Origin of the sequence: Stenotrophomonas sp. ASS1 (assembly GCF_004346925.1) — a bacterium.
In the GTDB taxonomy this organism is placed as follows: Bacteria; Pseudomonadota; Gammaproteobacteria; order Xanthomonadales; family Xanthomonadaceae; genus Stenotrophomonas; species Stenotrophomonas maltophilia_A.
Genome location: NZ_CP031167.1, coordinates 2478141 through 2593483 on the forward strand (window position 1 = coordinate 2478141; position 115343 = coordinate 2593483).

Below are 115343 nucleotides of genomic sequence, written 5' to 3' on the forward strand. Positions count from 1 at the left end.
CCGGTTCCCTGCCGCCACAGCCAATTGCCGACCGCGGCACTGGAGTACAGCGCCCAGTCGCGCTCGCTGGTGCCCGACTCTGCGCGCCCGGTCCAGACGTCACCGACGATATCGCGCCCGGCTTCGACGCGCAGGTTGCCGCCATGATCGGGATACCAGGCCTGGTAGCCGGCCAACGCGGCGTCATAGCTGCCCGGCACCAGGTTCGGACCCAGCAGTGCAGTGTTCCTGGGGGCTGCTGCACGGGGCGAATTGAAGGCCGCGTCGCGGCCCTCGCCCAGCGTTGTGGGAGTGCCGGCCGTGTATACACCGAAGCCGGACTTCATCACGACGTCACCGGCAGCGAGCAGCTCCAGGTCCCCCTTGCCGGTGCGCAGCACGCTCCAGGCCGGCGTGCCCGCGCGCTTGCCGTAGGTGGTCACTTCGGTCTGCGTGCCACCGCCGGCGCAGTAGCTGGGTGCGGTACTGCAGAACTCGTCTTCGGTCATGCCGAACATCGCCGCGAAGTCCTTCGCAGGGGTGCCCACGTAGGATTCGTCGCCCCAGTAATCCAGCGAGCCCTGCGCGGCCACCTGGCGGGGTGCCGGGCCGCAGTAGTCGGCCGACATCGCGCAGAACTCATCTTCGGTGAAGCCGAACATGTCGGCCAGCTCCGCGATCGGGCGGCCCGCATAGGAGGTGTCGCCGATCCAGTCCAGCGATGCCTGCTCGGTCAGCGCGCGATCACCCACCCAGATGATTTCGGTCTTGACCGTTCCGATCGAGCCCTGGTGGGTGTCGGCCAGCACCACGCTGCCTTCGCTGCCCCAGCGCCGGCTGCGTGGATCGGCTGCCCCGGCATCGGCGCCGGCAACCACGGTCAGGTCCCAGGAGGTGGTGCCCTCGGCCAGCATCGGCGCCAGCGCCCAGTTGCGCCCCTGGTTGCCGTCGGCATCGGCCGGCCGCAGATTCACCGGCCCGTTGCCGGGCAGCTCCACCTTGGTCAACGATGGGATGTACGCGCCCACCTTGAGCTCGACTTCGCGTGCCAGGCGCAGCGCAACCGGCAGCACCGCGCCGGCGGGCCACTCCTGTGCCGCCATCTGTACGGCGCTGCGCAGGCGGAAACCGGCCCCCAGGCGCGCACCGGCCGCCAGCACCAGCGGCTTCTGCAGCACGGTACCCGCCGCCAGCGTCTGCCCGGAATCGGTGGTCACCGCCGCACCCAGCACCGTGCCCGCAGGCAGGCGCAGGGTCTGCGAGATCACCATCGCCGCGGGCAGCACGGTACCGACCGGAAGCGTTACCGATTCGACCGGCACGTCATAGTTCAGGCGGGTGCCGGCCTGGAACTCGGTGCCGGGCTGCAGCTTCACTCCGTCCACCGGCACCACCAGGCCGCTACCGAAGGGCGTGTGCCCGGCGCTGCCATTGCGAGCCTCATACAACTGCCAACCGCCCTCGTCCGGCGTGGACGGCGGCGGGGCGAAACCATCATTGATGCTGCCATAGACGTTGATGTTGCCTTCGGCGCGCAGCACCAGCGAGGCCGATTCGCCGAAGCCACGCCGCGATGGATCGGCGCGGTTGGCTTCGGGCCCATAGCGGTAGCCGGACAGATCGATGTCGCCGGCAATGGTCAGGTCTCCGTCCGGGTTGGCGTCGCTGCGCCGCGCCACCACCTGCACGCCGGGACGCAGGCGGACGTCGCCCAGCGCGGCCGTGCGCTGCTGCAGATCCGGATTGCCCAACGCGCCATCGATCCAGGCCACGCTGTGCGGATCGACCACCTGGTCCAGCCACTGCTGGGTGACCAGCTGCGCGCGGTTGCCGCGCACATCCGCGGTGGTGGCCAGGGGCGCATCGTCGTAGCGGCGGACGCCATTGAGCTGGGTGTCGGCCGCGCCATCGATGCGCAGGCCGCTGGCCGCGGCAATCGCCGCGTCGTTGCTGCCCAGCCGCGGCACATCGATCTTCAGCGTGCCGCGCGGCGTCCCATCGTTCTGGCCAGGGCCTTCACCGACCGCGACGTCGCTGCCGGCACGCAGGTCCAGCCGCGCCGCGCTGCCCAGGCCGACGGCGCCTTCGGCGCTGCCCAGCGTGATGGTGGCCCGGTTGGGACTGTCGATGATCTTGCCGTGGCTGTCCACGCGCAGGCCGGTACCGTGCGCGTCCAGCGTGCCGTCCAACTGCAGCTGATCGCGGGCGTACAGGCGGATGCTGCCGACCTGCTCGCCGCTGGCATCGATGCGGCCGGCCACGGTCAGGCTGCCCGCGTCGACACTGATGTCGACCCGGCGCGCCTTCACTTCGTCGCCGATCCGCAGATCGCCTTCGCCGATCTGGAAGCTGCGACCGCCGACCACACCGCCAGCGGTCAGTCGCTGGTTGAGGCCGGCGAAGTCCTGCAGCTGGCGTGCCCGCACCACCAGTTCGCCACCGTCGTAGGGCACCAGCGTGCCGCCGGCGTCGTAGCGGCCAGTGGCGGCACCCTGCAGAACACCCGCCAGATCGGCTTGGCCGGCCATTGCGGTGACCGTCAGGCGCCCGCCGCGGTTGTTGCGGGCGGACACATCGATGCGGGAGGCCGCATCGGCGCGGATGTCCCCCGTGTCGCTGGACAGCAGGACATCGCCGCCCCAGCTGAATTTGTCCACGTCGTACAGCGGGACCTTGCGCCCGGCCAGATCCAGCGCAGCCCGGCTGCCGAGCGTGATGCCCTCGCGTGCGTTCGCCGACAGCCGTCCGGACGCCAGCGCGATCGTGCTGTCCAGCGTGATCCGGTTGGCATCGATGCTCAGCTCACTACCCAGTGCATCGCCACCCGCCTTGCCCGTGCCCCCCTGCAGGCGGAAGTCGCCGCCGGCGCGCACCCGCAGCTGCGCGGCGGGATCGGCGGCCAACAGCGGTGTATCGATACCCAGGCTGCCTCCGCTGTACTGCCAGCCCTTGTCGGCCAGATAGTCGCCGCGCTGCTGGAACACGTCCAGCGTGCCCTGCGCGGAGAACGACAGCTGCTCCGAAGCACTCAGGTTCAGCGCACTGAATCCGAGCACCTGCCGGTTTGCAGGTACTTCAGAGCTGGGACGACTGAATGGCGCCCGCCCCAGCTGCAGCTGTCGGGTGAAGATGTCCAGCTGCCCGGCGCCGAGCCGGTCCACCATCGGATCGGCCGGCGGCACCGACGCGTCGCTGCCCGGCGCCTGGCTCGCCGCCAATGAGCCGTCCCAGACCAGCGTGTCCACCAGGATGCGCGCACGGTCGGTCGCCGCACCGTAGCCGCGGATGGCCTGCGCACCGAGCACGAGCGTCTGCAGGCCACTGCGGCCGGTGGCACTGTCGCGCGCGTCCAGGTCGACGCTGCCGAACACGTTGACAGAATCCCGCGCGACCAGGCTCAGCGTGTCCAGCGCCGGCGCGCCGGTGGCATCATTGCCGCGCAGCAGTTGCTGCAGCACGGACTGGTTCATGGTCATGCCACTGGGCAGCGCCCCTGCCGCAGCGGCCTGCGCGATCGCTTCGGCACTGCCGAGGTTCAGCGCCGCCATGCTCAGGCCGAGCTGACGGGTGCCATAGCTGGCCGAGTCGCGCATCTGCAGCGTGCCATCGGTCGCTACCGCGATGCTGCCATCGGAAACCAGCCGGGTCTGGCCGTCGCATGCCGTCTGGCACCCCCCGATGTCGATCGCCACCGGACCGGCCTCCACGCCGGTGGTGCCGGTGATCAGGTTCAGGCGCTGGTTGGACACCACCAGCAGGCCGCCGGAGACCTGGTAAGGCAGCGTCGCCCTGGCATCCGCGTTGGCGGATGCGAACGGCAGTGTATCGAGGGTCGCACCGGCCTCGACCAGCACGCCGCTGCCACCGGAGGCCGCTGCCACCAGCACTTCCGGTGCGTTCAGGGTGACTCCGGAACGGATCGCCACGCTGCGTGCCTGGCCGGTCACCGCCACCTGCGAAGCCACCTGGTTGAACTGCCCGCCGATCATCATCCGCGCAGGCAGGAAGGCATTGAGCGCGTCGTCGCTGAAGGTGGCACCGCGATCACGCGCCTGCGATTGCGCACCGCCATCGACGATCTCCAGTGAACCGACCGCCGGGCTGGCCAACGTGGCTGTCAGCGTGCCGCCGCGCCCGTTGTCGGTGGCGGCGCCGAACCGCGCGGTGCCGGCAAAGCGGATAGCAGGCGTGTCTGCACGACCTGCGCCTTCGCCCAGCGCCAGGGTCAATCCGAGCGCATCGATGGTCTGCCAGCCGCGCGACTCGCCGCGGCGGTCGGCCACCGATTGCGCGAAGCTGTTGTAGGAGGTTTCGTTGTAGCCCGAGTGCCGGCGTACCACCGCGGCGGGGGTCAGCAGGATGTCGGTGAGCAACGGCGAGATTGCCGCGCCCAGCGCCGTGCGCTGCTGCCCGGACACACGCCAGGTGCCGGTGCCGGTCGCGATGGGTTGCGCGATGCCCGAGGTACCGGTGGCGCCCAGCTCCACCCGGAAGGCACCGGGCTGCAGCGCATAGCTGGCCGGCATCAGCGTGTAGGTGCCTGCCACCAGGCCGGGCACGCCCGCCGGCACGGTGATCTGCTGACCCACCCCCGGTGCGGCGAATCCTTCCTCGCCGCTGGGGGCGAATGTCCCGGCGCGTCCCGGCACGATCGCATACACCGGGTTGCCCGACGCACTGAATTCATAGCGCGGATTGGCGTCGGCCAACGCCGTTCGCAGCACGTCGACCGAGCCGCCGCGCCCCGACACGAAGGCCGCACCGGTCAACTCACCACCGCCGGACATGTCCAGCAGTGCCCCCGGCGCCACCTCGATCTCGTTCGCCTTCAGGGTCACCCCCATCGAGGAGATGCCGGCCGGCGTCAGCGAACTCATGCTGCGCGTGCCGACCCGCCAGTCGACACCATCGACGGTGCCACCATAGGGCAGCGACAGGCCGGCACCGCTGGTGGAGGTAACGCTGCCCGGGAGCAGTTCCACCCGGCTGCCGACGGTTCCGTTCTGGATCAGGCCGCCCAGCTGCAGCGTGCCCATCGGCACCTGTACGTTGCCGCCCTGCTGCACCGTGGCGGCCACCAGGCGAAGCGTGCCCCGCGCCGATTCCGGCGCCGGCTGCGTACCCGCACCGATGCCGTGGATGCGCAGCACGGCATCTGGATCAGCCCAGTAATCAGCGGTCTGCACGGTCTGCGCCGAAGCGCCGGCCACCAGCGTGCCGGCCGCACCCGTGGTGGGGTACAGGCGGGCAGCGGTCACATCCATCGAACCGGCCGCCATCAACGCGCTGGTGTTGCCATTGCTGGCAATGCTGTTGGTCAGGCGCACATCACTGCGGCTTTCCAGCGCCACGTGTTCGAACCCGGGCAGCCAGGTGACGTCGCGGATGTCGATCAGCTCGGCCAGCACCGCCAGCGCATGCTGGTCCGGCGCCGCCGAGGCAACCTCGGCCGTGACCAGCAAGTTCTCGCCCGGCAGCTGGCGCCAGCGTGCCTGCGCCAGACTGACGTAGGGCGCACTCAGTCGCAGCCCCGAGGACAGCCCGGCATCCATGGCCATGCCCAGGCTCGACGTTCCCTGGCCGTGGATGCGCAGGCTCTGGGCCAGGCGTAGGTCGACATCGCCGACGGCGCGGATGTCACCGAACACGGACAGGTTGCCGAAGCCGCCGGCCTGCAGCTGCTCGACCGACAACGCGGCGTGGCCATATTCCAATGCGGCCGGCAGTGGCTGCGCCGGTGCGTTGTGCTGGCTGAGGCTGATCGCACGCGCCCGCAGTACCTCCTCGCTGGCGCCACGTGCATGGATGCTGCCGCCAAAGGCCAGGCCAAGCGTGCCGCCGCGTGCGCCGGCACCACCGGCGGCCGCGTCCATCCCGCCCTCCAGGTACAGCGCATTGGCCGAACGCAGCACGATCTGCCCGCCGTCGCTGTCCACGCGCACGCGGCCCTGGCCATCGATGTCCAGTTCGGCCGACGCGCCCCGCGCCTGCAGGCGCGCACCGCGTTCGACCACCACGAAGGCTTCCGGTGGTCGGTTGTCGACGAATGCGGTGGCCTCCCAGTCCAGCGTCCCGCCAATCTCGATGCGTCCACCCGCGCGCACCTGCCCGCGCAGGCGGCCGCTGGCATCGGGCAGCGAAATCGCGTCTGCATCGGCATCCAGCAGCGCGCTTTCGGCGAAACGCCAGGTGCGTTCGGTGCGCTGCCCGGCGTACAGCGCGGTTTCCGGGCGCACATCGTCGATCAGGATGCGGCCGCCCTTGGCCCGCAGCGTGCCTTCAACATCGATGTTGCCTGCACCGAGCAGCGAGATCGTCTGCCCTGGATCGACCGCCACCAGTGCATCCTTGTCAACCCGCAGGTCACCGCCCACGCTGTTGCGGTCCGAACGCAGGCTGATGCTCGCGCCCGCGCGCTGGCTGATGCGCCCGCTCGACGGATCGGCGCTGTACAGCGGCGCATCCCACGCCGCCAGCGCGCTCGCCCGATCGGTTGCCATCCGAGCGCCCTGGGTCAGCTGCAGGCCCGGCAGGGAAGCGACCAGCTGCGCGCCATCGGTCACCTCCAGGCCCTGATGGCCATTGATGTCGTACTGCGCAAAGCCACTGCCGAACAGGCCGGGGTCCAGTCGCAGCGACGCGCCCGCCAGGGCCGCATCGCCCACCCGCACCTGGCCACCGGTCCCCAGCGAGAAGGAACCACTGCCCTGTCCTCGACCGCTGAACCGGCTTCCCTCGCCCAGTTGCACCCGGCCGCTGCCGTCGGTCGTAACCGTGCTGCTGTTCGCCTGCAGGCTGATGCTGCCCCCTTTCCCGATGTGGCCCTTGCCGCGCAGGTCCAACGCGGCACCGGCCTCGACGTCGACCGTTGCCTCGGCGCCCACGACCACGTCATGACTGTTGCTCAGGCTCAGGCGGCCGCCATCCGTCCAGGCACCGCTCGCGTCGAGCGGCATCGCCAGTGACGCGTTGCTCCATTCACCGGAGAGATCGATCCGCGTGCCGTCGGCGATGGCGGTGCGGGCGCGGCCATCGTGCAGCAGCGCCGTCGGCCGGCCCTGGACATCCAGCAGGTTGCCCGCCGACAGCTGGCCGCCGGCAATGCCGATGTCGCCTGCCAGTTCCACCTCGCTGCCGGTCAGGTTGAGCTGTCCACCTGCCTGAAGCCGAAGGTTGCCGTCGAGGCGGATGCGATCGGCGGTCGCCAGGTCGATCCGTCCCCACTGCTGGGCACTCAACTCTGCGATATCCAGCCACACCGTGTCACGCCGCTCCTCGTTGACCGGAGCCAGCAATGACCATGCCGCCTTCGTCGGCGCCTTGTCATCCAGGCGCACGTCCGAGCCGAACACACCACTGCGACCCTGGCCGTCGTAGCGCCCCAGGTACAGCTGCGCATTGCGCGCGACCGCCGTCTGCGCCTGCGCATAGCCGTCCAACCCGGTATCCGGCCTGCGGTTCTGCTGCGCGCCCTGGAAGGTGGCAGTCTCAACCTTCCCGTCCAGCACCGCAGTGGGTGCGGAGACGATCAGGCGTCCTGCATCACGGCCGACCGTGTACCCATTATCGACACGCTGCGCCGCGAATACGATCGGATCACGGAAGGTCTCGGTGATGCCCCAGCGCTCCTGCTTCACTTCATGGCCGCTGTACAGGCCATCGAACAGCATCTCCGCCGGCGCATCATCAATGCGGTAGACCTGGCCATCGACGCCGCGCAACCAGCTCTGCCGGATCACGCCGCTCTGCACATCCAGGCTGCCGCCGGCAAGGTTGATGCGTGAGCCACCATGCGTGACCACTTCCCTGCCGCCCAGCAGGACGGTGCCTCCCTGCGCGGCCCATTCGCCGATCGAGTGCCCCTGGTTGTCGAGATAGCCACCCATTTCCAGCAGGCCGCCTGCAGCGTACCAGCGCTCACCCTCGTAGCCCCCGGTACCGGCCGGAACGTGGACCAGCCTGCGGCGGTCGACCCAGACTTCGCTGCTGGTCAGCTTGCCGCTGTCGCGGTTGTCCAGGGCATCGCGCAGTTCGTTGCCCTGCACCTTGACCTGGACATTGTTGCTCTCCATCGACACCTGTACGCCCACTGCGCCGGACACGTCCACGCGCGCGGCGTCGTCTACGTAGCTGCGGGCCGCCGCATCGGCGATGATCTGGCCGCCGGTGGCAACCGTCAGCGAATCCGCACTGAAATGGATGTTGCCACCCGAGACGATCTCCACCCGCGACTGGTCCCGGCGATCATTGTGCTGGGACAGATTGTCGAAAGTTGCCGAGCGCGCGCCGGCGCGGATCGCGTCCTGCTCTGCCGATTCCTTGATGAGGCTGTCGCGCTGCGTATCCAGCACCGTGGCCTTGCCATCGTCCTCGATCAGCACCGCCGTGGTGGCTCCATCGGCAAGCGTGACGCTGCTGCCGGCATCACTGGCCGAAGCCAGAAGATGCACGGTGCCGCGCTGAGCAAGCGTGGTGCTGGCCACGGCCACACCGGCCTGCTCGACGCTGCGCCCGGCCAAGGTCACGTCACCCTCGCGGGCGCGCAGCAGGCCGGTGTTGCGCACGCTGCCAGCCGTGCTGCCCGCGATGAAGCGCGGCGCGATTTCATTGCCGCGGGTGGTGGAGCTGGTATTGGTCGCCGTACCCACGCCGCGCCGGATCACGAAACTGTCACCGGCAGCGAGCTGCACCTGGCCCTTGCGCGCCTCGATCTGGCCGGCGTTCTCCACGCTGTGCCCGGCCAGCAGCACGTAACCACCGCCGCGCGTCGCACTGGTCGGCTCATGGGTCGCGATGCGGGCGCCCTGCTCCACCATCACCTTGCCGAATGCATCGCTGAGCGCGCTGCTGCTGGCATCGGGGCTGTACAGGCCGTTGTCGAGGAACTGCGCATCGCTGATCCGTGCTGCAGCCGCCAGCAGGTTGCGTACATTGACCTGGCTGTTGTTGCCGAACACCACCCCGTTGCGGTTGGCCACGAACACCGTGCCATTGGCCTTCAGCTGGCCCAGGATCTGGCTGGGCCGCGCCTGCGGATCATTGACCCGGTTCAGCACGGCCCAGTCAGGGTTCTGCAGGAAGTTCAGCGTGGTGTTGCCGCCGATGTTGAAGGTCTCCCAGTTCAGGATTGCCTTGTCCGCGGTCTGCTCGACCGTGACCTGCACCCGCCCGTCGCTGCCCTGCGACTGGATCGCCTCGCGCGCATTGAGCCAGCCGCGGGTCAGCGGGTTCTGGTCGACGCTCAGGCCGTCCTTGCCGAGGCCATCGGCAACGATGAAGCCAGCCTCGCGGCGCGCCTGCCGCGCCTGTTCCTGCAAGCGCTGCTGCAAGGCAATCGCCTGCGCCGCGGTGCCGAGATTGTCGATCGACTGCTGCAGCTTCTGCCGTGCTGCATCCTGCTGCTGGGCCGGCAACTGGAACTGGATCGGCACGCCGTTGGGCATCCGGCCACTCTGTGCCGCGCTGCCCTGAGCCGCGCCCCGTTCGGCGAACCATCCCGGGCTGAACGCCTGCTGCGCCTGGCTGGCCGGGGCCACCATGCTGCCCAGTGCGACCGCGATGGCCCACGCCATCGGATGATTGCGGCGCATCGGCGCGGCCGGATGAACAGCGGACGGGAGCGGGTGCGACATCGGAACCTCATCAACCTGGGGGCCGCGGCTGCGGCGACGATCGGGGAGGCACGCGCAACGCATGCCCTGCCCCTGATAGACGGTTCACGTGACACGAAGCCGACAGCGAAACGCTGCAGTGGCACCGTCGCGGAAATGGCGACGCCGGCCCAGGAGGCCGGCGTCGGGTCAAGCAGGACTCAACCAGTGCTGCGGATTACAGCGGACGACCGATGCCCGAGCAGGTGCTGGGGTTGTTCAGGCCGGCAGCGCTGCTGGCCAGCACGAAGCGGTTGCGGATCGCATCGCGCCAGGCCTTGGTCAGCGGGATGAAGCCGTGGTCGGTGATCGACTTCTCATACGCGACGGTGTAGGTCGCCGGATAGTGGCGGGCCAGGAAGCCGCGCAGGCTGGTGGCGACGCTCGAATCCTTGTAGCACTGGCCGATCACCAGGTTGGTGTAGCCTGCGATCGGATAGCCGGCCGACGGGTTGCCGAACACCGGCACCCAGTTGGCGGGGTCCTCAGCAGCGGCGCCGGTCGGCGGAGCGACGGTGTCCAGGGTAGCCTGCACGCTCACCTGGTCCGGCGAGAAGCCCTTGACCTTGGCGACCTTGGTCGCATCGGTCAGGCTCGGGATCACGTCCGGGCCGACGTAGCCGATACGGCCTTCAGAAGCGTAGACAGCGTTGTACAGCGAGGTGCCTCCGGTGGCCGGGGCGGCCACCAGGAACGCCGGCAGGGCGCCGTTGTCATCGCGCTTGTACAGGTCGGCGAAGGTCGACTTGATGGCGAACTTGCCACCCACCAGCTTCGAGGTTTCAGCGTTCTCAGCGGCACAGGCGGCGGTCAGGAAGCGGCTGAACATTTCGCTGGTACCGCTGCTTTCCGGGCGGTACACCACCTGGATCGGGCCGCTGCGGTTGGAATCGATGGTCGACCAGTCGCTGATCGCACCCGAGAACACGCCGCAGATCTGCGCCACGCTCAGGTCCACCGCCGAACCGGCCTTGTTGAACGGGATGGTGACCGACGTGGCCACCGACGGCACCTGGATCAGCGCGCCGTAGCGGTTGGCGTTGGTCGGCTGGTTGAAGTTGGTGGTGTAGGTGCTCAGCTCGGTGCTGCTCAGCACCGAATCGCTGCCGGCGAAGTGCACGGTGCCGGTGGTCGAGAACAGCAGCGAGTTGTTTTCCAGGAAGGCCTTCTTGCCGGTGCCCGAACCGGTCACGGCGTAGGTGAAGTTCGCCGGCAGGATGCTGTCGGACGAACCCTTGTAGAGGTCGGCCGGCAGCGAAGCGCCGCCGCCGGTAACGGTCTGCGCCGAGGCGGCGCCAACGGTGGCGAGCAGCGCGGTAGCAACCAGCGCGGCCAGGGTCTTGTACTTGTTCATGATCTTCTCCTGAAGGGTTTACTGCGAAGGGAAACACCAAGGGAGGAACGGTCACTACACGCCTGCTGCCGCCGAGGGCCTCCCAGCCCACTCTGCGGCGACGTGGCTATGCTGGTCCGCGCCGATGACAGGCCGCTTAAGAAACCTGTGGAAGATCGAAAAAAGGTGTGGAGGATTGTGTGGAGAAATCCAGGCACCAGTAGATCCACGCCATGCGTGGATGTGCCGCCCATGTCGCGCGTCGGTTGATCCATCCACGCATGGCGTGGATCTACTGCACCAGCTGATTCATTTCCATGATCGGCATCAGCACCGCCAGCACGATCGTCAACACCACGCCGCCCATCACCAGGATCATGGTCGGTTCCAGCAGTGCGGTCAGTGCCATCGCGCGGCGCTCGATCTCGCGCGAGATCGTCTGTGCAGCGCGGTCCAGCAGCGGCGCCAGCGAACCGGTCTTCTCGCCGCTGGCCACCAGGTGCACCAGGATCGGCGGATACACTTTCTGCACCTTCAACGCTGAACCCAGTGCCGCACCTTCGCGTACGCGCGCAGCCACATCATCGGCACAACGCGCCAGCAGCGCGTTTCCTAGGGTCTGTCGCGCCGCTTCCAGCGCACGCAGCAGCGGCACACCGGCATCCAGCAGGATCGCCAGGGTCGAGGCAAAGCGCGCACTGTTCACGCCCAGTACGAAACGCCCGACCATCGGCACCCGCAGCAGCATCGCGTCCCAGCGCAGGCGCAGCTCGGGCTTGCGCAGAGCCAACCGCCATGCCACCACCAACGCAGCGATGCCGAGCCCCGCCCACACTCCCCAGCTGCGAACGAATGCACTGGCCGCCAACATCACCTGGGTCAGCATCGGCAGCGTCTGCCGCGCCTGCACGAACGCGGTCACCACCTGCGGCACTACGTAGCTGAGCAGGAAGATCACGATCGCCACCGACACCAGGCTGATTGCCGCTGGGTAGATGAAGGCGGTCAGTACTTTGGCCTGCAGCGCGTTGCGTTCTTCGATGTAGTCGGCAAGGCGCTCCATCACCCGCGCCAGGTCACCGGAGTCTTCACCTGCGCCCACCAGCGCCCGATAGATCGGCGGAAAATCGCGTGGCCGCGCTGCCAGTGCAACAGTCAGGCGCTGGCCAGCGCGCACATCGGCACGAACGGCAGTAAGCGCCTGCGCGACATGGGGGCGCTCAGCCTGTTCGATCACCGCGCTCAAAGCGCCTTCCAGCGGCAGGCTGGCGGCCAGCAGGCTGGCCAGCTGCCGCGTGGCCCACGCCAGCTCGCTGGCGGACAGCCGGCGCGTGCCCCAGCCACTGCCCGCACTGCGCGCCGCGCTGACCTGCACGGGCGTCAGCCCACGACCGCGCAGCACCTGGCGCGCGCCGCGCGGGCTGTCGGCGTCCAGCTGGCCCTTCTCGATGCGGCCCTGCGCGTTGGCGGCCTGGTAGTCGAACAATGCCATCGCTGCCTCAGTCGTCGCCGGTGACGCGCAGGATCTCTTCCAGCGTGGTCACCCCGCTGTCGACCCAACGCTGGCCGTCCTGGCGCAAGGTCCGCATGCCGGCACGCCGCGCCGCCTCGCGCAGCGCAGGTTCACCCTGCCCTTCATGGATCAGCGCACGCACGCGATCGTCCACCACGAACAGCTCGTGGATGCCGGTACGCCCCCGGTAGCCGCTGTTGGCACAGGCCGCGCAGCCCACCGCACGCCACACGGTACGGCCGTCGCCATCCACCTCGGCGCGCCGGCACTGCGTGCACAGCCGCCGCACCAGCCGCTGCGCCAGCACGCCGCGCAACGACGAGGCCAACAGGAACGGCTCCACGCCCATATCGGCCAGGCGGGTCACCGCCGAGATCGCATCGTTGGTGTGCAGGGACGCCAGCACGCCATGGCCGGTCAGCGACGACTGCACCGCAATCTGCGCGGTTTCCAGGTCGCGGATCTCACCGATCATGATGGTGTCCGGATCCTGGCGCAGAATTGCACGCAGCGCCGTGCCGAAGCTCATGCCGATGCGCGCGTTGACCTGGATCTGGCCGATGCCGGCGAAGTCATACTCCACCGGGTCCTCCACGGTGAGGATGTTGCTGGTGCTGCTGTCGAGCTGGCCCAGCGCGGCGTACAGCGAGGTGGTCTTGCCACTGCCGGTCGGGCCGGTGACCAGCACGATGCCGTGCGGCTGACGGATCAACCCGGTGAACGTGGCCAGAGTGTCATCGGCCATGCCCAGGCGCTGCAGCTGCAGGCGACCGGCATCCTTTTCCAGCAGGCGCAGCACAGCACGCTCGCCATGACCGGTCGGCACCGTGGAGACACGGATATCCAGCGGCCGCCCGCCCACCCGGATCGCGATGCGCCCGTCCTGCGGCAGGCGCTTCTCGGCGATGTCCAGGTGGGCCATGATCTTGATACGCGACACCAGCGCCGCGTGCAGTGCGCGCCGTGGCTGCACCATGTCGCGCAGCGTGCCGTCCACCCGGTAGCGCACCACCGAATGGGTCTCGAATGGCTCGATGTGCAGATCGCTGGCGCCATCGCGTGCGGCCTGTGCCAGCAGCGCGTTGATCATGCGGATCACCGGCGCATCGTCCTGCGCATCCAGCAGATCGGTAACCTCCGGCATGTCCTGCATCAACCGATCCAGATCGACTTCGCTTTCGGCGGCACCGACCACGGCAGCGGCATCGCCGCCGTCACGGTATTGCTCACCCAGCCGCTGCTGCCAGGTCGCCGCATCCAGCGCATGGAACGGCAACGGGCCATGCCGGCGGCGCAGTTCGGCCACCGCCCACGCGGCGGTGTCGGCCGTTCCCAGCAGCACCGGCTCGCCACCGGCTTCGGACAGCATCACGCCATGGCTGCGCACCCATGCATACGGCAGTGGCGCAGGCGCGCTCACGGCCCGATCACCAGTTCCGGCGTGTAGCCCAGCCCGCGCAGCTGCTGCAGTGCCGGGTCCAGCGTCGCCGGATCGCGCGGCAGTCGCACGCGCAGGCGCTGCCCGCTCTCGCCCGGCGTCGCTTCGGCATAGGCCTGCAGGCCCAGTGCCCGCACCTGCGCCACGCCCTGACTGGCACGTGCCGGGTCCAGCCCCTGCGCGAACTGCACCAGCTGTGCGTCGCTGTCACCGGACGGGTACAGCGCCGCCAGGCTGCTGCTCTGCAGCGGCTGGCCCTGGCCATCGCGCGCATTGCCCTGGCCGAGTACAGACAGGTCCTGCGGCGGCAGTTGCGGTGCCGACAGCGCCGGCAATGCCCAGCTCTGCACCGGTTGCGCGCCGGCCTGCGCGTTGCGCATGTAGTCGTAGCGGTCGCGGGTCAGGCGTTGGCTAGCGGCGGGGTCGCGCACCACGTGCGGGCGCAGGAACACCATCAGGTTGGTCTTGGCGCGCTTGCGCGTATCACTGCGGAACAGCGCCCCCAGCACCGGGATCTTTCCCAGCCCCGGCACCGCGTCACGACCGTGGCTGACGTTGTCCTCCAGCAGGCCACCCAGCACCATGATCTGGCCATCGTCCAGCAGTACGCTGGTATCCAGGGCGCGCTTGTTGGTGATGATGCCGGCCGTGCTGTTCGCGCTCTGCGCGTCGATGCTGCTGACTTCCTGGTAGATGTCCAGCTTCACCGTGCCGCCCTCGGAGATCTGCGGGCGTACCCGCAGCTTCAGGCCCACGTCCTCGCGCACGATGGTCTGGAACGGGTTGTTGCTGCCGCCGCCACCGTCGGTCACGTAGCGACCGCTGACGAACGGCACGGTCTGGCCGACCATGATGCTGGCCGCCTCGTTGTCCAGCGTCATCAGGTTCGGCGTGGACAGGATGTTGGCACCACCCTTGCTCTGCAACGCATTGGCCAACGCTTTCATGTTGAGGATCTGGCCGACACCGGGCAGGTTGATGGTGCCGTCGATGACACCGATCTTCAGACCGTCCTTGGGCAGCACGTCCAGGGTGGTGCGCGCGGCGGTGTTCAGGCCGCTGCCGCCGGTGACACCACCGAAATGGGTGCCGCCGAAGGTGCGGCCATTGCCCAGCATCCACTGCACGCCCAGTTCGGCCGCGTCGGTCTGGTTGACCTCCACGATGAGGCTTTCCACCAGCACCTGTGCACGGCGCTGGTCGAGCTGGTCGATCACCCGCCGAAGGTTGCGGTAGACCGGCTCCGGCGCCGAGATCAGCAGCGTGTTGGTGGCCACGTCGGCCTGCACCGAAATGCCGTTCTGGCTGAAGCCCGTGCTTCCGGCGTCGATCGGGTCGCGGCGGTTCGGGTCCAGCCGCTGCGATTCCAGCGCATTGCCACCGGTCTTGGCCTGCTGTGGCTGCGACGGCTGCGCGGGTGTGGAACGGTTTGCATCGCCGGGCAGTGGCGTGATGCCTTCGTTGCTGCCCATTGCCGGTGCATCGCTCTGCCCGGCCACCACGCCGCGCAGCACACCGGCGAGCTGGTTGGCCTGGGCATTGCGCAGGTAGACCACATGCAGGTTGCCGGACTCGTCCTGGGCACGGTCCAGCTTCTCCACCAACTGCCGCGCCAGGCGCGTTCGGCCCGGGCTGCTGGAGCGCAGCAGCACGCTGTTGCTGCGGGGGTCGGCCATCACCACCACCTTCTGGCTGGGCTCGGCGCCCTGCGCATCCAGCAACGGCGCGACCATCGCCGCTACGTCAACGGCAATGCCCTGCTGCAGCTTCACCACATCCGTGTCCATGCCGGCCGGTGTATCGACGCTGGCGATCACGCGCGCGATGCGCTCCAGGTTGTCGGCATAGTCGGTGATCACCAGGGTGTTGTTGCCCGGGTTGGCAGTGATCGGATTGTCCGGGCTGATCATCGGCCGCAGCACTGCCACCAGCGCGGCCGCATTCTCGTAGCGCAGCGCGAAGGTGCGCGTGGCGATCTCACCCCCTGCACCGCCGCTGCCCACGCGGCCACCGAGCAGCTTGGCGTCGGCCTGCGGCACCACCCGGCTGACCCCGCCGTTCTCGACCACGGCGAAGCCGCGCATGCGCAGCGCGCCCAGCAGCAGCTGGTAGGCCTGGGAACGGCTGACCGGGCCATCGGAGACCACCGTCATCTTGCCGGTCACCCGTGGGTCGACCAGGAACTGGCGGCCGGTGAACCGTGCTGCCATGCGCAGCACGCCACCGATATCGGTATCCACCAGGTTCAGCTGCACCGGCTCATCGGGGGCGTCCTGCGCCTGTGCCGGTGCAACAACGTGAGCGGAACCCACGATCAGGGCCAGTACAGTGCTGCAGGCAAGGCTGCGCATCGCCCTCATGAATGGCCACCCGCAGTGAGTGCCACCACGATGTTTCCGGATATCCGTGCCGCCGGCATGTTCGCATCCCCTGTGCGTGTCAGTTGCAGCTGCTGCAGTTCGATGGCCGGATCGGCCAGCACGGGCAGCAGCCAGTTCCACAGTGCGTCAGCAGGTACGGCCTGCACCTGCAGGTGCCAACGCCCGTCGCGTGCTTCGACATGCAGTCCATCGGCGAGGCCGGCGGACTTGATTCCATTACGCAGCGAGGCCAGCGTCGGGCGCTGCCCCTGCACCTGCTGCTGGCGTTCGCGTGCACGCAGCAGCGGCGCCAGTGCGCGCGCCTGCGCCTGCAGCCGCGGCAGCTCAGCCTGCCAGTGCGCACGCTGTTTCAGCAGCGGCTCCAGCCAAAATGACCACAGCCCCGCTGCCAGCAGCGCCAGCGCCATCACTCCCAGCATCCAGCGCTCGCGCGGCGGCAGGTGCTGCCAGCGTCGCTGCAGACCGGCCAGGCCCTCTCCCAGGCGCACGGCTCTGGCGGTCACTGTCCGCCCCCGCTCACCCGCAGGCGTCCACCGGCCTCGCGCGCCAGCTGCAGGCCCTGCGCCTGCGCCGCCTGCTGCCACTGCTCCAGCCGCTGTGCGTCATCGGCTACCGCCTGCGCATCGGCGTCCAGCTCCAGTTCCAGCTGGCCGGGTTGATAGCGCAGGCCGCGCACCTGGCCGCCCAACTCCGGAATCGCCTGCAGCGTCGTTGCGACCTGCCGCTGCACCGGTGGCAACGGCGGCGCCGGCAACGGCACGGCCAGCGCGCGCCGCGCCTGCAGCACCGGATCCACCACATCGGTGATCTCCGGAAAGTGCGAGCTGAACTGCCGCGCCATGTTCTGCTGCAACGCCTCGCCCTCGCTGCGCCAGCGCGAGACCTGCAGCTGCAGACCGAGCGCGGCCAGCAGCATCGCCGTCAAAGCCAGCCCGATCGCAAGCCGCGGCGCTTTCTGGCCCGCGCCGGGCAGCGGCAATGACCAGCCTGGCAAGGGGCCGGAGGCCTGCCGTTCATGTGTGACGGCGGTGGCCGGCAGGCTGTCTGGCCACGTCGGCGGCACACCGTCGATCCACTGCACGGCCTGCACGCCGGCCTGTTGCAGGCGCACGGCCAGCGTCTGCATCACCGCGCAGGCGTCACGTCCGCCATACCATTGAACGAAACCCCGGTCGCGCCCGCTGCGTACCAGCAGATGCTCGCCGCTGACCTGCAGCGTGGCCTGTCCGTCCTGCCAGGGCAGCAGCAGCGGCGTCGGATACAGTGCCTGCAGCCGCAGTGCACACGAAGCCAGCAACTGCTGCGCCTGCAGAAGCGCCTGCTGGCCCAGCCAGGCCACAGGAACCGTGCCGTCCGCCGCCTGCGCACCGTGGGCCAGCGCCACCTCCTGCAGGTCATCCAGCAGCATCGCCTCCACCTCACCCTGCAACGCCGACTGCAGGCGGCGCCCGGACAACGGCGGCAGCTGCAGTTCCAGCAGGATCAGGTCGTTCGGATCGAGGCAGGCATGCACCGCAGCCTGCGGATGCCGCAGGCCCAGCGCCGCCAGCGTATCGCAACCGTGAGCCAGCACCTCACCCTTGTGCAGCTGTGCCCAGTCCACCGCGCTGTCGGCGCGCAGACGCTCCAACGCCGGCAGGCGCACCCGAAGCTGCACGTTCATGCGCCGATCCTCGTCCACACGCGTTGCACACGCACGCCATCGTCGCGGTACTCGCGCCAGAGCAGCGCGCGAAAATCAACCCCGCTGCCGTCAGCCTGCACCTGGCCGACTGCCAGGAACCACTCGCTATGGATACCCAAGGGAAGCACCGCCATCTGTTCGTTGCTCAGTTGGAGTCGGTTGGCGATGTCGCCGCGATTGAGCAGCCAATGGCCAGCGTCGCGCTCACCGAGCAGCGCCTGCAGCCGTGCCGGCTCGACCGCAGGCGTCACCGCCTGCAGAACGCGCAGGTCGCAGGTGTTGGCGTTCACCAGGGTCTGCGCCGGCAGCACCACGGTGCGCCGCTCCAGCGCCTGCAATGCCACCGCATCGGCACCGGGCAGCACCTGCGCGATCAGCGATTCGCGCGGCAACGGCGCCTGCGCCTGCAGGTCGCCATCACGCAGCCTCGCCTGGATGTGATCGGCAGCAGATGCACAGGCACCCTGCCCCAGCCCCTGCCCGGCACACAGCGCGATGAACGCGCGCCGTGCCTCCGGGTCCGGCTTGCCATAGGCCAGCAGGTTGCGCAGGTTGAACATGGACTGTGCATCGACCAGCTGCAACTGCACCGGCAGCGGCGCCTGCAGCGTCAGTGGACGCGCCCAACGGCCGCTGCGCACCGTGGTCAACTGCTCCTTTACATCGTCACGCAGCTGCTGCGCCGCGCGCTCCAGGGTGGCATCGACCGCCATGCTCACCTGCGCACGCAGCTGGTCGCCACGCAGCGCACGCAGCTGTGCCGACTGCCGGGTCAGCAGTGCAGTGGCAATCACCGCCACCAATGCCACCACCAGCAGGGCGACGATCACCGCCATGCCGCGCTGGCGGGTGCACGGGACCGAACGCGTCCGGGCTGTCATCTGCACGCCTCACAGCTGCCAGGAGCCGATGTCCGCGTTCCCGGCGTCGCCACCAGGCTTGCTGTCCGCACCCAGCGAGAACACATCGATGTCGCCATGGGTTCCGGGAATCTGGTACTGGTACGGATGGCCCCATGGGTCATTCGGCAGGCGATCCAGATACGGTGTCACCGGCATCGCACCGCTGCCCTGCGGCGGCTTCACCAGCGCCTGCAGGCCCTGTTCGGCGCTGGGATAGCGACCGTTGTCCAGCTTGAACAACTTCAATGCCTGCATCAGCGCAGCGATGTCCTGGCGCGCCGCCACCACGCGCGCCTGGTCGGGACGGTCCATCAACCGCGGCACGATCAATGCCGCGAGAATGCCGATGATCACCACCACCACCATGATCTCGATCAGGCTGAAGCCCTGCTGCCGAGCCCTGCGACCACCCACTTGCCTTGCCATTGTTCCGCCCTCGTCATCCTGGAAGAGACCGCTGCGCCATGGTCAGCGGTGCATGTGTCAGTACGATAAACATCCGCCTGCTATTCGCTGCGCGTGTGCCTGTGCAGGCGCAGCACGTGCCGCAGGTACACATGCAGACTCGAACAAGTGCTGCGGCACGCTGGCCAGCGCATCGTCGATGCAGCCGCGCAGCAACGGGTGCGCGCAGGCCTGCAGCAGGCGCACGCACTGCATCGGCGACCACGCGGTGCCATGGTCGAGGCCGATGAACATCCGGTAGGCCTGGTGGTAGCGCAGATCGTCGTACACGCGCTGCGCACTGGTGAGATCACGCACGACCACCAGCAACGCCGCACGTTGCAGCTGCCGCACATCGCCCGCGTCAAGCGGCAGCGCGTTCATGGCCGCTTCGGGCCAGGGCCGCAGCTGCAGATCGAGGGCGCGCCGCAGCGCGGCCAGCGGATGCGCGCTGCTGTCCAGTGCCGCCCAGCGCGCCGCATCGGCCCAGGCATCACTGGACAGCACCCAGACCCACGAGTGCCCATAGCGCTGCACGTTCACGGGCGTATGCCGTGCCTGTTCCAGCGACTGGCTCAGGTGACGATCCAGCTCCAGCATGCTGATCCTGCGACTGTCTGCCATCGGCGCCGCCCGTGCTCCGCGACGCGTGGTGCGTCGTACTCTGCAGAAGACGTCAGCAAGGCAGGTGAAGCGACAACGCGAATGCATCTCTGTGCGCTGCGTGGCGCTTCATCAGTAACGTCATCGCAGCGTCATCTGCCTGCAGGCTTCGCGCTCCAGTCGCGGTACGTCGCCGCCGCAGCGCCGCGCAAGAATCGCCACCTCACTACGCTGCGCGAACGCCGCCAGCGCGTCGGACATGTCCACGTCATCCAGCCATGACGCCATCGCAACACGCAGCGCTGGCAGCTGCCAGCCATCCATCACGCCATGGGTGCCGGCCACGAACCAGTGCCAAAGACGATGATGCTGTACCTGCTCGTGCAGTTGCACGAGATCGTCGATGCCGTGCATGCCCATCAGCAGCAGCACGCGCGCCATCGCCGCAGGCGGCAGCGTGCCGGCCTCAGCGAGGGGCAGCACCTGCTGCTGCAGCCGCAGCAGCATCGCCAACGGGTGCGACTGCGGATCGAAGTCCAGCAGCACGGCCTGTTGCTGCCACTGCGCGTCGGACACCACGCACACCCATGGCGAGCCGTAGCGATGCACCATCAAGGGCCGTCGCTGCGTGGTTTCCAGCAACGCCGACAGGTTGCGGCGCAGATCCAGCACACCGATGGTCTCGTTGCGCATCCTTGGCGTCTCCTTGCTTGCAACAGCCCTGCACGGCGCGCACGGCCAGCGTCTTCATCTAACCAAGGACGGCAATGCCACCCGGAAAGCGACGCAGATCCAGCGACATCGTCAGTCGCAGCTGCTCCAGCGCCGCGTCCGGATCATCGATGCGGAAGCGGCCGCTGACCGGGGCCCGCGCCAATGCCGATTCGCCCAGCAGCACCTTGCCGCGGCGGTAGCGGTTGATTTCATCCACCACCTCGCGCAATGGGGCGCGACGGAACACCAGCATACCCTCGGTCCAGGCGCTCACTTCCGAGGCCAGGGCTTCGGCCACCACGCCACTGAGGCGCTCGTCGTATTGGGTCTGCTGGCCCGCCTGCAGCTGCAGGCGGCCCTGCGGGTGCTCGATGCGGGCGCTGCCCTGCAGGCAGGTCACCCGTACCTGGCCGTGGGTGTTGCGGACGTCCAGGCGCACCGCACCTTCATCGGCGATCACGCAGCCCGGCCCCGCGAACAGGGCGAGGCGCAGGCCTGCCTGGGTTTCGATCGCGGCCTGGCCCTGCACCAGCTCGAAGCCTTCGCCTAGCGTGTCCGAACGACGGCGCAGGCTGCTCTGTGTATCCAGTTCGATCTTCAGCTGCGGCAAGGGCGCGATCTGCAGCCGTTCACCGGTGCCGGTGTGGAAATCGGCCGCCATCGCCGTCACCGAGGGCCACAGCCCCAGCGGCGGGCGGATCGCCGCCACCACCACCAGACTGGCCGGTGCGGCAATCGCGGCGCCCAGGAAGGCGCGCCGGCTCCAGCGCTGGGCCGGCGTCGGCGCGACCGGCTGGCGCACAGCGGCGGGCAGCTGTTCGCCGGCCAGGCGTACCTGTTCCCATTGCCGGCGCGCACGGCCGAATGCTTCGCGATGGCGCGGGTCAGCCTCGCACCACTCACGGAACCTGCGCCCATCGGCGGCGGTGGCCTCGCCCGAGGTCAGCCGCACCACCCACGCGTGGGCCTGACGCTCGACGGCATCCAGCGGGCGTTGCGGGCGATCGTCAGGATCCATGGGGGCTCATGCCGGACCCGCACGCTGCGGGGTTCTGCTCGGCGTCAAAGTGTAGACGGATGCCGCCGCTCAGAACCGCACCTGACGCCCCTGTCCGCTGCGCTCGGCCAGGTAGTCCTGGGCCGCTTTCAGCTCGCGCTGCACAAGCCGCAGCGACACGCCCAGCTGGTCGGCGACGTCGCGCTGCTGCAGGCCATCGACGCGGATCGCCAGCAGGATGCGGCGTCGGCGCTCGGGCATGCGCTGCAGCAGGCCGACCATGTCCTCCAGCGCGAAATCCAGTTCGGCCGCCTGCGCCGGGCCCGGTGCCGGGTCGGCCATCTCCATCAGCGTATCCACCTCTTCCAGGCTCAGCAGGCGGTGGTCGGCACGCTGGCGGTCGATCACCGTGTTCATCGCCATGCGCAGCAGGTAGGCCGCGGGGTTCTGCACGGCATCCAGGCGGTCACGGCGCGCACTCAGGCGCATCCAGGTGTCCTGCAGTGCATCCCCGGCCAGTTCTTCCGACCCCAGCTTGCGTACCAGGCGGCGCTTCAGCTCGTCGTAGGCCCCCAGAAGGTGGTCCATCAGGTCAACTGCCCCAGCCGTACCGTTGCTCATGTTCGAATCCTTGAAGTCATGGAAGGGGCGCGCGCCGGCCACAGTCGTGGTCGGTGCCGGAAGGTCGGATCTGCAGCGTCACCGGCTGCGGCAGCGCGGCGGCATCGGGCGCCAGCACCAGGCTCTGCAGCGCCTGCAACAGGCGCGCATCGCGGCGGGCACTGCCACTGCCCGACAGCAGCTCGGGCTGCTGCACCCGGCCCTCGCCGTCGACGCGGAAGCGCAGCGTTGCGGCATAGCGGCCGGGCGCGATCTCGGGGTCGTCACAGAACGCCGCACGCAGGCGCTGCTGCAGGCCGCCGTAGCGACGCCGACGTTCAGCATCCGGGAGCTCGGCGCCAATACCGGGTTCGGCTGCCGAGGGCGTGCCCCGGCGCAGCACCACGCGCTGCTCGCCGATCACCTCGGCCTCGATACCGGAATCCTGCAGCAGCATCTGCAAGGCAGGCAGCGGCGCAAGGCTGGCGCGCAGCGCATGGCTGCTACGGCCGGCGGCAAGATCGCCCGGGTACATCACCGACCACCCGCTGATGACGCTGAAGCGCTCGACCGCCTGTTCCAGCGGCTGCGCGGGGATGTCGTAGGCATGAACACCGTCCTGCCCCACAGCGGCAAAGGACAGCAGCAGCCATGCGGCGATGGCCACCTTCCAAATTCTGACCGCATGGTGTCCATTCAGCCCCCTGACGTAGAACACATGACCCTCGGCAGCGACAGCAGCTGCAGTGGACGCGCGGCACGACCGGAACCCCGGCCCGCGCGCGACCAGCAAGCGGGCTCAAACCGTACCGGGGGCACATGTCATTGCGATGACCGCCGCCCACGGCCGACCGTCAGGCCAGCCTTCCTGGAGCCAGTCACGAATCATGAAACAACGAATCGAACAGGCCATGTCCTCCAGGCGTGGGGTCAGAGCCCGTTGCGCAGCAACGGGATCCGACCCCTTGGCGGCCAAAACGTGTCGACCAAGGTCGACACCCACCAAGTGCAGCTCATGCCGTTCCGGCAGATCGCGGAAATCTGTCGAAGGCGGGGTGGGTCCGGTTGCAGGGGCGTGAGCCGCATGGATGCGGCGACCGAGCTTACATGGACGTACTTGCAGCGCCCCCTGCAACCGGACCCACCCCGCCGTCCCACGGAATGCACGCTGTTGCTTCGGCCGTTGCTCCTGAGGTTGCCGGCCAGCGGCCGGCACTACCGCGGGTGCCGGGTGCAACCCGGCCGGAAACCATCCATCCTCAAAGCGGCAGCTGGGTGGTCTGCTTGATCCGCTGCATCGGAATCTCGGTCTTGGTGTTCTGCACCCCGGCAATCCGGTTCAGGTGCTGCATCTGGAACTGCCGGTAGGAATCAAGATCGGCCACCGCCACCCGCAGCAGGAAGTCGCAGTCGCCCGCCATCAGATGGCATTCAAGCACTTCCGGGAACGACTTGATGCTGTTGATGAAGTGGTTGGTGGTGTCCTCGTCCTGCCCGCGCAGCCAGACCCGCACGAACACCGTAAAGCCACGCCCCACCTTCGCCTCGTTCAACAAGGCCACATAGCGGTCGATGTAGCCGCCCTCCTCCAGCAACCGCACCCGCCGCAGGCAGGCAGAGGGCGAAAGGCCCACCAGCCGGGCCAGCTCCAGGTTCTGCAGCCGTCCGTCACGCTGCAGGGCATCGAGGATGCGGCGATCGAGGTTGTCGAGCTGATACTGCACGGGATTTCACCTTTGGCGACCTTGGCCGCATGGAATCTCAATATTCCCGAATTGAATGGCATCAACGCAACCCGATTTCGCGATCAGGCCGCTAGCATGGGCCACCCCCACCTCGTTGTGCCGTTCCATGGACGCCCGTACCACCCTCCCCCTGCCCGATACCTGCGATACCGCCCCGCGCGCCGAATTCCTGCGCGGCCTGCGCGCCGCCGTACCGGTGATGATCGGCTTCATTCCGTTCGCCCTGGTGCTCGGCGCCCAGGCCGCCCAGAAAGGCCTGAGCGCACTGGAAGTGCCGCTGATGACCGGCCTCAACTTCGCCGGCGGCTCGGAGTTCGCCGCCGTCGAACTGTGGACCTCGCCGCCGCATATCGCGCTGATCGTGGCGATCACCGCGCTGGTCAACAGCCGCCACCTGCTGATGGGCGCCAGCCTGGCCCCGCTGCTGCAGCACCTGCCGCGCCGCCGGGTGCTGCCGGCGCTGTTCTTCATGTGCGACGAGAGCTGGGCGATGGGCGTGGCCGATGCGCGCCGCCGCGCGCTCGGCTTCAGCCTGGCCTATTACCTGGGCGTGTCGGCAGGCCTGTACACGGTCTGGGTGGCCTGCACCGCGCTGGGCGCGATCGTTGGGCCGATGCTGGGCGACATCCACGCCTATGGTTTCGACATGGCCTTCCCGGCCGTGTTCCTGGTGCTGCTGCGCGGCATGTGGCAGGGCATGAAGGCAGCGCGTCCGTGGCTGGTCAGCCTGGTGGTGGCCGCGGCCACCTACCTGCTGGTTCCCGGCGCCTGGTACGTGGCCAGCGGCGCGCTGGCCGGCCTGGCCGCAGCCTGGCTGCTGGCGGAGGACGCGGCATGATCTTCAACGGACTGATCCACTGGACCTCGGTGCTGACCATCGTGCTGATGGCCGCGGCGACCTACCTGACCCGCATCGTCGGCTTTCTCGCTCTGCGTAACCGCACGTTGAGCAAGCGCGCGGTGACGGTGATGGAAGCCGCGCCGGGCTGCGTGCTGATCTCGGTGATCGCCCCGGACTTCGTTGCCGACAAGCCCGCCGACCTCGCCGCGCTGGCGATCACCCTGCTGGCCGCCACGCGGTTGTCGATGCTGCCGACGGTGCTGATCGGCGTGGTCTCGGCGGGTGTGTTGCGTTATCTGATGGGCTGATACCTCTTCGCCGGGCATGGCCCGGCGCTACACTTGTACCGCCACCCTGATAGCGCCGGGCCATGCCCGGCGGCCCCCCTGCGACACCTAGTCGCAGTCGATCCCGCCACCTACTTGACCAATGTCAAACCGCCCGCCACCGCGCGGGCGTATCTCTATGCAGGAACCCAATACGCCGGCGTTACCGGCATCCAAAGGACCTGCGATGAGCTACACCCCCGACAACGCCCAGCTGCTGAATGCCATGCAGAACGTCATGGTGATCTCCACCACCGACCTGCAGGGCAACATCACCTACGCCAACGACCTGTTCTGCACGCTTACCGGCTTCGCCCGCGAGGAACTGATCGGCCAGCCGCACAGCATCGTGCGCCATCCGGACGTGCCCAAGGCGGTCTACAAGGACATGTGGGACACCATCAAGGCCGGCAAGACCTGGACCGGCATCGTGCCCAACCTTGGCAAGGGTGGCGTGCTCTACGTGGTCGACACCACCGTGCAGCCGCTGTTCGACGCCGACGGCAACATCACCTCGTACATCAGCATCCGCCGCGTGGTGAACGACCTGATGCAGAACTACGACCTGGTCGAGTTCAGCAAGGAAAAGTTCGACGACTTCTACGAGGCCGCGTGAACGCCCTCCCGACCAGTACGCCCTTCAGCCGCCTGCTGGTGGGTTTCGCGTCCGAGTCGGGCAATGCCCGCGCCCTGGCCCAGCGCCTGGGCGCGGACCTGCAGCCGCACGCGCCGAAGGTGCTCCCCTTCAATGACATCGACGTGGCCAGCCTCGGCCAGGGCGATGTGCTGCTGGCGATTTCCAGTTCGTTCGGCGATGGCGAACCGCCGGCCAACGGCGAGCAGTTCTTCGAAACACTGCGCCAGACTCCGACGCTGAGCGGCCTGCGCTATGCGGTGTTCGGCCTTGGTGACACCGGCTACCCCCGTTTCTGCGGCTTCACCAAGGCGCTGGATGCCGCGCTGAGCGAGCGCCAGGCGCAGCCGCTGCTGCAGCGCGTGGATGCCGACCTGGGTTACGAGCAGTTCTTCCAGCAATGGCAGCCGGTGCTGGGCCAGGTTCTGGATGGCGACCTCAACGCTGGCCAGGACCTGCACCTGCAGGTCACCGCCTATGGCGAAGACAATGCCTTTGCCGCCCGCATTCTCGAACGCCGCCGCTTGAACAGCAGCGACCCGGCCGCCTGGCACCTGCAGCTGGACATTGCCGGCAGTGGCATGGCCTACCGCGCCGGCGACACCCTGCACGTGGTACCCGAGAACGACCCTGCCCTGCTGCAGGCATTGGCCACCTGGTACGGCGACACCGCCGCTGTGGCTGCGCTGCATGACCGGGAGCTGCGCCTGCTGAGCAAGGGCGTGCTGCGCGAGCTGGCCAAGCTAGGTGGCAGCGAGGTACTGAAGGGCCTGTTGAAGGTCAGCCAGAAGCGCGAGCTGGAAGCCTACCTGCACGGGCTGGACCTGCTGGACGTGCTGCAGGACCACGCCACGCCGGCCAGCGTGCCGCTGGCCCGCCTGCGCGAGCTGCTGTCACCGCGCCTGCCGCGCGCCTACTCGATCGCCTCGCACCCCTGCAACGACCAGCTAAGCCTGTGCGTGCGCGAAGTACGCTACACCCTGCGCGGTCGCGAGCGCTTTGGCACCGCCACAGGCAGTCTGCTGCACGGCGGCGATACCGCTCGGGTGTACTGCCGCTCCAATCCCGGCTTCCACCTGCCCGATACCGGCGAGGCACCGCTGCTGCTGGTCGGCACCGGCACCGGCATCGCACCGTTGATGGGCCTGATGCAGGAGCTGCAGGCCAGCGCCTGCGCGCGCGAAGTGCACCTGGTGTTCGGCGAGAAGCACAGCCAGCACGATTACCTGTACCGCGAACAGCTGCAGGACTGGCACGCGCGTGGCGTGCTGGCCGGCCTGCATACCGCGTTCTCGCGCGATGGCGCCGAAAAGCTCTATGTGCAGCATGTGCTGCAGCAGCGGGGCGATGAAGTGCGCGATGTACTGGCCCGCGGTGGGCATCTGTACCTGTGCGGCAACAAGAGCCACCTGGAAAGCGCGGTGCGCGAGGCCATCGATGCCATCAGTGGCGAAGGGCATTGGGACACGCTGCGGGGTGAAGGCCGCACGCATTGCGAGCTGTATTGATCCATTCCACTGGATTGCGCGAACGCTGGAATGGTAGAGCCGGCCGCTGGCCGGCTGCTCCGGATTCCATGGCTGCCGGCCAGCGGCCGGCACTACCATCAGCTGTAGTCAACCATCGTCTGTGCGTCGCGGAACCCCTGAAACGGTAGAGCCGGCCGCTGGCCGGCTGCTCCGGATTCCATGGCTGCCGGCCAGCGGCCGGCACTACCATCAGATGCAACCATTCATCGCCTGAGCGTCGCGGAACTCCTGAACCGGTAGAGCCGGCCGCTGGCCGGCTGCTCCGGATTCCATGGCTGCCGGCCAGCGGCCGGCACTACCATCAGATGTAGCCTTCCATCGCCCTTGCGTCCATCGCGGGTCAACCGCCGACGATACGACCATCCACCACGCGTGCTACCTGCTGGCCGAACATGGCCACATCCTGCGGGTCGTGGCTGATCAACAGCAACGGAATGCCAGTATTGTCCAGCACCGTCTCAAGCTCCTGGCGCAGGTGCTGGCGCAGGTCGTGGTCCAGCGCGGAGAACGGCTCATCCAGCAACAGCGCCTGCGGCTGCGTCACCAGCGCGCGCGCCAATGCCGTGCGCTGGCGTTGTCCCCCGGATATCTGCGACGGCAGCAGATCACCGACCGCGTCGATGCGGAATGCGTGCAACCACTGCTCCACCGCATCGAAGCGCTGGCCGATCCGCGGATTCAACCACCCCTTCTCCAGACCGAACGCCACGTTCTGGCGCACGCTCAGGTGTGGGAACAGCGCATAGTCCTGGAAGACATAGCCCAGCCGGCGGCGTTGCGGCGGCAGATCCACGCCGGCGGCCGCATCGAACAGGGTCTGCCCCTGCAGGCGCACATGGCCCTGGCCCGGCCGCAGCAGCCCGGCCACCGCCTTCAAGGTCAGGCTCTTGCCCGCGCCCGAGGGCCCGAACAGCACCACCTGCCGCTGCGTGCACTGCAAAGCTACGTCCAGCACGAAATCCTGGCCGGCCGCCTGCAGTCGGCGCTGCACCTGCAGGTCAAGCCACATCACGCAGCTCCCGGCGACGCCCGCCCACCAGCCGTGCGGCCAGCAGCAGGATCACGATGCACACCACCGAGGTCAGGATCACCAGCGCGTTGGCCTTGCCGTCCTGACCGGCCTGCACCGCCTCGTAGATGGCGATCGACAATGTCTGCGTGCGGCCCGGAATGCTGCCAGCCACCATCAAAGTGGCACCGAACTCACCCATCGCACGGGCAAACGCCAGCAGCAGGCCGGCGAGGATGCCGCGCCAGGCCAGCGGCAGCGTGATGCGGAAGAACACCGCCGCTTCGGACACACCGAGCGTACGTGCGGCCTGTTCCAGCTGTCCGTCCACTTCCTCGAACGCCGCGCGTGCCGGCTTGAATACCAGCGGCAGCGAGGCCACCGCCGCAGCGATCACCGCCGCCTGCCAGGTAAACACCAGGTTGATGCCGAACCACGACTGCAACCACGCACCGATCGGTCCGTTACGGCCGATCAGCACCAGCAGGTAATAGCCCAGCACCGTCGGCGGCAACACCATTGGCAGGGTCAGCAGCGAATCCAGCAGCTCACGGCCGGGAAAGCGCCGACGCGCCAGCAGCGCGCCCAGTGCCACGCCCAGCACCAGATTGATCGCGGTGGCCCAACCGGCCACCTTCAGCGACAACCCCAGCGCGCTCCAGTCGAGATCCATGCCTCAGGGCTTGCCGAACCCGTGCCTGGCCAGGATCGCCTGGCCCTGCGTCGAACGCACGAAGGTGGCGAAGCGTTTGGCCTCGGCCGGCTGCGCGCTGGCCTTGGTCACCGCCAGCGGATAGGCGATGCGCCCCGCCACCGGCACCGCGAAGGCACGACGCACGCGGTCGGGCATCGCCTGCGCATCGGTGGCATAGACGAAGCCGGCATCCACTTCACCGCGCGCCACGTAGTCCAGCGACTGGCGTACGTTCTGCGTGGTGATGACCCTGCCCTGCACCGACGGCCACAGGCCCGCCGCTTCCAGCGCGCCCTTGGCATAGCGGCCGACCGGCACGCTGTCCGGGTTGCCCAGTGCGATGCGCTGCACACCGGCACCGGCCAGGTCCTTCAAGCTACGCGGCGCGGCCTTGGCCTGCGGCGGCACCACCACCCACAGCGCGTTCACCGCGAACACCTCGCGGGTGCCGGCAGCCAGCAGGTCCTGCTGCTGGGCCTGGTCCATCGTGGTTTCATCGGCCGACGCGAACACATCCACCGGTGCGCCACGGCTGATCTGCTGCAGCAGCACGCCGGACGCGGCGAAGTTGAAATCGACCTTGGTCCCCGGGTGCGCCTTCTCATAGGCGGTGCCCAGCTCGCGGAAGCTCTCGGTCAGGCTCGATGCCGCCGACACCGTCAGCTCGGCCGCCCAGGCCGGCATCGCAGCCAGCAGTCCCAGCAACAACAGTCCAGCTCGCTTCATCGTCGGCTCCCGGCCAGGTTCAGTTCGGATCGGATTCGTCGGCCACCGCGAGCGCCGCCAGGCGCTCGGGCTGCAGCAGCAGGATCTCGCGCTGCTTCACCGCGATGATCCCATCATCGCTCAGGCGGCGCAGCACGCGGCTGGCGGTTTCCGGCGCCATCCGCAGGTAGTTGGCAATCTCGGTACGCGCCATCGTCAGGTTGAAGCGCGTGGCTGAAAATCCACGACGCGCGTAACGCTCGGACATGTCCAGCAGGAAGGCCGCCATGCGCTCTTCGGTACGGTGATTCGCGGCCAGCGTGGCGACCTTGCCGATCTCCGCACTGAGCAGGCTGAACAGCTTGGCCTGCAGCCCCGGCATGCGCGTGGCCAACAGGCTCAGCTTGGGGAACGAAATGCGGCACAGGTGCACGGTATCCAGCGCCACCGCATTGCAGGGGAAGCGCGAGCCGTGGATCGCATTCAGGCCGATCACTTCGCCCGGCAGGCTGAAGCCCAGCACCTGCTCGTTGCCCTGGCTGTCATCGACGAAGGTCTTGACCATGCCGGCGCGTACCGCGGCGATCGAATCGAACGATTCGCCGGCGCGGAAGATGTAGTCACTCGCATGGAACGGGCCGACGTGGTCGACCAGTACGTGCAGGTCGCCCAGCGCGGTCTTGTCGTAACCCTGTGACATGCAGGCATCGGAAAATGCACAGGTACTGCAGAAGTGCAGCGCGTCGCCATCATCGGCGGCGGCGGGGTTCGGCGTGGCCCGGCCGAGACGGCCCTGGGAAGGCGGATTCGAAGACATCGAGGCAGGACTCAAGCGATGGCGGCCGCCGGCCGGAAGCATGCGGCCATCATACGCCACAGCAGGCGGCCTTCTTCGGCCAGCCGCAGCACGCGTGCATCCCAGTGTGCCCAACCGCGCGCCAGCAACGGCGACAGCGCCGGCAGCTGTTCGGCGAAGCATTCCTCGAACGGTTCATCATTGCGCCACTCGAAGGCGGCCGCATCGAGCGCATGGTCGCAGGCGATGCTCTGTGCCACCTCGGCCGCCATCCGCTCGTCCTCGGACAGGATCAGGCCCGCGGCAACGCCCATGTGACCGGACTGCAATCGCGCCCGCCATTCGCCCAGTTCGTCCTCCAGCCGGTAGAACACTTCGCCGATCTGGCTGCAGGCGGACAGGCCAAGCCCGATGAAATCACTGCGGTCGCGGCGTGGCACGCCGGCTAGGTCGCAGTGGCGCTGGCCGTCACCCGGCCCATGCGGGTTCGGCAGGTCGCCGCGTTGATAGTGATCGCCACCGATCGGCTCGTAGCCGGCATCGCGCAGCAGGCGCCAGGCCTGCAGCCAGTGCGCCGCCGAGGGATCCCGTGGCAGCGCGCACGGTGCCGGCAGCAGGATGCGCTCAGGCGCTTCGGCCAGCACCTCATGCAGACGTTCGATGAAGCCGGTGTCCTCACTGGCGGGCACGCGCAGCTGGTAGTAGCGCGCGGTGAAGCCCACCTGTCGCGCCTGTGCCAGCAGGGTCGGCCCCGGCGCATCGGCACGGTCGATCACGTTCAGGCGGGTGCAACCGACCGCGCGCAGCTGCGCCGGCGACAGCGCACTACCCGCGTCCAGCCGCACTTCCACCTGCGGGCGCGCCACGGTGCGCAGGTGCTGCGGCACGGCGTCCAGCAGCTGGCCCAGCTGCGGCGGCGGCAACGTCTCGGCCAATCCCAGCTGCAACACCATCGCCACCACTTCGCGGTCCTCGGCCAGGGCATCGGCCTGCAGCTGCAGGGCCAGCAGCAAGGTGTCCAGATACGCCTGTGGCGGCACATCGCGCCCACCACGACCGGCCTGGAAGCCGAGCGTCAAGCCACGCGGGATCAGGTGCTCGTTGCTGGCGCGCACGGCGGCGCGCCAGCCGCTTTCGCCAAACCCGGTGCTGAACTGGTCAGCCGCCGGGAACAGCACATGCCGGGGCTGCCGCAGCAATGCCGCCTGCAGCGCAGTGTCCTCACTCTCATCGACGTGGAAGCTCATGGCACACATCTTCGGGCGTTCCTCTTCGCGTGGCCCTGATTGAAATCAAGCGTGGCGCATCGGTCGGTTCATGCCGGCCAGCGGCCGGCACTACCCTCTCACCCGCTACCCGGTAGTGCCGGCCGCTGGCCGGCAACCCCGTTCACCCGCCGCGTACCCGCTCGGCGGCGGCCGCATCAATGGCTTCGGGCAGGTCGGTCTCGCGGTCGATCTGCGGGAAGTGACGGCGCTCCATGCGGCGAATAGCAAAGTGCATCCACGCCAGTGCAGCCGCCACCAGCACGAACAGCAGCATGAAGCAGCTGCTCCAGATGCCCACGGCGTCGTTCAATGCCCCGAACACGATCGGCAGGATGAAGCCACCCAGGCCGCCGATCATGCCGACCACACCGCCCACCGCACCCACGTGCTGCGGGTAGTACACCGGAATGTGCTTGTAGACCGCGGCCTTGCCCAGCGACATGAAGAAGCCCAGCACGAACACCAGCACGGTGAACATCACCACGCCGATGGCCAGATGGAAGTGGATCGGGCCATGGATGCCCTTCACCACGTACTCGGTATCCGGGTAGGCCAGCAGGAAGGTGCAGATGGCCGACACGCCGAAGGTCCAGTACATCACCCGGCGCGCACCCATCCGGTCCGACATCCAGCCACCGACCACGCGGAACAGGCTGGCCGGGATCGAGTAGCACGCCGCCAGCATGCCCGCGTGGCCCACGTCCATGCCGTAGGCGCCCACCAGGTAGTGCGGCAGCCACAGCGCCAGAGCCACGAAGCCACCGAACACAAAGAAGTAATACAGCGAGAACCGCCACACCTGCAGGTTCTTCAGCGGTGCCATCTGCTCGGCGAACGGCACCGGCTTCACGCCCTCGCGGCGGCGCTGCTCCAGCGACGGATCTTCCTTGCTGAAGAGGAAGAACAGCACCGCCGTGACCGCCAGCGCGACCGCCCAGACCTTGGCAACCATGGTCCAACCCGCGGCCACCATCACCAGCGGCGCCAACAGCTTGGTCACCGCCGAGCCGATGTTGCCGGCACCGAAGATGCCCAGCGCAGTGCCCTGCTTGCTGGCCGGGAACCACTTCGACACGTAGGCCACGCCCACCGAGAAGTTGCCGCCGGCGATGCCCACGCACAGCGCGGCGATCAGGAACTGGGTGTAGGTCTGCGCATAGGTCAGCATCCAGGTGGCCACGGCGCCACACAGCATCACCAGCACCATCACCTTGCGGCCACCGAACTGGTCGGACCAGATGCCGAGGAAGACGCGGCTGACCGAACCGGTCAGTACCGGCGTGGCGATCAGCAGGCCGAACTGGGTGTCATTCAAACCGAGCTGCTGGCTGATCTGGATGCCGATGATCGAAAAGATCATCCACACCGCGAAGCACACGGTGAAGGCAAACGTGCTCAGCCACAGCGCACGTTGCTGCTGCCCGGCACTGGCGGGGGCAAGGGCCTGGTTCATGGGGTCTCCTCGTTCAATGGGGGTCAGCCGATATCCGCGTCGGCTTCGATCTCGTCCAGCCCGCGCACCGGGTAGCGTTCCTGCAGCTGCAGCAGGTAGGCCTGCACCTCGCGCTGGCGTACCTGCAGTTCCAGGTAATCACGCAGCTGCGGCAGCACCGCCTCGAACGGCTGCGGCTGGCCTTCCTCGCGGGCATCGACGCAGACCACGTGGTAGCCCCAGCGCGATTCCACCGGGAAACCGGCTAGGCCCTCGCGCAGGCGGAACACCTGGCGGTCAAACTCCGGCGTGGTCTGCCCGCGCTGCAACCAGCCCAGGTCACCGCCCTCGCTGCTGGAGGGGCAGCGCGAATGACGCAGGGCGAAATCGGCGAACAGGTGCGGCGACTCCTTCAGCAGTCCGACCAGCCGCTCGCCTTCGGTGCGTGCGGCAAATCGCCCGGCCACGTCGTCGGCCGGCGCCGCCAGCAGTATATGGCGCAGGCGCACGCGATCGGGCGAGCGGAAGCGCTCCGGGTTCTGTTCAAAGTAGCGGCGGCAGTCCTCATCGGTCGGCACGCGGTCTTCGATCGCGTCTTCCAGCAGTTGCTGGATCAGCACTTCCTCGTCGCTGACCCGGTTGCCCTCCGGCGCCTGCAGGCCCAGCCGCTGCGCTTCCAGACGCAGCAGCTCGCGCACCACCAGTGCACGCGCCGCTTCGGCGCGTGACTGTTCCGGGCGCATCGCCCGGTGGTGCTGCATCTCGCGGGCGATGTCGGCCTCGCTGATCGCGGTCTCGTCCACGAACAGCCGGCACGGTGCCGGCTGCCCGAGCGAGCGCGGCCCCTGCTCCGCCGCGTCGTGGTGATGCGAATGCGCCTCGGCAGGCACCGGTGCGGCGGAGTCGATCACGGTGATCGGCAGGAATTTCGGCAGGTTGCCCATGGCTTACTCCCGCGGACCGTAGCGCAGCGTGGCCTGGCGGCGGCGCACCACCTGGTACGGCCTCCACAGGTAACTGATCGGAATGCTCCACACGTGCACCAGGCGGGTGAACGGCGCGATCAGGAACAGGGTCAGGCCCAGGAAGATATGCATCTTGTAGACCCAGCTGACGCCCTCGATGTAGTCGGCGGCACCGGCGCGGAAGGTCACGATGTGCTGCGCCCATTCGGCCAGCTGCACCATCACCCCACCGTCCAGGTGGCCGGACGAGATGCGGATGCTGTAGAGGCCCAGGCACAGCTGGGCGAACAGCAGCACCAGCACCAGCGTGTCACCGAAACTGCCGGTGGCACGTACACGTGCATTGAACAAGCGGCGTACCAGCAGGATGCTGATGCCGATGAAGCACAGCGCGCCGAACACGCCGCCCACCACCATCGCCAGCATCTGCTTCTGCGACGAGGTGATGAAGTGCTCGTACACCGCATGCGGGGTCAGCAGGCCGACCAGATGGCCACCGAGGATGGCCAGGATGCCGATGTGGAAGCAGTTGCTGCCGATCCGCATGCCCTTGTCCGACAGCATCTGGCTGGAGCCGGTGCGCCAGGTGTACATGGCCTTGTCGTAGCGGGCCCAGCTGCCGATCAGCAGCACCGCCACGGCGATGTACGGGTAGTACTGGAAGGCGAATTGATGCAGGGAGTAACTCATGGCTGGACCTCTCGATGCGAAGGACGGGCCGGCGAACGCACGGGCGGCTTGCAGTCTTCGGCGGGGGCTTCGGCGCCGAAGCGCACCGCCTCCTCCTCCCACAAGCGGTCCATGGCCTCGGCGGTATCGTCGCGGACTTCCTCGCTGGCACGCTGGCGCAGCGCCTGCAGATCGGCCTTGCCATCACCGGCTTCGACCAGGATCTCGAACAGCACGCGGTGCGGCAGCTCACGCTCGGCGGCACGCGCCGCCAGCATCCCTGCGATATGGCCGATGTGGTGCAGCCACTCGCGGGCCTCGCTGCCGGGGCGATGGGCCAGGAACTCCAGCAGCAGCGGCAGGTAGTCCGGCAGCTCGCGCGCATCCAGTTCGAAGCCGTTGCGGCGGTAGGTCTCGACCAGATCGACCATGGCCTGGCCGCGGTCGCGTGACTCGCCATGGATGTGTTCGAACAGCAGCAGGCTCATCGAGCGACCGCGGTCGAAACTGGCCAGCCACGCCGCCTGCGCATCCAGCGCATCGGTGTCCAGCAGCTGCTGCACGAAGCTGCGCAGCTGCTGGCGGCGGGCGGTGTTCAGCGCCGGGTCGTCGCAGGCGGCGAGCAGTTCCTCGCCGTGCTGCCACAGTTCTTCACGGGGGTAATCCAGCAGCACCCCGACCAGCTTGAGCACGCTCATCACACCACCTCCTTGCGGCGGTGGTTCGGCCCCTTGTCCACCACGAAGGTGGTGCTCTTGCGCTGGCCGAACAGATCGGCCGGGCTGTCACCATTGCAGCCGTTGCCGAAGGTGAAGCCGCAGCCGCCGCGCTCGCCGAAGGCATCGTTGGCGTACTCGCGGTGGCCGGTCGGAATCACGAAACGGTCCTCGTAGTTGGCGATGGCCAGGTAGCGGTACATCTCTTCCACCTGGGCGATGCTCAGTCCGGTCTGTTCCAGCACGGCGGTGTCTTCCACGCCGTCCACGTTCTTGGCCCGGCGCCAGGCACGCATCGCCATCAGCCGCTCCAGCGCACGCACCACCGGCGCCTCGTCACCGGCCGTCAGCAGGTTGGCCAGGTAGCGCATCGGAATACGCAGCGAAGCCACGTCCGGCAGCTCGCCGCTCATGCCCACGCGGCCACGCTCGGCGGCGGACTGGATCGGCGACAGCGGCGGTACGTACCAGACCATCGGCAGCGTGCGGTATTCCGGGTGCAGTGGCAGCGCCAGCTTCCAGTCGATCGCCAGCTTGTACACCGGCGACTGCTTGGCCGCGTCCAGCCAGCTGTCCGGGATGCCCTCCTTGCGCGCGGCAGCGATCACCGCCGGATCGTTCGGGTCCAGGAAGATGTCCAGATGGGCCTGGTACAGGTCCTTCTCGGCGGCCACCGAAGCCGCCTCGGCAATGCGGTCGGCGTCGTACAGCATCACACCCAGGTAGCGTATGCGGCCCACGCAGGTTTCCGAGCACACGGTCGGCTCGCCCATCTCGATGCGCGGGTAGCAGAAGATGCACTTCTCCGACTTGCCGCTCTTCCAGTTGTAGTAGATCTTCTTGTACGGGCACGCCGACACGCACATGCGCCAGCCGCGGCACTTGTCCTGGTCGATCAGCACGATGCCGTCTTCCTCGCGCTTGTAGATCGCACCCGACGGGCAGGCCGATACGCACGCAGGGTTCAGGCAGTGCTCGCACAGGCGCGGCAGGTACATCATGAAGGTCTTCTCGAAGGCGCCGTAGATCTCCTTCTGCACCTGGTCGAAGTTGTAGTCGCGCGAGCGCTTGCTGAACTCAGAACCGAGGATCTCCTCCCAGTTCGGGCCCCACTCGATCTTCTGCATGCGCTCGCCACTGATCAGCGAACGCGGCCGCGCGGTGGGCTGGTGCTGGCTGTCCTTAGCGGTGTGCAGGTTCTGGTAGTCGAAATCGAACGGCTCGTAGTAGTCGTCGATCTGCGGCAGATCCGGATTGGCGAAGATCTTGGCCAGCATGCGCCAGCGGCCACCGGCGCGTGGCACCAGCTTGCCGGCGCGGGTACGCACCCAGCCGCCGTTCCACTTGTCCTGGTTTTCCCATTCCTTCGGGTAACCGATGCCCGGCTTGGTTTCCACGTTGTTGAACCAGGCGTACTCGACGCCCTCGCGCGAGGTCCAGACGTTCTTGCAGGTGATCGAGCAGGTATGGCAGCCGATGCACTTGTCCAGGTTCAGCACCATCGCGATCTGTGCACGGACCTTCATCACACCACCTCCTTGCTGGCCGATGCCGAAGCGCCAGCGGGCTGTTCATCGGTCGCTCCTGCGCGTCCTGCGCCCGCGACACTCGAACTTCCTTGTTCATCGTCCAACCAATCGATCTTGTCCATCTTGCGCACGATCACGAACTCGTCGCGGTTGGTACCGCAGGTGCCGTAGTAGTTGAAACCGTAGGCCAGCTGCGCGTAGCCGCCGATCATGTGGGTGGGCTTGAGCACGATGCGGGTCACCGAGTTGTGGATGCCGCCGCGGGTCCCGGAAATCTCCGAGCCCGGCACGTTGATGATGCGTTCCTGGGCGTGGTACATCATCGCCATGCCCGGCATCACGCGCTGGCTGACCACCGCACGCGCGGCGATCGCACCGTTGACGTTGAACAGCTCGATCCAGTCGTTGTCGACGATACCGGCGCTGCGCGCGTCGTCCTCGCTGATCCACACGATCGGACCACCGCGCGACAGCGTCTGCATGATCAGGTTGTCGCTGTAGGTGCTGTGGATACCCCACTTCTGATGTGGGGTGATCCAGTTCAGCACGATCTCCTTGTTGCCGTTCGGGCGCTGGTTCAGCAGCGGCTCCACCGTGCGCGTGTTGACCGGCGGCCGGTAGCCCATGAAGGCCTCGCCGAAGTCGATCATCCACTCGTGGTCCTGGTAGAACTGCTGGCGACCGGTCACCGTGCGCCACGGAATCAGCTCGTGCACGTTGGTATAGCCGGCGTTGTAGCTGACGTTGTCGTCTTCCAGGCCCGACCAGATCGGCGAGGAGATGATCTTGCGCGGCTGCGCCTGGATGTCACGGAAGCGGATCGCCTCGTGCTCCTTGCCCACCGCCAGGTGGGTGTGCTCGCGGCCGGTGAACGTGCCCAGCGATTCCCAGGCCTTCACTGCGACGTGGCCATTGGTTTCCGGTGCCAGGTGCAGGATCACCTCGGCCGCGTCGATCGCGGTCGAAATGGCCGGGCGGCCCTGGCTCACGCCCGCGTCGTGCACGGTGTGGTTGAGTTTGCCGAGGAATTCGACTTCGTGCTTCGTGTCCCAGCTCATGCCCTTGCCGCCGTTGCCCAGCTTGTCCAGCAGCGGGCCCAGCGAGGTGAACTTGCGGTACAGGTTCGGGTAGTCGCGCTCCACCACCGTCATCGACGGCATGGTCTGGCCCGGAATGGCCTCGCACTCGCCCTTCTTCCAATCAGCCACGCCGAACGGCATGCCCAGCTCGTTGGGGGTGTCGTGCAGGGTCGGCACCAGCACCAGGTCCTTCTCGACGCCCAGCACGCCCGGCGCCATCTCGCTCACGGCGCGGGCGACTTCCTTGAAGATTTCCCAGTCGCTGCGCGATTCCCAGGCCGGATCCACCGCCTTCGACAGCGGGTGGATGAACGGGTGCATGTCCGAGGTGTTGAGGTCGTCCTTCTCGTACCAGGTGGCCGTGGGCAGCACGATGTCCGAGTACAGCGCGGTGGTGCACATACGGAAGTCGAGCGTGACCAGCAGGTCCAGCTTGCCTTCCGGTGCCTCGTCACGCCACATCACTTCCTCCGGCTTGATCGCCCCCATCTCGCCCAGGTCCTTGCCCTGCAGGCCATGGCGCGTACCCAGCAGGTGCCGCAGCATGTACTCGTGGCCCTTGCCCGAGGAACCCAGCAGGTTCGAGCGCCAGATGAACATCATCCGCGGGTGGTTCTGCTGTGCATCCGGATCGGCAAACGCGAAGTCCAGCGAGCCGTCCTTGAACTTGCCCAGCGCGTAGTCGGCCGGGGCAACACCCGCCGCTTCGGCCTCACGTACCAGCTGCAGCGGATTGCGGTCCAGCTGCGGCGCACACGGCAACCACCCCATGCGCACCGCGCGCAGGTTCAGGTCGGCCAGGCTGCCGCTGTACTTGCTGGCATCCGCCAGCGGCGACAGCAGCTCGTCCACCTGCAGCTTCTCGTAGCGCCACTGCCCGGTGTTGAAGTAGAAGAACGATGTGCCGTTCATGTGGCGCGGCGGGCGGCTCCAGTCCAGGCCGAACGCCAGCGGCTGCCAGCCGGTCTGCGGGCGCAGCTTCTCCTGGCCCACGTAGTGAGCCCAACCACCACCGGTCTGGCCCACGCAACCGCACATGATCAGCATGTTGATCAGGCCGCGGTAGTTCATATCGTTGTGGAACCAATGGTTCATCCCGGCGCCGACGATGATCATCGAACGGCCATGGGTCTTGTCGGCGGTACGTGCGAACTCGCGGGCGATCTCGATCACCTCGGCGCGCGACACGCCGGTGATGCGCTCCTGCCAGGCTGGGGTGCCCGGCACCATGTCGTCGAAGCTCGATGCCACGTTGCCGCCGCCAAAGCCACGGTCCACGCCGTACTGGGCCAGCAGCAGGTCGTAGACCGTGGCCACCAGGGTTTCGCCACCCTCGGCCAGGGCCAGGCGACACACCGGGATGTTGCGCTCAAGCACGTCGTCGGCCGGCGCGGCGGTCCAGCCGTCGGTCTCGATGCCACCGAAGTACGGGAAGCTCACCGCCTCGATGCCCTCATGGCCATCGGCCAGGCTCAGGCGCAGGCGCGTATCGGCGCCGTTGCTTTCCTTTTCCTCGATGTTCCACTTGCCCTTCTCGCCCCAGCGGAAGCCGATCGAGCCGTTGGGCACCACGATCTGGCCGCTGGTCTCGTCATAGGCCAGCGTCTTCCAGTCCGGGTTGTTGGCTTCGCCCAGCCCGCCCAGTTCACTGGCGCGCAGGAAGCGGCCCGGCACCAGGCGGCCGTCGTCGCGGCGTTCCAGGCGCACCAGCATCGGCATGTCCGAGTACTGGCGGCAGTAGTCCTGGAAATACTGCGAGGGCGAATCGACGTGGAACTCGCGCAGGATCACATGGCCGAAGGCGAAGGCCAGCGCCGCATCGGTGCCCTGCTTGGGGTGCAGCCAATGGTCGGTCAGCTTGGCCAGCTCGGAATAGTCCGGGCAGATCGCCACCGTCTTGGTGCCGTTGTAGCGCGCCTCGGTGAAGAAGTGTGCGTCGGGCGTGCGCGTCTGCGGCACGTTCGAGCCCCAGGCGATGATGTAGCGGCTGTTGTACCAGTCGGCCGATTCGGGCACGTCGGTCTGCTCGCCCCAGATCTGCGGCGAGGCCGGCGGCAGATCGCAGTACCAGTCATAGAAGGACAGGCAGGCGCCGCCCAGCAGCGACAGGTAACGCGCACCGGCTGCATAGGACACCATCGACATCGCCGGAATCGGCGAGAACCCGACCACGCGGTCCGGGCCGTACTGCTTCACCGTGTACAGGTTGGAGGCGGCGATGATCTCGTTGGCCTCTTCCCACTGCAGGCGCACGAAGCCGCCCATGCCGCGGCGGGTCTTGTACGAACGCGCCTTCTCCTTGTCCTCCACGATGCTGGCCCAGGCATCGACCGGGCCCTTGCTCTTGCGCGCCTCGCGCCACAGGCGCAGCAGCGTGCCGCGGATCAGCGGGTACTTCAGCCGGTTGGCGCTGTACAGGTACCAGGAATAGCTGGCGCCACGCGGGCAGCCACGCGGTTCGTGGTTGGGCAGGTCCGGGCGCGTACGCGGGTAGTCGGTCTGCTGGGTTTCCCACGTGACCAGGCCGTTCTTGACGTAGATCTTCCAGCTGCACGAACCCGTGCAGTTCACGCCGTGGGTGGAACGCACGATCTTGTCGTACTGCCAGCGGGCGCGGTAGCTGTTTTCCCAGTCGCGGCCTTCGCTCTTGGCGAATCCGTGGCCATCGGCAAAGGTCTGGGGGTCACGCTTGAAGAACTGCAAGCGATCGAGGAAATAACTCATCGGGGGTCTCCCTTTGCGGACATCGGCATCGTGGCTGTGTGTATCATCTGGCTGCGGTGCGTTTTCATGTCGTCAGCAGGGTGTCTCGGCACCGCGCCGGTAGTACCACCACCAGGTCACGGCCAGGCAGGTGACGTAGAAAACAACGAATCCGTACAGCGCCATGTCGGGGCTGCCGGTCAAGGTGATGGACGAGCCGTAGCTCTTGGGAATGAAGAAGCCGCCATAGGCGCCGATCGCACCGGAGAAGCCGACCACCGCGGCCGACTCGATGCTGGCCTGGTGGGCAGCAGCAGCCTTGCCCTCGGCGTTGTCGTTGGCCGACCAGCGCTCATGCAGGGTGCGGAAGATCACCGGGATCATGCGGAACGTAGTTCCGTTGCCGATGCCACTGAGCACGAACAGCGCCATGAAGCTGAGCAGGAAGCCATGGAAGTTGCCGCCCTGGCCGTGGCTGGGCAGGAAGTGCAGCACGCCGAACACCGCCGCGATCATCAGCGCGAACACCCAGAAGGTCAGGCGTGCGCCGCCCCAGCGGTCGGCCATGCTGCCACCCACCGAGCGCATCAGTGCACCGAGCAGCGGGCCGATGAAGGCGTAGGCCAGCGGGTTCACATCCGGGAACTGGCTCTTCACCAGCATCGGGAAGCCGGCCGAGAAACCGATGTAGGAACCGAAGGTGCCGATGTACAACCAGCACATCAGCCAGTTGTGCTTGCGGCGGAAGATCACCGCCTGCTCGGAGAACGACGAGCGGGCGCTGGTCAGGTCGTTCATGCCGAACCAGGCCGCGATGGCGCACAGCGCGATGGCCGGCACCCAGATGAAGCCGGCGTTCTGCAGGAACAACGGCGCCCCACCCTCCACCGTGGGCTGCGGTGCACCACCCAGCGCACCGAACACGCCCACGGTGATGACCAGCGGGATCACCGCCTGCGCCACCGACACGCCCACATTGCCCAGGCCGGCGTTCAGGCCCAGCGCCAGGCCCTGCTTCTGCTTGGGGTAGAAGAAGGAGATGTTGGACATCGACGAGGAGAAGTTCGCGCCACCGAAGCCGCACAGGATTGCGATGGCCACGAACACCCCGTACGGCGTGGCCGGGTTCTGTACCGCAAAGCCGAGCCAGAGCGTCGGCGCCAGCAGCGAGGCCGTGGACAGCGCGGTCCAGCGGCGGCCGCCGAAGATCGGGATCACGAACGAATAGAAGATGCGCAGCGTGGCGCCGGACAGGCTGGGCAGCGCCACCAGCCAGAACAGCTGGTCAGTGCTGAAGTTGAAGCCGATCTTCGGCAGGCTGATCGACACCGCCGAGAACAGTACCCAGACCGAGAAGGCGAGCAGCAGCGAGGGGATCGAGATGATCAGGTTGCGGGTGGCGACCCGCTTGCCGGTGCGCGCCCAATAGCCGGGGTCCTCCGGCGTCCAGTCGCTGATGACGCGACCTGGACTGGCAGTGCTGCGGACAACAGGATCGCTACCGACGGTCATACATGGCTCCAAGGCTGTGGAATGACGTGGGTACTGCTTTCAAGTTGTGACCCGTCGTCATGCAGCCATTAGGCCGTGCAGCAACAGCGACGGGGTTGATCTGGATCAATCAGGGGCCGGTTTCCGCCGTGCCCCTGACAAATGTCAAACCGGTGAAGCGGTGTTGCGGCGGGTCACCCCGCGCTGGCGCACGCTGTCGCGCACGTCCACATCGAACTGCAGCTGAAGCTGGCCGCCATCTTCCAGGGCAATGTCGAATGGCAGCCCATCCCGGCACGGCAGCCGCGCCGCCAGGGCCTCGACTGCCGGGCGCGGCAGTACCAGGCGGCAGAAGGTGCCGCCATCGAGCAGCACCGGTTGATCGCCGCCATGCAGCGACACCGCCATGCCCCAACCTTCAATACCGCCGAAGCGGGTCATGTTCTCGACCGACTCACCGGCCAGCAGGCGCGCCAGTTCGGCCTCGTCCAGGCGAAGCCGTACCGATTGGTCCTGCAACTGCACTTTCATGACGCAACATCCTCCCATTGTTCGGGGGTATTGCAGTTGACCAGGCAGGCTTCGTCAACGCTTTCCAGCGCCAGCACGTGCATCTGCAGGCGACGCTGGAAGGCCTGTACCGAGCGCGGCCCCTGCGCATCATCCAGCATCGCGGCCAGCACGCTACGAGTGGCATTGTCCACATTCAACAGCATGGGAAAGGGATGCCCGTCAAAGATCGTACATGCGCCCCGCCCCTCGGCGGCCAACCGTTGGAGCAGCCGCGGTGCCAGCAACGGCGTGTCCACCGCTACCACCCAGGCCTGGCTGTCGGGCATCTGCTGCACCACGCTGTGCAATCCACCCAGTGGGCCGCAGCGCGCGACCTGATCGGGGATGCCGCCGAAGGCCGGATAGTCGCCGCTCACCCACACCCGTTCTGCGCCGGCCTGCAGCAGCAGGCCACGCATGTGTTCCAGCAGGGTGCACCCCTGCCACGGCAGCAGCGCCTTGTCTCGCCCCATCCGGCTGGACAGGCCGCCGGCCAGCACGATGCCGTTGATGCTCATCGAAGTAGTGCCACGCCATGCGTGGCTGCGTCGGCCGGATTCATCGGGAAGGCCGCATCCACGCATGGCGTGGATCTACTGAACCCCACGGCCATCCAGACATTCGGTGGTAGAGCCACGCCATGCGTGGCTGCAGCGGACTCAATGGTGGTGGTCGTGCGCATGGTCATGGGCATGTGCGGGTTCGTTGTCCGCGTGGCACAGGCTGCAGCCCTCGCTCCACTCGCTGTCGCCGTCCTCGTAATGCTCCTGCTTCCAGATCGGGCACTGGTGCTTCACCACCTCGATCAACTGCCGGCAGGCCCGGAACGCCTCGTCTCGGTGCGGGCTGCCCGCCGCCACCACCACCGCCACATCGCCAATGCCCAACCGGCCCTTGGCGTGGGCCACATACAGTTTCAGCTTCGGACCGAACGTCGCCTCGACCTCTGCGGCCAGGCGCTTGAACTCGTTCAGCACCAGCGGCTCGAACAGGTCGTAGGTGATCCCGGTCACCGGTCGGCCGATATTGACGTCGCGCACCTTGCCGATGAACACATCGATGCCACCGAACCCCGGATCGGACACCGCAGCGATGCCCTCGGCCGGATCGATCGACGCCTGCGCGCGATCCACCACCTTGGCGATGATCTTCTCGCTCATGGCTCAGCCCCCGCTCACCGGCGGCAGGATCGCCACCCGGCCATCGTCGGGCAGCGCTTCGTGGTCACGCAGCACGCGTTGCTGGTCGGCGAACGCCGAGTAGTCCAGCAGGCCAGCGCGGAATCCTGGCCAACGCACCGGCAGCAGCTCGCGCAGCGCCTGGCGCAGATCGGCCACGGTGCCACCGGCCACCTCCACCGCGATCTCGCGGCTGGCATCCAGATCGGAAAACGCACCGAACAACTGCAGATTCACCTGTTTCATCACGACTCCTGGCTCGCCAGCTGCACCGGGTCATGGTGACCCCAGCCCTGCACGCGCACGTAGGTGCCAGCGTTGGCCAGGTCGCCCTCGGCCTCCAGCACCACCCAGGCGTTGGCCTGCAGCATGGACATCAAACGGAACGACTCCTGCCCGGACAGCACCCGCGCACTCAGGTGGCCCTGCGCGTCCACTTCCACCCGCGCACGCGCGTGGAAGCGCAGGCCCGGCGGCTTGCGCACGTCGGCCTGCAGTGGCAGCTGCAACACGGCTTCCGGTGCCAGCCCCAGCAGGCGGCGCAGCACCGGCTCGACGAAGAAGCGCTGGCCCACGGCGGCCGAGACCGGGTTGCCGGGCAGACCGAAATACAGCGCGCCATTGGGCAGCACCGCAAACAGCAGCGGCTTGCCGGGGCGGATCGCCACCTTGTGGAACACGATGCGCGCACCACGTCCACGCAGCGCATCGGGAACGAAATCGTAGCGGCCGGCCGACACCGCGCCTGTGCTGATCAGCAGCTGCGCGCCGGCAGCCAGCGCGTCATCCAGCACCGCATTGAACGCCGCCACGTCATCACCCACCGTGCCCTGCCACACCACTTCGGCACCGGCGGCCTGCAGGCGGCCAACCAGATACGGCCGGTTGCTGTCACGGATCTGGCCGGACTCCAGCGTCTGCGCCGCCTCGGTCACCAACTCCTTGCCGGTAGCGATCACTGCCGCCTTCGGCCGCGCCACCACCGCCACCTGGCCCAGGCCGATGGCATGCAGCAGGGTCCGCGCATTGATATCCAGCACCTGCCCGGCCTGCAGCACGCGCTCGCCTTCGCGTACATCCTGGCCGCGCAGGCGCACGTTCTGGCCCGGCTTCACCGTGCCCTTCAAGGCGATGCGGGTCGGGCGGCCGTCCTCGCTGGCGAGGATCTCCACGTTCTCGACCGGCACCACCGTATCCAACCCAACCGGCATGCGCGCACCGGTCATGATTTCCCAGGCACCCTCGCCGCCTTCGGCGCCGGCATCGCCGGCCGCCTGCCAACCCTGCACCGCGAATTCGGTACCGGCTTCGAACGTCGTGCCGTTGGCGCGCAGCGCGAAACCGTCCATCGCAGAATTGTCGAACGGCGGCAGCGACTGCCCACTGATGATGTCACTGGCCAGAGTGCGGCCGCCGGCCTCATGCAGCGGCAGGCGCTCGGCCGGCAGCGGCGTGGCCGCATCCAGCAGGTGCTGCAGGGCTTCGCTATAGGCAATCATCAGTGGCCACCACCATCGACCATCACCAAAGCGTGGCCCAGCACCGGCGCCAGAATATCGAGGCACTGCGCCGCCGCCTTCGGGCTGCCCGGCAGTGCGAACACCAGCATGTTGCCCAGCTGCACCACCTCGGCGCGGCTCAGCCAGGCCATCGGCGTGTGCTGTGCGCTCAGTGCCCGCACCATCTGCGCCAGGCCATGCACCGGCCGTGCGTTCAAGGAACGCAGCGCCTCCGGGGTCAGGTCACGCGGGCCCAGCCCGGTACCGCCGGTGCACAGGCACAGGCGCACGCCCTCGGCGGCCAGTGCCTGCAGGCGGCCAGCCAACGGCTCGATGCCGTCGGGCAAGATCTCGGCGGCCACGACCTCACCGCCCAGCTTTTTCAGGCCGCTCACCAGGGTTGGGCCGGACACATCTTCATAGGTGCCCTCGCTGGCGCGATCGCTCAGCGTGATCACCGCGCAGGCCGCGCCCTCCAACCCCTTCGGCGCACGCGGCTTGAAGCGTGCACGCTCGGCATCGTCCATGCCATCCGGGTGCAGCCACACGCCGCGCTTGCCGCCTTCCTTGAACAGCAGGCGGATGCCTTCGATGCGCAGCGCCGGTTCCACCGGCTTGCTCAGGTCGTACAGGGTCAGCAGTGCCGCGTTGACGCCGGCCAGTGCCTCCATCTCCACGCCGGTGCGCGCCTCGCTGGCGCACTCGCACCACACGCGGATCGCCTGCCGTTCCGGTACCGCCGCGCAGAACACCTGTACCAGCTCCAGCGGCAGCGGGTGGCACAGCGGCATCAGCATCGAGGCCATCTTGGCGCCCTGCAGGCCGGCAATCTCGGCCATCACCAGCGCATCGCCCTTGGGCAGGCGGCGCTCGACGATCAGCGGATAGGCCACCGGACCGGCATGCAGCTCGCCCACCGCCACCGCACGGCGGCGGGTGATGCGCTTGTCGCGGACATCGGCCATGTGGAAGGCCGCATTCAATTCCCCACTCATCGTGTTGCTCATCCTCCGATGGAGGCCAGGTGCGGGGTCAGCCCGGTCTGGCCCTGGTGCAGTCCATGCCCGGCCGCTTTCAGGCCAAGCTGTGTGGTGATGCGTGCCAGCAGCGCGTCGTGGTCATCGTCGCTCTGCAGCAGCGGGCGCAGCGGCACGCCGAACTCGCCGAACAGGCACAGCCGCAGGTCGCCCTTGGCGGTTACCCGCAGGCGGTTGCAGCCCTTGCAGAAGTCACGCGAATACGGGGCGATGATGCCGATGCTGCCGCGATGGTCGGGGTGGCCGAACTCACGCGCCGGGCCCGCATCGGCGGCGCGCGGCCGCTCGTGCCAGCCGGCCGCCAGCAGCTGCTCGATCACCACGTCGGCGCGCAGGTGGTGGCGCTGGAAATAGGCTTCGTTGTCGCCGGTGCGCATCAGCTCGATGAAGCGCACGCTGAAGGGGCGGTCGCGCAGGTAGTCCATCCACTGCGGCAGCTCGTCGTCGTTCAGGCCACGCAGCAGCACCGCGTTGAGCTTGATCGCCGGCAGGCCCAGTGCCTGCGCCAGCGCCAGGCCCTGCTCGATCTCCGGCAGGCGGTCATGCCCGGTGATGGTCCTGAAGCGTTCGCGCTGCAGGCTGTCCATGCTCACGTTCAGCGCGGTCAGGCCGGCGCGGTGCCAGCCCGGCAGGCGCCGCGGCAGCAGCGTGCCATTGGTGGTGATGGCCACCTTGCGGATGCCCGGCACCGCCGCCACGGAGGCGATGATCTCGTCCAGGTCCTTGCGCAGGCTGGGCTCGCCACCGGTCAGGCGGATCTTGCTCATGCCCAGCGCGGCGAACGCACGCACGAGGCGCGCGATTTCATCCACCTGCAGGAAGCGCGGGCGGCCATCGGCCTGGTAACCGTCGGGCAGGCAGTAGCTGCAACGGAAGTTGCAGGCTTCGGTCAACGACAGGCGCAGGTACGGAAAGCTGCGTCCGAAACCGTCGGTGAGTTGGCTCATGGCTGGTCCACCTTGTTGCTCCACCGTCTTGCCTGTGCCCGGAACGGCCCGGAAACCCTCGTCTGCTGGAACGATTGCCAGAGTACGCGGCAGTCAGTTCCATGGGCATGACTTAAATCAATCGTCTTCGGCCCCGCGCGGCAGGCGTTATGGCAGCATGCGGCTTTCCGTGCAGCGGGCGTGTGACAACCCTCATGATGATGAACGATTTCCAGCAGCTGCTGCACGCCGCAGGCCAGCAGGCTGAACCGCAACGCTTGCTGTTCGTATTCGTGCGCGCCGAGCTGCCCGAATCGCCCACCAGCGACCAGCGCGACCGGCATGACCGTCGCGAGGGCGGCACCCTGTCGCCGGTGCTGTGCGTGGACAAGCTGCCGGCCGAGGTGCCCAGCTTCCAGGCACTGGCGACCGAGTCGACCACCACCGGCATCGACTGGGATCTGGTCTTCGTAGCGGCGCTGGATGGCCGCGCCGGTTTCGCCCCCAACAGCGATGAGGCCGCGCGCCCGCTGAAACTGATGGTCAACGCCATCCATGACGGTCAGATCGGCCGCTTCGCCGCCTTCGACCGGGGCGGCGAGCCTGTTCAGTTCTATTGAGCCACCAGCTGCAGGGTCAGGAAGAAGATCACCAGCACGGTGTTCAGGCCCCAGGCCACGGTCAGCCCGCGTGCGGCCACGCCCAGGTTGGGGTTGTGCGCGGTGGGCGCCGCCCGCCAGACCGCCGGGATGATCCAGCCCGTATAGAGCAGCAGCACGGCAAACACTCCCAGCAGCAGCGACGTGCGCTGGTTGGCCAACGCCCAGAGGGCCGCGGCCCACAGAATGTTGCTGGGAATGACGCCCTGCAGCCAGAACACACTCCAGAGCCGTGAACGCCCCGGGGTATCGGGCGCCGGGTGCAGGGAAGCGGTGGCGGTCATAAGTCTCCTTCTGGTTAGGAAACGTGCCGGACCAGCCTGCGCTTGGTGGCTGGGAACGTCAACCCGAGTCGCACGTCACGCTTTGGCACCGGTGGGGCGCCGCCGGGCTCGACTCAGGCTCGCGCGGAGCCTGTCGCTATCGCCCTTCCCCACCCGCACCCTTCCCTCCCCCAACCTCGACACCTGTCGCAGATTGCGCGGTTCGGGCGGATCACCACGCCAGCCCGCGCTGGCAGTGCTTAGCAGCGTGGGAGAATGCCGAAAGCGTCTCCAATCGAGTGATGTTTGCAACTCTTCTGATTGGCATTGCACAGCGCCAGGGGCTCAGATGGCGTGCCACCGGAAAAGGGTGGCCGGGCTTCGAACACCCGAGTTGATGTTGATGTATGCGCTTGCCAGCCGGCGTCACCTCTGCGTGGCGCCGGCTGGCAATCCGTCTGCCGGCTATGGCGGGCGGTGCGTGGGGGCCTTCGGGCCCGCCGGACTGACATCAACCCGGTGTTCGAACCACGTACCGTCCGCCACTTTTATGAGTGGCGGCTACCGATTGCCCTGCACGGAGCTCTGCCATGAACGAATCGGACTTCCCCCATCTGCACGCCTATCGCAGTACCGCCCACGACGACGGTTCGCCACAGGCTGCGCCCGCAGTGGACAGGAACACCTTCATTGCCAATCTCAACCGCATCGGCTCCGGTGCGGCGGCTGACGGGCAACCCTGGCCGGAACGGCATCAGCTGCCCGGTCGCTGCCTGGCCCTGGCCGATGCCGATTGCGCGTTGAGCGGGTTGCGTGTGGTGCTGGAAATGCTGCTGGCGGCGGAGCGCACCCGCCAGAACGGCGAACCCGGGCAATACGTGGGCGACCGGGTGATGGAGGGGTTGGTACTGGCCAGCCAGTCATTGTGCGCGCAGGCGGTGGGGCGGTTGCAGCCTGAAGGGTGAATGCCATGCGCCACGGCCTTCAGCGAGGACCGCTTTCAGCAGGCGTCAATGCTCGCTGAAAGCGCTTCTCAGATCGACGCCGATGATCGGCGAGAAGTCCACCTTCCACAGCTCCAGTTCGAAGAGCTGATCGTGATTATCCAGGCACAGGGTGACTCTCACCGGCACGCCGTCAGCATCGGCAAGCATGGCCGTGGCAATGTCACTGCCGAAAAGCTGGGTCGTGCTGGAGAGGAACACCACGCCCCCGAATCCCACGACCTCCACGTCCTCCACCTGGGCGAGCGCCAGATCCTTCAACAACCGTTCGGACAGCTCGGTCGCCCCAGGCAGCAGCCTGTGGATGAGGGAGACCTCGTCGGGGGTGAGGAATCTGGGCACGGGATGTCCTTCAGGGCACTGCACCCGCCATCGGCAGATGCTCGATCCGCCATGTCCTGGCGTAGATGAGAATGACGCTTCCGGTCGAGCTGGTCTCGAGACGGAAACACTTCAGGCCGGACAGCGGATAGCCGACCGCCTTCCAACGATCAAGAAGATCAGCAAGTCCCGGCTCGTTATCGTCAACCCTGGCGAACTCAATTCGCTCTTCACCCAGTAAAACTGGCAGAGCGTTCTGCGCGAGCAGACATCCTGTGCAGCATGAGCCGGATAGGAAACAGCCATGACAACGCATCGATGGAGAACTTCTTCCAGCGACAGTAGCGGGAACATACAAAGCAGAGGATCTAAAGCAATCACGACGAGACACGCGCAAACGTCGCCCTGCACATCGAGATGTTCTAGAACCCAAGACAGCGCCACCGCTCCAGCGACGAGCCGCCCCAATAAAGTTCGAGACGCAGCAGGCACTTGGCGGCTGATGGCTACCCGGGGAACACTGGACGATTAACCTTTGGATCAGGCCCCGCCCAGCTTCTTAACATTCTTCTCCTTCACCACGTCCAGCATCGATTTGACCGCCTCAACTCCATGATTCAGGGCCACTATTAGAGAATCGCAAAGTTTCAGATCATGATCATCCAACGCCGGGACTAGTTCCTTCAGCAACTTCAGCGCTAGATCCGTCTTGCCTAATAGCGCCAATGCAGTTGCATGATTGATATGAGCGTGAGCACCTCTCAAGCCCCGCGTCTCAAGAAATGATGCAAATTCCATCAAGGTCATTGAAGACTTCGCTTCAATAACGTTTCGCAGCTCGATCGATGAAAGAATGCTCTCAACCACATCATCGTCTGCCATTTGATCCCTTCCGATAAACGGCCGATCCGCGATTCGGCTGCTGTAGGAAAGATGCGGCCCAAAGGAGTCAAACAATGGAAATACAAAATTCCATACATAGAGCCCCCTTGGGACGAACTCCAGAACAATTCCTTGTGCCACATAGTCATAGTCACTTCGGAAAAAATATCCGCTTGACCCGCCGATCAGGCCGGACCTTTTCCGCAGAAGGCTGCAAATGTATCGCTTGTTCATCTTATCAACGGCCTTCAGGCTTAAGTTCCACCACGAGAGTTCCCTCGGGGAGATTCTTGACGTACTTATTGTACTGATCCCAGGAGATGTAAGCCCAACCAGTCTTCAGATCGAAGATGGCTTGAGGTGCATCAACTGGGCCGTACACAGCGTCCGCCCGTGAGGACCCCGGGTACCCATACCTAACAACCCTACGGCCAGCGTAGCTCACCTCAGTCGCATACTGAGACGTCGGGCATGTGGTATCCACCAGGCGCTTGAACTCACTATGGATGAGCGTTCCGCGTATCCAAGGCAGTGAGCAACGCCATCCACAGGTGGCGTCAATGGTGGACGCTGCTTGGTTTGCCAGCCTCTGGAGCCGATTTCCGACCGCCTGCAACTCCGGTGAAACAGGTACGGCCTGAGGTATGTATTTTTTATCGGCCAAGCCTAGCGGATCGACACGGCCAGTGGGATCTCCGCTTCCATACGCGAACGAGTTCAGTCCACCCATCAACCCAATCGGATCGCTCTGGGTATACCGCCCCACTGCCGGGTCGTATTCCCTCCGATAGTTGTAGAACAGCCCACTCGCATCCGTCGCCTGTTGGCCCGGGAATCGCAGCGCCAACTCGAATGCCACGCCATCGCCGTCCGGGTCGGTACTCGGAATCTGGTTGCCGAACACCTCGCTCTTGTTGCTCCACTCCCAGATCGCCACATCGCGCGCCGGGTCGATCACCACGCGCGGCGTACCCAGATGGTCCGGCTGGATGTAGGCCAACTCCGGCACACCTGCGCTTGGCACGCTGATCAGCGCCACCGGGTAGTTGTCCAGCCAGATGGCCTGCTGCTGCGCCTGGCCCGTGGCTGAGTAGCTGCCCAGCCACTGCCCTGCTTCGTTATACAGAGTGATCTGTGCAGCGCCACCAGCCGGGGTGCGCAGCACGCGCTCGCCGCGATGGTTGTAGGCGTAGCTTTCCAGTACGGCGTTGCCTTGCTTCACCGCGTTCATGCGGTTGGCATCGTTGTAGATGAACGTCTTGCCGCCGATGCTGGTGGTGTTGCCCACCGCGTCATGGTTGCGCGCTTCACCATCCACCGCAGTCAGGCGATGACTGGTTGCGGGATAGGTGTAGCTGGCAGTGCCCGCCGAAGTGGTCAGCACGGTGCGATTGCCGGTGGCGTCGTAGGCATAGGTTTCAATCGGCGTGCCGGTCGCGCCGTCCTGGGTCTGGGTCAGGCGACCCAGCGCGTCGTAGGCGTACTTGGCCAATACCGTCGAGCCAGTGCCGTTCTTCAGCTCGGTGATCGAACCGACCGGATCATAGCCGTAGCCCAGCGACAGGCCACCTGCGGCCGGGTCATGTACCGCCTGCGGGCGGTAGTCCAGATCCAGCGGACGCTGTAGCTGGCGACCATTGCCATAGGTCCAACCGGTCACCGGGCCGAAGGCCGCGTAGGTCACGTTGTTCACCACGATCTGGCGGGCTTGGCCGGGCCGGGTCAGTCCGATCTGGCTGATGCGCCCCAGGGTATCGCGCACGTAGTCGGCCACACTGCCATCGGGGTACGTCAACGCCGTCAGGCGGCCCGACTTGCTGTAGGCATAGCGCAGGGTACTGGCCACCCCATTGAGCGTCTGCACCTTGCGGGTGACCTGACCGAAGCGGTCATGGCAGTACTGGGTGCTGCCATTGGCGTGCAGCACCTGCCCCAGGCGCCCCTTGGCAAAGCGCTCTTCGGCAGTACACGCAGCGGGCGCCACGTCGTAGCTGTAGCCCACGTCCAGATTGGGGTCCGGATAGGCGATGCCGATCAGCCGGTTGAGTGCATCGTAGTGATAGGTGGCGGTGACGCCACGCGCATCGGTGGCCGTCTTGCGATTGCCGACCGCATCCACGGTGAAGCTGCTGGCGCCACTGTCCGGGCTGACCTGGCCGGTCAGGTCACCGAAGCCGTTGTAGGCGTAGGTGGTGTGCAGTCCCTTCGGGTCGGTGATCTGGGTGACCTGGTCCAGCGCGTTGTACTGGCTGCGGATCTCCGCCGCCACGCCGCCGACGTCCTGCAGGGTCTGGGCCAGGCGGTTCAGCGGGTCATACTGCTGGCTGGTCACGCGCTGCAGGGCGTCGGTCACCGTCTGCGGGTTGCCGTTGGCATCGTAGGCAAAGCCAGTAGCGTGATTGCCCGCATCCTTCAGTGCGGTCAGCTGGCCGAGTGTGTTGAACGTGCGTGCCAGGGTACGGCGCAGCGTGCCACCGGTGTCCAGCGTGTCTTCCTTGAGGCGGTTGCCGGCATTGTCCAGTGTGTAGTGAATCGTGTTGCCTGCGTTGTCCTCGATGTCGGTCAAGCGCAGCGCAGCATCGTAGACGTAGGAAACGCTGCTGCCATCCGGCTCGGTGATCTTCTGCACCTGGCCCGTCGGCCAATAGCTCAGCTGGGTGACCCGATCCTCGGCAGTGGTCGCGCCGCGTACGGTGATCGAGGTCGGCCAGCCGCGAGCATGGTACGTGTAATCGGTGACCACGCCGTTGGCGTCCTTGACCGACAACGGCCGCCCGAACGCGTCGTAGGCCAAGGTATCGACCGTCTGGCCCAGCGCATTGGTCACGCTGCGCAGGTCGCCCTTGCGATAGCTGCAGGCACCTCCGGTCGCGCACCCTGCATCATCCGCCGAGTAATAGGCATAGGTAACGGCATCGGCCACATCCGTGCGCGGGCCATCCACACTCTTCAGCAGCCCCTCCACCGGGCAGCTGCCTGCCGCTGCCACATCAGCGGCTTCGCAGTACGTGTAGCTGGTGATGCGCGTCTGACCGGAAGCGGTGTCGGTCACCGTGTTGGCCGTCGGCTGGCGTCGGGAATTGAAGGCCGTGCGGGTTTCGCGGCTACCGATCCGGGTGGTCAGTACCGCATTGGTTTCGACGTCGCGCGCGGTGGTCACCACCCGCTGCTCGGGCAAGCCGACCGCTTCGGTCACGGTATGGATGCTGATGGCACGACCGCTTACCGGATCGGTGCCCTGCGCATAGGCGTGCTTGGTCTGGATGCCGCGGCGATCGGTGTAGGTATCCAGGCGCCGACGAAAGTCGACACTCTGGTCGTAGTAGGTTCGGCTGACCGTTCCCTGCGAATCCGTCAGGCCGGTCACCTTGCGCGACGGAGCGCTATCGCCTCCGGGTGTAAGGGTGTAGTCGGTCTGCCGCCCCAGCGCGTCGGTCACCACCGCACCGCCATTGGGGCTGTAGGCCAGTGTCACGCCATCGGCACCGCCGGCGTGCTGACTGGAAATGACACGACCGTCGGAATCATAGGTAAAGGTGCTGTAGCGCCGGCCGTCCTCGGCGGTGATGCCGGTCAGGTGCTGGGGGAAAGCCTGGTTCTCGTAGTGATACGTGCGCACACCGCCACCCGCATAGGTCACCGTGGCGACCTGGTTCTGCGGCGTGTAGGTATAAGTGGCGAGCGGAATGCCCTCGACCAGTACCGAACTGATCAACGCCTCATAGTCGTTGGACTGGTAGACGAACTCCAGCGTGCGGCCACTGCTGTGGATGACGGCCGCAAGGCGATCGCTGTCATCGTAGATATAGGTCAGCGACGTGCCATCCGGGAAGCGCTTGGTGGTCAGGCGCCCGTCCGCGCCGAAGATCGAGATGGAATCCGCCGAATACAGTGTCCAGTTGCCGTTCTGCACGAGACGATCGCCACTGTCGTCGTCCGCCTCATAGGCTGGGCCGATCTTCTTGAATGCACGCTGGAAACCGGTGCTTTCAATGATGCCCACACTGTCAACGCCATCCAGTGCCAGGTGGGCGCCCAGCGAATGGGTCCAGCCATAACCGAAGCCACCGGAGGACGTGGAAATGCCGGAGTGATAGAAACGCGTCAGTGCGATCCAGCCAAGATCGAAGTCCTGCGCGATTTCGTACTTCTCGCCGGTTTTGACATCACACGGATTGCCTACGGTGCCGTCGCAAGGTGCCTTGTTCGCCGCCTCGCCCTCTTCTGTCGAAGGACAATTCGTCCCAGAACTGTCCTTGTCGCATTTCTGCGATTTGGAGGTGATGGTCGCAACGAATTCCTCGCTGACGCAGGCGTTGTGCTTGTTGGACCATTGCGTGAACGGAATGGGGCAGTTCAAGCGTCGCATGCGAGCGAGCCCTGTCGTTCCTGCGTCGAAGGGTACGCACGGAGACTCCGCCGTGTTGCTGCCCAGCATTCCGGTGACGCGGTACTCCCTGAACTCCGAAATCCCATCCATCTCTGGAGCAGTTGGGACCCAGCCTCCTTCCGGCACAGCGGTTTCCCCAGGACAGTGGGGATTGATGTCTTGCAAGTCTGCAATGAGCGCTTCCAGCACATCCTCTTCGGACTGGAAGCCACCATTTCCTGCGCCATGGTAAGTCCACTCAGGATCTGCTGGCTGAGATTTACCCATCCAGTAGGTGATCGACGTATTTCCGTTCAAGTCCACGACTTTGGACTTGATCTTGTCGACGTACTGCCAGCCGAACTGGAACTCCGGCGGGAACGGGCTGGGCGCCGGCAGATTCTTGATGGCGGCCACCGCCGCCTGCTGGGTCTTGTATTGGGTCGCATCGCCGCCGGGCTGCGAAATACGCCAGGTGATCTTGCTTTCCTGCGCCTGTGCCACAGCAGGAGCGACGAAGCCGACGGCAACAATCGCCAGCACGGCACGCGAGAGGGTCTTCAGTCGTTCCAACATCCCTGTTCTCCTTCCTGGACGAACACAGCGCCGGCGGGAACGAGAACGCGGGGGTAGAGCCCCATCACGTCATGCTTCGGATCGTCCCTGGTCCGGAATGCGGCAGTGCCACATGCCGCCTTTATCGTTGAAGGTGATGACATATTCAAGTCAAGGCCCGCGACACCCGTCACATTTCCGCCCGCGCGGATTTCAGATCCAGCCGATCTCCGCGACAGCTTTCGGAGCGGCCTGCGGAGCAGGAAAAACCTGCAACCGCCTGCATCCCTCACGCATCAGAAGATCCTGGACACCCATGGAACAGGATCATGAGGCGCATTCCCCCGCATCGCCATAGCGCACTCGGCACTCGCCGTTGGCGCAGCATTGCCATCTTCACTCTGTGGCCGTTCGCTGCGCCCACCCTCGCCTCACCCGTGCTGGAGAGCGCCTGTTCCCTCCCCGCCCGCCCGGGCGAGCGCATCATCGACGTTCCCTTTGACGTCATCGACGGGCGCATCCATGTGCAGGTGCAGGTCAACGGCAGCGGCCCGTACCGCTTCGCCATCGATACCGGCGCCAGCGGCATGGCCCGCGCGGACAGCCGTCTGGTGCGGAAACTGGCGCTACCCGCGGACGCCAGCACCCGCCACTCCGACGGCGTGCAGACAGCCTGGGCCGATACGGTGCGCATCAACGCCCTCGCGCTCGGAGGGCTGCGCCACAGCGACGTGACCGCGCTCACCCGCGACTACAACGCACGCCAATCCAAAGACGCAGTGTTCGACGGCATCCTTGCGCGCGGATTCTTCGCTGATGGCGTGCTGATCATTGATTACCCCCAACGGCGCCTGCAGTTCCACCGCGACATCGACCTCCTGCCCGCGCAACCGGACACGCTCGCCTACTCACGCGCCTTCCGCATCCCGGTGACGATTGGAACAGTGACCACAGAGGCGCAGCTGGACACCGGCGCAAACGTCGCAATGGTGCTGCCCACTGCGCTCTTCCGGCAGGTCGCCGGTACCGCAGTGACCACCGGGGATCGACTGACCCTCAGCCACGGCGAGGTCGATGGCGGACGCGCACGGCTGGATGCCACCGTATTGATCGGTGGCCTGGCGCTGCAGGGGCTGCATGTACGGGTGTCCGACCGCTATCCCGAAGCGGTGGTGGGCGCCCATGCGCTGCAGGAAGCAGTGGTGCTGATCGATCAGCGCAGCCAGCAGGTGGCGATCTGCACGGGCAGGCATCACCGCAACTGAGTCACTGGCGGCGTGCTGCACGCCATGCCGGCCACGCTTCGGCGATCACGCCCACTGCCGACCTCAGGAACAACAGGGCGATCACTGCGCCGACGACAATATCCGGCCATCCGCGCCCGGTCATGGCCACGCCACCCGCGGCCACCAGCACGCCCAGGTTCGCGGCCACGTCATTGCGCGAGCACTCGAACGTGCTCTTCATGTTGATGTTCAACCTGCGGAAACGCCATAGCAGCGCCAGGCAGGTGAGGTTCGCCACCAGGGCAATGCCACCGAACACCAGCATCAGCGTGCTGGACGGTGGCACCCCGTTGACCAGCTTGCCGGCCACTTCGAACACGATGAACACGAAGAAGGCCAGGATCAGCAGGCCCTTGGCCAGCGCCGCGCCCGCTTCCCAGCGCGCGCCCCGGTTTACCGCCCACAGGCTCAGGCCATAGACGATGGCATCACCCAGCATGTCGACCGCATCGGCCTGCAGGGCGCTGGATCGCGCGGCAAGGCCCGCGCCGAACTCGATGAAGAACATCGCCAGGTTGATTGCCAGCACCGCCACCAGCACGCGCCGTTGGGCGCTGTGCAGCGCTATCGATGCCAGCTCCTGGCGTTTGTGGCCGCAGCACTGGTCCATGGGGGCGCTTGAAATGAAAGGGAGCTGCCTTTATCAACCTTGTAGCCCCTACAAGGTCAAGCCCATGACAGCCCCACTCACCATCGGCCAGTTGGCCCGCCAGACCGGCACCAAGGCAGAGACCATCCGCTATTACGAAAAGATCGGCCTGCTGCAGCCGCCGCTGCGTTCGCAGGGCAACTACCGCTGCTACGACGCACAGGACCAACGGCGGCTGGCATTCGTGCGCCGTGCGCGCGAGCTGGGGTTCGCCATCGAGCAGATCCGCGAACTGATCGCCTTCGGCGAACAACGCGAGCACCAATGCAGTTCGGTGGATGACGTGGTGAAGGCACACATTGCCGACATCGCGCGCAGGATTGCCGACCTGCAGGCGCTGCAGGGCGAACTGCAGCGGATGATCGGCAACTGCCCCGGCGGGCGCGTGGCCGACTGCCGGGTACTGGAAGCCCTGCGGCCCGCGCCGGCAGCTTGACCTTGTAGCCGCTTCAAGGTTTACAACGCCGGGTCACTTCGCCACCGTGCGGCCTGGCCGCCCTGACGACACCATGCCCCAGTACCTGCGTTCCACGCCCCTGTTCCTGGCACTCAATAGCGCACTCCTTGCCAGCACCGCCCCCGTTTTCGCGCATGAGCCTCCTGCGGCGCATGAAGGCCATGGCGACGAAGCAGTGGAACTGGACGCGGTGACGGTGCAGTCCACACGCTCGGGGCGCCGGGTATCGGACGAGCCCATCCGCGTGGACGTGGTATCGCAGGAAGAGATCGAAGAAAAACAGCTGATGTCGCCCGGCAACGTATCGATGCTGGTCGCCGAGACCGCCGGCGTGCGCGTGCAGAACACCTCACCCGGCATGGGCGGATCGAACATCCGCATACAGGGACTTCGCGGACGCTACACGCAGTTGCTTGCAGACGGCCTGCCGCTGTATGGAGGGCAATCGTCTTCCATCGGCCTGCTGCAGATCCCGCCTACCGATCTGAGAAGTGTGGAGATCATCAAGGGCAGTGCTTCGGCGCTGTATGGGCCGGCTGCGCTGGGCGGCGTGGTCAACCTGATCTCGCGCCGCCCTCGCGACACCCGCGAGGCCGAAGTACTGCTCAATGCCACCAGCCGTGGCGGCCAGGACCTTACCGGCTATGTGGCCGGCCCGTTGGACGGACACTGGGGCCTGTCGATGGTGGGCGGCTATCACCGCCAGGATCGGCAGGACCTGGATGGCGACGGGTGGGCGGACATGCCTGGCTACGAACGCATGACCCTGCGCCCCCGCGTGTTCTGGGAATCGGAGGACGGCGCGCGTGCATTGCTGACCGCGGGTGCTACCCGGGAAAACCGCCAGGGCGGCACCCTGCCCGGCCGGGTTGTGGCTGATGGGCAGCCCTTCACATTGACCCAGCACACCGAACGCTATGACGCTGGCGCCGTGGTCGAACTGCCCATGCGTGAAAGCGATCGCCTGCAGCTGCGCGCTTCGGCAATGACCACACGCCATCGGCACCGCTACGGCGCATCGCCGGAAAACGACACCCATCAGACCGGCTTCGCCGAGTTGAGCTATGGCTCAGGTTTCGGCAACACGAATTGGCTGGCTGGCGTGGCCGCGCAGCAGGACCGCTTCCGCTCGCGCCAGTTCCAGTCCTTCGACTACCGCTATACGGTACCCGCTGTATTCGTACAGGCAGAGCAGACGCTGCTCGATGATCTGATCCTGTCAGGCAGCGCACGCTGGGATGAGCACAGTGCCTATGGCAACCACTTCAGCCCGCGCCTGTCACTGCTGTTCCGCCCTCGCGACTGGACCGTGCGTGCATCGCTGGGCAAGGGATTCCATGCACCCACGCCCTTCGTGGAAGAGATCGAGGCTGCAGGATTGTCACGACTCGAACCACTACAAGGCCTGCGCGCCGAGACGGCGACCACCGGTGCCATCGATGTCGGCTATGCGCAGGGCGCCTGGGAAGCGAATCTGAGTCTGTTCGCATCGAACATCGATCATGCGGTCCGATTGGTCGATTCCACGACGATGCCCGGCGAGCGCGTGCAACTGGTGAATGTGCAGGGCATGACCCGCACACGTGGCAGCGAACTGTTGCTGCGCTACCGCTGGCAGGACGTCACGGTGACCGGCAGCTACGTCTACACCGACGCGCGGGAGCCCGGCGTGGAGGGAGTTGGCCGCAGGACGGTCGCACTGACTCCACGCCATACTGCCGGACTGGTCGCGATGTGGGAGCAGCATGGCCGGGGCCGGGTCGGCCTTGAAGCGTACTACACCGGAATCCAGGCACTGGATGACAACCCGTGGCGCCAGCGCAGCCGGCCGTATGTAGAGCTGGGCGCTCTGGGTGAAATCGTATTGGGCAAGGTCAGCCTGTTCCTCAACCTGGAAAACCTGCTCAACGTGCGACAGAGCGGCTACAACCCGATGTTGCGCCCACGCCGCGCCGACGACGGGCAGTGGACGGTGGATGCCTGGGCGCCGTTGGAGGGTTTCGTGGTCAACGGCGGCATGCGCGTGAAGTTCTAGTCAGACGCCGGTCGCTCCCGCCGCCCGCGCCAGCTCCACCGCCAACGCATCGCCCTTGCGCTCGCTGTAACGGTCCACGAGGTAGTCGGCGCGGCCGCGGGTGAGCAGCGTGAACTTCACCAGTTCTTCGACCACATCCACCACACGATCGTAGTAGGGCGAAGGCTTCATCCGCCCGTCTTCGTCGAACTCCTGCCAGGCCTTGGCCACCGACGACTGGTTGGGAATGGTCAGCATGCGCATCCAGCGGCCCAGTACCCGCAGCGTATTGACCGTGTTGAACGACTGCGAACCGCCGCAGACCTGCATCACCGCCAGCGTCCGGCCCTGGGTCGGCCGCACGCTGCCGTCTTCCAGTGGCAGCCAGTCGATCTGGTTCTTGAACACGCCGGTCACCGTGCCGTGCCGCTCCGGGCTGACCCACACCTGCCCTTCCGACCAGTGCGACCACTCGCGCAGCCGCTGCACTTCCGGATGCCCCTTGTCCACGCTGTCCAGCAGCGGCAAGGCATGTGGATCGAACACGCGCGTTTCGCAGCCCAGATGCTGCAGCAGGCGTTCGGCCTCCAGTGCCAGCTTGCGGCTGAACGATTGCGGACGCAGTGAGCCATACAGCAGCAGGATGCGTGGCGGTCCCTGGCGTTCGGCCGCCAACCGCTGGTGATCTGGCTGGGGAAGCGAAGCCTCCCTCAGATGGGGCAGCGAAGGACTTGTGATCGGCTTGTTCATTCGACTATTCTAGAAATATGGAAACATCAAATGCAATCACTGCGCTCACCGCACTCGGCCACGCCACCCGCCTGGCAGCCTTCCGCCTGCTGGTCGAAGCTGGCCCAGCCGGTCGCATGGCCGGCGACATCGCCGCAACGCTCCAGGTTCCTCCCGCCACCCTCAGCTTCCACCTGAAGGAGCTGGTACAGGCCGGCCTGGTCGAGAGCGAGAGCCAGGGCCGCCACGTCTGCTACCGAGCGAATTTCAGGGCAATGAGCGGCCTGATCGAGTACCTCACGCACAACTGCTGCGCCGGTTCGCCCAGCGAACAGTGCGCGCCGTTGGGCAATCCCTGCAGCTGCTGATTCGGAAACGCCATCATGTCCCGCTCCATCCTGTTTCTCTGCACCGGCAACAGCGCCCGCAGCGTGCTGGCCGAAGCCACCCTGCGCGCATGGGGTGGCGACCGCTTCACGGCCTTCAGTGCCGGCAGCCACCCGACCGGCCAGGTCAATCCATTCGCGCTTGCACAGCTTCGCGCCGAAGGCATGCCGGTCGCGGGACTGCGCAGCAAATCCTGGGATGAGTTCGCCGACGCGGCTCCGATGGATCTGGTGATCACCGTCTGCGATGCAGCGGCAGCGGAAGCCTGCCCCGTAGTGTTTGGTGATTTCATCCGTAGCCATTGGGGTCTGCCGGACCCAGCCGAGGCAGAGGGCAGCGATGCCGACAAGGCCGCCGCCTTCGCCCACGCGCATGCCATCGTGAAGGCACGCGTGCAGGCCCTGCTGGCACTGCCCGGGCACGTGTGGCAAGACCGCGGAATGCTGCAGCAGGCGCTGGACCAGATCGGCCACCTGCTGCCGGCAGCGCGCACGCCATGAGCACAGCGGCACCCATGGGCCTGTTCGAGCGCCACCTGACGCTCTGGGTCGCGCTGTGCATCATCGTCGGCACGCTGCTCGGGCACTTCCTGCCAGGTGCTTTCGCCTCCCTGGCGGCGGCTGAAGTGGCCAAGGTCAACCTTCCGGTGGCGGTGCTGATCTGGCTGATGATCATCCCGATGCTGCTGAGGGTGGATTTCGGTGCCATGCGCCAGCTGGGGCAGCACTGGAAAGGCATCGGGGTGACGCTGTTCATCAACTGGGCGGTGAAGCCGTTCTCGATGGCGCTGCTGGGCTGGCTCTTCCTGCGTCACGTCTTTGCGGACTGGCTGCCCGCCGGCCAGATCGACAGCTACATCGCCGGCCTGATCCTGCTGGCGGCCGCGCCCTGCACGGCCATGGTGTTCGTATGGAGCAACCTGTGCCGCGGCGATGCCAACTTCACACTGAGCCAGGTGGCACTGAACGACGCGATCATGGTGGTGGCCTATGCGCCGGTGGTGGCGCTGCTGCTGGGGCTGTCGGCCATCACCGTGCCGTGGGATACGCTGCTGCTGTCGGTCGGCCTGTACATCGTGGTTCCGGTACTGGTGGCCGCATTGCTGCGGCGCTGGATCCTGTCGCGCCATGGCCAGCCCGGGCTGCAGACGGCGCTGCGCCGGCTGGGGCCACTGTCACTGTCGGCGCTGCTGCTGACGCTGGTGCTGCTGTTCGGGTTCCAGGGCCAGCAGATCGTGCAGCAGCCGCTGGTGATTGCGTTGATCGCGGTCCCGATCCTGATCCAGGTCTATTTCACCTCCGGCCTGGCCTACCTGCTCAACCGGCGCCTGGGTGTGGCGCATTGTGTGGCCGGGCCGTCGGCACTGATCGGCGCAAGCAACTTCTTCGAACTGGCGGTGGCGACGGCCGTGGGCCTTTTCGGTGTCCACTCCGGTGCGGCGCTGGCCACGGTGGTGGGGGTGCTGATTGAAGTCCCCGTGATGCTTTCGGTGGTGAAGATCGTGAACCGGTCACGCAACTGGTATGAGGTGCGCGAGCGCGCTTGAGGCGGCCATGCCGGAGGCGGCGGCGTCGTGCCCGAGCCGCCAGTTGCAACGCCGTGGAATGCGCCCTGCTGCTACGGTGACAGCTCAGAAGTCCGTTCACATTCCTTGATCCATACTCCACGGCACGACGCCGCATGCAGCGGCAAGGCCCGGAGGTTGCAATGTACACCGCACGCTTGTTCGCCATTGCTTTGACCGCGGCTGCCGCGCTGGCCGCGGCACCCGCCTTCGCCGATCCGCCGCACCATGCGCGCGGCAACGGGCCACCGCCGCACGCCGGTGGCCCGCACAACCGTGATGCACCGCCGCCGGGCTGGCAGAAGAAGGCCTGGCGTCGCGGCGAGCGCCTGCCATGGGCGGAAGTGGACCGCCGTTACTGGGTGGATGACTATGCGCGCTACCACCTGCGCGAGCCGGGCCGCGACCAGCGCTGGGTCCGGCAGTCCGATAGCGAGTACCTGCTGGTGGAGATTGCTACCGGGTTGATCATCGACGCGCTGCATCGTTGAATGAGGGGATGCGCCGGGGCACTGATGTGACGAAACGTCCCGGCAGCATCCCCTTGTCCCCGGAAGCTGCAGATGCAGACATCAAGAGCACCACTCGCCCTCCTCGCGCTTCTGCTGTCAGCCTCGCCAGGCCATGCCGGCAACAACAGTCCAGCCCACAGTCCAGCCGATGGAAAAGCCATCGAACAGGTGGTCGAATCGTTCCGCACCTCGTTGATCAACAAGGACAAGCCGACCTACATGGGCCTGTTCTTCTCGGACAAACCGGAAGACATCGGCTGGCAGTTTGTCTCCGAGGATGTGCGCCTGCAGGACATCCGCAAGGCCAAGCCCGATGCGATCAAGGCACGCCGGATTCCCGCCAATAACTTCATCGCGCTGATCGACGGGGCGGTGGCCTCGCCGAAGCCGAAGGAGGAGACATTCTCCAACACGAAGATCGAGACGGATGGCGATGTGGCCTCGGTGTCGTTCGACTACAGCTTCCACGACGATGGAGTGAAGACCAACTGGGGCAAGGAGATGTGGCAGCTGATCCGCACCGAACAGGGCTGGAAGATCTTCTCGGTGATCTATTCGATCCGCGATTCACGCAGCCCGGCCGAATGAGTGATCTGTCAGACTGGTGCCCACCGTTCGTCCATGCCAGCCAGACCCGATGACCCGGATTGCCGACCTCAGCGCCGACCAGCTCGCCCACCACGCGCTCAACATCTTCATCGCCCAGGGCCGCCATGTGGAAGGCGCCCGCGTGATCTACCGTGCGCTGCAACTGGACCCGCATCATCCCTCTGCACTGCGCTGCCTGAGCGATTTCCTGGCCCACCAGGGCACCGAGCCGTTCGCAGCGGCCACGCTGGAGCACGCCTTGTCCGGCGCCGTTCCACTGAATGACGATGCGCGCCGGATGCTGGATGACCTGCGCTTCCTCGACATCTGGTCCTGGGGATTCTCCCGGCACGTCTCCGGCGAAACCAATCTCAGCGGCGAAGCCTTCCAGCAGCGCGAGGACTTCATCTTCGATGGCCCGGCCTATGCGGCCTTCCTCAACACGGTCACCGAGCCGGCCGGTTCGCTGCAGGGTGCCTTCCAGGCGGCCGTCCGCATCTGCGGGCTGATGTCCGGACTGCTGCGCCATGCGCAGAAGGACAATCCGGCATTCGATGATGTGCTGCGATCCTCCGCCTTCGTCGAGACCGAGGCGTACCCGGCATGGCTGGCCTCGCCGACGGACGGTCTGGATGCCCTCGACCAGACCATCCAGGCGCAGCGCCAGGCCGGCTGAAGGAAAATCCAACGGGCGTCCGACGCTTTCCCGACGCCCGCCTGCACATCCTGTCGTGAGATCACTTCATGGCAGGACCGGCATGCAGCCACCCTCCCCCAAGGACAGCGGTAAATACCCGCATGGAAAGACCGGCCTTCGCCGCATCTTCTACACGCTGATCCATTCGCGCGACGGCTTCATCGCCACCTTCCGTGGCGAAGCCGCCTTCCGGCAGCTGTTGCTGCTGCATGCGCTGCTGATCGCCACCGCGTCCCTGCTGGACATCAGCCAGGTCGAACGCGCCGTGGTGCTGGCGGTCTGCTTCATCAGCCTGCTGGTGGAGCTGCTGAACTCGGCCATCGAAGCGGTGGTCGACCGCATCTCGCTTGACCACCACCCACTGTCCAAGAACGCCAAGGACATGGGCAGCGCGGCCCAGACCACCGCACTGCTGATGGTCGGCACGGTGTGGGGCGTGATCCTGCTGGGTTAGCTCGCGCCCAACCCACTATGCATGGCCCGGCGCCACAACGCCGCAGCCGCTAGCGCCAATGCGAGATGGCGAGCTTGGTCAACATGGTTGCGGCGATGGCCCAACCGAAGCTGAGCATGGTACCGATGATCACATATTCGGTGTGTGCCCGCGCCTGCCGGTCGGCGAAGCGCAGCACCGATTTGGCGGCCAGCATCAACCCCACGCCCTCCGGCTGGCCCAGCAGCAGGAACATGAAGATCAGGCCCCTTTCCAGCCGCCCGATATAGCGCCCTGCGGTCTGCATGCCCTTGTGATCGTCGCTCTGCACGGCTGCGGTCGTAGGCGCCGATTCGGCGCTTCCCATCTTGAGTCCTGCCGTGAACGGCGCAAGCAGCTTCTCCACCAGGGCGCCGCCGACGTTGACCACAAGGATCAAGCCGCTCGCGATCGACATGCCCTGATACATCAACAGTTGGACCTGGGTCGGGATCATCCCGTACCAGCCATCGCGGGCAACGTGAGGGAACATCAACGCGATCAACACGATGAAGGCGATATGCACCAACTGGTCAATGACGAATGCGTGCACGCCATCGGGGAGCCAATGCACCTTGATCCAGTCCATCACCGCATGGCTGAAACCGATGATGAGATAGACCCACGGGTTGATTGAACCGGTCAGCGCGGCGATGACGAGCAGCACCACTGCTACGTGCAGTAGCAGGCCATGCAGTTCCTGCTTGCGCGCGATCATCTTCGTGGTCTGCAGCACGAAATCGGCGACAAGGTGAGCGGTCAACAGTACGAGCAGCGTTTCAAGCATGTCCTTTCTGCCTGTGAGTCCTTCCTGTGGCTCGCGTCGCGATAGCCAAGCCGCCGCCAAAAGCAACGAAATTTAGTTGCTTAAGCCAAAGCAACGCTATTTAGTTGCTTTTCCAGAACCGTGAACGCTCCCGTACGGCTGCATCAGTGCACGTTCAGCCGCGGTGATCAGCGCCAGCAAGGCAAAGACGCCAGCATCGTGATAGACCCGGTTCACCGATTGTCGGTGCCGGTTCAACGCATTGGCAGCTTCCAACTGCGAGGGGGCATCGGGGATCAGAAACAACGACGCCACCTCAGCCTGACTGCGTGTCCAGCGCGCGACAATAACATCACAGGCAGACACCACTGCCGGTAACCAGTACAGATCCTCCCGTTGTACTGGCAGGGCTACGTCCATGTCCTGCGTGCGCCCCATGGATTCAAGCAACCGACCGGACAGCACGAATGCCTCACCCAGCGAACGCGACACCGCCTTCCGGTCCAATGCCTCTACCGTACCCAGTCCAATCGCGATCCGCGTGCGCGCCCGCGACTCCGATGCGGCAAGCTTGGCCTTGATCCAGGTCGCCAACCTCAGGAAACCGTGCGGCTGGGTGACCGCCAGCTGCCAGGCATCGCCCCGGTAGAACTCGGGGCCGACAATGCCCGGCAAAGGCCACTCCATGGCCTGGGCCACGGCAACGGAAATCACTTCACGGACGTCATCAATGGTGGCCGCGTCCATCTCCGTGGACTTGACCAGGTCGCCGGTAAGCACGGCAATCAGATCAGACGATGTATCGGGCATGTTCATACCTTGGGCTGCACAGGCTGTACCTCACAGGACATCTGCGGCTGGGCAGCGCCGGCCACATCTGTGCCGGGCCCGCTCAACGCCATTCTACCGTCGTAGCGGTTGATCACCGCCAGCAGCCTGCCCGCGCCAGCGACCGGCGGAAAATCCAGCCGATACACGTTTGCCTCCACCTCCAGCCTGCCCGCGCGCGCGCTCGGACGGTTGACCCAGACCACCGACGCCTGGCCGGAGTCCAGGATCAACACCATCGGCGCCTGGGGCGTGGCGCTTGTGCTGCTGCAGGACAGCTGGATCACCCGCGGCGGCGTCAGATCGAGCGCCGACAGCTTGCATCCACCGAGTGCGGTCGTCGCCACCAGGACCGACACGAGTGATGGCCGGAGCAGAATCTTGGTCGTGGTCATCGCCCGATCGTAACCCGACAATCGATCCTATGACCCGGCGCATCGTGCAGGAACCTGCCGGGTCCGCCTGCACACCCACGTGCCTTACTTCGTCAGGGCGAAATCCAGGCCCGCACACACCGCCGCCACCTGGGCGTCGTTGCACTCCTGCGGGTTGGTGCGCGGGCTGTCCGGGTAGACCTCGGTGGTGGTGGCAAAGCGCGCGTCGGTGAAGCCGGCGCAGGCGCCGATCGAGCGCGACTCACCCCACACCACGCCCGGCGACTGCAGCGGCAGGCCGACCAGGTTGCCCTCGGCGTCGGCCGGGGCGATATGGGTGACTGGCGCGACCGCAGCGATCAGGGCCTTCTGGAACTCGGCCTGCGGATCTTCACTGTTGCCGATCACGTAGAAGCCATCCGGAATGGTGTCGCGCTCGAACGGCTTGCCGTCACGGGCGCAGCGCGCCGGATCGAACTCGTGCAGGTCGCTGTCGGTGGTCTCGTGCAGGTCCAGGTGCACCAGCAGGTTCGGCTTGCGCTCGGCCACCCAGCGCATCAGCGCGGCGGCTTCCTCGATCTGGCCGCCGTCACGGAAGCTGCGGTTCGGGTCGATGGCATCCGGGTTCCAGCGCTGGATGCGCTCGTAGCCCCACGGGCTGACGCACGGCGCCACGATCAGGTTCAACCGGCCCAGGTAACGCTCGGCCTGCTGTTCCAGGAACTGCAGGGCGCCATGCACGCCGCTGGTCTCGTAGCCATGCACGCCGCCGGTGATCAGCGCGGTCGGCAGCGCCGGGTTCCAGTTGTGGTTGACCACCGCGAACAGCGGGTAGTGGTCCGGCGCATAGTCCAGCTGGCCGTACTGGATCACATCGAAGCTGTCGTCCAGGCGCTCGAGCGCGGCCACCACGTCGTCGTGGTAGCTGCGCTGGCGCTGCTGGCGCGCCCGCCACTGTGCGCGTTCCGCGTCGCCCCAGGGCTGTCCGGGGGTGCCGATCGGGTAGAACTGCGCAACAGTCATGGGGTACTCCAAGGGTCGAACGGGATGGGTGCAGCCGGTCATTCTAAGCCTTGTCGCGCCTGCGGGTCCCCTCCCCCCGCCCCGCCTTCATCCAGGCAGGGTCATCTGGTTGTAAAATCAACGGTTTTTGGCCCCTCACCCCTTGATGGCGAACGCAGCGCAGCCGGTCCTGGGTGGACCGGAATTCCTCCGCCTGCTCGCCCGTCTCAGCGACGGCGCGATGCCGGCCAGCAGTCCCGCCCTGACCGATCGCCTCGGCCAATGGGTGGACTGGAGCCGTGCCGTGGCCCTGTCCGGGGCGCTCGGCGGACGCCTGCCCGAGCCGGGTGAGGCCACCGAAGCGGCCGGGGATGTGCTGGACGACTGCGCCCAGGCCCATGCCAGCCTGCTGGCCTCGATCAGTGAGGATGCCGAGGCCGAGCGCCTGCTGGACCTGGCCGAAGCCGCCACCGCACCCAACTTCGCCTCGCTGCGCCAGCGCTACCGGGTACTGCAGCAGGCCATCCAGACCGCCACCGGGCGCCTGCGGGGCCGCCTGCGCGATCAGCTGGTGCAGGCTTCACCCGAGCTGGCACGGCTGGCCGAGGTCGATGCGGTGATGGAACAGACACTCACCCCGCGCGAGCACAGCCTGCTGGCCACCGCGCCGGCGGTGCTCGGCGCCCGTTTTGAACGCGTGCACGGCCAGCCCGGCTGGCGCACGGCCTTCCGCCATGACATGCGCACCCTGCTGCTTGCCGAGCTGCAGCTGCGCTTCCACCCGATCGAAGGGCTGCAAGACGCCCTGCGCTCCCACTGACCGGAACACCATGTCCAGAACTGCTTTCCATGTCGTTGTTTTCCTTGTCGGCCTGCTGGCCGTGTGCTGGATCGGCATTGGCTACGTTTCGGTGCATCCGCTGGGTGCAGCGGTAGCGGCAATCATCGCGGCCTGCTACATCGCCGGTGGCGTGGAGCTGTACCGCTATCGGCAGGCCAGCAACGGCCTGCGCAGCGCACTGAGTGACCTGTCCAGCGCGAAGGAGAGCCTTGCGCCCTGGCTGGAGCGCGTGCCGATGGGCCTGCGCAACGCCGTGCGCCTGCGCGTGGAAGGCGAGCGCACCGCCCTGCCCGCGCCGGTGCTGACCCCGTACCTGGTTGGCCTGCTGGTGCTGCTGGGCATGCTCGGCACCCTGCTGGGCATGATGGACACGCTGCGTGGCACCGGCCTGGCCCTGCAGAGCGCAACCGACATGGCCGCCATCCGCGGCTCGCTGGCGTCGCCGGTCCAAGGCCTGGCCGTGGCATTCGGCACTTCGATCGCCGGTGTGGCCAGCTCGGCCATGCTCGGCCTGCTGGCAGCGCTACTGCGCCGTGACCGCCTGCAGGCCGTGCAGCAGCTGGACCGTGCCATTGCCGGCGACCTGCACCCGTACTCGCAGGCCTGGCAGCGCGCCGAGTCGCTGCGGCTGCTGCAGGCACAGTCCGCCGCGCTGCCGGCGCTGGTCGACCGCCTGCAGGCGATGACCAGCACCTTCGAACAGCACAGTGCGGCCGCCAATGAGCGCCTGCTGGCCGGCCAGGCCGAGTTCCTGACCCAGAGCCAGGCGCTGCAGGAACGCCTGGCTGTCTCGCTGCAGCAGTCGCTGCGCGAAGGCGCCGAGGCCAGCGCCGCTGCCATCGGTGGCGCGCTGCAGCCGATGGCCGAAACCACGCTGGCCGGCCTGGCCCACCATGGTGAGGCGCTGCATGCCCGTGTCGAACAGGCGGTGCAGCAGCAGTTGTCTGGCCTGAGCGACGGTTTCGAGCGCAGCCGCGTCGCTACCGAAGCCAGCTGGGCCAAGGTGGTGAGCGAGCAGACCCAGGCACAACAGGCGCTGGTGAGTGATCTGCGGCAGCACCTGCAGGCCTTCAGCGACGGCCAGGGCACGCAGGCCGAAGCACTGGTCGCGCGCATCGGCGAGCGCCTGCAGGCCGATGCCAGCGGCAATGCCGAGGCCTGGCGCGCCGCCGCCGAACAGCAGCAGGCACTGAACAGCGCGCTGGTCGAACGCCAGCAGCAGGCGTTGCTGGACGCCAGCGAGCATCTGGACGCACGTGCGCAGGCGCTGCTGCAGGCACTGGAACAGCACCACAGCGCCAGCCAGGCGCTGCTGCAGGATCACGAACTGCAGCGTTCGCAGCAGTGGCAGGCCGCGCAGGCCGCCACCGCCACCGCGCACGCCGAACTGCAGGCCAGCCTGGACAGCCGCGAGCAGCAGCGCCAAGCGCGCTGGGATGCGGTCAGTGCCGAACTGCAGCAGGCCCACGCCGCGCTGCAGGCCCAGCTGCAGGCCGGCGACGAACAGCGCCTGCAGCGCTGGAGCGATGCCCTGCAGCATGTTTCCACCGATCTGGCCGAACGCCTGCAGGCCAATGGCGAACGCCTGGCCGCGCAGCAGCAGCAGGTCTGCGACACGCTGGCGGCCACCGCACAGCAGATCGGCGAGAACGGTCGCGCCCAGGCCAGTGCCACGCTGGCGGAAGTGTCCACCCTGCTGCAGACCGCGGCCGCTGCACCGAAGGCCGCCGCCGACGTCATCAACGAGCTGCGCAGCACGCTCTCCGAGAGCCTGGTGCGCGACAACGCGATGCTGGAAGAACGCGGCCGGCTGCTGGCCACCGTGCAGACCCTGCTCGATGCGATCAACCATGCCTCGCACGAACAGCGCACCGCCGTGGACGCGCTGGTCGGTGGTTCGGCCGAGCTGCTGGAACGCGTCGGCAACCGCTTCACCGACCATATCGCCGCCGAGACCGGCAAGCTGGATGGCATTGCCGCAGCGCTCAGCGGCAGCGCCGGCGACGTCGGCCAGCTGGCCGGCAGCTTCGGCGAAGCCGTCGCACAGTTCGGCAGCGCCTCCACCGAGCTGTCCGGCCGCCTGGAACAGATCGGCGGCGCACTGGATGCCTCGCTGGCCCGCAGCGACGAGCAGCTGGCCTACTACGTGGCGCAGGCACGCGAGGTGGTCGACCTCAGCCTGCTGTCGCAGAAGCAGGTGATGGAAGAACTGCAGCAGCTGGCCACGCGCCGCGGCAAGGCCGGTAGCGCATGAGCGACGAGCTGGAGGTCGATGGCGGCTCACACGCCCCGATCTGGGCCGCCTTCGGCGACCTGATGTCGGTGCTGCTGGGCGCGTTCGTGCTGATACTGGTCGGTGTGGTTGCCGTGCAGCTGGAGCTGTCGCAGCGACTGGACCAGGAAGTGAAGCAGCGCCAGGCCGAAGCCAAGCGCCTGCAGACCCTGGAACAGGCGCTGGCGGGCCCGCTGGCCGCCGGTCGCGTGACCCTGGTCGACGGACGCATCGGCATCAGTGGCAGCGTGTTGTTTGCACTGAACTCGGACCAGCTGCAGCCGGAAGGCCAGGAGCTGCTGCGCAGCCTGGCTGCGCCGCTGGCCGCCTACCTGGGCACGCGCGAAGAGATCCTGATGGTCAGCGGCTTCACCGATGACGCGCCGGTGCGCGAAGGAAACCGGCGTTTCGCCGACAACTGGGAGCTGTCGGCACAGCGTTCGCTGACCGTGACCCGCACGCTGATTGCCGATGGCGTACCGGCCGATGCGGTGTTCGCCGCCGCGTTCGGCAGCGAGCAGCCGGTCAGCTCCAATGCCAGCGAAGACGGCCGCGCGCGCAACCGTCGCGTGGAAATCGCGCCGATTGCCAAGCCCAAGGCCGCGGATGCCAAGTAAGCCGCCCGCACTGGATGGCCTGCGCGCACTGGTGCGCGACCTCGATGCGGGGTCGCGCTCGCTGCCGCATTACCCGCAGGTGCCGATGCTGCAGCAGGTGCAGCGCGAGTGGTCGGAGCTGCGCAGCGAGCTGCAGGTACGCCGTTCGCTGCGCACCGAAGCCCCCGCCGACGGCGGCCCGCTGAACTCGGCGGTGCTGGTGCAGCGCATGCTGGACACGATGCAGGCGACCAGCCCTGGCTACCTGCGGCATTTCATCGACTACGTGGACACCCTGTCCTGGCTGCAGGCGCTGCAGGATGGCGCCGCCAGCGGCGGCGATACCGCGAAGCCGAAGCGCACGCGCAAGCCGCGCAACGCGGGTTGATCGCGCGTTGATGCCGACCTCGTTCGGCACCCCTGGATACGACAATCCTGTTCCGCGCTCCTGGTAGATGCCAACCTTGGTTGGCGCTCCACCAACGACGCTGCGCATGCCAACCAAGGTTGGCATCTACCAATGCATGCGTCCGCATGCCACGCGCATAGCAGTGTCACCAGACAGTCATCTGTTTAGCGCACCATTTTCACGTTGACCCACCGCGTCTGCAGCGCCACCGGTCGCATCGGTTGTCTCCCCTTTTGAACTCCATGAGCTCCGCGCCCGTGCGGTGGCTCGTGCCTGCCTGAGTGTCCGTAACATGACGAAGACTTTGTTGGCCGCTGCGCTGTCGATCGCGCTCGCTCCCGCGGCCTGGGCGCAGGATGCTGCCCCGACCTCCACTGGCACCTCCGCCACCGATCTCGATGCGGTCTCGGTGATCGGCAGCGGTGAAGCGCGCCAGGTGCAGCGCATCACCCGCGAGAACCTCGACATCCTGCCGCCGGGCACCAGCCTGCAGAAGACGCTCAATCTACTGCCTGGCGTCAACGCGCAGTCGGCCGATGCGCTGGGCACCAACGAGCAGTCGATGACACTGAACCTGCGCGGCTTCAACTCCACCCGTCTCGGTTACACGCTCGACGGCGTGCCGCTGGGCGACGGCGCGTACAACAACTACAACGGCCTGACCATCAACCGTGCGCTGATCAGCGAGAACATGGCCGGCGCGGAACTGGCGGTGGGCATCGGCAGCCTCGGTACGCCGTCCACCAGCAACCTCGGCGGCACGATTTCCTATACCTCCGACCGCCCGGCCCAGGAACTCGGCGGCCGCGTGGTGCAGACCTTCGGCAGCGATGCCAACCGCCGCACCTTCGTGCGCGTGGACAGCGGCGAGTACAACGGCTTCTCCGGCTACGTTTCCGGCATGAATGCCGTCTCCGATCTGTGGAACGACCAGACCGCCTACAACAAATCCACCACCAAGCAGTTCAACGCCAAGGGCGTGTGGAACTTTGGCCGCGGCCAGATCACCGGTTTCGTCGATACCTCACGCACCACCCAGGCGGACTACTTCTACCTGTCCAAGGACGAGATGTCGCGCGGCCTGGGCTGGGACTGGGGCGGCTACGCGCCGGACTGGAACAAGGCCGTGGCCAAGGCCTACTGCAACACCGCCAGCTTCAATGCGAAGAAGTGCGACAGCAGCGGCCCGGACAAGGATGCCGATGGTGCCTTCACCGCCGGGCAGATCCTGCGCGACGATAACCTGTACTACCTGGCCGGCGACTTCTTCCTGGCCGATGGCTTCAGCCTGCGCGCCCTGGCCTACCACCACGATGACCGCGGCGAAGGCCACAACTGGAACAGCGGCGCCTGGTCGAACAAAGGCACCGCACAGGAGATTCCGATCATCTTCCGCAACACCATCTACACCATCGACCGCGATGGCGGCACGCTGTCGTTCGACTGGGAGCTGGGCGCGCACCGCATCGAAGGCGGCGTCTGGTACGAGCGCAACACCAGCAGCGCCGAGCGCTACCAGACCGCCGTGGACGGCCCGCGTGACCTGAGTGGCATGAACACCCTGCCCTCCGATGTCGGCGTGTTTGCCCAACGCACCCGCTGGAAGACTCACCAGTTCTTCCTGAGGGACACCTGGCGCCTGCTCGATGACCGCCTGACTCTGGAGTTCGGGGCCAAGAGTCCGCACGCCACCTCCGATGCACAAGCGCTGCCGGGCGATGCGAAGACGCCGATCTCGCCGACCTCCAACAACCAGTTCGCCACCGGCTCGCTGAAGGCCAGCAAGAACTTCCTGCCCAGCATCGGCGCAAACTTCCGCCTGGCCGAGCACCACGAGCTCTTCGCCAGCTACGCCGAGAACATCGCCATGTTCCAGGGTGGCTTCAAGCTGGGCCCGCAGGCCGTCAGCCAGGCCACCTGGAACGCGCAGGGCAATCTGAAGCCGGAGGAATCGCGCTCACTCGAAGCCGGCTACCGCTTCGTCACCGATACCCTGCAGGCCTCGATCGCGGCCTACAGCGTGCGCTTCGACAACCGCCTGCTGCAGTACAACCCCTGTGATTCGCGCCAGCCGGTGGGTCCAACCTGCGGCAACCGCTTCTACAACGTCGGCGGTGTCGACAGCCGCGGTGCCGAGCTGACCGTGCTGTGGACCCCGAACGAGCACTTCAGCTGGTACACCTCGGCCTCGCTGAACCGTTCGACCTACGCCTCCAACTACGTGCAGGCCGGTGTCGAGCAGCAGATCAAGGGCAAGATCCAGACCGATACGCCCAAGCAGCTGCTGGCCACCGAGATCACCTGGCGCGACAACGGCTGGTTCGCCAGCCTGCGTGGCAAGTACACGGGCGAACGCTTCTACACCTACACCAACGACCAGGGCTTCGGCGGCTCCACCGTGTTCGACCTCGCCGGTGGCTATGACTTCGGCGAGGTCGGCTTCGCCAAGGGCATGCGCCTGTCGTTCAACGTGACCAACCTGACCAACAAGCGCTACGCCAGCAACCTGGATTCGAGCGTGTTCGCGCCCAGCGACCCGGCCGGCAAGCTGTACGTGTTCCATGCCTCGGCACCGCGCCAGGTGTTCGGTACGATCGACCTTCGCTTCTGATCTTCCGCCCGGAGTCCACTGATGCTCACGACCGCCCTGCTGCTGGCCACCCTCTCCGCCAGCGGATACTCCGCTCCGCATGAGGCAACGGGTGCACCACCGCGCACCCTGCAGCTGGGCGGTCGTACCTATGTGGACAAGGGCCTGGTCGCTGCCGGACGGTTGCCCGCGGGCACGGTGGACTTCCTCGGCGATACGCTGGGCTCGTTTTCGTCGCTGGCGGTGCAGCCCGGCACCTGGAAGCGCACCGCCAGCGGCTACGAAGGCGTGCTCTGGACCCTGCCCGACCGCGGTCGTAATGATCCCGAGGCCGGCCTGTTCTACGACTACGCCGGTCGCGTGGAGCGCATGCAACTGCGCATCGACGTTACCCCGGGCAAGCCTGCGCTTGGCACGCTGAGCATGGTGCCCGACAAGGGCGTGGTACTTAAGGATTTCAAGGGGCAGCCGTTCACCGGTGCCGACCCGGGTGAGCACACGATCACCCAGCGCGAGGTGGTGCTGCCCTCACCGGCCAGCGGCGCAGGCGCGGGCAAGGTCTCGCTGGATGCGGAGTCGCTGCAGTTCACCGCCGATGGCCACTTCTACATCGGCGATGAGTACACCGCCAACGTCTACTACTTCGATGCACAGGGCCAGCTGCAGGGCGTGATCATGGCGCCGCCGGCGATCCGTCCGCAGCGCGATGGCAAGCCCGCCTTCGGTTCGCTGGCGGCGCCGCAAACTGGGCGCCGCAACAACCAGGGCGTGGAAGGCATGGGCCTGTCCCCCGACGGTACCCGCCTGTTCGTGGCCCTTCAGAGCGCGACGCTGCAGGACAGCGCAAAAGGCAACGCGGCCGGGCGCATCAACACCCGCGTGCTGGCCTACGACGTGACGGCCTCGCCGACGCCGCTGCAACCGATCGGCCATTACGTGATGGCCCTGCCCGCCTATGCACACAACGGCAAGGGCAAGCTGGACCGTACCGCCGCGCAGAGCGAGCTGCGTGCACTGGATGCCCACCGCTTCCTGCTGCTGTCCCGCGACGGCAACGGCCTGGGCAAGGATGGCGACGACCCGATCGTCTACAAGTCGGTGCTGCTGGTGGATGTGGCCGAAGCCAGCAACCTGGCCGGCAGCGCCTACGAAACCGGCACGGCCTCGGTGCTGGCTGATCCAGCGGATACCACGTTGAAGGCCGGCATCGTGCCCGCACGCAGCGACGAACTGCTGAACCTGCTCGACCGCCCCCAGCTCGCGCGTGCCGGGCTGGACCTGGACACCAAGCGCGGCCCGCATGCCGGCCTGCTTTCCGAAAAGTGGGAGGCCATGGACGTACTGCCGGCGCTGGACCCCCAGCATCCGAACGACGTGCTGTTGCTGATCGGCAACGACAACGACTTCATCGCCCGCCACTGCCGCATGCAGGGCCAATCCTGCGACAGCGCGTACGACAACGACAACCGCGTTCTGGTCTACCGACTGACCCTGCCCTGACTGCAACGGGTTGTGCCGGCCGCTGGCCGGCAACCGCCATGTTCGAACCCCTGGTAGTGCCGGCCGCTGGCCGGCATCACGCCCATATCGACCACGCATGCGGATACTCGCCAACCTGCGGGGCAATACTGGCGCGTACCGGGTTCGCCAGGATGTACAGCGCCTGCTCAGCCCTCACCGCAACCGGTAGTGCCGGCCGCTGGCCGGCATCACGTCCAGGCCGACCACGCATGCGGATACTCGCCAATCTGCCGGGCAATACCGGCGCGTACCGGATTCCCCAGGATGTACAGCGCCTGCCGCGCCAGCGACTCCTCGGCCCTCACGGCGTGGTCGAAGTAGCCAGGCTGCCACACCGTACTTCGACGACCCGCCAGGCGATTCAGGGCAAGCGCGCTCGACGACTTCATTCGGCGCGCAATGTCTGGAAGATGAGCTGCACGCAGCTCGAACATCCAGTGGACATGATCCGGCATGACGACCCATGCGAGTGACTGTACGAGCCCGCGCTGTTCGATGTAATGAAGCTGGTCGATTACACATGCCACTGCAGCTTCGCTTTCAAAGAGCCGGCGGCGCTGATGTGTGGTCGTTGTCAGAACGTAGACCTGACCGACAATGGAACGCCGGCCCAGGCGGAGGCGATGGCTGCTCATGCCCCATGGTGGAGCGATCATTGCGCGTTGAACGTCAGGCCATGCCTCGATGGAAGTTCGGAGATGTCTGAAGTTGAATGAGGTTGCCGGCCAGCGGCCGGCACTACCGGAGACTATGGGCTGCCGGCCAGCGGCCGGCACTACCAGGGACCATGGATTGCCGGCCAGCGGCCGGCACTACCAGGGACCATGGATTGCCGACCAGCGGCCGGCACTACCGGGGCCATGGGTTGCCGGCCGGTATCGACAGGACTCAGCCGCGCAGGGTGGCGCCGCCGTCGACGTACAGGTCGCTCATTGCCACGTGCCCGGCCTGCTCGGAGAGCAGGAACATCACCGAATGAGCGATGTCTTCCGGGGTGGCCAGCTTGCGCAGCGGGATGCCGGCCTTGTACGTCTCCAGGCTGCCGGCGATCACCCGCTCGGCACCGTGCGCGTCCTGCCACATGCCGGTCTGCATCGGGGTCAGCGTTGAACCCGGGGCGACGATATTGCAGCGGATGCCCAGCGGCGCCAGTTCCAACCCGAGGCAGCGGGTGAACATCGTGGCGGCAGCCTTGGACGCGGCGTAGGCCGCCATGCCGTGCCGCGGCACGCCGGCGGCATTCGAACTGACGGTGACGATCGCGCCTTGGCCTCGCGGTGACATCACCCTGGCCAGCGCACGCCCAACATGGAACACGCCATCGGCGTTGACTGCGAACACCCGGCGCCAATCGGCATCCGTGGTCTCCGCAACAGCTCCCACATGCAGAACACCCGCCACACTGGCGGCAAGGCCAATGGGCCCAATGCTGGCTTCCACACGATCCACCAGGGCGTCCACCGCCGCGCTGTCGGTCACGTCGAGCGCAAACGCCTGCACACGTGCATCCACTACCACGGGCGCCTCGCGATCGGTTGCCACGACCGTGCAGCCGGCCTCGGCCAGCAGCCGTACCAGGGCCTCGCCGATGCCGCCGGCGGCGCCGGTCACCAGTGCCACGCGACCTTCAAAGCCGGTCAACTGCATGTTGCGATCTCCTGTTGCTCATCCCAGTGGCGCAGGCGCGCCGACAACCACGGTGCCAGCTGCGCCACCGCATCGCGTCCGGTCAGCTCGGCATGCAGGAACGGCAGTTCCAGCGCCTGCACCTTGCGCGCGTGCGTGCGCCACAACGCCGACTGCAGCTGCGGCCGCGCCTGATGATCCCGGCCAGCGCGCACGTGCACCAGCGTGCCGTCGAACGGTTGGTGGATGTGTTCGCGGATCAACCGGTTGGTGCCGGTCACCGCACGCACCACGCCATCGAGCACTACATCCGGCAGGCTACCGAGCGCACTACCGCCACGGCGCAGGAAACCAAGAATGCGTTCACGGCTGTCCAGCTCCGGATGCGCCTCCGGGTCATGGCCTGCAATCGCCAGCAGCGCACGCAATGCGGCGATGGCATCGGGTTCCGGCTCAGCCCGCCAGCATTCGCTGGGGTAGGCGTCGAGCAGCACCAGTTCACCGACTTCACGCCCGATTTCATGCAGGCGCACCGCCATCGCCTGGGCGAGGATGCCCCCCACCGACCAGCCCAGCAGATGCACCGGTCCCTTCGGCTGCAACGTGACCACCCGCTGCACATAGTCATTGGCCATGGCTTCGATGCTGGACGGCAACGGCTGCTTCGGATCCAGCGCGGGCGACTGCAGGCCATATACCGGGCGTGCCGGCTGCAGGGCGCGCGCCAGCGTTCGGTAGTTCCAGGCGATGCCACCGGCCGGGTGCAGCACGAACAACGGAGTGGGCCCGTCAGCATCAGTGGCAGCCAACGAGATCACCGGCCCCAACGCGTGGTCGGCCAGCGCCGGCGGTTCGCGAATGCGCGTCGCCAATGCGGCCACGGTCGGCTGCGCGAACAAGGCACCGAGGCCGAGGTCACAGCGCCAGCGTTGTTCGATCGCCAGCAGCAGGTGCACCGCGGACAGCGAGTCGCCGCCGAGGCTGAAGAAGTCCGCATCGACCGCCACGGGCACTTCACGCCCGAGTGCCTGGGCAAACAGCACCGCCAGCTCCTGTTCCAGCGGCGTGCGCGGCGCCAGTCCGGCAATCTCGTTCTGCGGCGGCTTCGGCAACGCGTTGCGGTCGAGCTTGCCGTTGGCGGTCACCGGCCACTGATCCACGCCAACGAACGCCGACGGCACCATGTAGTCCGGCACGCGCGTGGCCAGGTGGCTGCGCAGCATCACGGCATCGGCAAGCGCCGCTGGCACATAGGCCACCAGCCGGGCATCACCGGGTGCATCCTGGCGCAGCAGCACTTCCACCCGCTCCATGCCCGGCAGCGTACGCAGTGCCGCCTCGATCTCGCCCAGCTCGATGCGCAGGCCGCGCAGCTTCACCTGGTGGTCGCTGCGGCCCAGATATTCGACTGCGCCGTCACTGCGCCAGCGCGCCACGTCGCCAGTACGGTAGATGCGCTCCCCTGGCAGGAAGGGATCGGCCAGGAAGCGTTCGGCGGTCAGGTCATCGCGACCGAGATAGCCGCGCGCCAGCTGCACGCCCCCCAGATACAGGTCGCCCGGCACACCCACCGGCAGCGGCTGCATCCGCGCGTCCAGCACGTACAGGCGGGTGTTCCAGACCGGGAAGCCGATCGGTACCGGCCGTGAGCGGTCCTGCGCCGAAGCCGGCCAGTAGCTTACGTCCACTGCCGCTTCGGTCGGGCCATACAGGTTGTGCAGTTCGGCCTGCACGCGCCCATGGAAACGATCACGCAGCGATGCGTCCAGCGCCTCGCCACTGGTGAACACGCGGCGCAGCTGCAGGCCTTCGGAGGCCGGCGCGGCAAGGAACGCGTCGAGCATCGACGGCACGAAATGTGCGGTGGTGATGTCGTGGGCACGCACAAGCCGTGCCAGCTCGGTCGGATCACGATGCGCGTCCGGACCCGCCACCACCAGCGTCGCGCCGCACAGCAGCGGCAGGAAGAATTCCCAGACCGAAACATCGAAGGTCGCCGGGGTCTTCTGCAGAACACGGTCATCGGAACGGATGCCGTAGTGCTCGCGCATCCACAGCAGGCGATTGACGATGGCACGGTGCTCGATGACCACGCCCTTCGGCTCGCCAGTCGAGCCGGAGGTATAGATCACATAGGCTGCATCGCTGGGCGCCGGATCGGCCCACGGTGCTGCGAAACTCAGCGCGGTCCATTGATCGGGGGCAAGCACCGGCACGCCGTCCATGCGCGCCGATACCTCTGCCGCAGCCAGTACGCACGCCGGCTGCGCCGAGGCGAGAATACGCGCGAGGCGCTCATCGGGATGGGCAAGATCCAGCGGCAGGTAGGCGGCGCCCGCACGGAGGACCGCCACCAGCGCGATCACCAATTCCAGCGAGCGTGGCAGCGCCACCGCCACTACGCTGCCAGGCCCAACACCCATCGAGCGCAGCTGCGCGGCCAGTGCGAAGCTGCGCGCCTCCAGCGTGGCGTGGTCCAGCTCGGCATCGCCGAAGACCAGCGCGGGCGCGTGCGGATCACGGTCCATGCCCTGCTGCAGCAGTTCAACCAACGTGGTGGGTGGCAGCGCATGTGCAGTGGCATTGAAAGCATGCACCACCTGCTGCGCTTCTGCGACGGTAGCCAGCGGCACCGCCGCGATATCTTCAGCTTCCAGCGCCGCCGACACGAAATGCAGCAACCGGGTCGCGTGCGCCTCCACATCCTCCCGACTGTACAACGCGGGATTGGCTTCGATCTCCAGGTCCAGCAGGTGCTGGCCATCGCCACGGAAACCCAACGTCAGATCATCCACCGGACCGGTGCACAGCACCTCCAGCGTCGCCTGCACGCCAGTCACCGCCAGCGGCTTGTAGAACGGCTGCACATTCACCAGCGGACCGTGCAGGCGCTGCTGCGCGCCCACCAGGCCCAGGTCGCGGCGCAACTGCTCGCCACGGTAGCGGCCGTGCTTGCGGCCCTGGCTGAGCTGCCGGCCCAATGCCCGGGTAAACGCCTCGACACTGCCCTCGCCGGCCGCCACCCGCAGCGGCAGCACATTCATCACCATCGCCGGCACCCGCGCCGATGCGTTGCCGAGCCGCCCCATGTAGGGCACCCCCAGCACCACTTCATCGGCGGCGCTCATCCGCCGCAGGTACTCGGCCGACAACGCGGCCAGCACATCCGGCCAGGGCTGCAGCCAACGCACCGATGCCTGCAGCAGCTGCTCACGGAATGCAGCATCGAGCGGCTGCACCCAGCGCAGCGCGTCGTCACTGGCCGCGAGCGTACCGGCCAGGCCCGCGCCCGCCGGCGCGCCCTGCATCTGCTCGCGCCACCACTGCCCGGCCTGCGTGCGACGCGGGTCGGCACGATAGGCGGCATCATCGGCCAGCACGCCCGCCAGTCCCGGCAGTGCCTCACCCGCACGACCGGCATACAAGGCGCATACGCGATCAGTGAACAGCGCCATGCCATAGCCATCGGCTGCAAGGTGATGCACACGCAGATACCAGACCCAGCGCTGCCCACCCAGATCGAACAACACCTGCTGGCTTATGCGGTCGCGGGTCGGATCGACCGCGCTGAGCCGGTCGGCCTGCATCACGGCACGCGCCGCCGATGCCGGCTCGGCCTCGACGGATAGATCGCGCAGCGAAAGCAGCGGCACATGTGCCGGGTCATGCCACTGCAGCGGCTGACCATCGCCCGCCTCGGCAAACCGCAGTGCGAAAGCCTCGGTTTCAACCGCCGCCCGGTTGGCAGCCGCCATGAATGCGGCCACGTCCAGCGCACCCTCGATCCACACCGCATGCGCGGTATTGAACGACGGATTCTCCGGTGCCAGCCGCTGCGCGAACCACAGTCCGGCCTGGGCCTCGGTCAGTGCCACCGGCGTGGCCAGCACAGCGACGTTCATGCGTTCTGCGCGGCCTGCAGCTTCTGCACCACACCCCACCACTGGCGCAGCGTGGTGTGTTCGGCCAACTGCGAGAACTCCAGCGGCAACCCGGTGTTGCCCCAGGCCAGGACCAGGCCGAGCATGCGCATCGAGTCCAGGTCCAGATCGATCAGGTTGTCGTCGTCACCGATCTCGGCCGGCGTGCACTCCAGCACGCGCGCAACGTCGGCACGCATCCGCTCCAGATCCAGCGCATCACCCGTGGCAGCCATCACAGCACCTCCAGCAACTGATCGGTGGTCATCGGCACGCCACAGGTGCGTGCGATCCAGTGCAGCGCCTGATCGTGATCGGCACGCGAAAAGTCCGCCACCGCATCGGCGGCGATGAAGGCCTCGATGTCACGCTGGAACGCCTCCACCACGGTCGCAGTGCAGCCGATATGCGCGTACACGCCGGTCACCAGCAACTGGTCCCGCCCACGCACCCGCATCAGCGTCTCCAGGTTGCTGCGCTGGAACGCGCTGTAGCGGTGCTTCACCAGCACATGCTCGCCCGGCTGCGGTGCCAGCGCCTCGATGATCGGCTCATGATCGGCACTGCGGCGCATGCCCGGGCCCCACAGGTCGGCCTGCAGGCCACGGTCACGGCGATCCTGGTCGCCATGCTGGGCGGTGTAGAACACCGGAATGCCATGTGCGCGGCAATGCGCCAGCAGGCGCGCGATGTTGTCCACCGCCGGCCGCAGCGGCGCGTTTCCGGCATCGAACGCGGCCAGGAAGTAGCGCTGCATGTCGTGTACCAGCAGCGCGACACGATCGCGTTGCGGGCGCCAGGGCCCGCGCGCCTGCGGCAGTTCGGCACCGGTCGGCAAGGAATAGTTGGTGATGCGGGGCAGCGCCATCAGCGCGTTCCTCCTGTCTGTTGCAGATGACGCGCACGCAGCTGCGCGCGCAGTTCGCGGCGGCTGATCTTGCCGACCGCGGTGGTATCGAAACTGTCGACGAACACGACCTGGTCCGGCACCTTGAACGCCGCCAGGCCGCGCGTACGCATCCAGGCTTTCAGTGCCGGCGCCTTGATCGGCTCCCCCTGCTGGATCACGAACGCGCAGCTGCGCTCACCGAGATACTCGTCAGGAATGGAGACCACGGCGGCGTCGAACACGCCGGGGTGGGCCAGCAGGTGATCTTCAATCTCCTCGGCGGAGATTTTCTCGCCCGCGCGGTTGATGTGTTCACCGGCGCGGCCCTGCACCACCAGATAGCCACCGGCCAGCTGCTGCACGCGGTCGCCGGTGCGGTAGAACCCATCGTCGGTGAACGAGCGCGCGTTGGCCACCGCGTCGTTGTGGTAGCCGCGGATGGTGTACGGGCCACGGGTGAGCAGATGGCCCACTTCGCCTTCGGCGACCGGCTGGTCGTGGTCATCGACCACGCGCACTTCGTCGTCCGGACTGATCGGACGGCCCTGGCAGGCCACGATCAGTTCCTCCGGATCATCCAGCCGGGTGTAGTTGACCAGGCCTTCGGCCATGCCAAACACCTGCTGCAGGGTGCAGCCCAGGCCGTCGATCACTCGCCGTGCGGCTTCCGGTACCAGTTTGGCGCCGCCTACCTGCAGTACCTGCAGGCTGGACAGGTCGTGCTTGCTCGTAGCCGCTGCCTGCGCCCACAGCAGCGCCAGCGGCGGCACCAGTCCGCAGCAGGTCACCTGTTCGCGGGCGATCAGCGGGAAGGCCGCATCCGGGCCGGGACCGGGGCTGAGCACCACGCGGGCGCCGGCATACAGCGCACCGAAGAAGCCGGGCGAACTCATCGGGAAGTTGTGCGCGGCCGGCAGCGCGACCAGGTAGACGCTATCGCGATCGATGCCGCAGAGGTCATTGCTGGCGCGGAACGAGTAGATGTAGTCGTCGTGCGTGCGCGGGATCAGCTTGGACAGGCCGGTGCTGCCACCGGAGATCTGCAGGAACGCCACCGACTGCGGGTCCGGGTCGGCCGGCAGCTGGCTACGATCGCCCTGCAGCGCCTGCAGCGCGGCGAACTCCGCCGCATCGCCGTCGATCACCACGTGGCGAACGGCCGGCACTTCGACCTGCAGCGCCCGCGCCAGCCCGCGATGATCAAAGCCATCGTGCAGGTCGGCAGTGATGTAGGCACTGGCCTCGGCCTTGTTGGCGAAGTGCACCAGCTCGGTGATGCGATGCGCCGGCAACGCGTATACCGGCACCAGACCCGCACGGAACAGCCCGCATATGGTGGTGATGAATCCGGCGGTGTTGCCCAGCTGCACCAGCACCCGCTCACCGGGCTGCAGGCCGAGGGCCAGCAGTCCGGAACCGATGCGACCGGCTTCGTGCCACAGCTGCGCGTAGCTCAGGCGGACGTCACCGGCGACCACCGCGATGTCATCCGCATAGCGTTCCGCGCGCTCGCGCAGGAACGCCGGGAAGGTCTCGCCGCGCCAGTGACCGGCCTCGCGATAGCGCGCCATCAGTTCATCAGGCCACACCTGCTGCAGTGGCAGGCGGGAGGAATCAGTGGAGGTAGTCATGCGGCAGGCTCGATGACGGGCGCGGATTCCTGGACACCCAGCGCGTTCAACAGGGCAGCGAACTTCGCCGCGGTTTCGGCCACCTCGGCCCCGGGTTCCGAGTCGGCGACGATGCCGGCACCTGCATACAGGCGCAGCTGCGTGCCCTGCAGGCGTGCGCAGCGGATCGCCACGTACCAGTCGCCGTCACCCTGCGCATCCAGCCAGCCCACGGCGCCGGCGTAGAAGCCGCGCGGCACCGGTTCCAGTTCGCGGATGCGCTGCAGTGCCGCCAGCCGCGGCGTACCGCAGACCGCCGGCGTGGGGTGCAGCTGTGCCAGCAGTTCGGCGGCAGACGTCTGCGGATCCTTCAGGGTGGCATGGATGCGGGTGCCCAGGTGCCACATGCTGGCGGTGGCATGCAGCACCGGCCGAGGCTGTGCATCGATGTGGCTGCAGTACGGTGCCAGGCCCTCGACGATGGCGTCCACCACATGGCGATGCTCGTCATGGTCCTTGGTCGAGGCCAGCAGCGCCTGCGCGGCACGCTCGTCCTCGGCAGCATCGGCGCTGCGGCGTGCTGACCCGGCGAGCGGATGCGACAACAGTTCGGCACCGCGCTTGCGCAGCAGCAGTTCCGGGGTTGCCCCCACCAGCCACGCCGGCGCCTGGCCCAGCTCCACCGGCAACGGCACCGCGTAGGTCGCCACCGACGGATCCGCGCCCAGGCGTGCCAGCAGCACGTCCGGCGACAGCGCCTGGCGGGTGCGCGCCAACAGGCTGCGCGCCAGCACCACCTTGTGCAGGTTCTGCTCGGGCGCACGCAGGACCTGCACCGCCGCGGCAACCGCTGACGCATAGTCCTGCGGCACAGGCTCGGCCCGCAGGGCGCCGTCCAGCGGCGGTGCGGCCTGCGGTTGCAGTGCCAGCGCAGGCAGCAGGCGCTCGGGCTGGTACAACGCATCGTCCGCGCGCGGTTCGAACGGCACCGCGCCAACCAACAGGCCCGGACCACCGCGCTGCTGGGCAAAGAACTCCGAAACGCGCTCAGCCAGGGTTGCCAGCGCGCCACTCGGCAGCGCGGCGCGGCACCCGCGTGCGTGCACGTGCTGGCCCGCATGCTGCAGCAGGAACAGCGACGCGTCGTCGGTGTTCTCCTGCGGCGCTGGCGCAGCCTCTGGCCACGCGCCCTGCATCAGGGAATCGTTCATGGGGTCTCCTTCATCCGATGCGCTGCGGCCAGCGCGCACAGCAACAGCAGCAGCGCGCCGACCAGCAGGTAAGGCAGGCTTGGCCCGCCGCGATACAACAGCGTGCCGAGCATCGGCCCGGCCACCATGCCCAGCCCCTGCGCGGCAGCGACGGTGCCGGCGGCGGCGCCCTGCTCGTGCGCCTCCACCGCATCGGCGGCCAGCGCCTGGAACGAGGGGAATACGAAGCCCATGCCGAACGCGGCCAGCGCGTACGCCGCCGGCAACTGCCAGCCCTGCTGCACGCCTGCCACCGAGGCAAAGCCAATGCCGGAAATCAGGGCGCCAAGGACGATCCAGCGGCGTGGATGGACCTCCAGCTTCATCACCAGTGCCTGTGCCAGGATCAGGCCGACGCCAACCGCTGTGAGTGCAATGCCGGCCATGCGCGCGCCCGCCGCTGCATCCAGACCGAGGCGGTCGATCGCGAAGAAGCCGACCGTCACCTGCGCGATGGTCACCGAGACCATGGCGATGAACGCCGCCAGCTGTGGCAGGCGCAGGCGCGGGTCGAGACGGCTCATCGGCTGGCGGCGTTGCGCAGAAGCGCTCTCCACCGGCGGTGTGGCCGGCAACCGCCACGCCAGCAATGCCAGCGCAAGCAGCGGCAACAATGCGGCCACATACAGCGCCAGCGACAGATTCGTATAGGCCAGCCAGCCAGCGGCGGCCGGGCCAAGCACCATGCCGAGTGCGTTGGCGCTGCCCAGGCGGGCTAGGAATTTCGCACGCTGCCCGGTCGGTGCCTTGTCGGCGATCAGCGCGGCAGCGGTAGGAGGCACCGCGGCGTAGAACAGGCCGATCAGGCCACGCGCACCGACCAGCACGAGCACCGATACCAACACAGGCGGCACCGCCTGCAGGGCCACGTCGATGAACACCGCCAGCGCGATGTAGACCACGGTGTAGGCACTCATCGCCAGCATCAGCACGCGCTTGCGGCCGATGCGGTCGCTGAGCTGGCCCCACGGGCGCGCGGCCAGCATCCACAACACACCGGCGGCGGTGACCGACAGGCCGGCATGCCACTCGGACAAACCGAGCATGCGGACCACCGGGCCGATCACGGCGACGAAGGACATCATCGCCATGGTGCCGATCAGGGCAGCCAACACCAGCGCCGGCAAGCCGGGAACGACGGGACGTGCGTGCATGAAACACCAGCCGTAACAGGAAAGGATGGCCGGGCGCGTCTGTACGCCCCCGCCCGGCACCGGTCCTGCTCAGGGCCCGATGCCATCCTTAAATGATAACGGCTCGTATTTGCATTTGATACCCATTCTCTTGAATGGGCATGCAACAGTGGGTTCAGCGCATTGCACGCAGGCCCAGCAGACCACGGCGCTTGAACCACCACTCCAGCGGCAGCGTCACCAGCGGCGGGATCGCTGCCAGCAGGGCCAGGGCACTGGCCCACCACGGCCAGCGCAGCCGCACCGCCGCGAACAGAGTGACCGCCACGTAGACCAGGAAGGCCACGCCATGCAGCGGCCCGAACAACTTCACCAGCGCCACGTTGGCCATCGGGCCGTATTTCATCCACATGCCGATGAGCAGGCCGGCCCAGGTCACGGCCTCGATGAAAGCGACCGCCGCGAACAGGCGTCCAGCCGAGTGCATGGGGGAACGTTGGGTCATGCGGAGCTCCAGCATCGGGATATCAAATGCGAATGATACGCAGATGCGAACCCCATGTAGAGTCGAGCCGTGCTCGATTGCTGGAACGTGTCCACCAAGGTGGACACCTACCGGAGCACATCCGGCAGAACCTGCTCGCCGATCTCGCGCAGCACCGCGTCCATCGGCCGTCCGTTGTCGACCAGATTGAACATCACGTGCGCCACACCCTGCGCATGCACGCGCCGCAGATAGTCGCGCAGCCCGTCGCGGCCGACCTTCAGGCCCAGCGGCAATGGTTCGGCTGGCGCCTGCGGATCCGCCTGCAGGTCCAGCAGCATCGACTGCACGAACGGCTTGCCTGGCCCGCCGCGCTGCACGAGCGCCTGCTGCCACAGGCCGATGCGTCCTTCCTGCGCAACCTCCTCGCGGTGATAGGTGGCCCAGCCTTCGCTTTCACGCGCGATCCATTGCAGGCTCTGCCGTGCAGTACCCACCACCAGCATCGGAATCCGCGTTGCCGGCGCCGGCAACACGTCGAAACCACCGGTCGCCTGCAGTACGGCGGTCCGTTCATCGGCCTCTGGTGACAACGCTGCGCGCAACAACGTCCAGCGCTCACGGAACGCCGCCGCCCTGCCCTCCAGATCCTCACCGAACGCGGCAAATTCTTCCGGGCGGTCACCCGAACCCAGGCCCAGCACGAAGCGGCCGCCACTGATCCGGTCCAGGCTCAAGGCCGACTTCGCCACCTGCAGCGGCTGGCGCAATGGCAGCACGATGGCTGCACTGCCGACCACGATGCGCTCGGTCGCTGCAGCCAGCATGCCCAGCCACAGGAACGGGTCATCCAGCGCACTCGCTGTTGCATCCGGGCCCTGCGGCACCATCAATGGCACGTCGCGCGTCCATAGCGCGGCGAAGCCAAGATCATCGGCCAGCCGTGCGATGCGCCGCGCCTCGTCCGGATCGGCCAGTCCATGCGCCGCAACCGGCGTCATCAGGCCCAGGCTCAGTCCTTGTTGAGGAAACAACGAAGCATGGGCGGGATTGAATTCACTCATGCCGCCAGCTTAGCCTGCAGGCCTGCGGCAACGATGACGCGCCGCCCACCACTGGAAGAACACTACATGCTGACGATCCGCCCTGCCCACGTCGATGACCTGCCCGCGATCAGCGCGGTGTGCCTGGCTGCGTTCACTGCAGCGGTGGCGCCTTCGCTCAGCGCTGCCGGTATCGCCACCTTCGGCAGTGTCGCAGCAGCCGACGCATTTGGTGCGCGCCTGCAGGGTGACAACCACATCCTGGTGGCCGAACAGGATGCGCGCGTGGTCGGCGTGGTCGAACTGAAGGAGGGCCGGCACCTGGCAATGCTGTTCGTCGATCCCGCCTGCCAGGGCCAGGGCATCGGCCATGCCTTGTTCGAAGCCGTGCTGCCGCAGGTACGCGAGCCGGTACTGACGGTGCGCGCCTCGCTCAACGCAGTACCTACCTACCTGCGCTATGGCTTTGTGCTGGATGGCGAGGTCGGCGAGATCAACGGGCTGGTGTACCAGCAGATGGTGCGGGCAGCGGCCTGAAGGCATCCGTCCGGCAATGCCCGGTGGGCGTCATGCCCTGCGGCACGCCTGTCATAAGCAAACTGAATCAGCAGGCTCCCCGGCGGTTCCTACAATGGCCTGTCACCCTGCCCTTCGAGATGCTGCCGATGCGCGTCGCGCTTTCCGTGTTGCTGCTGGCCTCGGCGCTGAGCGCCTGCACCCCGGCCCCGGTATCCACCGCCAACTCCGCCGAGGCACCCGCGCCGGCATCCGCCATCGCTTGGCGCCAGGGCGATGTGGACGATGCCTTCGCCGAAGCCGCCGACAGCGGCAAGCCGGTGCTGCTGTACTGGGGTGCGGTCTGGTGCCCGCCGTGCAACCAGCTCAAGGCGGGCCTGTTCAAGGACCCGGCCTTCATCGCGCTGACCAGCAAATTCGTTCCCGTCTACCTGGATGGCGACGAGGAAGGTGCGCAGGCCTGGGGCGAACGCTTCGGCGTGCGCGGCTATCCCACGCTGATCGTGCTGGACCCACAGCGCAACGAAATCACCCGCGTGGCTGGCGGCAATGACGCCGCCGAACTGACCCGGGCCCTGACCGTCGCTGCAGGCCGCCGCAGTGCTGTTGCCGCCACCTTGGCCACCGCGCTGGCAACGCCGGACCGGCTGGCCGCCGAAGACTGGCAGGTGCTGGGCGACTACGGCTGGGAAGTGGACGCCAACCGCCTGGCCGGCGAGCGCAGGAGCCAGGATGTGCTGCGCCAGTTGTCCAAGGCGGCACCCGACGCCGCCCTGCAGCGCCGTTTCGCCCTGCTGGCTCTGGCTACAGCCGAAAAGCCCGATGCCTCGCCCACCGAAGTGCGCGAGCTGCTGCAGGCCGTACTGGCACAACCGGCGGAAGTGCGCCGCAACCGTGAGTTGCTCGGCTATGCAGGCGTGCAGCTGGTCAAGCAGGCCAGTGCCGGCCCGGCCACCAGCAACACGCTCGGACAGCAGCTGCTGGTCGCACTGGAGCGTGCCGACGCCGAGCGCGGTGACCGCGCCGACGACGCGTTGTCGCGTGCGCTGACCGAAGTATCGCTGGCCCGCCAGCAGCAGCCCAAGGGCGCACTGCCCGCGGCGCTGGTCGAGCGGGTCAAGCAGCGCGTGGCCGCTGCTGATGCCGCCGCCACCGATGCGCATGCACGCCAGGCCACGATCAGCAGCGCGGTGTACGCATTGCGCGAGGTAGGTGACGACGCGGGTGCCGAGGCGCTGTTGCTGGCCGAGCTGAAGCGCAGCGAGCAGCCGTACTACTACATGCCCGAGCTGGCCGAACTGGCCGAGCAGCGCGGCGACACCGCCGGTGCGCTGGAGTGGTTGAAGCGCGCCTACGATGGTGCACAGGGCCCGGCCACCCGCGTGCAATGGGGCGTGCTGTACGTGGAAGGCCTGCTGAAGCTGGCGCCGGACGATGCACCGCGCATCGAGCAGGCGACCGCGTCGCTGATCGCCGAGCTGGAGGCACAGCCGTCGGGTTACCACCAGCGTACCCGCCAGCGTTTCGAGCGCCTGGCCGGGCAGTTGAAGGCGTGGAGCGGCAAGCACCAGGGTGCGGAGACGCTGGCACGGCTGCAGCAGCGGATGCAGCAGGCGTGCGGTGACCAGGTGGATGGCGCCTGTAAGGACTGGTTGAGCTGAGTTGATGAAAGCGCTGGCGGCGGGTTCGCCTGCCGGCGCTTTTGTTGATATCGGTTGTGGCGGGGGGAGGGACTGGCCGGGACACGCCGTAAACCCATCCTTGGGGGCTCGATGGCGCCATCCATGGCGCCAACGGTCCCGGCCAGCCCCTCCCCCCGCCACCGGAAGGTTTCCTGTGAGCGCGGGCAGCACATCAGCGCGCCGGTGAGGGTTCGGAAAGCGGGTTCTGGTAGTGCCGGCCGCTGGCCGGCAACCCGACCTTCGCTGATTGCCGGCCAGCGGCCGGCACTACCACGTCGCTCCTGCTCCTGCCTTTGACTCCGTCTCCGCGCCAGCGCAGGGAGCTGTCCTGCAGGGGCTGATGGGTCAGCGCAGGACCGTTGGCGCCACGGATGGCGCCATCGAGCCCCCAAGGATGGGTTCACGGCGTGTCCTGCGCTGACCCATCAGCCCCTGCAGGACAGGAAGAATCAAGGCGACGAACGCGCACGCATTTCAATCCCGCCCCTTGACCTCAACCAATGTTGAGGTGCGATAACAGTCTCCCCACGGCCAGCCCTCTGGCCTTCCCCACGGAGATTGCTTCGATGTCGTACTCGCTTCCCCCGCTCCCCTACGCCTACGACGCCCTCGAGCCGCATTTCGATGCGCGCACGATGGAGATCCACCACAGCAAGCACCACCAGACCTACGTCAACAACCTCAATGCCGCCATCGAGCAGGCCGGCATCGCCGAGCAGCCGGTCGAGGCGCTGATCGCCAACCTCGATGCAGTGCCCGAGGCGCAGCGTGGCGCAGTCCGCAACAACGGCGGTGGCCACGCCAACCACAGCCTGTTCTGGACCGTACTCAGCATCAAGGGTGGTGCACCCGATGATGAACTGGCCGCCGCCATCGACCGCGATCTGGGTGGCTTCGATGCCTTCAAGGAGGCCTTCACCAAGGCCGCGCAGACCCGCTTCGGCAGTGGCTGGGCCTGGCTGACCAGCGATCGCGACGGCCGCCTGAAGGTTGAAAGCAGCGCCAACCAGGACAGCCCGCTGATGGGTGCAACGGTCGGCCTGTCCGGCAATACCCCGATCCTCGCACTGGACGTCTGGGAACACGCCTACTACCTGCACTACCAGAACCGCCGCCCGGACTACATCGGTGCGTTCTTCAACATCATCAACTGGGCCGAGGTCGGCCGGCGCTACCGCCAGGCCCGGGCCTCATGAGCGGCGAGACACTGCCGTACGCCGGGCCGTGGGCGGGGGTCTTCCCCGCCCCGGCCCCGGTGCCGTCGGTCGAGATGCCGCCGCGTGCCCTGCGGCGGCTGCTCGGCCACTTTCCTACCGGCGTGGCCATCGTCTGCGCGCGCGATGCGCAGGGCAAGCCCATCGGCCTGACCATCAATTCGTTCGTGCCGGTGTCATTGCAGCCGCCACTGGTGCTGTGGAACCTGGCGTTGCACGCGCAGAGTCTTTCCACCTTCCAGCGCGCCACCCGCTTTGCGATCAGCGTGCTGGCGGCCGACCAGGAAGCACTGGCCCGGCGCTTTGCCGATCCGCAGGTACGCAACCGCTTCGACGGTCTGGCATTGCTGGATGACGACGAGGACGCCCCGCCACGCATCGCCGGTGCGGTAGCGCATCTCACCTGCACCCGCCATGCGCAGTGGCCGGTGGGCGATCACCTGCTGCTGGCCGGCCGCATCATCGAAGTGCACGAGAACGGCGGCGCGCCACTGCTGTTCCATCGCGGCCGCTTCCAGCCGGGACCGGCCGAGCTGCTGGTGGAGGTGCGCTGATGAACATCGAGGCTCTGGAATGCATGCTCGCCAGCGGCAAGGACGGCGCGCTGCTGCGCTTCGGCCTGGGCAAGGGCTGGCTGGATGCCGGCAACCCGGTGCGCGCGGCAACCCATCTGGGCCGTTGCGTGGTCCTTGATCCGCAGTATTCGGCGGCGTGGAAGCTGCTGGGCAAGGCCTGGCTGGCCAGTGGCCAGCCGCAGGCGGCGCGCGAAGCGTGGCAACGCGGGCTGAGCGTGGCCGGCAGCAAGGGCGACCAGCAGGCACGCAAGGAAATGCAGGTGTTCCTGCGACGCCTGGACCGCGAGCAGGCGGATCTGGCGAAAGCGGGCTGAGTCGATCAGCCCGCGTTGGCCGATGCCGGTGCGGACATGATGTCCGACATCGGCAGGCGGCGCGGCTTGCTCGGGAACGCGTGGCGCAGGATGCGCCAGACCACCTGGCCGAACTGGCGCGGCAGCGAGCCGTTGTTGTAGTGCTGGCCGTAGCGGCGGCAGATGTCCTTCACTTCCTTGGCGATGGCCGCATAGCGGTTGGCCGGCAGGTCCGGATAGAAGTGGTGCTCGATCTGGTGGCTGAGGTTGCCCGACAGCACGTTGATCAGGAAACCGCCACTGATGTTGGACGAACCGCGCAGCTGGCGCAGGTACCAGTGACCGCGCGACTCATTGCGCAGGCACTCCTTCGGGAAGGTTTCCGATTCAGCGGTGAAGTGGCCGCAGAAGATGATCACATAGGTCCAGATGTTGCGCAGGCCGTTGGCGACCAGGTTGCCCAGCATCACCGTGAGGAAGAACGGGCCGGCCAGCAGTGGGAAGAATACGTAGTCCTTCAGCACCTGACGGGCCATTTTGCGCGCCACCGGGCGGGTCTGCATCCACATCGCACGGCCACTGATGCGGCCCTTCAGCCAACGGCCCAGGCGCAGGTCCTGCGCGGCCACGCCCCACTGGAACAGCAGCGCGAAGATCGGCGCGATGATCGGCTGCAGCAGGTAGAACGGCTTCCAGCGCTGTTCCGGGAAGATGCGCAGCAGGCCGTAGCCGATGTCATCGTCCATGCCACGCACGTTGGTGTAGGTGTGGTGGCGGAAATTGTGGGTCTTGCGCCAGTTGTCGGCGGTGGCAACGATGTCCCACTCGTAGGTGTTGCCGTTGAGCTTGGGGTCGCCGGTCCAGTCGAACTGGCCGTGCATGACGTTGTGGCCCAGCTCCATGTTCTCCAAGATCTTCGACAGCGCCAGCAGCAGCGTGCCGGTGATCGCGGCCGGCCACAGCAGCGGCATCCAGAACAACGGCGAGAACGCCGCCAGGAACAGCAGGCCACGGCCACCCACGCCGAACCAGCGCACGGCGGCGGCCACGCGGCGGATGTAGCGGGTATCGGAGGCGCCGAGGCTGCCGATCACACGGTCGCGGATCGCGTCGAGTTCCTCACCGAAGGCATGCATCTCGGCGGTGCTCAGGGCACGGTCGGTAGCGCGGGTCATGGCAGGCGTCCTCAGAGATCCAGGGTCAGGTCGGTGGTCGGTGCGCTCACGCAGATCCGCACCGGCTGTGCCGATTCGGACTGCAGGTCGCCTGTGCGCAGGTGGCGGGTGGCGCCACTGACGCGGTCACAGCTGCAGCTGTTGCAGATACCCATGCGGCAGCCGTGTTTGGGCTTGATGCCATGGGCTTCGAGGCTTTCCAGCAGCGAGCGGCCACGCGGCACGCTCAATTGGCGGCCACTGCGCGCAAGCGTCAGCGACACCTCACCTTCGCTGCTGGCATCGCGCAGCGGCGCTGGCGGGGTGAAGGCTTCGGCCTGGAAACCGGCCACCTGGTGCGCCAGGCGCTCGCGCGCGGCGGCAACGAAGCCGTCCGGGCCGCAGGCCAGCACATGGCGCTGCGCCAACGGCGTGTCATCGCCGGCCACCTGCAGATCGTGGGTATCGATACGCGCGGCCGGCGCCTCACCGTCGCGGGTGGTCAGCAGATGCACGCGCAGGTTCGGATGCGCTGCGGCCAGCGCCTGCAGTTCATCACGAAACTGCAGATGGGCAGCGGTACGCTCCCAGTAGAACAGGTCCACCGGCGCGGCCAGCGGGCGCTGGCAGGTGTCGCGCAGCAGGCTGCGCATCGGCGTGATGCCACTGCCGGCCGCCAGCAGCAGCACTGGCGCCGCGGCCGGCATATGGAATTCGCCGAAGGCGGCATCGAGGCGGAACAGTTCGCCCGGCTGCGCATGATTGACCAGATGCTGGCTGACCCGGCCGCCATCGACCGCCTTGACGGTGATCGCCAGTTCGCGCCGACCCAGTGCGGTGGGGCTGTAGCTGCGCTGCCACAGGCGTCCTTCAATCTCGACGCCGAGGGTGACGTGCTGGCCAGCGCGCATGCCAGTCCAGTGCCGGTTGGTGCGCAGGACCAGGGTCGCCGCGCCCTCGCCGGCCGGCTCGCGCCGGACCAGGCGGGCCACCGGCTCGCGCAGGGTCCACAGGGGATTGAGCTGGCCCGCCCAGAAATCGAACAGCGACGGCGAGACCCAGCGGTATGGAGAAAACAGGGACGGACGGACGACAGCGCTCATGGGCGCACTATACGGGCGCACATACACCTGTGTATACATGTGTATATTGAACCGGATTGGGTATGATTCAGCCTCGCCCCACCGGAACCCCCATGGCCGCCGCCACCGCTTTGTCGACGCCCGAAGATGCCAACAGCCCGGCCCGCCGTACGGTGAGCCGTGAGGATCTGCTGGCTGCTGCCCTGAAACTGATCGGGCCGCACCGCAGCCTGTCCACGCTCAGCCTGCGCGAAGTGGCGCGTGAGGCTGGCATCGCGCCGAACAGCTTCTACCGGCAGTTCCGCGACATGGACGAACTGGCCGTGGCGCTGATCGATGCGGCCGGCCGCTCGCTGCGCACCATCATCGGCGAGGCCCGGCAGCGCGCCACCTCCACCGCCACCAGCGTGGTGCGGGTCTCGGTGGAGACCTTCATGGAGCAGCTGCGCGCCGACGACAAACTGCTGCACGTGCTGCTGCGCGAGGGCGCGGTCGGCTCGGACGACTTCAAGCATGCGGTCGAACGCGAGCTGCACTATTTCGAGGAAGAGCTGCAGCACGATCTGGTGCGCCTGGCCGCACTGGATGGCGCCGTACTGCATGCCCCGGAACTGGTGGCCAAGGCCATCACCCGGCTGGTGTTCGCGATGGGTGCCACCGCCATGGACCTGCCACCGGAGAAGGATCCGGAGCTGGTCGAACAGATCTCCACGATGATCCGCATGATCATCGTCGGCGCCCGTACCCCCGCCGCGTTCCGCCGCGGCTGATCGAGGCCCCTGAGTCGGATCCCTTTCCAGAGGAAAGGGCTTTGAGCCGTACCCGACTCCATGAACCCCGCCACGCAGCGCCACGGCGCCGATGAACTGTGGCCACTGTCACGGATTTAGATTGCAGATGCGCAGCTTGAGCATCCTGCACGCGCCATTCACTGCGCTCTCACGCACGCTGAATTATTCAGACCACGCGCTCCATTCAGTTTGGTGAGTTATTGAACGGGGTTTGAATCCGGCAAGTGCCGCTGCAGTCGTTTCAGATTAATTGCATGGCCCAGGCAAGACCCGATCCGCAAAGTGCCGCCTCCGGCCCTGCGGATGCAGGTCCCCCCAATAGGCTTCAAGGAGAAACACCCATGCGCATGATGCAGTTCACGCCGAAGTTTCCTTCCACCAAGAACCAATCCGATCTAGCTCGGGCTATCGCCACAGTATTGCTAATTGCCACTTCTGGTGCAGCCGGCGCAGCAACCGTCAATCCAGGCCAGACTCTTGTGGTGAATGCAGGCTCACTACCTCAACCCTACGACGTAAACGGTGGCACGCTGATTGTGGAAGGAGCCACGACCAACCGAATCGACACCAACTATTCTGGAGGTCAACCCGCACAGGTCATTGCGAATGGCGCAAGTATTTCCAGCATGCGGCTGCTCAATAGTGTTGGCACGCTGCACAACTCGACCGTGAATGGCCAATTCACCCTCTCAATCTTCGTCGGCTCAGGCTATGCTGGACTTACTCGGCCACACCTTACGACGGCAGGCAGCACCTTCAATGGGCCCTTCACCGGCAGCGGCGGCGGCCGACTGGACTCGGAGGGAAGCACTTTTGCGCAAGGGATTCGCAGCCTTGGCACAATCCTCAACCTGAAAGCCAACACAAAGGTCGTCGGAAGTGCCTATGGCATCAGCCTCACGAACAGCGCAATCGCAGGTTCGGCGGGCATGCAGGATTGGGGACTGCTCCTCGATTCTTCACATGTTGCAGCAACAAGCGGGCCGGCGCTTCTTATTGGCGGCACCACGACGGGATACCCTGTCCGCGTAGCAATCCAAAACGGATCGACGCTTTCCAGCAGCAATAATGTCGTGATCGAAGGGCGCGCTAGCTCAGTATTTGACGTCACCGCCCGCACCTCCACGCTCAAGGGCGATATCACCATCGCCGATACCGCCACCGGCACGCTGCGCTTCCTTGACGGCCTCGACCTCACCGGCCGTATCCTCGGCCCGGCCGACGTCATCGTCGACCAGGGCGGCCGCTGGACGCTGTCCGGCGACAGCAACACGGGTAATCTCACTCTGGGTGCAGGCAGCGACATCCTGCTCGGGCCGGGTGAGTTCCGCCAGCTGACCGTCAACGGCAACTATGTCGGCCAGGGCGGCACGCTGCACTTCAATACGGTGATGGCCGCCGACGATGCGCCGACTTCGAAGGTGCACGTCACCGGCGATGCAAGCGGCAGCACCCGGATCGTGGTCAACAACATCAATGGCGCCGGTGCGCAGACCGTCAACGGCATTCCGCTGGTGCAGGTCGATGGCACCTCCACCGCAACCTTCGCCATGCAGGGCCGCGCCATCGGTGGCATGTACGAGTATTTCCTGCGCAAGGGCACTCCGGGCGCGACCAACGGCAACTGGTACCTGACCTCGGCCTACACCGGCAATCCGTGCGACATCAATCCGGCGCTGCCGGAGTGCCAGGGCACTGGTCCGGTGGATCCGGTCGATCCTGTTGACCCGATCGATCCGGTCGATCCGGTCGATCCGGTGGATCCGGTCAATCCCGTCGATCCGGTCCCCGTGTTGCGTCCGGAGCCGGGCGCGTACCTGGCCAACCAGGCCGGGGCCGTGCAGATGTTCCAGCTGCGCCGCCATGACCGCGGCGAGCCCGGCTTCGACCGCGCCCGCATCGGTACCTGGGTGCGCGCCGGGCGTGACCAGCTGCAGGCGAACGTGGCCGGCCAGGTTGACGCCCGTACCCACATCAACACCCTGCAGCTGGGCAGCGATGTCTGGCGTTGGGGCGATGGCCGTGGCCAGATCGGCGTGATGCTGGGCACCGGCGAGGCGACCACGCAGGCGGTGTCGAATCTGAGCGGTTATGGCACCCGCGGCAAGGTCAAGGGCAAGTCGGCCGGTGTCTACCTGGGCTGGGTGCAGGATGCACAGAGCAGTGCCGGCCTGTACGTGGACGGCTGGCTGCAGGCGGCGCGCTTCGACAACGAGGTGCAGGGCGAAGGCATCGCCCGCGAGAGCTACGACTCCAGGACCCGCAGCGCATCGCTGGAAGCTGGTTATGCCTGGGCCATCCGCAGCAGTGAGGCCAGCACGCTGTACCTGCAGCCGCAGGCGCAGCTGACCTGGACCGACTACGACGGTGACAGCCTGGTCGAAAACAATGGCACCACGGTCGAGGATGGCCGCGGCGGCGGCCTCAACAGCCGCCTCGGCGTACGCCTGTTTGGCCAGGGCACGCTGCAGGGCAACCGCGTGCAGCCGTTCCTGGCGGCGAACTGGCTGCGTGGCCAGCGCGATGAGGCCATGCGCTTCAACAGCGAGTCGTTGAGCGCGAAGACGCCGGAGAACCGTTACGAAGTGCAGGCCGGTGCCCAGCTGCAGCTGGGCCAGCGCTGGAGCGCGTGGGGTGACCTGCGTGTGCAGCGCGGCGACAGCGGCTATCGCAACCACGGTGCCCAGGTCGGCCTGCGCGCCGCCTGGTAAGCCCCTCGCCGCCCTGGGATCACCCCAGGGCGGCGTTCCTCGATTTCCCTCGCACCCTGCCGGGCATGACATCCGGCAGGGTTCTGGCGCTTAACTGTAATGTTATAACACCGTCGTCCGCGATGTTCTGATCCTGCTTCCGGCCTCGTGATTGCACGGACTTATTTATATAGCCATTGCTATATCTATGACCCTCTGCTTTCATATGCGTCAGCCAGGTCGCCCTCGCCGCCTTTCCTCTCCCAAGGACGACGCCCTCATGCCCGTTTCCAGACCCCTTTCCCGCCGGCTGCCTCTGGCTGCCGCCATTGCCCTGACCCTGCCGTTGCCCGTGCTGGCAGCCACACCAAAGCCGACCGAGCTGGACCGCGTGCAGGTCAAGGTCAGCACTGCCACCCGCAGCGAACGCCTGCTGTCCGATGTCCCGATCCGCACCGAAGTGCTGCGCAAGGAAGACATCGCGCTGCGCGCGGCCACCGACTTCTCGCGTGCCGCAGAGCTGATCAATGGCCTGCGCGTGGAAAGCAACTGCCAGAACTGCAACACCAGCGAGGTACAGCTGCTGGGCCTGCCCGGCGCCTACAACCAGTTGCTGTTCGATGGCATCCCGCTGCTGTCCACGCTGGGCAGCGTGTACGGCCTGGAACAGATTCCGGCCGGATTCGTCGACCGCATCGAAGTGGTCAAGGGCGGCGGCTCGGCGCTGTACGGCCCGGGCGCGGTGACCGGTGTGATCAACCTGATCCCGCCACTGCCGGCGCGCAGCGGTGGCCATGTGCAGGCCGGCGTGGATGTGCTGAAAGGCACGCCGCAGAAGAATGCCGATGTGCGCCTAGACCTGGTGGCCAAGGACGCCGACGCCGGGCTGTCGGTGATCGCCCAGCGCAACTGGAACAGTGGCATCGACTACAACGGTGACGGCTATACCGAGATCACCCGCAAGAATCTCAAGGTCGGCGGGCTGCAGGCCTGGTATGCGCCCACACCGGGCACACGGCTGCGCCTGGACCTGCAGGTGACCGATGAAACCCGCCGCGGCGGCAACCGCCTGGACCAGCCCGAGTACCTGGCCAACATCGCCGAATCGCTGGATACGAAGTACCGGCGCGGCAGCGTGTCGTGGGACCAGGAGATCAATGCCGACGTCGATTTCCGCCTGGCCTATGCCTTCGCCGACATCGACCGTGACAGCTTCTATGGCGGTCTGGGTGACGTGGTCACCGATCCCTCTGCCCCTGGCTATGACCCGTCGCAGCTGGACCCCAACGTCGCCGGCAGCGCGGCTTCGCGTTCGTGGCGCCAGTACGGCCGCACCCACAACCCGCTGCACTACATCGACAGCCAGTTGAACTGGCGGTTGGGGGCGCACGCGCTGGCCTTCGGCGTGCAGTACAAGCACGAGGCGCTGCGCGACGACAACCGCACCGGTGACGGCCAGCGGCTGGCAGTGCTGGAGGACGCTACTTTCCACAACCTGGGCGCCTTCATCCAGGACGAGTGGAGCCTGCGCGACAACGTCGACCTGGTGCTGGGTGCGCGCGTGGACAAGAGCTCGGAACTGGACAGCGCGGTGTTCTCGCCGCGCATCGCGCTGGCCTGGCAGGCCACGCCCAACCTGAAGTGGCGCGCCGGCATTGCCACCGGCTTCCGTGCCCCAGAGATCTTCGTCGAGGACGTACATGTCGATACGCTGGGTGGCGAACAGGTGCGCGTGCGCAACACCGACGGCCTGAAGGAAGAGCGCGCGTTGACCACCCTGTTCGGCTTCGACTGGCGATCGGACCCGGCCAATCCGGTGTGGAGCTGGGATGCCACTGCGTCCTATGCGCGCATCCGCGACACCTTCGCGCTGGGCGAGATCCAGCGCGGCGATGATGGCCAGCTCAGCCAGCTGCGCTACAACGCGTCCGGCTCCAATGTGCTGGGCGCAGAAACCAACCTCGGCTGGCAGCCGTCGCCGCAGTGGCGCCTGACCGCGGGTGCATCGTGGTACCGCTCGCGTTTCCGCGAACCGCAGCGCATCTTCGACGACACCGGCGACGGCGGCGACACCGTGATCGAAAGCCGGGACTACCTGAAGACCCCACGCTGGACCGGCCTGGCCCAGCTCAGCTGGATGCCGGCCGAGCCGTGGGAGACCTTCGTCGCGCTGCGCCACACCGGGCCGATGTCGGTGCTGAACAACCGGCTGGGCGAACTGCACCGCACGCGTTCATTCCTGGTGACCGATCTGGGTGCGCGCTGGCACCGTCACCTGGGCGCGCAGGCGCAGCAGGAAGTGTCGGTGGCCGCAGGCGTCAAGAACGTGTTCGACCAGCGCCAGAAGGATCTGGAAGTGGGCGCGCTGCGGGACAGCGACTATGTCTATGGGCCGCGCTTCGCGCGCTCGTGGTACGTCAACCTGCGCTATGCGTTCTAAGTCACTACGAGCGTTGTTGCTGGCCTGTGCCGTCCTGCTGGCCGCACCGGCGATGGCTGCGGACCTGCACGCGCAGGTCTCGGCCTCGCTGATGCGGCCGGAACAGCGCTCGCTGCGGCCGATGCAATGGTCATCGCCACCGAAGCTGGTGGCGTTGTACTTCGGCGCCGACTGGTGCGCGCCCTGCCATGCCTTCGTACCCACACTGCGCAGCGTGCGTGACGCATTGCGCGAGGCCGGCGCCGATACCGAAGTGGTGTACGTCAGCCTGGATGAGAGCGAGGCCGCGCTGCGCCGCTACATGCACGCGCAGGACATGCCGTGGCCGGTGCTGGACCCGCGCCGTGCCGCGCGCATGCCGGCACTGCAGGCATTGGCCGGGCTGGCACCGCCGAATCTGGTGCTGATCGATGCCGACGGCAAGGTGCTGGCCAATGGTTGGCAAGGCCGGCGTTACGAAGGCCTGCAGCCCGTGTTGAAGGAATGGACGAAACGGGCGTGCGCGCAGCAGCAGGCCCATTGTCCGCCCGATCTGTAGAGTCGAGCCACGCTCGACTCATTCCATCACCGCGCGAACAGCCGCCGGGCATGGCCCGACGCAACCGTTACGGCGCCCCGCCCTCCGCCTTGCGCACGAACGCTTCGAACAGCGCCAGCGTCTGCTCGCTTACATGGTGCTCGATACCCTCGGCATCGCGCCGCGCGGTATCCGGGTCCACGCCCAGCGCCAGCAGGAAACGCTCCACGGTCTGATGGCGCTGGCGGCTGGCATGCGCCAGCGCCTCGCCTTCCGAGGTCAGGAACACGCCGCGGTACGGCCGCTGCACCACCCAACCGTCGCGGGCCAGCCGCCGCAGCATCTTCGCCACGGTGGGCTGGGCTACGCCCAGGCGGGTGGCGATGTCGACCTGGCGGGCCTCGCCGCCGTCGGCCAGCAGATCCGAGATCAGTTCGACATAGTCCTCCACCAGCTCCATCCGGTGCGCCTCGCGCACTTGCCGGAAGCTCTCGACCTGGCGCTCGGCCTCGATCAAGGGGGTGCTTTTCAGCGATGTCGAATCGTCGGTCTTGCCCACGCCTGCGCCTGTCCTTCCGGTGTACTCCGGTGTTGAACCTGAATTCTGGACCAGTAACGCGATAAAGACGATTGTTTCACATTGCTAATGACTATAGCAGGAGCTATATTCGAACCCATGAACACGCTGGCGCCCCGCGACCCTTCGGCCTCCACTCCGGCCAGCCTGGGTGCGCTCAACGCCTCGGTGGCGGTGCCCGACAAGGGCCACTGGTGGTTCCGCCTGCTGGCCTTCCTCGGCCCCGGCTACATGATCTCGGTCGGCTACATGGACCCCGGCAACTGGGCCACCGACCTCGCCGGCGGTTCGCGCTTCGGCTACCTGCTGCTGTCGGTCATCCTCATTTCCAACCTGATGGCGGTGATCCTGCAGGCGCTGTCGGCGCGGCTCGGCATCGCTACCGGCATGGACCTGGCGCAGGCCTGCCGTGCCCGCTACCCGAAGCCGGTGAACCTGGCGTTATGGGCGCTGTGCGAGGCGGCGATCATCGCCTGCGACCTGGCCGAGGTGATCGGCACCGCGATCGCGCTGAAGCTGCTGTTCGACCTGCCGTTGCTGTGGGGCGCGGTGATCACCGCGCTGGACACGCTGCTGGTGCTGCTGCTGATGAACCGCGGTTTCCGTGCGCTGGAAGCCTTCGTGATCGCATTGCTGATGGTGATCTTCGGCTGCTTCGTGGTGCAGATCGCGCTGGCCGCACCGCCGGTGATGGCGGTGCTGGGCGGCTTCATTCCGCGTGCGCAGGTGGTGACCGATCCGCACGCGCTGTACATCGCGATCGGCATCATCGGTGCCACGGTGATGCCGCACAATCTCTACCTGCATTCGTCCATCGTGCAGACCCGCGCTTACCCGCGTACCGATGACGGTCGCCGCAGCGCGCTGCGCTGGGCGGTCACCGACAGCACCATTGCGCTGACCCTCGCATTGTTCATCAACGCCAGCATCCTGATCCTGGCGGCGGCGGTGTTCCATGCCAATGGCCGATTCGACGTGGAGGACATCGAGCAGGCACACCAGCTGCTGGCGCCGATGCTGGGCGTGGGCGCGGCGGCGACGTTGTTTGCGATCGCGCTGCTGGCCTCCGGCCTGAACTCGACGGTGACGGCGACGCTGGCCGGCCAGATCGTGATGGAAGGCTTCCTGCACCTGCGCCTGCCACCGTGGCTGCGGCGGCTGATCACGCGTGCACTGGCGATCATTCCGTTGGTGGTGGTGATCATGCTGTTCGGCGACCAGGGCGCGGTGAAGCTGCTGGTGCTGAGCCAGGTGGTGCTGTCGATGCAGCTGCCGTTCGCGATCATCCCGCTGGTGCGGATCGTGACCGACAAGGTGACGATGGGCGCCTTGGTAGCCCCGCGCTGGCTGGGCGCGATCGCCTGGGTGATCGCGCTGGTGATCGTGGCGCTGAACGTGAAGCTGCTGGTGGATACCTTCAGCGGCGGGTGATGCCAGATCCAGGGGTTGGACCCAGTAGATCCACGCCATGCGTGGATGCCTTTACACGATGCGGGGTCAGAGCCCTTGCCGCTGGCAAGGGATCCGACCCCACCATCTCCACGCTACAGATGCAACGCGATCGCGGCCTCGATCTGCTGAGGCGACTGGAACCCCGCCAGGCGCGTACGTTCGTCACCGTCACGGAACAGCGACAGCGTCGGCGTCTGCCGCAGCCCCAGCTCCCTGAAGAACGCCTCACCCAGCACTTCCAGCTGCACGCGCAGCAGGGTCGTGCCCTGCCCCGCCATGCTGTTGGCCACCCGGTGCAGCGACATCTCCAGCATCCGGCACCCCGGGCACTGGTCCTTGTGGAAATCCACCAGCACCCTAGGATGTTCGGCCAGCAGCTGCCGGAACTGCTCAGGCGTGGTGGCGTGGATGATCTGCATCGGTGTTGCTCCAATAGTGGGCCAGGACCGCGTCGGTCCAAGCCTCGATGGCCCCCGCATGGCGTTGGCCATGCGGCATCTGTTCGATTTCCAGCGGCGGATAGTCGCTGCGGAAGTAGCGGATCAGGCGGTGCACGGCGCCGCAGTAGTACTCCTGCCCCCACTGCGTTTCGCCGGTGCCGAACACCGCCAGCTGCCGCGGCCGCTCACCGCGTTCGGCAATACCGGCCACCCATGCCTTCATCTCCGACGGCGTTCGGCCGGCGTTGTCGGTCCAGCAGCCCAGCAGCACCAGGTCGGCCTCATCGGCCGCCAGCGGCGGCGCCTGGCGCAGGTCGTCAGCCTCCTGCCAGTGAACCGAATGACCTGCGGCGCGGCAACGCTCGGCGATCTGCCGGCCGAGCTCGCGGGTGTTGCCGCTCAACGAGGCGACCACCACCAGGATGCTCAGCGCGGCGCCGGACTCACAGGTCGTCGAAGCCGTTGTCGACGTTGGTCTTCTTGTAACTTGCATTGCGCATCTCGAAGAAGTCGGTCTTGGTTTCGGTGAAGTTGTCGGCGTAGGCCTTGATCCACGGCATCACGTTGTCGGTGGTGTCGCTGTACAGGCGCTCGATGCCGAGCATGCCGGCCATCTTGTTGGCGCGGTACTTCACGTAGCGCACCATCTCGTCCACGTCGATGCCGTCGATACCGTCCAGCACCTCCGACGACCACTGCGTCTCCAGCTCGATCGCGTGTTCGAATGATTGGTGCACGTAGGCGGTCAGCTCGTTGGTCTGCAGCTCCGGGTTCTCGCCGATGATGGCGCGGATCAGCTCGCTGATGAACTTGGTATGCGCCAGCTCGTCACGGTTGATGAAGCTGATGATCTTGCCCGTACCGTTCATGCGGTTCTGCCGCACCATGTTGTAGAAGTAGGCGAAACCGGAATAGAAGTTGATGCCTTCCAGGATCGAGGACTGGATCAGCGACTTCAGCAGGGTCTCGGCGGTCTTCTCGCGCATGAAGTCGTCATACGCGCCCATGATCGGTGCGTTGCGCTTGATGATGGTCGGGTGGGTGCGGGCGATCTCGAAGATGCGGTTCTGGTTCGGCAGGTCGGTGATAGAGGCCAGCACGTAGCTGTAGCTCTCGTTATGGATCACTTCCTGCTGGCCGATGATCGCTGCATTGGCATGCGCGGCGGGATCGGTGATGTACTCGGCCACGTTGTAGATGAAGCGGGTCTGCGGTGAGTCGAGCGTGGCGAGCAGGCCGATGATCGAGTCGTAGGCGTTCTTTTCGCGTGCGTTGAGCTCGCCGTACTGGCGGGCATCGAGCTTCATGTCGACCTCGTCGGGAATCCAGAAATTGGTCGACAGCTCCTTGTAGGCCCGATAGAACGACGGGTACGGAATGTCGTTCCAGTTGAGGATGCCGCTGGTGCGGCCGTTGATGATGCCGGTGCTGCGGTTGGGATGGCGCGGTTCGAGGATCTTGATGCGGTCGAGGGGGGTTGCCATGGGTTTCTGCCTTCGTTCTCTTTCTATCGTGTTGCCGGCCAGCGGCCGGCACTACCGAAGATCGCGGGGTTGCCGGCCAGCGGCCGGCACTACCGAAGATCACGGGGTTGCCGGCCAGCGGCCGGCACTACCGTGGGTCGCCGGCGGTCAGCTGGAGCACCACTCGCATTCACTGATGTCGATGTCGTTGGAACGCACGTAGTAAGTGGTCTTCAGGCCTTCGCGCCAGGCGCTCAGGTGCAGCTCCAGCAGGGTGCTGGCGCGGATGGTGCTTGGCACGTACAGGTTGAAGCTGATCGACTGGTCGACGTGGCGCTGGCGGCGTGCGTTCTGGCGCACGCTGGCGAACTGGTCGACCTTGTAGGCGCCCTTCTCGTAGTACGGCCAGGTTTCCAGCGACAGGCCCGGCGCGGCCACCGGCCGCCGGAAATCCTTCTTTTCCTCGTAGTAGAACGCGCTGTAGATCGGGTCGATCGATGCGGTGGAACCGGCAATCTGCGCGGTGCTCATGTTCGGCGCCACCGCCAGCAGCCAGCCGTTGCGCAGGCCGTGCGTGGCGACCTCGCGGGCCAGGCTCTCCCAGGCCGCGCCGCTGTAGTCGCGGTCACTGAAGTAGCGTCCGTTGTGCCAGTCGCTGCCGGCGAACATCGGGTAGCTGCCCTTTTCCTTCGCCAGCTGCGCGCTGGCCTGGATGGTCAGGAAGTTGATGCGCTCGTAGAGGCGGTCGGCCAGCTCTTCGGCATCCGGCGATTCCCACTGGATCGCCTGCTGCGCCAGCAGGTGGTGCCAGCCGAACGTGCCCAGGCCGATGGCGCGGTACTTGCGGTTGGTGATCGTGGCCTGCGGTACCGGCAATGCGTTGAGGTCGATCACGTTGTCGAGCATGCGCACCTGGATCGGGATCAGGCGTTCCAGCACGTCGGTGGCCAGCAGGTCATCCGGCGCACTGATCGCACGTCCGAGGTTGATCGAGGACAGGTTGCAGACCACGAAGTCACCGGCGCGGCGCGTAGTCACGATCTGGTCGCCGCTGACGATCTCCTGGATCATCCGCGTCGGGCTCATGTTCTGCAGGATCTCGGTGCACAGGTTGCTGGAATAGATCATGCCCGCGTGCTTGTTCGGGTTCCGGCGGTTGACCTCGTCGCGGTAGAACAGGAACGGGTTGCCGGTCTCCAGCTGGCTGAGCATGATCCGCTTGAACAGATCGATGGCCTTCACCGTGCGGCGGCTGATGCGCTCATCGGCCACCAGCTCGGCGTAGCGGTCGCGGAAGCTGCCAGAACCACGCTTCTCGTCGTAGAAGTCCTGCAGGTACCAGCCCTTGGCCTGCTTCACCTCGTGCGGATCGAACAGGTACCAGTCGGCGCGACGTTCGACCGCTTCCATGAACAGGTCCGGCACGCAGACCGAAGTGAACACATCGTGCGCGCGCAGGCGCTGGTCGCCGTTGTTGAGGCGCAGGTCCATGAAGGCTTCGATATCGCGGTGCCAGATGTCCAGGTACACCGCCACCGCGCCCTTGCGCTGGCCGAGCTGATCAACCGACACCGCAGTGTTGTTGAGCTGCTTGATCCACGGCACCACGCCACCGGAGGAATTGGCCACGCCACGGATCGGCGCGCCGCTGCTGCGCACATAGCCCAGATAGGCACCAACGCCGCCGCCGTGCTTGGACACGCGGGCGATATCGGTATTGGAGTCATAGATGCCCTGCAGGCTGTCGTCCACCGTGTCGATGAAGCAGCTGGACAACTGGCCGCCGACCTTGCCGGCATTGGCCAACGTCGGCGTGGCCACCGTCATGTACAGGTTGGACAGCGCCCAGTACGCCTCGCCGACCAGCTGCATGCGCCGCTCACGCGGCTTTTCCTCCTGCATCAGGTACAGCGCGATGGTCAGCCAGCGCTCCTGCGGCAGTTCATAGACCTCACGGCTGCGGTCGCTGGCCAGGTAGCGCGTGGCCAGCAGGTACAGGCCGTTGTAGGCGAACAGGCGATCGCGCTCCGGGTCGATCATTTCGCCGGCCTGCTGCAGCTCTTCCTTGGAATAGCAGCGCAGGATGTCGTTGCTGTAGATGCCGCGGTCGGCCAGGCTTTCCTGCAGGCCCACGTAGGAACCGTACTTCAGTCCAACGTCGTAGAAGCGGTTGCGGCTGGCGCGCTTGTACAGGCGGCGCAGGTAGATGCGTGCGGCAAACTGTTCCCACTCCGGCGCGACCAGGTCCACGCGCGATTCGGCCTCGCGGATCAGCAGATCGACCAGATCATCGGCGCTGATGCTCGGTTTGCGTTCGACCATCGACTGCACCACGCGGCGGTAGTCGCTCACATCCAGCTGCGGGAACTCGGCATGCACGGCGTCGATGCTGCGCTGCAGGCGCTCGGCCTCGAACGGCAGGCGACGATTGCCAGCCTCCTTGGTGATCCAGGTCGGCACGCGCTCGCCACCGGCGCGCAAGGCGTCGCCAGCGCCGGCCAGATCGGCCACGCGGAAGGTACTGTCGGTCATGGTGGTGAAACTCCAGGCTCGCACGCGCGTTGGCGGTCGATGCCATGGCGGCCCTGCACGCGATACCGGCGCACGGGGCGAACGGGTGGATTGCCAAGGCACGGGAACGTAGGTCGTCGGCATCTGCCTGCGCCTGCGGCCGGTATCCGGGCCGTGGGGGCGACCTGCGTCCGCACGGTGGCGGCCGCGTCGACACGGCAAGCCTTCAGGGGCGGGCCGCGGGACGTTTGCTGCATGTCCGGCGGCGGCGGCTGACCGGGAGTGACGGACACAACATAGTGGGGATATTCCAGCCCGTCAACACAAGATGCGGTAATCAACACATGTCGCGACGATCAGTCGCAGGATGCCGTGTTGCACCTGCGGCGCCTTGTCGACAGCGCCTTCGTCCCCAGTTCGGTACAACATCAACTTTCCCCGGAACACCGCCCATGCGCGCTGCCCAGTACCCCTCCTTCGGCGACCCGGCCGACGTCCTTGCCATTGCCGATGCCGCCCTGCCCGAGCCCGGCCCCGGCGAGGTGCGCATCCGCACCGTGCTGGCCTCCATCCACAATCACGACCTGCTGACCGTGCGCGGCCTGTATGGCTACAAGCCAACGCTGCCGGCGATCGGGGGCAGTGAAGCACTGGGCGTGGTCGATGCACTTGGCGACGGCGTCGACGGCCTGCAGATCGGCCAGCGGGTTGCCGCCGCCTCGGTGCACGGCACCTGGGCCGAGGCCTTCATCGCCCCGGCACGCATGGTGATTCCGATGCCGGAGGCGATCCCGGACGAAATGGCCGCGCAGCTGATCGCGATGCCGCTGAGCGCGCTGATGCTGCTGGAATTCCTGCACGTCGAAGCAGGCCAGTGGATCGTGCAGAACACCGCCAACGGCGCGGTGGGCAAATCGCTGGCGATGCTGGCGCGGGCGCGTGGCGTGCATGTGGCCAACCTGGTGCGCAATGCCGATGCGGTCGCACAGTTGAAAGTGCTGGGCATCGATCATGTGTTCGACACCTCGGTGGACGGCTGGAAGGATCGCGTGCGTGAGGCGACCGGCGAAGCGCAGGCCGCGGCCGCGGTGGATTCCATTGGCGGCGACGCCAGCGGCGATCTGGTCGACCTGCTTGGCCACCACGGCACCCTGGTGTCGTTCGGTGTGATGAGCGGCGAGCCGATGCGCATTCCCGCCGGCGGCCTGATCTACAAGGAAGCCACGGTGAAGGGCTTCTGGGGCAGCAAGGTCAGCCAGGCGATGGCGGTGGAGGACAAGCGCCGGCTGGTTGGCGAACTGCTGAAGCGCGCGGCGAGCGGCGAACTGACCCTGCCGGTGGAGCAGATCTTCGCACTGGACGACATCGCCCAGGCGGCAAAGGCCGGTGCGGGTTCGGGCCGCAATGGCAAGGTGCTGCTGCGGCCGTGATGGGCTGGCACTGCCTTCTGTAGAGCCGAGCCATGCTCGGCTGCTTTCCTGTCAGTGTGCGGAGCCGAGCGTAGGCTCGGCTCTACAGGAGCGTGCGGACCAACGGTCCGCACCCACCGAGAGCAAGAAGCAGCCACTTCGTTAAGAACCTGTGATGTATAACTGAATGCGCTTTCGTCATTGGAAGGCGCACGTGGCTGCGTGCGGTACTGACGGCTCCTCCCCCGTTCGGCGTTGTCGCTTCCATGTACCGCACCACCCTGAACCTGCTTGCCGGCGCGATCGCGCTGGGCCTCACCGCCGGCGCTGCCGGCGCCGCTGAAACCGCCGATTCCGGCAAGGACAGCACCACCTTCGGCACCGTGCTGGTGACCGGCTCCAACATCAAGCGCAGCGATACCGCCGGGCCCAACCCGGTGCAGATCGTGAGCCGCGAACAGATCGAACAGACCGGTCGTTCCACCCTCACCGACGTGCTGCGCAACCTGTCGGCCAATGCCGGCAACAGCTTCGACGAGCAGTACACCGGCAGCTTCGCCGCCGGTTCTGCATCAATCGGCCTGCGCGGCCTGTCGCCGAAGAACACGCTGGTGCTGGTCAACGGCTACCGCGTCTCCAACTTCGGCTTCGCGCTCAACACCCAGGACACCTTCGTCGACCTCAATGCGCTGCCGATCAGTGCGGTCGAGCGCATCGAAGTGCTGAAGGATGGCGCCTCGGCGGTGTACGGCTCCGACGCCATCGCTGGCGTCATCAACATCATCCTGCGCAGGAACTTCCAGGGCGTGGAAGTCGGCGGCGGCTTCGGTACCGCCACCCAGGGCGGCCTCGACGAACGCAAGGCCAACCTGCTGGCCGGCTTCGGTGATCTGGAACAGCAGGGCTGGAACGTGCTGTTCGGGCTGGACCTGCTCAAGCGCGACCGCCTCGATGGCGATGATCGTGCCTATACCCGCAGCGGCGATTTCCGCGACAAGCCCGGTGGTCGCCTTGCCGGCTGGTCCACTGCCGGTGGCAACTGGCTGAGCAACCCGCGTGCGCCGCAACCGTTCGGCAACTGCCCCGACGGCAGCCAGCTGCGCCCGTACAGCGACTTCGGCAGCACCCTGCCCGGCCAGGCCTGCGCCTTCAATGCGCAGCCGTTCAAGACCCTGCAGCCCGGCGCCGAGCGCCTGCAGGCGTCGCTGAGTGCGACCTACCGCTTCAATGACAGCGTCGAAGCGTTTGCCGATGTGTTGTACAGCCACAACAAGGCCGACCAGATCTTCAGCGCGCCGTTGACCGTCGGCCCCGGCCTGCGCGCCTACAACCCGGCCACCGGCACCCTGATCGATGTGCCGGCGGTGCTGCCGGTCGGCCACCCGAACAACCCGGGCAGCACGCCGCTGCCGTTCGAGTACACCTTCTTCGATCTCGGCCCACGCCTGAAGGACAATACCCAGGTGTTCTACCGTGCCCTGGCCGGGGTGCGCGGCAGTGGCGAGCGCTGGGATTGGGAAGTGGCAGCGCTGACCTCGCAGAGTGCACAGCGCGAGTACGTCGACAACTTCGTCAACCGCTACGCGTTCGAGCAGATCCTGCGCGATGGCAGCTACAACTTCCTCAACCCGTCCAGCACGCCGGGGGCGCTGGATGCCCTGCGCCTGCAGACCAAGCGACCGGGCTGGTACAAGCTGCACTCATTGAACGTCAAAGCATCGACCTCTCTGTGGGAACTGCCGGCCGGCACGGTCGGCTTCGCCTGGGGTGCCGAGTTCCGCAAGGAATCGCTGGATGCGCGTACCAGTGCGCAGGTACTGTCGGGCACCGAACTGCGCCCGGCCATCAACGTGGTCAACGGCGAGCGCCAGGTCAGTGCCGCCTACGCCGAACTGAGCGTGCCACTGCACCGCACGCTGGAACTGCAGCTGGCCGGTCGCGGCGACCACTACGATGATTTCGGCAAAGCGTTCTCGCCGAAAGTGGCGCTGCGCTGGCAGCCGCTGGACAGCCTGCTGCTGCGCGGCTCGTTCTCGCGTGGTTTCCGCGCCCCCTCGCTGCCGGAGATCGCGCCGGGCCAGACCGTCAGCTACGGCTCGGTAATCGATCCGCTGGATCCGCTGCAGCCCGGTGGCAGCCGTGGCGTGACCAACATCCGCACCGGCAACCCGGACCTGAAGGCCGAGCGCTCGCGCAACTTCAACGTGGGCGCGGTGTGGTCGCCGGATGGCGACACCAGCATCGGCCTGGACTGGTACCGCATCGAGCAGGACAACCTGGTCAAGCCGGACAGTGCGCAGTTCATCGTCGACAACCCGACACTGTTCCCCGGGCGTGTGCAACGTGATGCACAGGGGCGCATCACGTTCATCACCAACCAGTACGCCAACCAGGGCGAACTGACCACCTCGGGCCTGGACCTGGACGCCAACCACACCTTCCGCACGGATGGCTGGGGCAGCTTCACCGTGGCCGGCAGCTGGACACACCTGCTGAGCTTCAAGCAGCCGCTGGTGGCCGGCCAGGCACCGTACGAAGGGGCCGGCAACAACCGCCACGGCGCGCTGCCGCGTACGCGCGGCACCACCTCGTTGAACTGGGCGGTGGGCGACTGGAGCAGCACGCTGAGCCTGCAGTACGTGAGCGGCTACGACCAGCGCGTGGCGACAGCGACCAGCAACCCGGGGCTGCGCGACCGCATCAAGCCGTATCACCAGCTGGACCTGTACGTGGCGTACGAAGGCATCGCCAACACCACGTTGTCGCTGTCGGTGCTGAACCTGACCGACAAGGATCCGCCGTTCGACCCGGCGGGTGGCTCCAATGGCTTCGACATCAGCCAGTACAACCTGCGCGGGCAGTTCGTCTCGCTGGGCGCGCGCTACCGGTTCTGATGCGATATCGGGGCGGCGGTGATGCGCCGCCCCAATTGTGCTGCCGGCCAGCGGCCGGCACTACCACTGACCGCCGGGGCCAGCCCGGCGGTCGTGCATCAGCGGCTCAGGTGCAGGAACTGCAGGTGCCGTTCGTACTGGCTGATGATGTCGTTGATGATCTGCTTGCGGCTGTAGCCGACCAGGTCGTAGTCCTGGCTGCCTTCGAACAGGTGCACTTCAGCGCGGTAGTAGCGCTGGTTGCGCAGCTGCTGCGCGGCGAACGACGGCGTCAGATAGCCACTGAGGATCACCCGGTACAGGAAGTCCTGCTGCTCGCCGTGATTCACCGTCAACTCCATGTCGCCGGCCTCGAACCGCGTGGCCACATCCCAGCCCTGCCCGCGCAGCTGCTCGGCCACCGCCTCCATCGCTGGCTTCACGGTGTCGTCCATGAAGCGGTAGACCTGGTCGCGCACCGGGAAGTGCATGGCCTGGCTCAGGCGCTGGCGCCAGCCCTGGTGGTGGCGGTCGTCACCGATCAGCGGCGAGGGCCGGTACTGCAGCGCGCGCTTGCGGTGCGATTCGTCACTGAAGGCGCGGGTCAGGCCCCACATCATCAGCAACAACACCGCCGAGAACGGCAGCGACGCCAGCACCACCGCCGATTTCAGCGCATCGATGCTGCCGGCCAGCAGCAGGCCAGCGGTCAGCACCGCGATGACCGTGCCCCAGAACACGCGCAGCCAACGCGGACCATCATCCTCCGGCGCCCCGCCATGCGAGGACAACGTGGACAGCACCACCGCGCCGGAGTCAGCCGATGTCACGAAGAAAATGAAACTGACGAACACCGTCACCGCGATCACCGCCTTGCTCCACGGATACCCATCCAGCAGGGCATACAGCACGGTGGGTGGATCATCCACCGCCAGTTGCGCCAGTTGCTGCTGGCCATGGTGCAGCACCTGGTCCAGTGCACTGTTGCCGAAGATCGACAGCCACGCCAGGGTGAAGCCGAGCGGGATCAGCAGCACGCCGAACACGAATTCGCGGATGGTGCGGCCACGCGAGATGCGGGCGATGAACAGGCCGACGAACGGCGCCCAGCCGATCCACCAGGCCCAGTAGAACACCGTCCAGCCGCCCAGCCATTCCGGTCGGCCGCCATAGGCGTACACGTCGAAACTCTTGCCGACCACGCTGCCGAGGTAGTCGCCCAGGTTCTGCATCAGCGTGCTGAGCAGATACTGGGTGGGGCCGGCGCACAGCATGAACAGCACCAGCGCGATCGCCAGCAGCATGTTGATGTTGGCCATCCAGCGCACGCCCTTCTCCACGCCTGAAACGGCCACGGCCACCGCCGCGCCCATCATGCTGACCACCAGGATGATCTGCACCAGGTTGGAGTGCGGGATGTTGAACAGGTGCGACAGGCCGGCGTTGAGGTGCAGCACGCCGAAGCCCATGTCGGCGCCGATGCCGAACACGGTGGCGACAATGCCCAGTGCGTCCACGGTGTAGCCGATCGGGCCATTGATGCGCTTCCCGATCAGCGGGTACAGCGCCGAACGCAGCGCCAGCGGCAGGTTGTGGCGGTAGGCGAAGTAGGCCATCGCCATCGCCGCCAGCGCGAACACGCCCCACCCATGCAGGCCCCAATGCAGGAACAGCAGCTGCATGGCCTGGCGCGCGCCGGCCTCGCCCGCGGCCGGATCGCCCTGCGGCGGCTGCAGGTAGTGGGTCAGTGGTTCGGAGACGCAGAAGAAGAACAGGGTGATGCTGATGCCAGCGGCGAACAGCATGCCGGCCCAGGAAAGGTAGCTGAACTCCGGCTCGTCATGGTCGGCGCCGAGCTTGATGCCACCGTACTTGGACAGCGCCACGCCGACCACGAACACCAGGTACAGGGTCATCGCCAGCAGGTAGTACCAGCCGACATTGAGTGCGGCCCAGTCCTGCGCCTTGACCAGAAGGCGGCCCGCACCGAGCGGGAACAGACTGACGAACAGCGCGAACGCCACGACAACGATCGCCGCGAAGGCGAACACAGGTCGAAGGGTGCGCACCGGGGATTGTTGCGGCTCCAGTACTTCCATGGGGCGGCGTTCTCCGGTAGATCAAAGGGTTAGCCGACCGATTCTGGCTGAATCGCAGTGGACAGAGCATGAAGTTGCGGCCTGCGGTCGCAGGCTCGGCCCACCATTCCGTGTTATCACGCGCGCGCCGAAGCGTGCCTGCGAGCGCAGCCGCGCGCGGACCGCGTGCATCGCGGCCACGCGCGTACTGTCCAATCACGACATCACATGCACCGCGCACAGCTTGTTGCCATCCGGGTCGCGCAGGTAGGCCAGGAACAGCTGGCGCCCGGCCATGGTGCGGATGCCGGCCGGGTCTTCGATGGCGGTGCCGCCATGGGCCACGCCCGCATCCTGCCAGCCACGCACGGCCTCGGCGCTGTCGAGGGTGAAACCAATCGTGCCGCCGTTGGCATGGCACGCCGGCTGCCCATCAATCGGTGCAGTGACGATGAACATGCGGCCGTCCTTGAAGTACACCAGCCGACCCTTGTCATCGAAGACACCCGGACGGGCGCCCAATGCGGTGAACAGGGCATCGTAGAAGCGATGCGCGACGTCCATATCGTTCGTTCCGACGGTGATGTGACTGAACATGCGGGCACTCCTTGTGGAAAGACCGCAGTGTCGGCGAGCCCGGCGGGCATCGCAAATGCACGCCTCCGGCCTGCTGCCACGTGCGCAGGGTTTGTCGTACACCGCTCGATCACCCTATAATGGGAATCATTCTCATTAATGATCGATGCCGATGGCCGTGCCCGGCGCCTCCAGCACCGCGCTGGCGGGGTTCTACCGCGAACACCATGGCTGGCTGCTGGGCTGGCTGCGCCGCCGCACCCACAACGCCGACTGCGCTGCCGACCTGACCCAGGACACCTTCCTGCGCCTGCTCAGCCGTCGCGTCGATCCGTCCGAACTGCGCCTGCCGCGCGCCTACCTCAGCACCATCGCCCATGCGCTGCTGGTCAACCACTGGCAGCGTGCGGACCTGGAGCGCGCCTACCTGACGGCCTTGGCCGCGCAGCCGGAGCCGGTGCATCCATCGGCGGAAGAACGCACGCAGGCGTTGCAGCTGCTGCATGCCATCGCCGACATGCTGTCCGGCCTGGCCGAGCGGCCACGCCGTGCGTTCCTGCTGGCACGACTGTCTGGCCTGGGCTATGCGGAGATCGGCCAACAACTGGGCGTGTCCGAGCGCATGGTCAAGAAGTACATGGCGCAGGCGATGCTGCATTGCCTGCGCCTGTCCGGCGACGCGGCGGCATGAGTGCGGCATTGGCTGGCCCGGCCCTGGAGCAGGCGGCAGAGTGGTTCGCGCTGCGCGAGCAGGGCTGGACTGATGACGAGCAGTACCGCTGGCGCGCATGGCTGCAGGCTGATGCCGGCCACGCCGATGCGTGGCGTCGGGTCGAGTCGGTCTGGCAGTCCTTTGCGCCCCTGTCGGCGCCGGCCGCCGCCACCGC

99 protein-coding genes and 1 pseudogene (2 of these 100 cut by a window edge) are annotated in these 115343 nt (G+C 66.8%); 37 read left to right on the forward strand and 63 right to left on the reverse strand.

Going from position 1 to position 115343, the window contains the following annotated elements; translation table 11 throughout:
- The 15 genes from MG068_RS11615 to MG068_RS11690 form a co-directional block, all read right to left on the reverse strand.
- Positions 1-9611 carry the 5' portion of a putative filamentous hemagglutinin family protein gene (locus tag MG068_RS11615; RefSeq protein WP_132810249.1) on the reverse strand. It extends 2773 nt beyond the left edge of the window, so the window shows 9611 of its 12384 coding nt (coding positions 1-9611); it begins with the start codon at positions 9609-9611; its stop codon lies beyond the left edge, outside the window.
- Between the two features lie 196 nt (positions 9612-9807).
- Positions 9808-10983, reverse strand: a complete 1176-nt coding sequence (locus MG068_RS11620) for a substrate-binding domain-containing protein (RefSeq protein WP_132810250.1) — start codon at positions 10981-10983, stop codon at positions 9808-9810.
- 271 nt (positions 10984-11254) lie between these two features.
- The gene (gspF, locus tag MG068_RS11625) at positions 11255-12454 is read right to left on the reverse strand and encodes a type II secretion system inner membrane protein GspF (RefSeq protein WP_132810251.1); all 1200 of its coding nucleotides are present in this window, start codon (positions 12452-12454) and stop codon (positions 11255-11257) included.
- 7 nt (positions 12455-12461) lie between these two features.
- Positions 12462-13895, reverse strand: a complete 1434-nt coding sequence (gene gspE / locus MG068_RS11630) for a type II secretion system ATPase GspE (protein WP_132810252.1) — start codon at positions 13893-13895, stop codon at positions 12462-12464.
- Positions 13892-16273, reverse strand: coding sequence for a type II secretion system secretin GspD (gene gspD / locus MG068_RS11635; RefSeq protein WP_071227950.1), 2382 nt, complete (start codon positions 16271-16273; stop codon positions 13892-13894). The genes gspE and gspD overlap by 4 nt, the downstream gene beginning before the upstream one ends.
- Positions 16270-16797, reverse strand: coding sequence for a type II secretion system protein M (locus tag MG068_RS11640; protein ID WP_132810253.1), 528 nt, complete (start codon positions 16795-16797; stop codon positions 16270-16272). The genes gspD and MG068_RS11640 overlap by 4 nt, the downstream gene beginning before the upstream one ends.
- Positions 16794-17957, reverse strand: coding sequence for a type II secretion system protein GspL (gene gspL / locus MG068_RS11645; RefSeq protein WP_132810254.1), 1164 nt, complete (start codon positions 17955-17957; stop codon positions 16794-16796). Before gspL ends, MG068_RS11640 begins: the two co-directional genes overlap by 4 nt.
- Complete coding sequence (gspK, locus tag MG068_RS11650; protein WP_132810255.1) at positions 17954-18859, reverse strand: type II secretion system minor pseudopilin GspK; 906 nt, start codon at positions 18857-18859, stop codon at positions 17954-17956. The genes gspL and gspK overlap by 4 nt, the downstream gene beginning before the upstream one ends.
- A 9-nt stretch (positions 18860-18868) precedes the next feature.
- A complete protein-coding gene (gene gspG / locus MG068_RS11655) occupies positions 18869-19306 on the reverse strand; it encodes a type II secretion system major pseudopilin GspG (protein ID WP_014037416.1) in 438 nt (145 codons plus the stop codon).
- Between the two features lie 57 nt (positions 19307-19363).
- Positions 19364-19924, reverse strand: coding sequence for a hypothetical protein (locus MG068_RS11660; RefSeq protein ID WP_239496473.1), 561 nt, complete (start codon positions 19922-19924; stop codon positions 19364-19366).
- 144 nt (positions 19925-20068) lie between these two features.
- Positions 20069-20620 (reverse strand): hypothetical protein, encoded by a 552-nt coding sequence (locus MG068_RS11665; RefSeq protein WP_132810256.1) that lies wholly within the window; start codon positions 20618-20620, stop codon positions 20069-20071.
- A gap of 58 nt (positions 20621-20678) precedes the next feature.
- On the reverse strand, positions 20679-21659 hold the full coding sequence (locus MG068_RS11670) for a FecR family protein (protein ID WP_132810257.1): 981 nt from the start codon (positions 21657-21659) through the stop codon (positions 20679-20681).
- Between the two features lie 69 nt (positions 21660-21728).
- On the reverse strand, positions 21729-22259 hold the full coding sequence (locus MG068_RS11675; RefSeq protein ID WP_032128154.1) for an RNA polymerase sigma factor: 531 nt from the start codon (positions 22257-22259) through the stop codon (positions 21729-21731).
- Between the two features lie 16 nt (positions 22260-22275).
- Positions 22276-22956: a TonB C-terminal domain-containing protein gene (locus MG068_RS11680; protein WP_132811140.1), complete on the reverse strand. Its 681-nt coding sequence runs from the start codon at positions 22954-22956 to the stop codon at positions 22276-22278.
- A 541-nt stretch (positions 22957-23497) separates the two neighbouring features.
- Positions 23498-23962, reverse strand: a complete 465-nt coding sequence (locus MG068_RS11690) for an Lrp/AsnC family transcriptional regulator (RefSeq protein ID WP_132810259.1) — start codon at positions 23960-23962, stop codon at positions 23498-23500.
- Between the two features lie 127 nt (positions 23963-24089).
- Here MG068_RS11690 and MG068_RS11695 point away from each other — a divergent pair, with 127 nt between their 5' ends.
- The 4 genes from MG068_RS11695 (at position 24090) to MG068_RS11710 (ending at position 27292) form a co-directional block, all read left to right on the forward strand.
- On the forward strand, positions 24090-24821 hold the full coding sequence (locus MG068_RS11695; protein WP_014037422.1) for an AzlC family ABC transporter permease: 732 nt from the start codon (positions 24090-24092) through the stop codon (positions 24819-24821).
- Positions 24818-25132 carry an AzlD family protein gene (locus MG068_RS11700; protein WP_005409898.1) on the forward strand — a complete coding sequence of 105 codons (315 nt, stop codon included), beginning with the start codon at positions 24818-24820 and terminating at the stop codon, positions 25130-25132. The genes MG068_RS11695 and MG068_RS11700 overlap by 4 nt, the downstream gene beginning before the upstream one ends.
- Before the next feature lie 205 nt (positions 25133-25337).
- On the forward strand, positions 25338-25766 hold the full coding sequence (locus MG068_RS11705; RefSeq protein ID WP_005409905.1) for a PAS domain-containing protein: 429 nt from the start codon (positions 25338-25340) through the stop codon (positions 25764-25766).
- A complete protein-coding gene (locus tag MG068_RS11710; RefSeq protein ID WP_132810260.1) occupies positions 25763-27292 on the forward strand; it encodes a diflavin oxidoreductase in 1530 nt (509 codons plus the stop codon). Before MG068_RS11705 ends, MG068_RS11710 begins: the two co-directional genes overlap by 4 nt.
- A 361-nt stretch (positions 27293-27653) precedes the next feature.
- Here the strand turns inward: MG068_RS11710 and MG068_RS11715 are convergent, their stop codons facing one another.
- The 19 genes from MG068_RS11715 to moaA form a co-directional block, all read right to left on the reverse strand.
- Complete coding sequence (locus MG068_RS11715) at positions 27654-28322, reverse strand: ATP-binding cassette domain-containing protein (protein WP_132810261.1); 669 nt, start codon at positions 28320-28322, stop codon at positions 27654-27656.
- The gene (gene modB, locus MG068_RS11720; RefSeq protein ID WP_006371078.1) at positions 28312-28995 is read right to left on the reverse strand and encodes a molybdate ABC transporter permease subunit; all 684 of its coding nucleotides are present in this window, start codon (positions 28993-28995) and stop codon (positions 28312-28314) included. The genes MG068_RS11715 and modB overlap by 11 nt, the downstream gene beginning before the upstream one ends.
- Positions 28996-28998: 3 nt before the next feature.
- Positions 28999-29742, reverse strand: a complete 744-nt coding sequence (modA, locus tag MG068_RS11725; RefSeq protein ID WP_132810262.1) for a molybdate ABC transporter substrate-binding protein — start codon at positions 29740-29742, stop codon at positions 28999-29001.
- Positions 29743-29761: 19 nt separating this feature from the next.
- Positions 29762-30538, reverse strand: a complete 777-nt coding sequence (locus MG068_RS11730) for a helix-turn-helix domain-containing protein (protein WP_132810263.1) — start codon at positions 30536-30538, stop codon at positions 29762-29764.
- A gap of 11 nt (positions 30539-30549) precedes the next feature.
- The gene (locus tag MG068_RS11735; protein ID WP_132810264.1) at positions 30550-31764 is read right to left on the reverse strand and encodes an oxygen-independent coproporphyrinogen III oxidase; all 1215 of its coding nucleotides are present in this window, start codon (positions 31762-31764) and stop codon (positions 30550-30552) included.
- Between the two features lie 142 nt (positions 31765-31906).
- Positions 31907-33238, reverse strand: a complete 1332-nt coding sequence (locus MG068_RS11740; protein ID WP_049401266.1) for an MFS transporter — start codon at positions 33236-33238, stop codon at positions 31907-31909.
- A gap of 23 nt (positions 33239-33261) precedes the next feature.
- Positions 33262-34161 (reverse strand): peptidylprolyl isomerase, encoded by a 900-nt coding sequence (locus tag MG068_RS11745; protein ID WP_132810265.1) that lies wholly within the window; start codon positions 34159-34161, stop codon positions 33262-33264.
- A 3-nt stretch (positions 34162-34164) separates the two neighbouring features.
- The gene (narI, locus tag MG068_RS11750) at positions 34165-34872 is read right to left on the reverse strand and encodes a respiratory nitrate reductase subunit gamma (RefSeq protein ID WP_010485313.1); all 708 of its coding nucleotides are present in this window, start codon (positions 34870-34872) and stop codon (positions 34165-34167) included.
- Positions 34869-35549 (reverse strand): nitrate reductase molybdenum cofactor assembly chaperone, encoded by a 681-nt coding sequence (narJ, locus tag MG068_RS11755; RefSeq protein ID WP_006371182.1) that lies wholly within the window; start codon positions 35547-35549, stop codon positions 34869-34871. The genes narI and narJ overlap by 4 nt, the downstream gene beginning before the upstream one ends.
- Positions 35549-37093, reverse strand: coding sequence for a nitrate reductase subunit beta (gene narH / locus MG068_RS11760; RefSeq protein ID WP_012511273.1), 1545 nt, complete (start codon positions 37091-37093; stop codon positions 35549-35551). Before narH ends, narJ begins: the two co-directional genes overlap by 1 nt.
- On the reverse strand, positions 37093-40899 hold the full coding sequence (locus tag MG068_RS11765) for a nitrate reductase subunit alpha (RefSeq protein ID WP_132810266.1): 3807 nt from the start codon (positions 40897-40899) through the stop codon (positions 37093-37095). The genes narH and MG068_RS11765 overlap by 1 nt, the downstream gene beginning before the upstream one ends.
- A 72-nt stretch (positions 40900-40971) precedes the next feature.
- Positions 40972-42390 (reverse strand): NarK family nitrate/nitrite MFS transporter, encoded by a 1419-nt coding sequence (locus MG068_RS11770; protein WP_132810267.1) that lies wholly within the window; start codon positions 42388-42390, stop codon positions 40972-40974.
- 144 nt (positions 42391-42534) lie between these two features.
- The gene (locus tag MG068_RS11775; protein WP_012511276.1) at positions 42535-42900 is read right to left on the reverse strand and encodes a hypothetical protein; all 366 of its coding nucleotides are present in this window, start codon (positions 42898-42900) and stop codon (positions 42535-42537) included.
- Positions 42897-43439, reverse strand: coding sequence for a molybdenum cofactor guanylyltransferase (gene mobA, locus MG068_RS11780; RefSeq protein WP_132810268.1), 543 nt, complete (start codon positions 43437-43439; stop codon positions 42897-42899). Before mobA ends, MG068_RS11775 begins: the two co-directional genes overlap by 4 nt.
- A 141-nt stretch (positions 43440-43580) precedes the next feature.
- On the reverse strand, positions 43581-44081 hold the full coding sequence (locus tag MG068_RS11785; RefSeq protein ID WP_132810269.1) for a molybdenum cofactor biosynthesis protein MoaE: 501 nt from the start codon (positions 44079-44081) through the stop codon (positions 43581-43583).
- 3 nt (positions 44082-44084) lie between these two features.
- Complete coding sequence (locus tag MG068_RS11790) at positions 44085-44345, reverse strand: MoaD/ThiS family protein (RefSeq protein ID WP_049401279.1); 261 nt, start codon at positions 44343-44345, stop codon at positions 44085-44087.
- On the reverse strand, positions 44345-45598 hold the full coding sequence (locus tag MG068_RS11795; RefSeq protein WP_132810270.1) for a molybdopterin molybdotransferase MoeA: 1254 nt from the start codon (positions 45596-45598) through the stop codon (positions 44345-44347). The genes MG068_RS11790 and MG068_RS11795 overlap by 1 nt, the downstream gene beginning before the upstream one ends.
- Positions 45598-46593 (reverse strand): bifunctional molybdenum cofactor biosynthesis protein MoaC/MoaB, encoded by a 996-nt coding sequence (gene moaCB, locus MG068_RS11800; RefSeq protein WP_132810271.1) that lies wholly within the window; start codon positions 46591-46593, stop codon positions 45598-45600. Before moaCB ends, MG068_RS11795 begins: the two co-directional genes overlap by 1 nt.
- 8 nt (positions 46594-46601) lie before the next feature.
- A complete protein-coding gene (gene moaA / locus MG068_RS11805) occupies positions 46602-47582 on the reverse strand; it encodes a GTP 3',8-cyclase MoaA (protein WP_132810272.1) in 981 nt (326 codons plus the stop codon).
- A gap of 194 nt (positions 47583-47776) precedes the next feature.
- On the opposite strand from moaA, the gene MG068_RS11810 reads away from it, so the two are divergent.
- The gene (locus MG068_RS11810; RefSeq protein ID WP_049423019.1) at positions 47777-48181 is read left to right on the forward strand and encodes a hypothetical protein; all 405 of its coding nucleotides are present in this window, start codon (positions 47777-47779) and stop codon (positions 48179-48181) included.
- Here the strand turns inward: MG068_RS11810 and MG068_RS11815 are convergent.
- Positions 48175-48504: a hypothetical protein gene (locus MG068_RS11815; RefSeq protein WP_132810273.1), complete on the reverse strand. Its 330-nt coding sequence runs from the start codon at positions 48502-48504 to the stop codon at positions 48175-48177. The genes MG068_RS11810 and MG068_RS11815 overlap by 7 nt on opposite strands.
- 569 nt (positions 48505-49073) lie before the next feature.
- Between MG068_RS11815 and MG068_RS11820 the strand changes: the two genes are divergently transcribed.
- Entirely contained in the window at positions 49074-49448 is a 375-nt protein-coding gene (locus MG068_RS11820; RefSeq protein WP_132810274.1) for a hypothetical protein, read from the forward strand.
- 45 nt (positions 49449-49493) lie between these two features.
- Here MG068_RS11820 and MG068_RS11825 read toward each other — a convergent pair whose 3' ends face one another.
- Positions 49494-49829: a DUF6984 family protein gene (locus tag MG068_RS11825; protein WP_132810275.1), complete on the reverse strand. Its 336-nt coding sequence runs from the start codon at positions 49827-49829 to the stop codon at positions 49494-49496.
- A 220-nt stretch (positions 49830-50049) separates the two neighbouring features.
- Here MG068_RS11825 and MG068_RS21240 point away from each other — a divergent pair.
- Positions 50050-50311, forward strand: a pseudogene (locus MG068_RS21240) (IS3 family transposase); the annotation flags it as partial.
- A gap of 37 nt (positions 50312-50348) precedes the next feature.
- Here the strand turns inward: MG068_RS21240 and MG068_RS11835 are convergent.
- The gene (locus MG068_RS11835) at positions 50349-50924 is read right to left on the reverse strand and encodes a hypothetical protein (RefSeq protein WP_229298137.1); all 576 of its coding nucleotides are present in this window, start codon (positions 50922-50924) and stop codon (positions 50349-50351) included.
- A 4-nt stretch (positions 50925-50928) separates the two neighbouring features.
- The gene (locus MG068_RS11840; protein ID WP_132810276.1) at positions 50929-55635 is read right to left on the reverse strand and encodes an RHS repeat-associated core domain-containing protein; all 4707 of its coding nucleotides are present in this window, start codon (positions 55633-55635) and stop codon (positions 50929-50931) included.
- 308 nt (positions 55636-55943) lie between these two features.
- Here MG068_RS11840 and MG068_RS11845 point away from each other — a divergent pair, with 308 nt between their 5' ends.
- Positions 55944-56879, forward strand: a complete 936-nt coding sequence (locus MG068_RS11845) for an aspartyl protease family protein (RefSeq protein ID WP_132810277.1) — start codon at positions 55944-55946, stop codon at positions 56877-56879.
- Between the two features lies 1 nt (position 56880).
- On the opposite strand, the gene MG068_RS11850 is transcribed toward MG068_RS11845, so the two are convergent.
- Positions 56881-57510 (reverse strand): cation efflux transmembrane domain-containing protein, encoded by a 630-nt coding sequence (locus tag MG068_RS11850; protein WP_121503467.1) that lies wholly within the window; start codon positions 57508-57510, stop codon positions 56881-56883.
- A 64-nt stretch (positions 57511-57574) separates the two neighbouring features.
- Between MG068_RS11850 and MG068_RS11855 the strand changes: the two genes are divergently transcribed.
- Both MG068_RS11855 and MG068_RS11860 read left to right on the forward strand, forming a co-directional pair.
- Positions 57575-57985, forward strand: a complete 411-nt coding sequence (locus MG068_RS11855; protein ID WP_132810278.1) for a MerR family transcriptional regulator — start codon at positions 57575-57577, stop codon at positions 57983-57985.
- A gap of 73 nt (positions 57986-58058) precedes the next feature.
- Positions 58059-60041, forward strand: coding sequence for a TonB-dependent receptor plug domain-containing protein (locus MG068_RS11860; RefSeq protein WP_132810279.1), 1983 nt, complete (start codon positions 58059-58061; stop codon positions 60039-60041).
- On the opposite strand, the gene arsH is transcribed toward MG068_RS11860, so the two are convergent.
- Positions 60042-60770, reverse strand: a complete 729-nt coding sequence (gene arsH / locus MG068_RS11865; protein WP_049462762.1) for an arsenical resistance protein ArsH — start codon at positions 60768-60770, stop codon at positions 60042-60044. It lies immediately after the preceding gene.
- Between the two features lie 17 nt (positions 60771-60787).
- On the opposite strand from arsH, the gene MG068_RS11870 reads away from it, so the two are divergent.
- From MG068_RS11870 to MG068_RS11900, 7 genes are all read left to right on the forward strand, one after another.
- Positions 60788-61117, forward strand: a complete 330-nt coding sequence (locus MG068_RS11870; protein WP_132810280.1) for an ArsR/SmtB family transcription factor — start codon at positions 60788-60790, stop codon at positions 61115-61117.
- Positions 61118-61132: 15 nt separating this feature from the next.
- Complete coding sequence (locus MG068_RS11875) at positions 61133-61636, forward strand: arsenate reductase ArsC (protein WP_132810281.1); 504 nt, start codon at positions 61133-61135, stop codon at positions 61634-61636.
- A 14-nt stretch (positions 61637-61650) separates the two neighbouring features.
- Positions 61651-62682: an ACR3 family arsenite efflux transporter gene (gene arsB, locus MG068_RS11880; protein WP_132811141.1), complete on the forward strand. Its 1032-nt coding sequence runs from the start codon at positions 61651-61653 to the stop codon at positions 62680-62682.
- A gap of 161 nt (positions 62683-62843) precedes the next feature.
- Positions 62844-63191, forward strand: a complete 348-nt coding sequence (locus MG068_RS11885; RefSeq protein ID WP_132810282.1) for an RcnB family protein — start codon at positions 62844-62846, stop codon at positions 63189-63191.
- Between the two features lie 72 nt (positions 63192-63263).
- Positions 63264-63800: a nuclear transport factor 2 family protein gene (locus MG068_RS11890; protein ID WP_132810283.1), complete on the forward strand. Its 537-nt coding sequence runs from the start codon at positions 63264-63266 to the stop codon at positions 63798-63800.
- A gap of 49 nt (positions 63801-63849) precedes the next feature.
- Positions 63850-64476 carry a hypothetical protein gene (locus tag MG068_RS11895; RefSeq protein ID WP_132810284.1) on the forward strand — a complete coding sequence of 209 codons (627 nt, stop codon included), beginning with the start codon at positions 63850-63852 and terminating at the stop codon, positions 64474-64476.
- An 82-nt stretch (positions 64477-64558) separates the two neighbouring features.
- Positions 64559-64951 (forward strand): diacylglycerol kinase, encoded by a 393-nt coding sequence (locus MG068_RS11900; protein ID WP_132810285.1) that lies wholly within the window; start codon positions 64559-64561, stop codon positions 64949-64951.
- A 49-nt stretch (positions 64952-65000) separates the two neighbouring features.
- Here MG068_RS11900 and MG068_RS11905 read toward each other — a convergent pair whose 3' ends face one another.
- From MG068_RS11905 to MG068_RS11920, 4 genes are all read right to left on the reverse strand, one after another.
- Positions 65001-65756, reverse strand: a complete 756-nt coding sequence (locus MG068_RS11905; protein ID WP_132810286.1) for a DUF3307 domain-containing protein — start codon at positions 65754-65756, stop codon at positions 65001-65003.
- A 96-nt stretch (positions 65757-65852) separates the two neighbouring features.
- Complete coding sequence (locus tag MG068_RS11910) at positions 65853-66545, reverse strand: hypothetical protein (RefSeq protein WP_032129974.1); 693 nt, start codon at positions 66543-66545, stop codon at positions 65853-65855.
- Positions 66546-66547: 2 nt separating this feature from the next.
- Entirely contained in the window at positions 66548-66958 is a 411-nt protein-coding gene (locus tag MG068_RS11915; RefSeq protein WP_132810287.1) for a hypothetical protein, read from the reverse strand.
- An 84-nt stretch (positions 66959-67042) separates the two neighbouring features.
- The gene (locus MG068_RS11920; protein WP_132810288.1) at positions 67043-67960 is read right to left on the reverse strand and encodes a M14 family metallopeptidase; all 918 of its coding nucleotides are present in this window, start codon (positions 67958-67960) and stop codon (positions 67043-67045) included.
- A 145-nt stretch (positions 67961-68105) separates the two neighbouring features.
- On the opposite strand from MG068_RS11920, the gene MG068_RS11925 reads away from it, so the two are divergent.
- The 6 genes from MG068_RS11925 (at position 68106) to MG068_RS11950 (ending at position 76147) form a co-directional block, all read left to right on the forward strand.
- Positions 68106-68759, forward strand: a complete 654-nt coding sequence (locus MG068_RS11925) for a DUF3348 family protein (RefSeq protein WP_132810289.1) — start codon at positions 68106-68108, stop codon at positions 68757-68759.
- A 10-nt stretch (positions 68760-68769) separates the two neighbouring features.
- A complete protein-coding gene (locus MG068_RS11930; protein WP_132810290.1) occupies positions 68770-71034 on the forward strand; it encodes a DUF802 domain-containing protein in 2265 nt (754 codons plus the stop codon).
- Positions 71031-71669, forward strand: coding sequence for an OmpA family protein (locus MG068_RS11935; protein ID WP_071227907.1), 639 nt, complete (start codon positions 71031-71033; stop codon positions 71667-71669). Before MG068_RS11930 ends, MG068_RS11935 begins: the two co-directional genes overlap by 4 nt.
- Positions 71587-72036 (forward strand): DUF2894 domain-containing protein, encoded by a 450-nt coding sequence (locus tag MG068_RS11940; protein ID WP_240792071.1) that lies wholly within the window; start codon positions 71587-71589, stop codon positions 72034-72036. The genes MG068_RS11935 and MG068_RS11940 overlap by 83 nt, the downstream gene beginning before the upstream one ends.
- A gap of 313 nt (positions 72037-72349) precedes the next feature.
- The gene (locus MG068_RS11945; RefSeq protein ID WP_132810291.1) at positions 72350-74668 is read left to right on the forward strand and encodes a TonB-dependent receptor; all 2319 of its coding nucleotides are present in this window, start codon (positions 72350-72352) and stop codon (positions 74666-74668) included.
- 21 nt (positions 74669-74689) lie between these two features.
- The gene (locus MG068_RS11950) at positions 74690-76147 is read left to right on the forward strand and encodes an esterase-like activity of phytase family protein (protein WP_132810292.1); all 1458 of its coding nucleotides are present in this window, start codon (positions 74690-74692) and stop codon (positions 76145-76147) included.
- Positions 76148-76356: 209 nt separating this feature from the next.
- On the opposite strand, the gene MG068_RS11955 is transcribed toward MG068_RS11950, so the two are convergent.
- The 10 genes from MG068_RS11955 to MG068_RS12000 form a co-directional block, all read right to left on the reverse strand.
- Positions 76357-76803: an REP-associated tyrosine transposase gene (locus MG068_RS11955; protein WP_132810293.1), complete on the reverse strand. Its 447-nt coding sequence runs from the start codon at positions 76801-76803 to the stop codon at positions 76357-76359.
- 253 nt (positions 76804-77056) lie between these two features.
- Positions 77057-77815, reverse strand: a complete 759-nt coding sequence (locus MG068_RS11960) for a 2,3-dihydro-2,3-dihydroxybenzoate dehydrogenase (protein ID WP_132810294.1) — start codon at positions 77813-77815, stop codon at positions 77057-77059.
- The gene (locus tag MG068_RS11965) at positions 77806-81696 is read right to left on the reverse strand and encodes an enterobactin synthase subunit F (protein ID WP_132810295.1); all 3891 of its coding nucleotides are present in this window, start codon (positions 81694-81696) and stop codon (positions 77806-77808) included. Before MG068_RS11965 ends, MG068_RS11960 begins: the two co-directional genes overlap by 10 nt.
- Entirely contained in the window at positions 81693-81950 is a 258-nt protein-coding gene (locus MG068_RS11970) for a phosphopantetheine-binding protein (protein ID WP_049462779.1), read from the reverse strand. The genes MG068_RS11965 and MG068_RS11970 overlap by 4 nt, the downstream gene beginning before the upstream one ends.
- Positions 81950-82582: an isochorismatase family protein gene (locus MG068_RS11975; protein WP_132810296.1), complete on the reverse strand. Its 633-nt coding sequence runs from the start codon at positions 82580-82582 to the stop codon at positions 81950-81952. Before MG068_RS11975 ends, MG068_RS11970 begins: the two co-directional genes overlap by 1 nt.
- The gene (locus MG068_RS11980; protein WP_132810297.1) at positions 82582-84234 is read right to left on the reverse strand and encodes a (2,3-dihydroxybenzoyl)adenylate synthase; all 1653 of its coding nucleotides are present in this window, start codon (positions 84232-84234) and stop codon (positions 82582-82584) included. Before MG068_RS11980 ends, MG068_RS11975 begins: the two co-directional genes overlap by 1 nt.
- Positions 84231-85424, reverse strand: coding sequence for an isochorismate synthase (locus tag MG068_RS11985; RefSeq protein WP_132810298.1), 1194 nt, complete (start codon positions 85422-85424; stop codon positions 84231-84233). Before MG068_RS11985 ends, MG068_RS11980 begins: the two co-directional genes overlap by 4 nt.
- Entirely contained in the window at positions 85421-86617 is a 1197-nt protein-coding gene (locus MG068_RS11990) for an MFS transporter (RefSeq protein WP_132810299.1), read from the reverse strand. The genes MG068_RS11985 and MG068_RS11990 overlap by 4 nt, the downstream gene beginning before the upstream one ends.
- Positions 86618-86771: 154 nt before the next feature.
- Positions 86772-87101, reverse strand: a complete 330-nt coding sequence (locus tag MG068_RS11995; RefSeq protein WP_223276944.1) for a DUF3817 domain-containing protein — start codon at positions 87099-87101, stop codon at positions 86772-86774.
- 107 nt (positions 87102-87208) lie between these two features.
- Complete coding sequence (locus tag MG068_RS12000; protein WP_132810300.1) at positions 87209-88144, reverse strand: TIGR03571 family LLM class oxidoreductase; 936 nt, start codon at positions 88142-88144, stop codon at positions 87209-87211.
- A 66-nt stretch (positions 88145-88210) separates the two neighbouring features.
- Here MG068_RS12000 and MG068_RS12005 point away from each other — a divergent pair, with 66 nt between their 5' ends.
- The 5 genes from MG068_RS12005 to MG068_RS12025 all read left to right on the forward strand — a co-directional run bounded on the left by MG068_RS12005 (position 88211) and on the right by MG068_RS12025 (position 92424).
- Positions 88211-88660, forward strand: coding sequence for a GNAT family N-acetyltransferase (locus MG068_RS12005; RefSeq protein ID WP_107432390.1), 450 nt, complete (start codon positions 88211-88213; stop codon positions 88658-88660).
- Between the two features lie 119 nt (positions 88661-88779).
- On the forward strand, positions 88780-90300 hold the full coding sequence (locus MG068_RS12010; RefSeq protein WP_132810301.1) for a thioredoxin family protein: 1521 nt from the start codon (positions 88780-88782) through the stop codon (positions 90298-90300).
- Between the two features lie 587 nt (positions 90301-90887).
- A complete protein-coding gene (locus MG068_RS12015; protein WP_132810302.1) occupies positions 90888-91517 on the forward strand; it encodes a superoxide dismutase in 630 nt (209 codons plus the stop codon).
- The gene (locus MG068_RS12020; RefSeq protein WP_033833194.1) at positions 91514-92089 is read left to right on the forward strand and encodes a flavin reductase family protein; all 576 of its coding nucleotides are present in this window, start codon (positions 91514-91516) and stop codon (positions 92087-92089) included. The genes MG068_RS12015 and MG068_RS12020 overlap by 4 nt, the downstream gene beginning before the upstream one ends.
- Positions 92089-92424 carry a tetratricopeptide repeat protein gene (locus MG068_RS12025; protein WP_032129997.1) on the forward strand — a complete coding sequence of 112 codons (336 nt, stop codon included), beginning with the start codon at positions 92089-92091 and terminating at the stop codon, positions 92422-92424. Before MG068_RS12020 ends, MG068_RS12025 begins: the two co-directional genes overlap by 1 nt.
- Positions 92425-92429: 5 nt before the next feature.
- On the opposite strand, the gene MG068_RS12030 is transcribed toward MG068_RS12025, so the two are convergent.
- Together MG068_RS12030 and MG068_RS12035 are read right to left on the reverse strand one after the other, a co-directional pair.
- A complete protein-coding gene (locus MG068_RS12030; protein ID WP_024957648.1) occupies positions 92430-93578 on the reverse strand; it encodes a fatty acid desaturase family protein in 1149 nt (382 codons plus the stop codon).
- 11 nt (positions 93579-93589) lie between these two features.
- A complete protein-coding gene (locus tag MG068_RS12035; RefSeq protein WP_165929936.1) occupies positions 93590-94660 on the reverse strand; it encodes a ferredoxin reductase in 1071 nt (356 codons plus the stop codon).
- Between the two features lie 92 nt (positions 94661-94752).
- On the opposite strand from MG068_RS12035, the gene fabR reads away from it, so the two are divergent.
- The 4 genes from fabR to MG068_RS12055 all read left to right on the forward strand — a co-directional run bounded on the left by fabR (position 94753) and on the right by MG068_RS12055 (position 101098).
- Positions 94753-95409 (forward strand): HTH-type transcriptional repressor FabR, encoded by a 657-nt coding sequence (gene fabR / locus MG068_RS12040; protein WP_005409961.1) that lies wholly within the window; start codon positions 94753-94755, stop codon positions 95407-95409.
- A gap of 1094 nt (positions 95410-96503) precedes the next feature.
- A complete protein-coding gene (locus tag MG068_RS12045; protein WP_240792072.1) occupies positions 96504-98141 on the forward strand; it encodes an autotransporter family protein in 1638 nt (545 codons plus the stop codon).
- 259 nt (positions 98142-98400) lie between these two features.
- Positions 98401-100560 (forward strand): TonB-dependent receptor plug domain-containing protein, encoded by a 2160-nt coding sequence (locus MG068_RS12050; protein ID WP_132810305.1) that lies wholly within the window; start codon positions 98401-98403, stop codon positions 100558-100560.
- Positions 100550-101098 (forward strand): thioredoxin-like domain-containing protein, encoded by a 549-nt coding sequence (locus MG068_RS12055; RefSeq protein ID WP_132810306.1) that lies wholly within the window; start codon positions 100550-100552, stop codon positions 101096-101098. Before MG068_RS12050 ends, MG068_RS12055 begins: the two co-directional genes overlap by 11 nt.
- Before the next feature lie 67 nt (positions 101099-101165).
- On the opposite strand, the gene mntR is transcribed toward MG068_RS12055, so the two are convergent.
- Positions 101166-101636: a manganese-binding transcriptional regulator MntR gene (mntR, locus tag MG068_RS12060; RefSeq protein ID WP_101765630.1), complete on the reverse strand. Its 471-nt coding sequence runs from the start codon at positions 101634-101636 to the stop codon at positions 101166-101168.
- 117 nt (positions 101637-101753) lie between these two features.
- Between mntR and MG068_RS12065 the strand changes: the two genes are divergently transcribed.
- Entirely contained in the window at positions 101754-103085 is a 1332-nt protein-coding gene (locus MG068_RS12065; protein ID WP_132810307.1) for an Nramp family divalent metal transporter, read from the forward strand.
- A 113-nt stretch (positions 103086-103198) separates the two neighbouring features.
- Here MG068_RS12065 and MG068_RS12070 read toward each other — a convergent pair whose 3' ends face one another.
- The 4 genes from MG068_RS12070 to MG068_RS12085 form a co-directional block, all read right to left on the reverse strand.
- Positions 103199-103525 (reverse strand): thioredoxin family protein, encoded by a 327-nt coding sequence (locus tag MG068_RS12070; RefSeq protein ID WP_132810308.1) that lies wholly within the window; start codon positions 103523-103525, stop codon positions 103199-103201.
- Positions 103497-103964, reverse strand: a complete 468-nt coding sequence (locus tag MG068_RS12075; protein WP_132810309.1) for a flavodoxin — start codon at positions 103962-103964, stop codon at positions 103497-103499. Before MG068_RS12075 ends, MG068_RS12070 begins: the two co-directional genes overlap by 29 nt.
- Positions 103965-103989: 25 nt before the next feature.
- Complete coding sequence (locus tag MG068_RS12080) at positions 103990-105030, reverse strand: ribonucleotide-diphosphate reductase subunit beta (RefSeq protein ID WP_024957408.1); 1041 nt, start codon at positions 105028-105030, stop codon at positions 103990-103992.
- Positions 105031-105177: 147 nt separating this feature from the next.
- Positions 105178-107541, reverse strand: coding sequence for a ribonucleoside-diphosphate reductase subunit alpha (locus tag MG068_RS12085; protein WP_132810310.1), 2364 nt, complete (start codon positions 107539-107541; stop codon positions 105178-105180).
- 431 nt (positions 107542-107972) lie between these two features.
- Between MG068_RS12085 and MG068_RS12090 the strand changes: the two genes are divergently transcribed.
- Positions 107973-108950 (forward strand): zinc-binding dehydrogenase, encoded by a 978-nt coding sequence (locus MG068_RS12090; RefSeq protein ID WP_049400603.1) that lies wholly within the window; start codon positions 107973-107975, stop codon positions 108948-108950.
- A gap of 245 nt (positions 108951-109195) precedes the next feature.
- Complete coding sequence (locus tag MG068_RS12095; protein ID WP_132810311.1) at positions 109196-111823, forward strand: TonB-dependent receptor; 2628 nt, start codon at positions 109196-109198, stop codon at positions 111821-111823.
- 98 nt (positions 111824-111921) lie between these two features.
- Here the strand turns inward: MG068_RS12095 and betT are convergent, their stop codons facing one another.
- Both betT and MG068_RS12105 read right to left on the reverse strand, forming a co-directional pair.
- Entirely contained in the window at positions 111922-113901 is a 1980-nt protein-coding gene (betT, locus tag MG068_RS12100; protein WP_049400600.1) for a choline BCCT transporter BetT, read from the reverse strand.
- A 195-nt stretch (positions 113902-114096) separates the two neighbouring features.
- Positions 114097-114477 (reverse strand): VOC family protein, encoded by a 381-nt coding sequence (locus MG068_RS12105; RefSeq protein WP_106468284.1) that lies wholly within the window; start codon positions 114475-114477, stop codon positions 114097-114099.
- Positions 114478-114628: 151 nt separating this feature from the next.
- Here MG068_RS12105 and MG068_RS12110 point away from each other — a divergent pair, with 151 nt between their 5' ends.
- Positions 114629-115147, forward strand: coding sequence for a sigma-70 family RNA polymerase sigma factor (locus MG068_RS12110; RefSeq protein ID WP_132810312.1), 519 nt, complete (start codon positions 114629-114631; stop codon positions 115145-115147).
- On the forward strand, positions 115144-115343 hold the start of the coding sequence (locus tag MG068_RS12115) for a FecR family protein (protein WP_132810313.1). The gene runs 751 nt beyond the window's last position; the window shows 200 of its 951 coding nt (coding positions 1-200); its start codon is at positions 115144-115146; the stop codon falls past the right edge of the window. The genes MG068_RS12110 and MG068_RS12115 overlap by 4 nt, the downstream gene beginning before the upstream one ends.

Coding starts and splice junctions, on each gene's coding strand:
- MG068_RS12105 (WP_106468284.1), bottom strand. CDS start 114,477: ATGTTCAGTCACATCACCGTCGGAACGAACGATATGGACGTCGCGCAT.
- MG068_RS11740 (WP_049401266.1), bottom strand. CDS start 33,238: ATGAACCAGGCCCTTGCCCCCGCCAGTGCCGGGCAGCAGCAACGTGCG.
- MG068_RS12095 (WP_132810311.1), top strand. CDS start 109,196: ATGTACCGCACCACCCTGAACCTGCTTGCCGGCGCGATCGCGCTGGGC.
- MG068_RS11775 (WP_012511276.1), bottom strand. CDS start 42,900: ATGAAAGTGCAGTTGCAGGACCAATCGGTACGGCTTCGCCTGGACGAG.
- MG068_RS11820 (WP_132810274.1), top strand. CDS start 49,074: ATGAACGAATCGGACTTCCCCCATCTGCACGCCTATCGCAGTACCGCC.
- MG068_RS11765 (WP_132810266.1), bottom strand. CDS start 40,899: ATGAGTTATTTCCTCGATCGCTTGCAGTTCTTCAAGCGTGACCCCCAG.
- MG068_RS11845 (WP_132810277.1), top strand. CDS start 55,944: ATGAGGCGCATTCCCCCGCATCGCCATAGCGCACTCGGCACTCGCCGT.
- MG068_RS11935 (WP_071227907.1), top strand. CDS start 71,031: ATGAGCGACGAGCTGGAGGTCGATGGCGGCTCACACGCCCCGATCTGG.
- MG068_RS11700 (WP_005409898.1), top strand. CDS start 24,818: ATGATCTTCAACGGACTGATCCACTGGACCTCGGTGCTGACCATCGTG.
- MG068_RS11770 (WP_132810267.1), bottom strand. CDS start 42,390: ATGACCGTCGGTAGCGATCCTGTTGTCCGCAGCACTGCCAGTCCAGGT.
- MG068_RS11920 (WP_132810288.1), bottom strand. CDS start 67,960: ATGACTGTTGCGCAGTTCTACCCGATCGGCACCCCCGGACAGCCCTGG.
- gspD (WP_071227950.1), bottom strand. CDS start 16,273: ATGAGGGCGATGCGCAGCCTTGCCTGCAGCACTGTACTGGCCCTGATC.
- MG068_RS11980 (WP_132810297.1), bottom strand. CDS start 84,234: ATGACTACCTCCACTGATTCCTCCCGCCTGCCACTGCAGCAGGTGTGG.
- MG068_RS11670 (WP_132810257.1), bottom strand. CDS start 21,659: ATGGATCCTGACGATCGCCCGCAACGCCCGCTGGATGCCGTCGAGCGT.
- MG068_RS11870 (WP_132810280.1), top strand. CDS start 60,788: ATGGAAACATCAAATGCAATCACTGCGCTCACCGCACTCGGCCACGCC.
- MG068_RS11915 (WP_132810287.1), bottom strand. CDS start 66,958: ATGACCACGACCAAGATTCTGCTCCGGCCATCACTCGTGTCGGTCCTG.
- MG068_RS11960 (WP_132810294.1), bottom strand. CDS start 77,815: ATGCAGTTGACCGGCTTTGAAGGTCGCGTGGCACTGGTGACCGGCGCC.
- MG068_RS11735 (WP_132810264.1), bottom strand. CDS start 31,764: ATGAGCTTCCACGTCGATGAGAGTGAGGACACTGCGCTGCAGGCGGCA.
- MG068_RS12080 (WP_024957408.1), bottom strand. CDS start 105,030: ATGGCAACCCCCCTCGACCGCATCAAGATCCTCGAACCGCGCCATCCC.
- MG068_RS12055 (WP_132810306.1), top strand. CDS start 100,550: ATGCGTTCTAAGTCACTACGAGCGTTGTTGCTGGCCTGTGCCGTCCTG.
- MG068_RS12010 (WP_132810301.1), top strand. CDS start 88,780: ATGCTGCCGATGCGCGTCGCGCTTTCCGTGTTGCTGCTGGCCTCGGCG.
- narH (WP_012511273.1), bottom strand. CDS start 37,093: ATGAAGGTCCGTGCACAGATCGCGATGGTGCTGAACCTGGACAAGTGC.
- moaA (WP_132810272.1), bottom strand. CDS start 47,582: ATGAGCCAACTCACCGACGGTTTCGGACGCAGCTTTCCGTACCTGCGC.
- MG068_RS11795 (WP_132810270.1), bottom strand. CDS start 45,598: ATGATTGCCTATAGCGAAGCCCTGCAGCACCTGCTGGATGCGGCCACG.
- MG068_RS11855 (WP_132810278.1), top strand. CDS start 57,575: ATGACAGCCCCACTCACCATCGGCCAGTTGGCCCGCCAGACCGGCACC.
- MG068_RS11995 (WP_223276944.1), bottom strand. CDS start 87,101: ATGACCCAACGTTCCCCCATGCACTCGGCTGGACGCCTGTTCGCGGCG.
- MG068_RS11965 (WP_132810295.1), bottom strand. CDS start 81,696: ATGAACGTCGCTGTGCTGGCCACGCCGGTGGCACTGACCGAGGCCCAG.
- MG068_RS12065 (WP_132810307.1), top strand. CDS start 101,754: ATGAACACGCTGGCGCCCCGCGACCCTTCGGCCTCCACTCCGGCCAGC.
- MG068_RS11815 (WP_132810273.1), bottom strand. CDS start 48,504: ATGACCGCCACCGCTTCCCTGCACCCGGCGCCCGATACCCCGGGGCGT.
- MG068_RS12005 (WP_107432390.1), top strand. CDS start 88,211: ATGCTGACGATCCGCCCTGCCCACGTCGATGACCTGCCCGCGATCAGC.
- MG068_RS11730 (WP_132810263.1), bottom strand. CDS start 30,538: ATGTCTTCGAATCCGCCTTCCCAGGGCCGTCTCGGCCGGGCCACGCCG.
- MG068_RS11785 (WP_132810269.1), bottom strand. CDS start 44,081: ATGAGCGAGAAGATCATCGCCAAGGTGGTGGATCGCGCGCAGGCGTCG.
- MG068_RS11810 (WP_049423019.1), top strand. CDS start 47,777: ATGATGATGAACGATTTCCAGCAGCTGCTGCACGCCGCAGGCCAGCAG.
- MG068_RS11925 (WP_132810289.1), top strand. CDS start 68,106: ATGGCGAACGCAGCGCAGCCGGTCCTGGGTGGACCGGAATTCCTCCGC.
- mobA (WP_132810268.1), bottom strand. CDS start 43,439: ATGAGCATCAACGGCATCGTGCTGGCCGGCGGCCTGTCCAGCCGGATG.
- MG068_RS11665 (WP_132810256.1), bottom strand. CDS start 20,620: ATGCGCAACGAGACCATCGGTGTGCTGGATCTGCGCCGCAACCTGTCG.
- MG068_RS11885 (WP_132810282.1), top strand. CDS start 62,844: ATGTACACCGCACGCTTGTTCGCCATTGCTTTGACCGCGGCTGCCGCG.
- MG068_RS11715 (WP_132810261.1), bottom strand. CDS start 28,322: ATGTGGCTTGACCTGCAGGTGCAGCGCCGACTGCAGGCGGCCGGCCAG.
- MG068_RS11660 (WP_239496473.1), bottom strand. CDS start 19,924: ATGCTGGAGCTGGATCGTCACCTGAGCCAGTCGCTGGAACAGGCACGG.
- MG068_RS11930 (WP_132810290.1), top strand. CDS start 68,770: ATGTCCAGAACTGCTTTCCATGTCGTTGTTTTCCTTGTCGGCCTGCTG.
- MG068_RS11905 (WP_132810286.1), bottom strand. CDS start 65,756: ATGCTTGAAACGCTGCTCGTACTGTTGACCGCTCACCTTGTCGCCGAT.
- MG068_RS11970 (WP_049462779.1), bottom strand. CDS start 81,950: ATGGCTGCCACGGGTGATGCGCTGGATCTGGAGCGGATGCGTGCCGAC.
- MG068_RS12085 (WP_132810310.1), bottom strand. CDS start 107,541: ATGACCGACAGTACCTTCCGCGTGGCCGATCTGGCCGGCGCTGGCGAC.
- MG068_RS11835 (WP_229298137.1), bottom strand. CDS start 50,924: ATGAACAAGCGATACATTTGCAGCCTTCTGCGGAAAAGGTCCGGCCTG.
- MG068_RS11945 (WP_132810291.1), top strand. CDS start 72,350: ATGACGAAGACTTTGTTGGCCGCTGCGCTGTCGATCGCGCTCGCTCCC.
- narI (WP_010485313.1), bottom strand. CDS start 34,872: ATGAGTTACTCCCTGCATCAATTCGCCTTCCAGTACTACCCGTACATC.
- MG068_RS11850 (WP_121503467.1), bottom strand. CDS start 57,510: ATGGACCAGTGCTGCGGCCACAAACGCCAGGAGCTGGCATCGATAGCG.
- MG068_RS11910 (WP_032129974.1), bottom strand. CDS start 66,545: ATGCCCGATACATCGTCTGATCTGATTGCCGTGCTTACCGGCGACCTG.
- MG068_RS11875 (WP_132810281.1), top strand. CDS start 61,133: ATGTCCCGCTCCATCCTGTTTCTCTGCACCGGCAACAGCGCCCGCAGC.
- MG068_RS11840 (WP_132810276.1), bottom strand. CDS start 55,635: ATGTTGGAACGACTGAAGACCCTCTCGCGTGCCGTGCTGGCGATTGTT.
- MG068_RS11975 (WP_132810296.1), bottom strand. CDS start 82,582: ATGGCGCTGCCCCGCATCACCAACTATTCCTTGCCGACCGGTGCCGAA.
- MG068_RS12030 (WP_024957648.1), bottom strand. CDS start 93,578: ATGACCCGCGCTACCGACCGTGCCCTGAGCACCGCCGAGATGCATGCC.
- fabR (WP_005409961.1), top strand. CDS start 94,753: ATGGCCGCCGCCACCGCTTTGTCGACGCCCGAAGATGCCAACAGCCCG.
- MG068_RS12025 (WP_032129997.1), top strand. CDS start 92,089: ATGAACATCGAGGCTCTGGAATGCATGCTCGCCAGCGGCAAGGACGGC.
- MG068_RS11675 (WP_032128154.1), bottom strand. CDS start 22,259: ATGAGCAACGGTACGGCTGGGGCAGTTGACCTGATGGACCACCTTCTG.
- MG068_RS11900 (WP_132810285.1), top strand. CDS start 64,559: ATGCAGCCACCCTCCCCCAAGGACAGCGGTAAATACCCGCATGGAAAG.
- narJ (WP_006371182.1), bottom strand. CDS start 35,549: ATGAGCGTGCTCAAGCTGGTCGGGGTGCTGCTGGATTACCCCCGTGAA.
- MG068_RS11940 (WP_240792071.1), top strand. CDS start 71,587: ATGCCAGCGAAGACGGCCGCGCGCGCAACCGTCGCGTGGAAATCGCGC.
- gspF (WP_132810251.1), bottom strand. CDS start 12,454: ATGGCATTGTTCGACTACCAGGCCGCCAACGCGCAGGGCCGCATCGAG.
- MG068_RS11950 (WP_132810292.1), top strand. CDS start 74,690: ATGCTCACGACCGCCCTGCTGCTGGCCACCCTCTCCGCCAGCGGATAC.
- MG068_RS11985 (WP_132810298.1), bottom strand. CDS start 85,424: ATGAACGATTCCCTGATGCAGGGCGCGTGGCCAGAGGCTGCGCCAGCG.
- arsB (WP_132811141.1), top strand. CDS start 61,651: ATGGGCCTGTTCGAGCGCCACCTGACGCTCTGGGTCGCGCTGTGCATC.
- MG068_RS11620 (WP_132810250.1), bottom strand. CDS start 10,983: ATGAACAAGTACAAGACCCTGGCCGCGCTGGTTGCTACCGCGCTGCTC.
- gspG (WP_014037416.1), bottom strand. CDS start 19,306: ATGGCAAGGCAAGTGGGTGGTCGCAGGGCTCGGCAGCAGGGCTTCAGC.
- MG068_RS12090 (WP_049400603.1), top strand. CDS start 107,973: ATGCGCGCTGCCCAGTACCCCTCCTTCGGCGACCCGGCCGACGTCCTT.
- MG068_RS12035 (WP_165929936.1), bottom strand. CDS start 94,660: ATGAGCGCTGTCGTCCGTCCGTCCCTGTTTTCTCCATACCGCTGGGTC.
- arsH (WP_049462762.1), bottom strand. CDS start 60,770: ATGAACAAGCCGATCACAAGTCCTTCGCTGCCCCATCTGAGGGAGGCT.
- MG068_RS12015 (WP_132810302.1), top strand. CDS start 90,888: ATGTCGTACTCGCTTCCCCCGCTCCCCTACGCCTACGACGCCCTCGAG.
- MG068_RS11955 (WP_132810293.1), bottom strand. CDS start 76,803: ATGAGCAGCCATCGCCTCCGCCTGGGCCGGCGTTCCATTGTCGGTCAG.
- modA (WP_132810262.1), bottom strand. CDS start 29,742: ATGAAGCGAGCTGGACTGTTGTTGCTGGGACTGCTGGCTGCGATGCCG.
- MG068_RS12050 (WP_132810305.1), top strand. CDS start 98,401: ATGCCCGTTTCCAGACCCCTTTCCCGCCGGCTGCCTCTGGCTGCCGCC.
- gspL (WP_132810254.1), bottom strand. CDS start 17,957: ATGAACGTGCAGCTTCGGGTGCGCCTGCCGGCGTTGGAGCGTCTGCGC.
- MG068_RS12000 (WP_132810300.1), bottom strand. CDS start 88,144: ATGAGTGAATTCAATCCCGCCCATGCTTCGTTGTTTCCTCAACAAGGA.
- MG068_RS11860 (WP_132810279.1), top strand. CDS start 58,059: ATGCCCCAGTACCTGCGTTCCACGCCCCTGTTCCTGGCACTCAATAGC.
- MG068_RS12070 (WP_132810308.1), bottom strand. CDS start 103,525: ATGCAGATCATCCACGCCACCACGCCTGAGCAGTTCCGGCAGCTGCTG.
- gspK (WP_132810255.1), bottom strand. CDS start 18,859: ATGACAGCCCGGACGCGTTCGGTCCCGTGCACCCGCCAGCGCGGCATG.
- MG068_RS11695 (WP_014037422.1), top strand. CDS start 24,090: ATGGACGCCCGTACCACCCTCCCCCTGCCCGATACCTGCGATACCGCC.
- MG068_RS11705 (WP_005409905.1), top strand. CDS start 25,338: ATGAGCTACACCCCCGACAACGCCCAGCTGCTGAATGCCATGCAGAAC.
- MG068_RS11790 (WP_049401279.1), bottom strand. CDS start 44,345: ATGAAACAGGTGAATCTGCAGTTGTTCGGTGCGTTTTCCGATCTGGAT.
- MG068_RS11890 (WP_132810283.1), top strand. CDS start 63,264: ATGCAGACATCAAGAGCACCACTCGCCCTCCTCGCGCTTCTGCTGTCA.
- MG068_RS11895 (WP_132810284.1), top strand. CDS start 63,850: ATGACCCGGATTGCCGACCTCAGCGCCGACCAGCTCGCCCACCACGCG.
- modB (WP_006371078.1), bottom strand. CDS start 28,995: ATGGATCTCGACTGGAGCGCGCTGGGGTTGTCGCTGAAGGTGGCCGGT.
- MG068_RS11990 (WP_132810299.1), bottom strand. CDS start 86,617: ATGCACGCACGTCCCGTCGTTCCCGGCTTGCCGGCGCTGGTGTTGGCT.
- betT (WP_049400600.1), bottom strand. CDS start 113,901: ATGGAAGTACTGGAGCCGCAACAATCCCCGGTGCGCACCCTTCGACCT.
- MG068_RS12110 (WP_132810312.1), top strand. CDS start 114,629: ATGGCCGTGCCCGGCGCCTCCAGCACCGCGCTGGCGGGGTTCTACCGC.
- MG068_RS11745 (WP_132810265.1), bottom strand. CDS start 34,161: ATGGGCAACCTGCCGAAATTCCTGCCGATCACCGTGATCGACTCCGCC.
- moaCB (WP_132810271.1), bottom strand. CDS start 46,593: ATGAGTGGGGAATTGAATGCGGCCTTCCACATGGCCGATGTCCGCGAC.
- MG068_RS12020 (WP_033833194.1), top strand. CDS start 91,514: ATGAGCGGCGAGACACTGCCGTACGCCGGGCCGTGGGCGGGGGTCTTC.